We start from the raw sequence: 113735 nt of genomic DNA on the forward strand, positions 1-113735 counted from the left end.
GGTGCTGTGCCGCAAGGCGATGAAGATCGCCGCCGAGGTCTGCGTCTACACCAACGATCGCGTCACGATCGAGACGCTGGACAGCACGACGTGACGGCCACCCCGTCGCCCCTGCGCAGGCAGGGGCCCATGTCTGTAGCCTGTCGCGAAGCGGCTGACACACAGGCGACGCCCCTGTGTCAGCCCGCCCGACCAGCGCCACAGCCATAGGCCCCTGCCTCCGCAGGGGCGACGGTTCACCCCGCCATCGTCTCAACATTCACAACATTCGCCGATCAGGGCTTTGAAAAACCATGAACGATAATCTCACCCCCAAGGCGATCGTCGCCGCGCTCGACGCGCACATCATCGGGCAGCAGGACGCCAAGCGCGCGGTCGCCGTCGCGCTGCGCAACCGCTGGCGCCGCCAGCAGCTGTCGCCCGACCTGCGCGACGAGGTGACGCCCAAGAACATCCTGATGATCGGGCCGACCGGCTGCGGCAAGACCGAGATCAGCCGCCGCCTCGCCAAGCTGGCCGATGCGCCGTTCGTGAAGGTCGAGGCGACCAAGTTCACCGAGGTCGGCTATGTCGGCCGCGACGTCGAACAGATCGCACGCGACCTCGTCGAGGAAGCGGTGCGGCTGGAGAAGGAACGCCGCCGCATCGCGGTGAAGGACAAGGCCGAGGCCGCCGCGATGGACCGGTTGCTCGACGCCTTGGTCGGCAAGGACGCCAGCCAGGCGACCCGCGACAGCTTCCGCCAGCGCTTCGCCGAGGGCCATCTCGCCGACAAGGAAGTCGAACTGGAGCTGCAACAGGCCCCGCCGATGCCGTTCGAGCTGCCGGGCGGGCAGGGGTCGGTCGGCATGATCAACCTGTCCGAAATGATGGGCAAGGCGTTCGGCGGCGGCCCCAAGCAGCGCCGCAAATTGCTCGTCCCCGCCGCCTGGGAGAAACTGGTCGAGGAGGAGGCCGACAAACGCCTCGACCAGGACGAGGTCAGCCGCATAGCGCTCCAGGACGCCGAGGAGAATGGCATCGTGTTCCTCGACGAGATCGACAAGATCGCGGTCAGCGACGTGCGCGGCGGCTCGGTCAGCCGCGAGGGCGTCCAGCGCGACCTGTTGCCGCTGATCGAGGGGACGACCGTCTCGACGAAATACGGCCCGATGAAGACCGACCATATCCTGTTCATCGCCTCGGGCGCGTTCCACGTCGCCAAGCCGAGCGACCTGCTGCCCGAGCTTCAGGGCCGGCTGCCGATCCGCGTCGAGCTGAAGGGGCTGACCGAGGACGATTTCGTCGCGATCCTGTCGGACACCAAGGCGTCGCTGCCCGCGCAATACAAGGCGTTGATCGCGACCGAGGGCGTCGCGGTCGACTTCACCGACGACGGCATCCGCGCGATCGCGCGGATCGCGGCGGAGGTGAACGGTGAGATCGAGAATATCGGCGCGCGCCGGCTCCAGACCGTCATGGAGAAACTGCTCGAGGAGGTCAGCTTCGATGCGGAGGACCGGCAGGGCGCGGCGGTGACCGTCGATGCCGCTTATGTCGAGGCGCAACTGGCGAGCGTCGCGCGGAACTCCGACTTGAGTCGCTTCGTGCTGTAACCTACATCCGCTCCCCTGCAAACGCTGGGGGGCGGTGTGAACGACGAACGCGATGCGTTGATCCATGGCGCCTATCTGGCGGCGATGGACGACGGGCCGGAAGGCTGGACGCCGTGGCTGCGCCGCGCGTCGGACTGGATCGGTGGCGCGGCCGGTTATCTGGCGATGGTCGATCGCGCGAAGGGCGTGCTGACGTGGAACACGATCCACCACGTCGATCCCGCCGCGCCGGCGCGTTATGAGGCGGAGCGGATGCACTTGCTCGATCCGCAGGTGCCGGTGGTGGCGCGGCTGGAGCAGAGCCGCCTCTACCGCGACACCGACGTCCTCGACCGCGACGATCCCAAGGTCGACGCCTATCTACGCTGGATGGAGACGCATAGCCGCACGTGCCACTTCGTCACCTCCGCCTCGGTGATCGGCAACGGTCGCTGGGTCGGCGGTCTGTCCGTCCACAATGCGCTGGCGCGTGGCGAAATCGACGATGACCAATGGCGGCGACTGGGCTCGCTCACCAATACGCTGGAGCAGGCGCTGACGTTCGGCGTGCTCCATGCCGAAAAGCTGCGCGAGCAATGGTGGAACGCGCGACTCGATGCCGCAGGCGAACCCGCCGCGCTGCTTGATGAAACCGGCGTTCTGCTGCGCGCCACGCCCGAGTTCGAAGCGGCGTTGCGCCGTGGTGACGGGCTGCGGATGCGCGACGGCCGCCTTGCCGCCGTCGACGTGGCCAGCCAGCGTCGGCTCATGGAATTGATCGAGCGTGCGACCGCGCCGCAGAATGTCAGCGCGGACGCGGTGCGGATCGAACGCGCGGATGGTGGTCCCGGCTATTTGCTGAGCGGCTGGCCGCTGGCGAGCGAACGTCGCGCGCTGGTCCCGGACCGCGCCGCGATCCTGATGACGCTGGTCGATCCGCTGGCCGCGCCGGCCCCGCCGGTGGCGCTGTGGCGTGGCGCGTTCGGGCTCACCGCGCGTGAATCCGATCTGGCGGTGGCACTATTTTCCGGGCGCACGCTGGATGAAGCAGCGGTGCTGCTTGGCATTACGATCAACACTATCCGTGTGCATTTGCGGCAAATCTTCGCCAAAACCCAGACCGCGCGCCAGTCGGAGTTGCTGCGCTTATTGTCCCGTTTTGGGTAAGTTCGAGAGCGCTACCGTTTCGCCTAATCCAAATGGATGAGGCGTGTTACCGGTACTTGTCATACCAGTCCTCTCGCAACGGTTCCGCTGCGGAACCATCGTTGGGGGATAACATCATGAAGACTGGCTTCCGGGTCGCGCTTGCGGCTCTGGCAGTGACCGCTGCCGCCCCGTCCTATGCGGCGACGGTCGTGTCGACCAGCTCGGTCGATTACTCGGCCGACCTGCTGCTCGGCGCGCAGGCGGTGGACAATGCCGCGACCCGCGATCAGAACGCGACGCTGAAGAACGCGAACGGCTCGTTCTCCGGCCAGGGTTCGTCGGGCACCGCGGTGTCGGGCACCGTCAAGGGCGGCAATGTCGCAACCGCGACCGGTAGCGGTCAGACGATCGTGACCACGACCTCGGCCGATAGCTGGGTCGCGCGTTTCACCGACGATCTGTCGGCAGCCTCCAGCTCGGCGGCGGCCTCGGCATCGCTGTCGATCAGCCACGCGGCGGTGACCACGTTCCTGCTGAACCAGACCGGCCTGCTCAACATCGGCTATATCGCGGCGGCGACCGACATCGACACCCGCGCCGGCAACCTGGCCGGGCGCGCGCTCGACTATATCAACATCTATCAGGGCGCGAACGACGCGCTGCTCTTCTCCGGCACGCTCGCCGACTACACCGCGGCGTCGACCGCGTCGAAGACGTTCCAGGCGAACACCAGCTACAAGGTGTCGGTCAATACCCTGCCGCGCACCGGCTTCGACCAGGCCGATGCACAGGTGATCGGCGCCGGCACGCAGGCCTACAAGTACGACCGTTCGATCAGCTTTTCGCTGAACGGCGTCACCGGTGCGGTCCCTGAGCCGGCGACCTGGGCGATGATGATCCTGGGCTTCGGTCTGGTCGGTGCGGCGCTGCGTCAGCGCCGCAGCGCTCAGATCAAGTTGCCCGCGTAAAACAAGATCAGGATCGCGGCCACCAACAGGAACGCGAGATAATAGAGCCCGCCTTTGATCGGTCGCTTCGCCTTCCGATTGAAGGTCGGGCCGTCGCGTAGTTCGTCGCGGACGATATTATCGGCCATGATCGTTCTCCCGTGTCGCTTCACCAACCGGCGGCACGGCGGAACGATCCCGGTGTCAGGACAAGGCGACGTGATACCTACGCGAAGGCCCGTCCGCCCGCGGCCGACGTGCCGGGCAGATGCGGCCTGTCATGCGCGGGATCGACACCTAGTCGAGCATTCTCGCTCCCGAGACGCTCCGCATCCCGCGTCTTTTCGACGCGTCCGGCAGCGCGATCGCGCCTGACGAGTTACGATACAGGCGCGATGATCGCGATCTGCCGGCCGTAGCTCGGCTCGGCCCGATGCGTGGCGCGCCGGTACGAAAAGAACCGTGCTTCGTCGGCATAGGTGTCCAGCCCGAGCGCCGCGACGCGCGTCACGCCCGCCGCCGCCAGCCGGTGCACGACATACCCTTCCAGATCGAAGCGATGGTGCGCCGCGCGGGCATCGACGAAGAACCGCTCGTTGGCCGCATCCGCCGCCTCGAACCGCTGGCGGAACGCGTCGTCCACCTCATAGCTGGCGCGCGCGATACACGGGCCCACCGCAGCGACGATCCGCTCCGCCCGCGCCCCACGCGCGACCATCGCCGCAACCGTCGCATCGGTGACCCCGGCCAGCGCGCCCTTCCATCCGGCATGGGCTGCCCCGACCACCCCGGCTGCGGTATCGGCAAGCAGCACCGGCGCACAATCCGCCGTCACCACTCCGATCGCCAGACCGGCGCGATCGGTGACCAGCGCATCCGCCTGCGGCCGCTCGACGAACGGCGCATCGACGGTGACGCAGGTCGCCGAATGGATCTGGTAAGGCGTCAGCAGGCACGCCCCCGGCGCAACCGCCGCGACCGCCGCATCCCGGTTGGCGCACACCACTGCCTCGTCGTCCGCCGAGCCGAGCCCGACGTTCAGCCCGGCGTGGATGCCCTCGGACCCGCCGCCCTGCCGCCCGAAGAAGCCGTGCGCCACGCCGTCCAGCAGCGCCGCGCGGAACGGCACCGGCGGTGTCACAGCGCGCGTCGCATCACGATATCGGTGTCCTCGTGATCGCCGACCATAAAGGCATAACGGCCGACGTCCTTGAAGTCGTATTTGGCGTAGAAGCGCCGCGCCCGCTCGTTGTCGACGAACACCGACAGGTACATCTCGCGCATCCCGCGCGCGCGCGCTTCCTCCAGCGCCCATTCCATCATCTTCGGCCCCATGCCCGCGCCCTGCCACGGCTGGAGCAGATAGAATTGCCGCAGCTCGATCGCGCCCTCCTTGGGCGTGAACGGCAAGCGCGGCGGGCCGAGCTTCACATAGCCGACGACGATATGTCCTTCCTCGACCACCGCCACCGAATAGGCCGGGTCGGCAATTTCGCGCGCCCAGTCCTCGGGCGTATGCTGTTCGAGGAACGTGGCGAGGTCGGCCGCCGAGTACAGCATCCCGAACGTCTCGGTGAAGGTCGCACGCGCGACGCCGGCCAGATCGGCGGCGTCCTTGACGGTTGCGCGGCGCAGGGTGGCGCGGCGGGTCATGCCCCGAACCCCGCCGGTTGCGGCCAGTGTGGATGTGTCGCTGCGATCACCTTGAACAACTCCCCCATGTCGTCCACCAGCCGGCGGCGATCGCCGGCCACTCTCTCGCCCAGTGCCGCGGCGCGCTGGTCGATCCCCAATGCGCGCAGGAACGCGCCCTGCGCGGTCGTCCCGAACGTCGCCGCCCCCGACGCGCTCGCCACCAGCCGCAGCGTCGCGAGATCGACGTGCGCGGTCAGGTCCTGCTCGCCCGGCGCCTCGAACGGATTGGCATAGGCATGGCCACGCACCGCCTGCAACGTGTCGCCGACCGCCGGCCCGTCATAGCCGTAATCGATGACGAGCGCAGCACCGCCCTGCGCGACGATCCGCGCCGACAGATCGGCCATGATCGCGACGCTGGCGGGCGAGGTTTCGACGATCGCGCCCGACGCGGCGGACGCCAGCGCGGGCGGGATGATCGTATCGGGCACGCTGGTCCCCGCGATCGGCAGGAACAACGTGTCCTGACACGCCACCAGCCGCTCGTGCCACGTTTGCCCACGCTTCACGAGCTGCCGGATCGGCAGCGCGTCGAAGAATTCGTTGGCGATCACGATCAGCGGCATGTCGTCGGGCAGCGTCGTGATCGAATCGTGCCACGTCGCGCCCGGCACGCGCTCCGCTTGCGCGGCCCGCATCGTCACGCTGGTCTCGACCAAATGCACCGGCGGGGTCAGCCCAGCCCGCGCCATGACGCGCAGCGCGTCGGCGGTGAGCGTCCCGCGCCCCGGCCCCAGCTCGACCCACGCCACCACTGGCCGACCGGCACGGTCCCACAGGTCTGCCGCCCAGGCGCCGATCAGCTCGCCGAACATCTGGCTGATCTCGGGCGCGGTCGTGAAGTCGCCGCCCGCGCCGAGCGGATCGCGCGTCGCATAATAATGCGTGTTGGCGGCCGCCATGAACTGGCTGACCGGGATCGGCCCGCCCAGCGCAATGGCGCGCGCCAGTCGCTCGGCAAGCAGTGGCGCGCTCATCAGGCGACCGCGTCCGGCCCGGCGATCGGCTCGACGCGCGTGCGACGCCCCGGCGCGGTCAGCACCAGGAACAGCCCGGCGAGGATCATCGGCACGCACAGCCATTGCCCCATGTGCAGCCCGGTCGCCTCGGCGAACTGGCGCAGCTGCGCATCGGGTTCGCGGAAGAACTCGGCGGTGAAGCGCGCGAGACCGTAGCCGGTCAGGAACAGCCCGACCAGCTTGCCCGGCTGATACCGCGCATCGGTGCGCCAGAAGAAGAACCACAACAGCGCGAACAGCAGGATGCCCTCCAGCCCCGCCTCATAGAGCTGGCTGGGGTGGCGCGCCGGCTCCGGCACGCCGAACGGCACCGTCCGCTCGAACACGATCGCCCATGGCACGTCGGCGGGCTTGCCCCACAATTCGCCGTTCACGAAATTGGCGAGCCGCCCGAAGAACAGCCCGAACGGCACGCAGCACGCCACATAATCATGCACGCGCAGCCAGTTGAGCCCATGTTTGCGCGCGAACCAGATCAGCCCCAGCGAGGTGCCGATCACCCCGCCGTGGAACGACATGCCGCCGTCCCACAAGCGCAGGATCGACAGCGGCCGCGTCAGCATCTCGGGCGCGTAGAACAGCACATAGCCGAGCCGCCCGCCGAGGATGATGCCGAGGGTCGCGTAGAAGACCAGATCATCGGCATGACGCCGCGCCATCGGCGCGCCCGGCTGGTCGAGCAGCTTGAGCAGATACCACCAGCCGATGACGATTCCGGCGATATACGCCAGGCTGTACCAGCGCAGCGTGAACACCCCGATCGAGAAGACGTCGGGGTGCAGGCCCAGATCGGAAAAATGTATGTGGCTTGCCGCTACGGCAGCCGTGAGCGCGGGCAGGATCAAGGCTTTCCCCTCGTGAATCGCGCCTCCATAAGGGGCGAATAAGACAAACCCAAGCGGAGAGAGTGATGCGGACCGAGCTTGACGCGCGCATGGATGCCACGATGGCGGCCCTGACCGGCGAGGGCGGGCCGCTCGCGCTGGGATCGATTGCGCGGTTCGGCCGCACGCTGCCGTGCATCGCCACCGCGCCGCCGACGCTGCCGGCCTATTTCGCGCACTTCTGCGCCGAGCACCGCGACAAGACCTTTCTGGTCTGCGGCGACGAGCGGCTGACCTTCGGACAGGCACATGACGCCGCGACCCGCGTCGCGCAGGCATTGATCGACGGTCACGGCATCGCGCCCGGCGACCGCGTCGCGATCGCGGCGCGCAACTCGGCGGCGTGGATCGTCCTCTACATGGGGATCGTCATGGCCGGGGGTGTGGCGACGCTGCTCAACGGCTGGTGGCAGGCCGAGGAACTGGCCGCGGCAGTCGCAGAGTCGACTCCGTCGCTGATCCTCGCCGACCCGCCGCGCGTCAAACGGCTCGGCGACAGCCCGGTGCCGGTCCAGCCGTTCGACGACACGCTCCCGCTCGAACAGGCGCTCGACGCGCTGCTCGCCCGCGCAAAGGGCGCGACGCTGCCGGCGCTCGGCCCGGACGCTCATGCCACCATCCTGTTCACCTCGGGATCGACCGGCCGCGCGCGCGGCGCGCTGTCGACCCATTTCCAGGTCGTGCAGGGCACCTTCAACTTTCTCGCCTCGGCGATGATGATGCTGGCGATTTCGACGCAGGACGGCAAGCCGATGGCCGCGCAGCCCGCGACGCTGCTCAACGTGCCGCTGTTCCACGTCACCGCGATGGTGCCGACCTTCCTCCAGAGCTTCGCGATGGGGCGCAAGCTGGTGCTGATGTCGCGCTGGGATGCCGAGGAGGCGATGCGGCTGATCGAGTGCGAGCAGGTCACCTATTTCGTCGGCGTGCCGCTGATGAGCCTCGAAATGCTCAACCATCCGCGTCGCGACGCCTATGACCTGTCGACCGTCACCGATTTCGCGGCCGGCGGCGCGCCGCGCCCGGTCGAGCATGTCCGGCGGCTCGACGCCGAGCTGCCCGGTTCGCCGTTGATCGGCTATGGTCTGACCGAAACCAATGCGGTCGGCGCGGGCAACTGGCGCAGCAATTATCTCGCCAAGCCCGCCTCGACCGGGCGCGCCTCCGCACCGCTGGTCGAGTTTGCGATCCTCGACGAGGCCGGGCAGCAGGTGCGGCTCGGTGGGGTCGGCGAGATCGGCATCCGCTCGGCGGCGTGCTTCGAGGGCTATTGGGGCCGCCCCGCCGACACCGCCGCCTGCTACACCGCCGACGGCTTCTTCCGCACCGGCGACCTCGGCTATCTCGACACCGACGGCTATCTGTTCATCGTCGACCGCAAGAAGGACATCATCATCCGCGGCGGCGAGAACATCAGCTGTCAGGAGGTCGAGGCCGCGCTCTACACGCATGGCGCGGTCGCGGAGGCGGCGGTGTTCGGGCTTGCCGACGAGCGGCTCGGCGAGGTGCCGTGCGCGGTCGTCCATCTCGCCGGCCCCGCGGCGACCAGCGACGCGGAGCTGATCGCGTTTCTCGGCGAGCATCTCGCCGCGTTCAAGGTGCCGCAGCGGCTGTGGCTGAGCCCCGATCCGCTGCCGCGTCTGGGCACCGAGAAGATCGACAAGGTGTCGCTGCGCAAGCACTATGCGACGTTGATCGCGGACTGATCCTTCGATGGTTTGCTGCGCCTGCGAGCGCGCCGCACACGCAAGTTTATGAGGCCGGTAGCGACTGCAACCAACTTTTATGACGCGGGTGCACAAAAATGCTTGTCGCCTCGGAAAGCCTGTCATAGCTTTGTCATGACAGGAGGCACCATGCGCACCTCAGTGATGTATCCGGTTCTCGCTGGTACGCTGACGATCGTCGCGCTTCAGGTGCTGCACGCCGCGCAACTTGCGGGACGATCCGATCTGCACATCCTGCTTATCGGTGGCTGCTATGGCTATCTGCTCAGCCGGCTTGGTCCGTTGCTCGGCGCCGTGGCGGTGCGGCGGCGGCGACGGATGTTGAAGCCGCCGATACTCCCGCCTTCCACCGCACCGTTCGGCGATACCTCGGGCAGGGTCGTGTCGATCCGCGACGCACGCCGCGCGCCGGCGGCGCTACGCGAGATCCCTTATGGGCCGTGGGCGCAAAACGTCCTGCCCATGGCGCAGGCCCGCGAGCGCGCCGGCCGGATCAAATAGCGGCGCGCTCGCAAGTCCGGGATGACGACGTCGGCTATCCTACGATCAGCGTCGCGGTGGCGGCCGAGCCGGGATCAAGGCGCTCGCGTAGTGACTCTATGACCGCCCGGGCGGTGCGCGTCACCTTGCCGGCATGGATCTGGCGGCCGTTAACCATCACCCGTATCGTGCGGTCGAGGTTCAGCAGCCGGTCGGACAACCGCAATGTGGTGCCAGCGGGCACGGTGCCGCTCAGCGTGATCGTCTGGCCGCTGACGCTCGCCGTGATCGTGTCGCCTCGCTTGGCGGCCGCCACGTTCGGAATTTTAAGCCAGTAGAAGCGGTCGTTCGGCACATCGTCCTGCACCCAGATGATGCGCGTCGGCCATGGATTGCGCGTGAACGTCGCCATCCACGGCACCGCCTCGGCGTCCTTGCGGTCCATCCAGTGGGGCAGTCCCGGATAGACGCGTGCCATATGGACATAGGCGCCCGGATCGGCTGCAGCCAACCGGTCGAGCTCGGCCGCCTTCTCTGCGTCCAGCTTGTTGCGATCGTAGGCGGCGTCCTCGCCACCGACGAAGATCGCAAACGGCAGGTTGCGCAGCGGCAGCAGCGACGCGTCGCCCGGATGTCCCGCCATCATCGCCGCCGCGGCGAAGCGATCCGCCATCCGCGGCGCGAGCTGCCACACCCCGTCGCCACCCGCCGAATAGCCCATCAGATAGACGCGGTTCGGATCGACGCCGTTCACCGCCACCTGCGCATCGATCAGTTCCTGGAACAGCGCATCGATATGCGCTTCGTGCCACAGGTTCCACGTATCGGTCGGCGCGCGCGGGGCCAGATAGATGCCCTCGATCGGCGCATAGAGGCGCAACTGGTTGCGCCATTGCTGATCGTTGACCTCGGGCGAGGTATTGCCGCCGCCGTGCATCGAGATCCATAAACTGCGATGTCCCGGCGCGGCATCGCCGAACAGCTTGCTTTCCCATCGCAGCGTCTTGTCGCCGATCGTCAGCTTCCGCTCGGCCACCGCGCTTCCGTAATGCGCAGCGAGCGTGCGCATCCGGTCGGCGGACAGCAACGCCACTGCACGCTCTGCCTCCGCGCGGGTCAGCGGCTGGGCGAGCCGCGGGTCGTCGGCACGCGCGTCGGGCTGCGCGCGCCACGCATCGAGCGCGGCGATCGCGCGCGGCGAGGCATCGGCCATCGGCGTCCCCAGCAACAGGGCAGGGGCCAGAGCGGAGAGGATCGACATGCGGGGCATGACGCTCGCATAGCGCGTCGTGGCGACAGGTCGACACATTCGTGCGCGTGGGCCGTGGCCCGGATCGGCGATCCGTCGCCTCGACAAGCCCCTTCCGCCGCGCTGCCCGGCCCGCTACGCCGCGTGGCATGGCGGAGATCACGCGGCGCAGGCTTCTCGTTTCCGGTGGCATCGGCGCGGGGTTGATCGTGGCATGGGCGGCGTGGCCGCGTAGCTATCTGCCCAACCTTGCCGCCGCGCCCGACGAACACGTCTTCAACGCGTTTCTCAAGATCGCGCGCGACGGCAAGATCGTCGTCGCGGTCCCGCAATGCGAACATGGGCAGGGGGTGTTCACGACGCTGCCGCAGATCCTCGCCGACGAACTCGGCGCGGACTGGCGCACCGTCGGGGTCGAGGCCGCGCCCGTCTCACCACTCTACGCGAATCCGCTCGCCGCCGGGTGGCTGTTCGGCGACGGATTTGCCGGCGTGCCCGCGCGGCTGCGTGACGAGCTTTGGACGCGTGAGGCGCTGATGCTCACCGCCGGTTCGACATCGGTGCGTCGCTTCGAGGCGCCGCTGCGCGAGGCGGGGGCGGCGGCGCGCGTGCTGTTATGTCAGGCCGCGGCAAAGCGTTGGGATGTCGATTGGCGTGAATGCACCACCGCGGATGGCTTCGTCGTACAGGGCAACCGCCGGCTACGCTTCGGCGAATTGGCGGAGGCGGCGGCATCGGGCAGCGTGCCCGCCGAATTGCCGTACCGGATTGGCGACGAGGGTCGGCTGACCGGGGAGTCGGTGCCACGGCTTGACGTGCCCGCCAAGGTCGACGGCTCGGCCAATTTCGTCGCCGACGTGCGGTTGCCCGACATGGTGTTCGCCAGCATCCGCCAGGCCCCGCACCGCGACGCACGGCTGCGCTCGGTGAACCTCGCCGCGGCCGAGCGGGTGCCGGGGATGCTCCATGTCATCCGCAACGATCGCTGGGTCGCGGCGGTCGCGAACAATTGGTGGGCCGCCAACCGCGCGCTGATCGCCCTCGCGCCGCGCTTCGAGGGGCCGGTCCCGCCCGACGACGCCGCGATCGACCGCGCGCTCGGCGCGGCGCTCGACGCCGGGGGCCAGCGCGTCACCCGCACCGGCGACGTCGACGGCGTCTTTGCCGGCGCGCGGCTGGTCGAGGCCGAATATCGCGTCGCGCCCGGGCTCCACGCTGCGGTCGAGCCGCCCGCCGCGACCGCGCACTGGCAGAACGAGCGGCTGGAACTCTGGGCCGCCACGCAGGCGCCATCGCTCGCCCGCGCCGCGGCGGCGCGCGCGATCGGCGTGTCGGAGGCGCAGGTGATCCTCCACCCGATGCTGAGCGGCGGGTCGTTCGGTGCGGCGCTGGAGGTCGATGTCGTCGCACAGGCCGCGATCCTCGCGAAGGAGCTGCGCCGCCCCGTGCAGCTTGCATGGTCGCGCGGCGAGGCATTGCTCCACGACCGGGTGCGTGCCCCGGCGCGTGCGCGGATGGCGGCGCGGATTGCCCCGAACGGTGCGATCCTCGGCTGGCGCGCGCGGATCGCCGTGCCGGCGACCGGGCGCGACATGGCGGCGCGGCTCTTGCCCGCCGACGCGCTGCGGCGGCTCGCCTCGGCGCTGCCGGAGGGCGCCGACGGTTATGCGATGCGCGGCGCGATGCCGCCGTACCGTCTTGGCGCGGCGGAGGTCTGGCATCATCCGGTCGCGCTCGACCTGCCGACCGGGCATCTGCGCGGCGGCGCGGACGGCTACAATGCCTTCTTCACCGAATGCTTCCTCGACGAACTGGCGCGCGTCGCCGGGACCGAGCCGATGTCGTACCGCGTCGGGCTGCTCGGCGGCGAGCCGCGGCTGGCGCGCTGCCTGACGACGGTCGCGGCGCTCGGCGGGTGGAGCGGCGGCGTGCCGGGCAGCGGGCAGGGGATCGCCTGCCACACGATGGCCGGCAGCATGATCGCGGTGCTTGCCGAGGCCGGGTTCGATGCCGCCGGTCGCCCGCGCGTCGACCGGCTGGTGGCGGCGGTCGATTGCGGGCGCGCGATCAACCCCGACATCGTCCGCCAGCAGATCGAGGGCGGGCTGATCTTCGGCGCGGCGACCACGCACGGCGCGGCGGCGCATTATCACGACGGGCTGGCGAGCATCCGCCGCTATGGCGACGTCGGGCTTCCGACACTCGCCGATGCGCCCGAGGTCACCGTCGAGCTGATCACCTCGACCGCCGATCCCGGTGGCGTCGGCGATCTCGGCGTGCCCGCGGTCGCTCCCGCGATCGCCAACGCGCTGTTCGCCGCCGGCGGAACGCGGTGGCGCCACTTGCCGTTCAGGAGCGCGTGATGCTTCCCCCCGACCACCCCGTCATCCCGCGGCCGCGCATCGGCGTGCTGCTCGTCAACCTCGGCACGCCAGATGCGGCGGACACGCGCGCGGTGCGCCGCTACCTTGCGGAGTTCCTCTCCGACCGTCGCGTGGTCGAGATCCCCAAGCTCCTGTGGCAGCCGATCCTGCGCGGCGCGATCCTCACCACACGCCCGAAAAAATCGGCGCACGCCTATCAACAGGTCTGGACCGACGCCGGCTCGCCGCTGGCGGCGGTGACGCGCGCGCAGGCGCTGGCGCTCAAGGACGCGTTCGGCGCAGAGGTGCTGATCGACTGGGCGATGCGCTACGGCAATCCCGCGATCGGCGACCGGCTGCGCGCAATGAAGGACGCGGGATGCGAACGCATCCTGCTCGCGCCGCTCTATCCGCAATATTGCGCCGCCACGACCGCGACCGCCAATGACAAGGCGTTCCTCGCCCTGGCCGCGATGCGGTGGCAGCCCGCGATCCGCACGCTCCCGCCGTACTACGACGACCCCGCCTATATCGACGCGCTCGCCCGCAACGTCACCGCCGCGCTGGAGGCGCTCGACTTCGCGCCCGACGCGGTCGTCGCGAGCTTCCACGGGATGCCACAGCGGACGCTGGTGCTCGGCGACCCCTATCATTGCCATTGCCGCAAGACCGCGCGGCTGCTCGGCGAGGCGCTCGGCCGCCCGCTGACCGTCGCCTTCCAGTCGCGCTTCGGCCGCGCCAAATGGCTGGAGCCCGCCACCGACACCACGCTGGAAGCGATGCCCGCACAGGGCATCCGCAAGGTCGCGATCCTGGCGCCCGGCTTCTCCGCCGATTGCCTCGAAACGCTGGAAGAACTGGCGATCCGCGGGCGCGAGAGCTTCGAGGCGGCCGGCGGCACGCACTTCGCCTATCTGCCGTGCCTGAACGACAGTGCGGAGGGCGTGGCGATGCTGCGCACGTTACTGGCGCGTGAACTTGAAGGGTGGGTCGCCGCCGCCTAGGCTGATGTGGATTTGGGATACCGCCTCATTCCGGGCGGGTGACGGGAGAGGATTTTATGGCACGTGTGGCGATCGTCACGGGGGGGACGCGCGGCATCGGGGAGGCGATCAGCGTCGCCCTGAAGAACGCGGGAATGACGGTCGCGGCCAATTATGCCGGCAACGACGAACGCGCGCGCGACTTTACCGAGCGGACCGGCATCGCCGCGTACAAATGGGACGTGGCGGATTATGACGCCTGTCAGGAAGGCTGTGCGAAGGTCGCCGCCGAACTGGGACCGGTCGACGTGTTGGTCAACAATGCCGGCATCACCCGCGACGGCACGATCCTGAAGATGACCTACCAGATGTGGAAGGAGGTCATGGACACCAATCTCGGCGGTTGCTTCAACATGGCCAAGGCGGTGTTCCCGGGGATGCGCGACCGCAAATGGGGCCGGATCGTCAACATCGGTTCGATCAACGGCCAGGCCGGGCAATATGGCCAGGTGAACTATGCCGCCGCGAAGAGCGGCATTCACGGTTTCACCAAGGCGCTGTCGCAGGAAGGCGCGCGCGCCGGGGTGACGGTCAACGCGATCGCGCCGGGCTATATCGATACCGACATGGTCGCCGCCGTCCCCGCCGACGTGCTGGAAAAGATCGTCGCCAAGATCCCGGTCGGACGCCTGGGTCAGGCGCAGGAGATCGCGCGCGGCGTGGCGTTCCTGTGCTCGGAGGAGGCCGGGTTCGTGACCGGATCGACGCTGAGCATCAATGGCGGGCAGCATATGTACTGACGGGCGCAGGCCCGCGTGCCGCGGGCCGGTGCGCCCCGCGCAGCGCCCGGCACGGCCGGCGGGTCGGCCGCGCCGACCCGACCGACGACGCGGGCTTCGACCGCGGCGCGCCAACCCACCGTCGCCCCGGACTTGATCCGGGGCCCCGCTTTTTCTTCTTCTTGGCGTCGCCAGAAAGCGGGATCCCGGATCAAGTCCGGGATGACGAAGTGAGAAGATGTCCCCAAGAAATAACACGAGCCCGGCACCGTCCGGCACCGGGCTCGCGCCCTCATACGCTACGCGAGGGAAGGGGTCGGACGACGGCAAAGCCGTCGTCGGTCGGGATCGGCGCTGCCGACCCGCCGGCCGTGCCGCTGGCGGCGCTGCGCGCCTCGGCCGGGAGCGTGGCTCCCGACCTGCCAGCGTCAGCGGCAATACCGCGGGTTGTTCGACTTCTCGACCGCGTTGCCCGCGACCGCGCCGCCGACACCGCCCAGCACCGTGCCGAGCGTCCGGTCACCGCGCGAGTCGATCACGCGACCCAGCAGACCACCGGCGATCGCGCCGACCACCGTGCCGGTCGTGCCGTTCGAGCAGCGGCGGTTGTAATTGTAGCGACGGTCGTTGCCGCGATAGCCGCGCCGGTCATAATCGCGACGATCGTAATAACCGCGATTGTCGTCATAGCGGCTGTAACGGTCGCCATAATAACGCTGGGCGTCGGCGGCAGTCGGGGCCACGGCGGCGGCGCCCATCGCGAGCGCGGCACCGGCAAGGGCGAGATTCTTGAACATGAGCAGTCTCCCGTTTGCTGTTCCGGTCGGCGGGCTTTCCCGTCGATGAAACAGCTTTTGCCCGATTCGCATTGAGCCGAGGCTGAATGCGTCCGTTATCGGGCGTTCATCCTTTCGCGTGCTGCGTCGGTGGTTTACCCGACCGGCGTGCGATGGCCGATCACCCTTGCGATGACGCTGCTGCTGGTGCCGCCCTGGACCGGCGGCGCCCGCCGTCCCCTGTTCGACCCGGGGCTGCGCGTCACCGCCACGCCGTTCGTGCCACGCGGCGGCTGGCCGCACCGCGTCGGCGCGCTGGAGCCGGTGGGGGCGGTATCGTTGTCCGCGAACCAGCCGGCGTTCGGCGGCCTCTCGGCACTGGCACTGCACGATGGGCAGGCGATCCTGCTCAGCGATGGCGGTCTGGTGGTGAGGCTGCGTATCGCCGGTCACAAGTTACGGACGCTCGGCACCGCGGAATTGGCGGACGGGCCGGAGACCGCGTGGCAAAAGGCGTCGCGCGACACCGAGTCGCTCGCGCTCGACCCACGTACCGGTCAGGCGTGGATCGGCTACGAGCGGATCAACATGATCTGGCGCTACCCCCACGATTTCGATCACGCCAATGCCGCCAGTCCGCCGCTGGCGATGCGCGACTGGGGCGTGAACAGCAGCATCGAGTCGCTGGTGCGGCTGAACGACGGCCGCTTCCTTGCCTTTCGCGAGGGCGGGCTGTGGCAGAATGGCGCGCGCGCCGCACTGCTCTTCTACGGCGATCCGGCGCTGTACGACACGCCCAACGCGCCGCTCCGCTACCTGCCGCCGCCGCATCATTCGCCCAGCGACGCGGCGGTGTTGCCGGATGGCGACGTGCTGGTGCTCAACCGCCGCGTCCATCTGCCGATGAGGTTCGAGATGACGCTGGTGCGTATCCCCGTGCGCAGCATCCGGCCGGGCGCGTTGCTCCACGGTCAGGTCGTTGCGCGATTCGGCGACACGCTCGGGCACGAGAATGCCGAGGGGCTGGCGGTGTCGCAGGAGCGGGGTCAGACGATGATCTGGCTCGTCACCGACAATGACGGCGCCTTCTGGCGGCGGACGATCCTCGCCAAGTTCCGCTGGCGCGGCTGACGCCCCAACGCACTACGGCCCGCCATCCATGAAGGAAGGCGGGCCGCAGCGATGCGGGCAGAGCCGTGAGCGTCAGGCCGCGACGGCGGCCGAACGCTTCTTCACGATGTCGCGCTTCAGGCGACGCGCCTTCAGCGACAGCTTGTCGTCCGAGGTCTTCACCAGCCAGTTGTCCAGCCCGCCGTTGTGCTCGACCGAGCGCAGGCCGTGGGTGGAGACGCGCAGGCGGATCGACCGCTCCAGCGAATCGGACAGCAGGGTGACGTTCTGCAGGTTCGGCAGGAACGTACGCTTGGTCTTGTTGTTGGCGTGGGAAACGTTGTTGCCCACCTGCCGGCCCTTGCCGGTCAGCTCGCAAATGCGCGACATGTGACTAATCCTGATTTCGGTTGCCCGGAAAGTGCGCGCCAGTAACCCAGGGCTCTCGATCGGTCAAGTCGCCAGCACTGCAACCAGCCCCGTACGACCGCGTTGTTGCGGCAGCGAATCAAGACGGATCGGGAGAAAGAGGATGCGCGGGCTGCTGGTGCTGATCGGAATCGTGGCTCTGGTCTTTTTGGCGGCGTTGTTGCTGGGCTTCGTCAAGTTCGACCAGACCCAGACGGCGCAACTGCCGCGACTCGAGGGCGGGCAGGCGCCGAAGTTCGACGCCGATGTCGCCAAGGTGCGCGTCGGCACCGAGAACAAGACCGTCGAGGTCCCCAAGGTCGAGGTCCAGAAGCCCGGCGAACAGCGCTGAGGCCGACCGTCGCCCCGGGCTTGAGCCGGGGCCCCGCTTCTTCTTGATCGCGGGCGTGAGAAGCGGGACCCCGGATCAAGTCCGGGGCGACGAATACCGGGGCCTTTGCCCCTGCGCCGCCACGGCGTAGGCAGCGACGATGTTCCCGCTGCCCCACCCGATGCGCGTCGCGCTCGACGCCGCCCGCGACGCGGCCGCGGCTGGTGAGGTGCCGGTCGGCGCGGTCGTGGTGCATTCCGGGCAGATCGTCGCGGTCGCCGCCAATGCCCCGCGCCAGCTATGCGACCCGACCGCCCATGCCGAGATGCGGGCGATCCGCGCCGCGGCGCAGGCGCTCGGCCGCGACCGGCTGGAGGATTGCGACCTGTGGGTGACACTCGAGCCATGCGCGATGTGCGCCGGCGCGATCGCCCACGCCCGCATCGCGCGTCTCTACTACGCCGCCGACGACGCGAAGGGCGGCGCGGTCGAGCACGGCCCGCGTTTCTTCACGCAACCGACCTGCCACCACCGCCCCGAGCTGTTCGCCGGCATCGGGGCGGGGGAGGCGGCGGCGCTGCTGCGCGACTTTTTCGCCGCGCGTCGCTGACCTCGGGGATCAGCGCGGCGGCAGGTCGTTCTGCGAGATCGGCACGATCTTGATCTCGACGCGGCGGTTCTCGGCGCGCCCGGCCTCGGTCTCGTTCGAGGCGATCGGCTGCGTCTCGCCGAACCCGCGCGTCGCGATGCGGGCGTCCTGCACGCCGTGGCTCGACAGATAATCCGCGACCGACCGCGCGCGCCGCTCCGAAAGGTCCTGATTGTACGAATCGCTGCCGGTCGAATCGGTGTGGCCGTACACGTCGACATAGGTCTCCTTGTAGTCGGCGAGCACGCCGGCGACCTTGTCGAGCGTCGCGCGGAACTGCGGCTGCACGTTCGCCGAATTGTACGCGAAGTTGATCCCCGACGGGATGTTGAGCAGCAGATCGTCGCCCTGACGCGTCACTTCCACGTCCGTACCGCGCGTCCGCTCGCGCAATTCGCGCTCCTGCTTGTCCATATACGCACCGATTCCGGCACCGGCGATGCCGCCAAGCCCCGCACCGATGATCTTTTCGGTCCGGTCGCGCCGCCCGCCGACCAGATCGCCGAGCAGATAGCCGCCCAAAGCGCCCCCGATCCCGCCGATCGCGGTCTTGGAGATGCGCCGCTCGCCGGTGTCCGGGTCCGTCGTACACGCCGATACGGCCACCAGCGACACGCACGCCAGCGCGGCAGCCAGCTTCGACGACAGCTTCATCTTTTTCCCTTTCAACAACTAACGTCAGTCAACCCGACGCGCAGACACAATGTTCCGCCTGCGCACTGAATGGCGGCTGAAGCCCGCCAGCAACAAATTGGCGATTGTCGCGCGCGCGCTTTGCCGCCAAGAGGGGCGCACATCATGCTACCGCCGTTCCCCTGGGTCGACGTCATCATCATCCTCGCGCTCGTTGCGCTCAATGGCGTGTTCGCCATGAGCGAGCTGGCGATCGTGTCGGCGCGCAAGGCGCGGCTGGAGGCGATGGCGCGCAGCGGCCGCAAGGGCGCGGCCACCGCGATCGAGCTGGCGGCCGACCCCGGCAAGTTCCTGTCGACCGTCCAGATCGGCATCACGCTGATCGGCATCGGTACCGGCGCCTATTCGGGCGCGAGTCTCGGCACGCCGGTCGCGGCGCGCTTCGAGGCGCTCGGGCTGGCGCACGAGACGGCGGTCAGCGCCGGCTTCGCGCTGGTCATCGCGCTCACCACTTATGCCTCGCTGATCGTCGGCGAGCTGGTCCCCAAGCAATTCGCGCTGCGCAAGCCGGAGGCGGTCGCGTCGCTGGTCGCGCTGCCGATGTGGTGGCTCGCGCGGCTGACGAAGCCGATCGTCTGGGTGCTCGATGCCAGCAGCGCATTGCTGTTCCGCCTGCTCGGGCTCAACCGCGAGAACGAGGAACAGGTCACCGCCGAGGAACTGCACCTGATCGTCGCCGAGGCGAGCAAGTCCGGCGTGATCGAGGAGCATGAACGCTCGATCATTTCGGGCGTGGTACGGCTCGCGGATCGTCCGGTACGCGAGGTGATGACCCCGCGCACCGAGGTCGACTGGCTCGACATCGCGCTCGACGACGCCGCTATCCGCGCCAAGCTGCGCGAGACCCCGCACAGCCGCCTGCCGGTGGCGCGCGGCTCGATCGATTCGGTGGTGGGCGTGGTGCAGGCGCGCGACGTCGCCGCGGCGCTGTTCCGCGACGAGACGCTCGATCTCGAAAAGCTGGTCCGCAAGGCGCCGGTGGTGATCGACCAGATCGATGCGATGGACGCGCTCGACGCGCTGCGCCGCGCCGAGGTGCCGATGGCGCTGATCCACGACGAATACGGTCATTTCGAGGGGATCGTGACCCCCGCCAATCTGCTCGCGGCGATCGCGGGCGAGTTCCTGTCGGATATCGATCCGGAGGAAAGCCCGAATGTCGTGGTCCGCGACGATGGCTCGCTGCTGGTCGCCGGCACGATGGCGGCGGATGCGCTGGCCGAGCGGCTGGGGATCGATCTGCCCGAGGACCGCGACTATGCCACCGTCGCCGGGCTCGCGCTGGCCGCGTTCCGCAAGCTGCCCGAAGAGGGCGAGAGCTTCGAGGAACAGGGCTGGCGGTTCGAGGTCGTCGATCTCGACGGCCGGCGGATCGACAAACTGCTCGTCAGCGAGGCTTGAGGCTCGCCTGAGCGGACCGACGAATTCTACCCGTCATTGCGAGCGTAGCGAAGCAATCCAGAGCCGGACCAGGACGCCCTGGATTGCGTCGCTACGCTCGCAATGACGACTCGCTGGGTTCGAATTGCTGTCGTCACGATCAACCCGTCATCCCGGACTTGATCCGGGATCCCGCTTCTTCTTCGCTTCCCAAGAGAGAAGCGGGGCCCCGGATCAAGTCCGGAGCGACCAACGACAATAACATCGCTGTCTGTCACCCCGGCGAAGGCCGGGGCCCAGTTGGGAAGGCCGTCGTAAAGAAGCGATGCGGGTCGTCACGAACGTCGCGCAGCTGGACCCGGGCCTGCGCCGGGGTGACAGGCTAAGCCTGCGGTGACGAACAACGGTTTCAGCCCGCCGCCCCGACCTCCAGCACCTCGATCGCCTCCTCGCGCCCGTTGAACCCGACCAACTCGCCCGCCTCCGCGCCCATCAGCGCGCGCGCCAGCGGCGCGGAGAAGGACAGCAACCCCGCCGGCGGATCGGCCTCGTCGTCGCCGACCAGCGTCACCGTGCGCTCCTTGCCCGCGAGCGCAAACCGCACCCGGCTCCCGAACCCGACCACGCCATCTTCCCGCGGCGCGGTGTCGATTGCGGTTGCCCGCCGCGTCTTCCAATAGCGCAGGTCGCGCGCGATCGGCTTGGCCGCGTCCGCATCGGCGGCCGCCGCCAGCGCCGCCTCCAACGCGACCACGCGCGCCTCGATCAGCGCACGCCCGCGCGGCGTCACCAGATTGGGGCCGGGCGGGATCGGCAGCTCGAACGTCGGTTCGAGATGTTCGTCATCGCTCTCGCGACGGAAGGCGACGCTCATCCCAGCTTGCCGAACTGCGCTTCGTACCCGGCGCGATCGCCCTGCGCGAGCAGCCGCGCCTGTTCACGCCAGCGATCGCGCTCCATGCGTCCCTGAAAGACGCCAAGCTGCGCGTCGAGCTGTTCGGCCTCGGCATCGTCGAGCCATGCGAGCTGATCGAGCCGCGTGATCCCCAGTTCGGACAGCCGCGTCGCGATCTTTGGCCCGAGCCCCTTGAGGATCGTCACCGACTGCGCGCCACCTTCTTCGACCGGAGCGGCCGGCACGTCGGCGGCGACGCTGGCCGGCGATGCATCGAGCGGCGCGGCCGCGGCGATCGGCTCGTCGGACAGCGCTGCCTGATGCTCATCCGCAACGGGCTCAGCCGGGATCGGCGCGGCCGGTGCGGGAGCAACCGGGGCAGGGGGCGGCGGTGCCGTCGGCGCCGGAGCAGTCGCCGGAATGACCGGCGACCCACCCTCCGCGGTGTTCGTCGCCTCGACGCCGTCCGCCTTCAGCTCCTCGATCCGGCGCTGTTCTTCCGCTTCGGCGGCGCGGCGCTGGCGCTTCAGCCGTGCGCCCCACACCATCGCGATGATCGTGAGCACCGCGAGCACCGCCACCAGCGCGAGCGCGATCGTGACGAGCACGCCGTTCTGGGAAATGGGGTCGAGATCGAAGCTGGTTGAGTTCATGAGCCGGTCCTGCGCCGAAAGTGCTGCCCGCTCAACCGTCGATCACCGCCTTGGCTCCGATGTCGCGACGGAAGAAGCCGGTCGGGAAGTCGACCTTCTCCACCGCGGCATAGGCAGCACGCTGCGCGGCGGGCACATCGGTGCCGGTGGCGGTCACCGCCAGCACGCGCCCACCCGCCGACACCAATTGCCCGTCCTTCAACGCGGTGCCTGCCTGAAACACCACCGCACCATCCGCCTGCGCAGCGTCGATCCCCGCGATCGTGCCGCCGGTGCGCGGCGTCCCGGGATAATTCTCCGCCGCCATCACCACGGTCAGCGCGACCTCGTCGGAGAAGGTGGGCGCGGGCACGTCGGCCAGCCGCCCCTCGGCGACCGCAAGCAACAGCGCGGCGAGATCGCCGGTGTAGCGCATCATCAGCACCTGACATTCGGGATCGCCGAAGCGGACGTTATATTCGATCAGCTTGGGGCCATCGGCGGTCAGCATCAGCCCGGCATAGAGCACCCCGACATAGGGCGTGCCCGAGGCGGCGAGACAATCAATCGTCGGCCGGACGATCTCGCCCAGCGCGCGCTCTTCCAGCTCCGGCGTCAGCACCGCCGCCGGGCTGTACGCGCCCATCCCGCCGGTATTGGGGCCGGTGTCGCCGTCGCCGACGCGCTTGTGGTCCTGCGCCGAGCCGAATGCGGCGGTGGTGGTGCCGTCGGACAGCACGAACAGGCTCGCCTCCGGCCCTTCGAGCATCTCCTCGATCACCGCCTCGACCGGACCGTGCGCATAGAGGTCGGCGATCGCCGCCTCGGCCTCGGCGCGCGAGGTCGCGACCACCACGCCCTTGCCCGCCGCCAAGCCGTCGGCCTTGATGACGCAGGCGTCGCCGAAATCGTCGAGACAGGCGAGCGCGCCGTCCTTGGAGGTGACGCGGAAATAGCGCGCGGTCGGGATGCCCATGCGCGCGCACAGATCCTTGGTGAAGCCCTTCGACCCCTCCAGCTTCGCCGCCTCGCGACCCGGGCCGAATACCGGCACGCCGATCGAGCGGATATTGTCGGCGAGGCCGTCGACCAGCGGCGCCTCCGGCCCGATCACGACCAGCCCGACGCGGTGACGGCGCACGAAATCCACCACCGCGCGGTGATCGGTCACGTCCAGCTCGGCGATCGTCGCATGTTCGGCGATGCCAGGGTTGCCCGGCGCGGCGAAGAGCGTATCCAGCGTCGGAGACTGCGCCAGTTTCCAGGCGAGCGCATGTTCGCGTCCCCCCGAACCCACCAGCAGGATGTTCATGGCCGACCCCCTTTACGATACTCAGGCGGGGCGGCTGGTAGCCGAGCCGACGCCCGGCGACAATGCGATGGCGCTCAGCGTCGGCGAACTGTCGGGCCGATTGAAGCGGATGGTCGAGGGCGAGTTCGGCCATGTCCGGCTGCGCGGTGAGATTTCGGGCTACAAGCGCGCGACCTCCGGGCATCTGTACCTCTGCCTGAAGGACGAGAGCGCGGTCATCGACGGCGTGATGTGGAAGGGCAGCGCGGGCGGGCTGGCGTTCCGTCCCGAGGATGGCGTCGAGGTGATCGCGACCGGGCGGCTGACCACCTATCCCGGCCGCTCCAAATATCAGATCATCATCGAGCGGATGGAGCTGGCCGGCGCGGGGGCGCTGATGGCGCTGCTCGAAAAGCTCAAGGCCAAGCTGGCGGGCGAGGGGCTGTTCGATGCTGATCGGAAGAAGCCGCTGCCGTTCTTGCCGCGCGTGATCGGGGTGGTGACCTCGCCGACTGGCGCGGTGATCCGCGACATCCTCCATCGGCTCGAGGATCGCTGCCCGACGCATGTGATCGTCTGGCCGGTCAAGGTGCAGGGCGCCGGTGCGGCCGAGGAGGTCGCAGCGGCGGTGCGCGGGTTCGACGCGCTGCCCGCGAACGGACCGATCCCGCGCCCCGATCTGGTGATCGTCGCGCGCGGCGGCGGCTCGATCGAGGATCTGTGGGCGTTCAACGAGGAGCCGGTGGTGCGCGCGGTCGCCGGCTGCTCGATCCCGATCATCTCGGCGGTCGGGCACGAGACCGACACCACCCTGTGCGACCATGCCGCCGACCTGCGCGCGCCGACCCCCACCGCGGCGGCGGAGATCGCGGTGCCGGTGCTCGCCGAGCTGCGGCTGTCGCTCGACGCGATGGCGAACCGCACGCAGCGCTGCGCGCGCCGCTATGTCGAGCGCGGGCGCGAGCAGCTCGCGGCGCTGGTGCGGGTGATGCCGACCCGCGACCGGCTGCTCGGGCCGCAGCGGCAGCGGCTCGACGATCTCGGGATGCGCGGCGACCGCGCGCTGGAGCGGCGCGTGGCGCGCGCGCGCGGCGAGCTGACCCATGCCGCCGGCGCGATCCGCCCCGCGACGCTCGAACGGCGGCTGGAGGCAGCGCGGCGACAACTCGCCGACGTCGGGCGGCTGGTCGACAGCCTCAACCCCGACCGCATCCTCGAACGCGGCTATGCGCGCGTCGAGGCGGCGGAAGGCGGCACCGTCACCACCGCCGAGGCGGCACGCGCGGCGGGGGCGCTCAACCTGCGCTTCCGCGACGGAGCGGTGGCGGTGCAGGTCAACGGGAGCGCGAAACCGGAGGCGAAGCCCGAGGCAAAGGTTGAGCGCAGCCCCCGCCGCGCTTATCCTGACAAACCCGAGCAGCCCCGCCTGATCTGAGAGCCCGTTTCGATGCTGATGTCCCACACCGACCGCCCCGCCAAATTGCACTATATGGCCAACGGCTTCCGCATTCTGGCGCCGGGCGATCACGTGGTGTGTGCGGTCAGCGGCGCGCGGATCGCGCTCGAGGACCTGCGCTATTGGGACGTGGCGACGCAGCGGCCGTTCGCCAGCGGCGCGATCGCGATGGAGGAGCTGGCGCCGCGGTGATGCGCCGGATCGCGTCGCTGGTGCCGCTGCTCGCCGTCGCTGCCGCCGCACCGCCCCAGACGATCCCGCCCGCGCGCTTCGGCCTGAGCGATGGTCTGCGACAGGGCGCGTTGGTGCTCGGCACCGCGCCCGCCGGGACGACGCGCCTGACGCTCGACGACGCACCGGTCGCGGTCGCCCCGGACGGCCGCTTCGTGATCGCCTTCGATCGCGATGCGAAGCCGCAGGCGCTGCTCGCCGCGACGCTGGCCGACGGCACGACCCAGATTGCGACGCTGGCGATCGCGCCCGGCGACTGGCGGATCGAGCGGCTGCCCACGCTGCGCAAGATCCCGGTGCCGAGCGCGGAGTTCGCCGCGAAACGCGCTGGCGAACTGGCGCAGATCGTCGCCGCGCGCGCCACCGGCAGCGACGCGGACGGCTGGCGGCAGCGCTTCGTCTGGCCGGCGCGCGGGCGCATCTCCGGGCTGTTCGGCGCGCAGCGCATCTATGCCGGCGAGCCGGGCAGCTATCACGGCGGCGTCGACGTCGCGAAGCCCGAGGGCGCGGAAGTGGTCGCCCCCCGCCGACGGCGTGGTGACGCTCGCCGCAGACCCGCCGTTCACGCTGGAAGGGCGGCTGCTGATCCTCGACCACGGGCACGGCGTGACCAGCGCCTTCCTCCACCTGTCGCGCATCGACGTGCGCGTCGGTGAGCGCGTGCGGCAGGGGCAGCCACTCGGGCTGGTCGGCCGCACCGGCCGCGCGACCGGGCCGCACCTGCACTGGGCGATGACATGGAACGGCGCGCGGATCGACCCGCTGCTGGTCGCGGGACCGATGCCCTGAGCGACCCCCTTTTCGTCGCCCCGGACTTGATCCGGGGCCCCGCTTTTTTTGGCGATCGGGAAAGAAGCGGGATCCCGGATCAAGTCCGGGATGACGGAGGAGGAGGGAAGCGACTTCGGACCGGGCTTAGGACTTCGGCACCATCACCTCGATCACCCCCGCCGCGACATGCGCGGTGACCGGGGTATGCGCCAGCACCTCGCCGTCGATCGAGATCGGCAGCGGCGGATCGGTCCGCACCCTGATCGACTTGCCCGAGAAGCTGACCGTATCGTGATGCCGCTCGCTGCGCCCCAGGAAGCTGTACGCCCAATTGCGCACCAGCCGGCGCTTGTAATGCCCCTTGACCGCCTGCACGACGATCTCGCCCGAGGCGATCCCCGCTTCGTCGACCAGCCACGTGCCGCCATGATACGGCCCGTTCGAGATCCGCACCTCGACGACGCGCAGCTTCTTCTCGCCCGACCCGTCGTCGACGAAGAGCGTGAACGGCTTGAACCGCGTCAACTGATACCCCGCCCAGCCGAGATAGCCGATCCGCCCCGCCACCTTCTTCAGATTGTGCGGCACCGTCTCGGCGATCTGCGGGCTCAGCCCCATCGCCGCGCAATTGGCGAAATAATCGTCGTCGATCATGCCCAGATCGATCCGCTTCGCCACCCCCGTCGCGCAGCACGTCGATCGCGCCGTCGATGTCGAGCGGCAGCCCCAGTGACCGCGCAAAGCTGTTGGCGGTGCCGAGCGGCAGCACGCCGAGGATCACGTCATGCCCGACCAGCAAATCGACCAGCCCGCTGATCGTCCCGTCGCCGCCGCCGAGGATCACCAGATCGGGCTTCTTCTCCAGCGCCTTGCGCACTGTACGGTCGAGATGCTTGGGATCCTTGACCGCATAGGGCGTCACCCCGAACGGCAGGTCGCGCAGCCGCCGGCACGCGCGCTTGAACAGCTTGCGGCCACGACGCGACTTGGCGTTGACGATCAGGGCGGCGGAGCGGATCTCTCTCATGCCGCGCCCAACGCACCAGCACGCGTTCCGCTTCCGTAACGCTTGCATGGAAAGTCGGATTGCGGGAAAGCGCACCCCATGCACGCCGCTTATCCCGCGCTGCGCTTGCGCCGCACCCGTGCCGCCGCCTGGAGCCGCCGGCTCCACGCCGAAAATGTGCTCACCCCGGCCGACCTGATCTGGCCGCTCTTCATTACCGAGGGGCACGACGTCGAGGAGCCGATCGCCGCCTTGCCGGGTGTCTCGCGCTGGTCGGTCGACCGGATCGTCGCGCGCGCCAAGGAGGCCGCCGCGCTCGGCATCCCGTGCCTCGCGCTCTTCCCCAACACACAGTCCGGCCGCCGCAGCGACGATGGCGCGGAAGCGATCAACCCCGACAATCTGATGTGTCAGGCGTTGCGCGCGATCAAGGATGCGGTGCCCGACATCGGGCTGCTCACCGATGTCGCGCTCGATCCCTACACGACCCACGGCCATGACGGGCTGGTCGACGCGCGCGGCTATGTCACCAACGACAGCACCGTCGATGCGCTGGTGCAGCAGGCGCTCAATCAGGCGCGCAACGGCTCGGACGTGATCGCCCCCAGCGACATGATGGACGGCCGCGTCGGGCTGATCCGCACCGCGCTGGAGCAGGAGGGCTTCGTCAACGTCCAGATCATGGCCTATGCCGCCAAATATGCCTCGGCCTTCTACGGTCCGTTCCGCGACGCGGTCGGCAGCCGCGGGCTGCTGAAGGGTGACAAGACGACCTATCAGATGGACCCGGCCAATGCCGAGGAAGCGCTGCGCGAGGTCGGGCTCGACCTTGCCGAGGGCGCCGACAGCGTGATGGTCAAGCCCGGCCTGCCGTATCTCGACATCGTCGCGAAGGTGAAACAGGCGTTCGCGGTGCCGGTGTTCGCCTATCAGGTGTCCGGCGAGTATGCGATGATCGAGGCCGCGGTGGCGGCGGGCGCGGCGGATCGCGACGCAATGGTGCTAGAAACGCTGCTGGCGTTCAAGCGTGCCGGCTGTTCGGGCGTGCTCACCTATCACGCGCCGCTGGCGGCGCGGTTGCTCGGCGCGTGATCGAAACCGCCCGCCTGATCCTGCGGCCGCCGACGCCCGCGGATCACGCGGCGCTGTTCGCCATGTGGGCCGATCCGTTGGTCACCGCGGACCTCGGCGGCCCGAAGGATCAGGCGGCGTGCCTTGCGGTGCTGGAACGCCATCGCGGCTATGCCCCGCTCGGCTTCGGCGTCGTCGAGCGCCGTGAAGACGGGCAGGTGATCGGCCATGTCGGGCTTAAGCCGGGCGCCCCCGACACGCCGATCGAAGGTCTGCTGGAGATCGGCTGGATGATCGGCCGCGACTGGTGGGGCGGCGGCTATGCGCCGGAGGCGGCGTCGGGGTGGCTCGACTGGGCCTGGGCGAACCGGCCTGAGGGTGCGGTGTACGCGATCACCGGGCGACGCAACGCCGCGAGCCGGCGGGTCATGGACCGGCTCGGGATGCGGCGCGTGCCCGAGATGGATTTCATTCACCCCAAATACCCCAACGATCCGGCGCTCGCCGACAGCGTGACCTACCGGATCGAGCGTCCGTGATCGGAGAGGGCGCGACTTAAATCGCGCATGTGGCGTCATCGGTATGAGACTTGCCTCAAAACGTCGTCGATCCCGCGAGCCGAACAACCGTCCTTCGTCGCCCCGGACTTGATCCGGGGCCCCGCTTCTTCCTGGAGGCGCCAGAAGCGGGATCCCGGATCAAGTCCGGGATGACGGGCGAAGTCAGGCAGTCGCGCTGGCCCTATGACGTCACCTGATCCGTCATTGCGAGCGTAGCGAAGCAATCCAGAGCCGGATCAGGACGCCCTGGATTGCTTCGCTGCGCTCGCAATGACGAATGGTGGATCCGACTTCGCATCGTCGATCCCGCGAGCCGAACAACCGTCCTTCGTCGCCCCGGACTTGATCCGGGGCCCCGCTTCTTCCTGGCGGCCGCGCCAGAAGCGGGATCCCGGATCAAGTCCGGGATGACTGGCGAAGTCAGGCAATCGCGCTGGCCCTATGACGTCAATTTGATCCGTCATTGCGAGCGCAGCGAAGCAATCCAGAGCCGGATCAGGACGCCCTGGATTGCTTCGCTGCGCTCGCAATGACGAAGGGTAGATCCGCCTTCGCATCATCATGACCGTCAGGTCGCGTTACCCTCGTTCGGTCGGTGCCGCGCTCGGGGCCTTGCAAGCGAAGCAGGCCGCCCCGTACGGACGATCGCATGGTCAGCCAGCACCAACACCGCTTCTGCGGGAATGACCGCCGCAACTGCGGCGTGAGGGAGCGGCTATGTCGCCGCGCGGCCCTGCCGGGCCGGTGGTCGCGACTTGATCGAATGCATGGGCCTGACAGGGACTGTTTCCACCCCGGGCACGTGATTAGTCCAACGCTGTCGGACGCCGTGACCGATCGGATCGCCCGTCTGTGATCGTCACCGAACGCCTGATCCTCCGCGCATGGCGGGAGGAGGATGTTGCGCCGTTTCACACCATGGGTCAGGACGCCGAGGTGATGCGCTTCCTCGGGCCGCCGACCACCGCCGCCGGTGCGCTTGCCATGATGCACGAGGCGAACGAGACCGCGCAAACCTTCGGCCGATGCTTCTGGGCGGTGGAGCGGCGCGCGGATCGCGCCTTCATCGGCTTCTGCGGCGTCGAGCCCGGCCCGGCGGGCAGCCCCATCGCCGACCTGCCCGAGATCGGCTGGCGCCTCGCGCGCGCCGCGTGGGGGCAGGGGTTGGCGGGCGAAGCCGCGCGCGCGGTGCTGGCCGCCGAGTGGGAACGCGGCACCGACGCCGTCTACGCGATCACCGTCCCCGCCAACCGCCGCAGCCGTGCGCTGATGGAGCGGCTCGGCATGACGCGCGTTGAGGACGGTGACTTCGACCACCCCGATCTTACCCCGGACAGTCCCTTGCGCCGCCACGTCCTCTACCGCATCGACCGCCCGCTGAATGGCTGATCCCGTCACGGCGCGCGGGCGGGGGCTGTTCGTCGCGACGATCCTGACCGGATCGTTCCTGCTGTTCCTCGTCCAGCCGATGATCGCGCGGATCGCCTTGCCTCGGCTCGGCGGCGCGCCCGCGGTCTGGAACTCGGCGATGCTCGTCTATCAGGCGCTGCTGCTCGGTGGCTACGGCTACGCGCATCTGCTCGGGCGCGTCGCGCCGCGCCGGCAGGGCCTCGTCCATCTGCTCGTGCTGCTCGCTGCCTGCGCCTTCCTGCCGATCGGGCTCAGCGACCGCGTGCTGCCCGCCGGGGCCGAGCCGGCCTTGTGGGTGCCGTATCTCTTCGTCGTCTCGATCGGGCCGCTGTTCTTCGCGGTGTCGGCGCAGGCGCCGCTGATGCAGCGCTGGTTCGCCAGCGCCCGCCCCGGCACCGACCCTTACGCGCTCTATGCCGCGTCCAATTTCGGCAGCTTCGCCGGGCTGCTCGCCTTTCCGCTGCTCGTCGAGCCGCTGCTGAGCGTCTCGCGCCAGCGCTGGCTGTGGAGCGCGGGCTATCTGCTGCTGATCGTGCTCGTCGCAGCCTGTGCACGGCTGCTCCCCGCCGGACGCGAGCCGGCGCGCGCGCAGGCGCTCGACCCGGCACCCGGCCGCGCGCGGGTGGCGCGCTGGATCGCGCTCGGCTTCGTGCCGTCGGGGATGATGCTGGCGACCAGCACCTTCGTCAGCACCGATCTGGTCGCGATGCCGCTGTTGTGGGTGATCCCCCTGTCGCTCTACCTGCTCAGCTTCTCGATCGCCTTCGCCGCGCGGCGCGAAGTCGCCGACCTGCTGACCAACACCGCGCCGGTGACGATCGTGCTGTTCGGCGGCGTGCTGATGGGCGGGTTCGCCGAGCGCGCGACGTTCAGCGCGATCACCGCGCTGATCCTGCTGTTCATGATTTCGGTCGCGCTCCACACCCAGCTCTATCGCCTGCGTCCGGAGCCGGCGCGGCTGACCGGCTTCTATCTCGCCATGTCGTTCGGTGGCGCGCTCGGCGGCGTGTTCGCGGGGCTGATCGCGCCGACCCTGTTCGACTGGACGTGGGAATATCCGCTGCTGATCGTCGCCGCCGGCGCGCTGGTGCCGCAAACCTACCTGACCCCCGCGCTGCGCGCGTTCTGGCATCGCCGTGGGATGATCGTCGCGGGAGCGGTGCTGATCGTCGGCGCGCTCTGCCTCGCGCTGATGGTGCTGTCGCGCGATCCGACCGGTTTCCGCGAGGTGCGGCATCCGGGTGTGATCTTCACATTGGTCGCGCTCGGCGGTCTGCTGTCGCTCGGCGCGCGCGTGCCGTATCTGCTGGTGCTGACCAGCGGGCTGCTGCTGTTCGGCGGCGTCCGCTCGCTGTCGCTCTCGCTCGAACCCGGCGCGCGGGTGCGCAGCTATTTCGGCGTCTACACGGTCGCCGACGAGGCGCGCCGCCGCACCCTGATCCATGGCACCACGCTTCACGGCGTGCAGCTGACCGGCACCCCGGCGCGCGAGCGGATGCCGACGACCTACTACACCCCCGACTCCGGCGTCGGTCATGTGATGCGCGCCGCGCCGATGCTGTTCGGGCCGGGCGCGCGGATCGGGGTGGTCGGCCTCGGCACCGGCACGCTCGCCTGCTACGCAAAGCCGGGGCAGCGCTGGCGCTTCTATGAGATCGATCCGGCGATGGTGGCACTGACGCGCACCAAACGCTTCACCTTCGTTTCGGATTGCGCACCGGATGCGACAATGGTGCTCGGCGATGCGCGTTTGTCGCTCGAACGCGCGCCCGCAGCGAGCCTGGACGTGCTCGCACTCGACGCTTTCTCGTCGGATGCGGTCCCGATGCACCTCCTGACCCGCGAAGCCTTCGCCGGATACGCGCGCGTTGTGTCACCGCACGGCGTTCTGGCGGTTCATATCTCGAACCGTTTCGTCAATTTGCGCCCCGTCGTCGCTGCCGCAGCGCGGGCAGGCGGCTGGCAGGCGCTGATCCTCGACCACCGTCCCTCGCTGCTTCAGGAGGAAGAAACGCCGTCTTCCTGGGTAGTTATGACCCGAGATCCCTGGACGCTCGCGCTGGTGGCAGGCGGCGAGGCCGACTGGAAGAATCTGGTGCGCCGTCCGGGCTTTGCGCCGTGGACCGACGATTACGCCAGCATCCTGCCGCTCCTGACCTTCTAGGCGCCCGGCAGCGATCCTGCGAGCGCGTCGATCCGCGCGGTCTGGGCCTGTGCGGTGGCGCGGGCGGCGGCAAGTGCCTGTTCCAGCGCGGGATAAGCGGGCTGAAGCGCCGCCGCGCGCGTGCTGGCAAGGTCGTCGAGCGCCCCCACGCTATCGCCATAGCTCGACCGGAGCGCATCCAGATCGGCGATCGCGGTCTGTGCGGCGATCCACGCATCGCTGCCGACCTTCGCTCCCTTGGCGGTGCGCGCCAGCGTCTCGGCCCGCGCCACGGCCCGATCGAAGTCGCGCGCGGCGGTGGCCCCCTTCGCGGTGATCGCAGCCAATTTGCTATCCAGCACAGGATCTTGCGCGGCGGGAGCAGGCGGCGGCGTCGCCGGTTCCGCGAAGCCGAGCTTCTCGACCGGGCGTGGCGCGAGCGACGGATAGACGGTCGGGCCGCTCGCGCAGGCGGCGAGGAGCGCGAACGAAGCGAGCGGGGCGGGGGCGCGGAGCATGTTTTTTGCCTAGAGGCGCAAAAAAAGTGGCGCAATGCCCTTGCGCGCATCCGATTCGCCGCGTAACAGCGCCGCTCCACAGGGCGCCCGTAGCTCAGCTGGATAGAGCATCAGACTACGAATCTGAGGGTCGGACGTTCGAATCGTTCCGGGCGCGCCACTTTCTCTCCCGAGAGAAAGTCAGTGGAAATAGAGGGGCAGCGCAAGCTGCCCCTTTTTTCATGCGCGTTGTTCTTGCGCTTGTTCCACTACATCCCTCGATCAATCGCCCGACTGGAGAGGATTGCGCGCGCGCTGCGCTGATCTTCCGGCTGCCGCCGCCAACGCTTCCACCGCCAACATGCGAAAGGCCGCGACGTGTCGCCACGCGCGGCCTTCCTCGTTCATCGGAGCGAACGGCTTACTCCGCGGCAACACCCGCGCGCGAGAACATGTCGCCCGTCTCGCCCGGATCCTCGTTCGCGGCGGCGCTGGTGACCTTCGCCTTCTGGCGCTTGTCGAAACTGTCCCACACGTCGTTCCACTGCCCGCGCGTGGCGGCCTTGGAATATTCGGTGGCGCGCGTTTCGAAGAAGTTCGCATGTTCCACACCGTTGAGCAGCGGCGTCAGCCACGGGATCGGATGCTCGTCGATCATGTAGATCGGCTTCAGCCCCAATTGCCCCATCCGCCAGTCGGCGATGTAGCGGATATACTTCTTGATGTCCTTGGCGGTCATCCCGTTTACCGGCCCCATCTCGAAGGCGAGGTCGATGAAATTGTCTTCCAGCCGGATCGTGGTCTGGCAGACGTCGGCAATATCGTCCTTCACCGCCTTGGTCAGACAGTTCCGCTCCTTGGTGAAGGCGTGGAACAGCTTGATGATGCCTTCGCAATGCAGGCTCTCGTCACGTACCGACCAGCTGACGATCTGCCCCATGCCCTTCATCTTGTTGAAGCGCGGGAAGTTCATCAGCATCGCGAAGCTGGCGAACAGCTGCACGCCCTCGGTGAAGCCGCCGAACATCGCCAGCGTCCGCGCGATGTCCTCGTCGCTGTCGACGCCGAAGTTCTGGAGATAGTCGTGCTTGTCCTTCAGCTCGCTATATTCCAGGAACGCGCCATATTCGCTTTCCGGCATCCCGATCGTGTCGAGCAGGTGCGAATAGGCGGCGATATGCACCGTCTCCATGTTGCTGAACGCGGTCAGCATCATCTTGACCTCGGTCGGCTTGAACACGCGGCCGTACTTCTCGTGGTAGCAATCCTGCACCTCGACATCGGCCTGCGTGAAGAAGCGGAAGATCTGCGTCAGCAGGTTGCGCTCGTGATCGGTCAGCTTCTGCGCCCAGTCACGGCAATCCTCGCCGAGCGGCACTTCCTCCGGCAACCAGTGCAACTGTTGCTGGCGCTTCCAATATTCGAACGCCCACGGGTATTCGAAGGGCTTGTACTGTTTGGACGCCTGAAGAAGCGGCATGAGGTTACTCCGGTGAGAGATATTCGAAAAACGTATCAACGAGCGGGTAGGATCATGCCTCCAGGCTCCACTGCCACATCGCCCAGGCCGACATCGCCAGCACGCTGCCCCCCGCCAGCGCCATGATCCCGACCATTCGATAGACATAGACGCGCGCCGGCCCCTGCGGATGACGCAACTGGATCAGCAGCCACGCACCCACGACCACAAAGACGGCGGCGACCGCGAACATGATCGCGGATTGCAGCGGCAGCGTGTCGATCATGCGACCAAAGTCGCAGCGGCGCGTTTGCCGCCCGAACCCAACAAAGGAGAACGACGATGGTCGATGCCAGCCAGATCAAGGAACATGCCGAAGTGATCGGCGCGGACGGCGTGCACGTCGGCACCGTCGACCATGTCGATGGTGACCGGATCAAGCTGACCAAGAACGACTCGCCGTCCACGCAGGACGGGCAGGGCGCCAAGCACCATTACTTGCCGATCGGGCTGGTCGCCGAGGTCGAGGGTGACCAGGTGCGGCTGTCCGCGACCGCGCAGAACGCGCAGGACATGTTCGAAGAGGCGGAATGACCGTCCCGCCGCGGCGGCGCTGACCGCCCGGCCGCGCACGACGACCCCGGCCGCCGCACGGCGCGCCGGGGTTTCGTTTGCCTGCCGAGGCGTCTCGCCGTCCATCCGCTGTGCCCGCTCCTGCGCCTGCGCCTGCCCCGGGCCCCGCTGCGGAGCCCCGCCACCACGATCGACGGAAGCCCGCCGAGTCACGATGATGTCGCAGCCATTCTACGCGAAGGCGGCCGCAGACGCTACAGATTGTGGGCGCTAATCCGACCGAACACCAGATCGTCGGTGGGGCGGCGCGTCAGAACGGGCGCTCACCGCGGTAGTTGCCGGCGTTCTTGTAGCGGCACACCAGCACGTCCTCGTCGCGCCCGCGCGACAGCGCGCAGCCGACCTCGACCGTGTCACGCCACATCAATTGCGTGTAATGCCCGACGTCGGCGACACGCCCGGTGGTGCTGTTGTTCGGGAAGGCGCCAGGCTTGAAGTAGCGCTTCTCGCGCACCCAGCCACCGACCATCGCCTCCGGCGTGTAATAGCCCCGGGTGCCCGCCCACAGGTTTTCGCCCTCCGGGTCCATGCGTCGTTCCGGCGCATGTTCGAAGCGTCCGGTCGCTGCCAGATATTGACCCCAGGCATGTGCCGACTCGACCAGCTCCGGGTTCCAGCGCAGCGGCGCGATGCCGAGCGCGGCGCGCTCCGCGTTCTGCGCCGCCAGAACGCGCGCATCGAACGTGTTCGAATAGCTTGCCGCGCCGGTGACGAACGGCGTGAACAGCAATGCGGCAAGGGCGACGAACAATGGGCGACGATGTGGGGTGGAACGCGGCATGGGCCGGGTAACCTCTTCCTGATGACCAGGAGAAATTACGGCGGTCGGTCCTTACCGGCGGTTAGGGAATCTGGTTAGCGAGTCTTCATATCTACGGCGATCGTCGCGCCATCTTACCGGTGTCGCGACAGATCTTTTCGGCCGGATCAGGTGCCGACGATCGTCACCAGATCACCGCGGGCGACCTGGTCGAACAGCAATTGCGCGAATGACAGCGGCACGCCGATGCAGCCGTGCGTGGCCGACCCGCGGCGCACCGAACTGGCGTGGATCGCCACGCCGTCGTTGGTCAGGCGCAGCATGTACGGCATCTCGGCGTCGTACAGCGACGATTGATGTTGACGCGCGCGCATCAGGATCGGGAACGTGCCGGTGGGCGTCGGCTTGTGATCGGTACCATAGAGGATGACCGCGGTGCCGATCTCATGTCCGTCGCGGAACACCGAGATCGTCTGGCGGGGCAAATCGACCCTGACCCGCACCTTGCCCGTGGGCGGCGCGCCGATGTCGTTCCAGACGTAATCGCCAAAGCGCATCGGCTTGCGGATCGCCAGCAGGCTGTGCACCCGCATCGGTTGCGCACCGGTCATCGGCAACACGCCCTCTCGCCCGGCGGGATAACGGAAGCGCGCGCCATAGCTGCCGATCGTGGTGGCGATGGTCGTCGCGGCAACGGGCGTCACGACGCCCGCCACGGCCACCAGCGCGAACGCGGCGGCGCCGAGCACGCTACGGATCATGCGACGGTGGCGCGCGTCCGCTTGCGCCGGCGCACGGCGAGTCCGGTGATCGCGAAGCCGAGGGACATCATCGCCCAGGTCGCTGGTTCGGGCACGGCCGGGACCGGAGTGGTGGGCGTCGGGGTCGGCGTGGGGCCGGGCACGCCTGGAATATTGCCGCCGGGGCCGGTCGGGAAGACCGGCGGCGGGCCGAACGAGTCACCGCCGCCGCCCGGCCCGACCGGCCCGAGTGCGTCCGGGGTGACGGGCGAAAGATCGGGCACGAAGCCGGCCGGGGTGATCGGCAGATCGCCGGCGGGCACGCCGCCGACCGGATCGCGTTCGCGCACATTGCTCAGCACCCGCTCGCGCGGCGAGCGCGGGCGATTGCTGGCCAACTGGCGCGGATGCTTCGTCTGCTTGATGTTGAACATCGCGCCATGCCCGCGCTCGCCGGGTGATCGTGCGGTCATGATCGACAGCGGATCGGGCAGGACCGCCAGCGCGGCGGGCAGGTTCATCGCCTCTGCAAAGGGCACGGTGCCGCCGATCAGGCCCAGCCCGGCGTAGCTACCGAGCGCCGAACCGGCGACACCCAACACCACCGCCGCACGGATCAGCGTCGTGCGGGAGATTGAGGTGATAAGGGAGCGCCAGTTCTTCATCCCGTCGACCGAATCCTGTCAAATAGTCCGATTGGGGTAGAACGCTTTTGCGCTGCACTGTCTCCGCAAGTCCAGTAGAATCTGTTCCAGAAATGCGACGGCCGGTACAACGCCGGGCCGGTGTTGCCGATGCGCCACCGACAAACCGCATGTACCAAACTCTGCCGGCGAAGCGTTAATAATTGATCGAAAGGTTAACGGCGCAGTCAAAAGTTAACGCGACGGGTCGAGCCGTTCGCGGTGTTTGGTGACCAGCCCTCCAAGCCATGACGAAAAGGCCCGAACCCGTCGCAATTGTCGTGTGTCGCGGTGTGTGACCAGCCAGAACGTCCGATGAATGGTGATTTCGGGCAACACCCGCACCAGGTCAGGCAGCACGCCGCCGATGAAATGCGGCAGCACGCCGACCCCGGCGCCGGTAGCGATCAGCCGCGCCTGCGCATTGATGCTGGAACTGCGCAACGTCGGTGCGGGCAATGGTCCGACATCGTCGACGAACCGCAATTCCGGTGAATAGAGCAGATCGGGAATGTAGCCGACCATCGCATGTCGATCGCCCAGCGACTCGCGCGTGACCGCCCCGGCGCCGGCGATCAGCGATCGCGCGGCATAAAGATGCAGCGCATAATCCGACAGCTTGCCCGCGACGACCGGACCGTGCCGCGGGCGCGCGAGCAACACGGCGACGTCCGCCTCGCGCCGCGACGGGCTGAGGAACCCCGAAATGGCGGCCAGGTCGATCGTCAACGCGGGGTGTTGGGCGGCGAACTCGTGAAGATGCTCGGCGACCAGCCAGGTGCCGAATCCTTCGGAGACGCTGACGCGCAGCAACCCGGTAAGTGTCTCGGTAGAGCCACGGGTTTCGACGATCCGCTCGGCGGCGTTCTGCATTTCCTCGACCTGCGCGAGCAGGGTCTCACCGGCTTCGGTAAGCACCTGTCCCTCGCGGGTCTGCTCGAACAGCGTTCGGCCGAGCCGCGCCTCCAGCCGACGCAATCGGCGGCCGATCGTGGTGGCATCGACGCCGATCAGCGCGGCGGCGCGTGCGATCTGCCCGGCGCGCGCTACCGCAAGAAAATCCTGTAAGTCGTTCCACGGCAAGGGCTGCGTCATTGCAGGTGAACGTTGCAGATTTGTCGCTTGCCTGCAAACCATGCGGGGCGCACACCCGCACGCAACACAGGAGAGAGATGCGATGCGCCAGCTCGACCATCATATCGCGGGCAGCGGCGGCGGTGCCGCGTCGGCGCGCACCGCCGACATTTTCGACCCAAATACCGGGCAGGTGCAGGCGCGCGTGGTGCTCGGCACCGCCGCCGATCTCGACCGCGCGGTCGCGGCGGCGCAGGCCGCGCAACCGGCATGGGCGGCGACCAACCCGCAGCGCCGCGCGCGCGTCATGTTCCGCTTCAAGGAATTGGTCGAGGCGCAGATCGACGAACTCGCGCATCTGCTGTCGTCCGAGCACGGCAAGGTGATTGCCGATGCCAAGGGCGACATCCAGCGCGGGCTGGAGGTGATCGAATTCGCCTGCGGCATCCCGCATGTGCTCAAGGGCGAATATACGCAGGGCGCGGGGCCGGGGATCGACGTCTATTCGATGCGGCAGCCGATCGGCATCGGCGCGGGGATTACCCCGTTCAACTTTCCGGCGATGATCCCGATGTGGATGTTCGGCGTCGCGATCGCGTGCGGCAATGCCTTCATCCTCAAGCCGAGCGAGCGCGATCCGAGCGTGCCGGTGCGGCTGGCCGAGCTGATGCGCGAGGCCGGGGTGCCCGAGGGCGTGCTGCAGGTCGTCCACGGCGACAAGGAGATGGTCGACGCGATCCTCGACCATCCCGCGATCGGCGCGGTCAGCTTCGTCGGATCGAGCGACATCGCGCATTATGTCTACCGTCGCGGCGTGGCGGCGGGGAAGCGCGTGCAGGCGATGGGCGGGGCGAAGAACCACGGCATCGTCATGCCCGACGCCGATCTCGACCAGGTCGTTGCCGATCTCTCCGGCGCAGCGTTCGGTTCGGCGGGCGAACGCTGCATGGCGTTGCCGGTGGTGGTGCCGGTCGGCGACAAGACCGCCGAGGCGTTGCGGCAGAAACTGCTCCCGGCCATCGAAGGCTTGCGCGTCGGCGTGTCGACCGATGCCGAGGCGCATTATGGCCCGGTGGTGAACGCCGCGCACCGGGAGCGGGTCGCCAACTGGATCCAAACCGGGGTCGACGAAGGTGCCGAACTGGTCGTCGACGGGCGCGACTTCCGGTTGCGGGGGCATGAACAGGGCTTCTTCATCGGTCCCAGCCTGTTCGATCATGTCACCCCCGACATGCAGGCGTATAAGGAGGAGATTTTCGGCCCGGTCCTCCAGATCGTCCGCGCCCCCGATTTCGAAACCGCGGTGCGGCTGCCGAGCGAGCATCAATATGGCAATGGCGTCGCGATCTTCACGCGCAACGGCCACGCCGCGCGTGAGTTCGCGGCGCGGGTAAATGTCGGGATGGTCGGGATCAACGTGCCGATCCCGGTGCCCGTCGCCTATCACACCTTTGGCGGCTGGAAGCGCAGCGGGTTCGGCGACACCAACCAGCACGGCATCGAGGGCGTCAAATTCTGGACCAGGATCAAGACCGTGACGCAACGCTGGCCCGACGGCTCGGCGTTGCCGCGCGGGAGCGAGGACGGTGGACCCAGCCGCGTGCAGGATGCGTTCGTGATACCGACCATGGGGTGAGGGACGCGATGCACGGGCGAGCCAAGACGTTTGATCCTGAAGCCGTTCGGCGCACGCCGCCGTCGCGCGAGGCGGCTTGTCGCGTGCGTCCGGCACTTTCACAAGGGATTTGCGGCCTTGCCCGGACCCGGCGCGCGCCGGGCCGGCGGTGGGGCGTGGCGCTGATGCTGACGCTTGCCGCCTGTTCCGGCCACGATGCCGACTACAACCGGGTCGACGTGCCCGAGAAGGAAGCCGCGGCGCAGGCGGCGATCGAGCAAGCGGCGGCGCAGAACGGTGCGGCATCGACCGCGCGCACCGGGGTGCCGGTCGCGCGCACCACGCCCAACGCCGCGCGCGACCGTGCCTTTCCCACGGAATTTCTTGGATATTGGGGTGCCGGCGACAATGACTGCGAACTGGCCAACACTGCGGCGACCGGCCGGATCAACATCGACGCCGACACGATCCGCTTCTACGAATCGCGCGCCCGCGTGCAGCGCATCGACCGCCGCAGCCCGCAGGAAGTGGCGGTAGACCTGCGCTTTTCGGGCGAGGGGCAGAGCTTCTACGCCCGTGAGGTCTACCGGCTCGACGCCGGTGGCACCATGCTGGTGCGCACCAGCCCGACCGCCACGCAGCGCTATCGCCGCTGCTGAGGATATGACGATGACCGACCAGTTCGACCTGACCGACGAGCAGCGCGAAATTCAGGCGCTCGCGCAACGCTTTACCGCCGATCGCATCACCCCGTTCGCGGCGGAATGGGATGAAGGGCACATCTTCCCGCGCGACACGATCAAGGCCGCGGCCGAGCTGGGGTTCGCCGCGATCTACGTCAGCGAGGAGAGCGGGGGGATCAACCTCGGGCGGCTGGAGGCGGCGCTGATCATGGAGGCGATGGCCTATGGCTGTCCGGCGACCAGCGCGTTCATCTCTATCCATAATATGGCGAGCTGGATGATCGACCGCTACGGATCGGCGGAGCTGAAGGCGCGGTATCTGCCTGATCTGGTGACGATGGACCGGATGGCGAGCTATTGCCTGACCGAGCCGGGTTCGGGATCGGATGCGGCGGCGTTGAAGACCACCGCGTACCGTGACGGCGACGAATATGTCGTCAACGGGACCAAGCAATTCATCTCCGGTGCCGGAGAAAACGAGCTTTACGTCACGATGGTGCGCACCGGTGCCGAAGGACCGAAGGGTATTTCGTGTCTGGTGATCGAAAAGGACATGCCCGGTGTGTCGTTCGGCGCGAATGAGCGCAAGCTGGGCTGGCATGCACAGCCGACCCGCGCCGTGACGTTCGACAATGTCCGCGTGCCGGTCGCCAATCGCGTCGGGGAGGAAGGCGAGGGGTTCCGCTTCGCGATGGCGGGGCTCGACGGCGGGCGGCTCAATATAGGCGCCTGCTCGCTGGGCGGCGCTCAGCGCTGTCTGGACGAGGCGATCCGCTACACCAGGGACCGCAAGCAGTTCGGGACGGCGATCAGCGATTTCCAGAACACGCAGTTCATGCTGGCGGACATGGAGACGGAGCTGCAGGCGGCGCGCTGCCTCCTCTACGTCGCCGCTGCCAAGGTGACGGCGGGTGCGCCCGACAAGACCCGCTTCGCGGCGATGGCGAAGCGGCTGGCGACCGACACCGGATCGAGCGTCGTGGATCGCGCGCTGCAACTGCATGGCGGTTACGGCTATCTGATGGACTATCCGATCGAACGCTTCTGGCGCGACTTGCGGGTACATTCGATCCTTGAGGGGACCAATCAGGTGATGCGGATGATCGTCGGCCGCGAATTGGTGCGGCAGTGAGCTATAGTCCCTCGCCCCTGAAAGGGGAGAGGGATGCGGAGACTTGGCAGCTTGCTGCCTAGTCGTAGCTGGGTGAGGGGTAAGCGATCGCGGTGCGATCGCGCGAGCCGCAGGCTCGCTCACCCCTCACCCAACCTTCGCTAGGCGGCGGTGCCGCCAAGCTGCGGTATCCCTCTCCCCTTTCAGGGGCGAGGGCGGGAGAGACGATGACGCAGGACCTCATCACGACCATCCAAGGCCCGGTCGGGCGCATCCGGCTCAACCGGCCCAAGGCGCTGCACGCGCTGACCACCGCCATGTGTCAGGGCATCCTTGACGCGCTGGAGCAATGGCGCGGCGATCAGGCGGTGCGCTGCATCATGATCGACCATGCCGAGGGGCGTGGTTTCTGCGCGGGGGGCGACATCCGGATGCTCGCCGGCAGCGGTGCCGGCGACGGTGCCGAGGCGCGCGCCTTCTTCCATACCGAATATCGCATGAACCACCGGCTGTTCACCTATGTGAAGGACACGATCGCCTTCATGGACGGGGTGACGATGGGCGGCGGGGTCGGTGTGTCGCAGCCGTGCCGCTATCGCGTCGCGACCGAGAATACGCGGCTGGCGATGCCCGAGACGGGGATCGGCCTGTTCCCCGATGTCGGCGGCGGCTGGTATCTGTCGCGGCTGCCGGGGCGGATCGGGCAATATCTGGCGCTGACCGGCGCGCGGGTCGACGGGGCGGAGGCGTGCGCGCTGGGGCTGGCGACGCACTACGTGCCGGCGGCGCGGATCGAGGAGGCGAAGGCGCGGATCGTCGCCGACCCCGAGGCGATCGAGTCGGCGCTGTCCGGTCTTGCAGAGGAGGCACCCCCGGCCAAGCTGCTGGCAAATCGTGAGGTGATCGACCGGCTGTTCGCCTCGGACGATCTCGAAGAGATATTGGCCGTCTTGCCGGCGGACGGCGGCGATTTCGCGCAGGACACCTTGGCGACGCTCGCCACCAAGTCGCCGCAGGCGATGAAGGTGTCGCTCAAATTGCTCAAGGATGCCGCGGGGATGGCGACGTTCGCCGACGAGATGCGGCAGGAATATGCGGTCGCGTGCCGCGTCGTGCAGCGCCCCGATTTCGTCGAGGGCGTCCGCGCGCTGATCGTCGACAAGGACAATGCGCCGCGCTGGGAGCCGCCGACCGTCGCGGGGGTGAGCGACCATATGATCGACCGCATCTTCGCACCGCTGCCGGAGGACGAGGCGTGGACGCCGGGGTGATGTGTGTGCCGCAAGGTCGAGGACACATGCGTGACGTGCGCGCGGCAGGCCGGGTTGATGGACTCGGCAGACATTGGCTCCTGCCTGCGCAGGAGCGACGGAAAAGTTGGGACGTCAGTGCTCCTCTGACGTCGTCGCCCCTGCGAAGGCAGGGGCCCATGTCTGTAGCGTGTCGCGAGCCGATGGACACAGGCGCGGCGTGCTTATGTCCTTCCGGCGGTTGAAGACTGAACAGAGATAGGCCCCTGCCTGCGCAGGGGCGACGGGAGTAGGGTAGATGGCCGACTACGAAACGCTATTGGTCGAACAACGCGGCGGCGTGACGCTCATCACGCTCAACCGGCCCAAGGCGCTCAACGCGCTCAATTCGCAGGTGCTCGCTGACCTGCTCGCGGCGCTGGCCGCGTTCGACGCCGATGCGACGCAGGGCTGCGCGGTGCTGACCGGCAGCGAGAAGGCGTTCGCGGCCGGCGCGGACATCAAGGAGATGTCGTCGCAGGGCTTCGCCGAAATGTACGGCGGCAATTTCTTCGGTGGCTACGAACGGCTGACGCAGACGCGCAAGCCGATCATCGCCGCGGTCGCCGGCTACGCGCTGGGTGGCGGGTGCGAGCTGGCGATGATGTGCGACTTCATCCTCGCCGCCGACACCGCGAAGTTCGGCCAGCCCGAGATCAAGCTGGCGTTGACGCCGGGGATGGGCGGGTCGCAGCGGTTGGCGCGCGCGGTCGGCAAGGCCAAGGCGATGGAAATGTGCCTGACCGGGCGGATGATCGACGCCGCCGAGGCGGAACGCGCCGGGCTGGTCAGCCGGATCGTACCCGCCGCCGCGCTGGTCGAGGAAGCGGTGAAGACCGCGCAGACGATCGCCGACATGGCACCGCTGGCGGTGCTGGCGAACAAGGAAATGGTCAACGCCGCGTTCGAGACGACCTTGGCACAGGGCGTGCAGTTCGAGCGGCGGCTGTTCCACGGGCTGTTCGGCACCGCCGACCAGAAGGAAGGCATGGCGGCGTTCGTCGAGAAACGCCCCGGCCAGTGGACGGGCAAATAGGAGAGGCAGGATGGCGCGCGTCGGGTTCATCGGGCTGGGCAATATGGGCGGCGGGATGGCCGCCAACCTCGCGAAGAAGGGGCATGACGTTCGCGCCTTCGACCTGTCGGCGGCGGCGCTCGACGCGGCGAAGACGGCGGGGTGCCTGCCGGTCGCGTCGGCGCGCGACGCCGCCGACGGGGCGGAGGCGGTGGTGACGATGCTCCCGGCCGGTGCGCATGTCGCGCAGGTCTATGCCGAGAGCCTGTCCGACGTCGCAATGGACACGGTGCTGATCGACTGTTCAACGATCGACCTCGCCACCGCGCGGCGGATCGCGGGCGAGGCGGCGGTGCGCGGAATCGCTGCGGTCGACGCGCCGGTGTCGGGCGGGATCGCCGCGGCGCAGGCGGGGACGCTGACCTTCATGGTCGGCGGCCCGGCGGCGGCGTTCGAGCGCGCGCGGCCGTTCCTTGAGGACATGGGCAAGGCGGTGATCCATGCCGGCGACAGCGGCGCGGGGCAGGTCGCCAAGCTGTGCAACAATCTGATCCTCGGCGCGACGATGGCGGCGACGTGCGAGGCGTTCGCGCTGGCGGAGAAGCTCGGGCTGGATGCGCAGACCTTCTACGACATCTCCAGCAAGGCAACCGGGCAGAGCTGGTCGATGACGTCGTACTGCCCGGTGCCGGGGGTCGGGCCGGAGTCGCCGGCCGATCGCGACTATCAGGGCGGGTTCGCGGGGGCGCTGATGCTCAAGGATCTCGAGCTGGCGATGGCGGCGGCGGACGGCGCGGCGGCGCAGGTGCCGATGGGGACGCGCGCGCGCGACTTGTACCGGGCGTTCGTCGAGGCCGGGCAGGGCGGGCTGGATTTCTCGGGGATCATCCAGATGCTGGAGGGATATTCCTCGTCATCCCGGACTTGATCCGGGAATCCGCTTCTTCTTTGGTGGAGCGAGAAGAAGCGGGGCCCCGGATCAAGTCCGGGGCGACGGCTGTGGCAGGGGAGTGGGGTTTCGGCATCGCACCGTCATTGCGAGCGTAGCGAAGCAATCCAGGGCGTCCTGGTCCGGCACTGGATTGCTTCGCTACGCTCGCAATGACGGTATGTTCGACGTTGCGTCATCATGATCTAGAACTAATTTGCTCGTCATCCCGGACCTGATCCGGGATCCCGCTTCTTCTTCGGCGGGGCAGGGTAAAAGCGGGGCCCCGGATCAGGTCCGGGGCGACGGTTGAGGCGGAGCGGGGCACTCGCTCGCCGGTCCCCATGGACGCTATCCGCCGCGCGTGCCACCTGCGCGCCATGCCGCCCGCCCTGATCGCCGCGCTCGTCACCTTCGTCGCCTTTCTGGTCGGGCTGACCTTGCCCGACCTCGACCTGCGGCTGTGGCTCGGGCATCGCAGCGGGCTGACGCACAGCATCGTGCCGGCCTGTGCGCTGCTCGCGCGGCGGCGCTGGTATCCCGCGGCGTGCGGGGTCGGGGCGGGGACCGGGCTGCACCTCGCCGCGGACACGTTTCCGAACCGGATGATCGGCTATGCGACGGTCAAGCTGCCGCTGGTCGGCGCGCTGTCGGCGGGGGCGTCCTACGCGTGGCTCGCGCTCAACGCGCTGGCGGCGCTGGCGTTGGCGGCGTGGCTGGCGCGGCGGCTTCATGCGCCGGTGATGGCGGGATTGCTGATGCTCGCGGTGATCGTCGCGGGAGCGGGCTATCTGTGGCGGACCGATGGCGGGTGGCCGGTGCTCGCGCTGGCCGCGGGGGCGCTGTGGCTGGCGTGGCGGTGGCGCGCACGTCGGGTGTGATGCCCTTGCCCGTCACCCCGGCGAAGGCCGGGGTCCAGTGACGGAACAGACGTAACGGCGCCCGGCGCTTCGTTACCTGGACCTGCGTAACTGGACCCCGGCCTTCGCCGGGGTGACGGGAAGGTGAGGCGTCGGTGAACGTTACTCCGCCGCCTCCAGCGTCTCGGCGTCGTCGAGCGGGTGGCTGAGCCGGGTGAGCATCTCGCGCGGGATCACCTGCCAGAACGAACCCAGCGCGCGGTCCCAGTCGTCGAGCAGCCCGCGCGACCAGCGGCTGTCGGTCACCTCGGCATGTTCGGCGACCAAAGCGCGCAGCACTTCCTCCCAATGCGCGGCGGCGACGCGCTGCCACACGATGTTCTCGGGGTTGGCGCGGCGCGCGAAGCTGCCGGTCGGGTCGTAGATGAACGCCATCCCGCCGGTCATCCCCGCGCCGAAGTTCGCGCCGACCTCGCCGAGCACCACCGCGGTGCCGCCGGTCATATATTCGCAGCCGTTCGCGCCGCAGCCCTCGACCACCACGATCGCGCCCGAGTTGCGGACCGCGAAGCGCTCGCCGGCCTGACCCGCCGCGAACAACTTGCCGCTGGTCGCGCCGTACAGGACGGTGTTGCCGAGGATGGTGTTCTCCTGGCTGCGCAGCGGCGACGACACCGCCGGGCGGACGACGATCTTGCCGCCCGACAGCCCCTTGCCGACATAATCATTGGCGTCGCCGAACACTTCCAGCGTCACCCCGCTGCACAGGAACGCGCCGAGCGATTGCCCCGCCGAACCGCGCAGCCGGATCGTGACGTGGTTCTCGGCGAGCTTCGACATGCCGAAGGTGCGGGTGATCTCGCTCGACAGCCGCGTGCCGACCGCACGGTGCGTGTTGCGCACCGAATAGGTGAGCTGCATCTTCTCGCCGCGCGAGAACACCGCCGAGGCGTCCTTGATGATCTGCGCGTCGAGGCTGTCGGGGACGTCGTTGCGGAACGTCGACAGGCTGAAGCGCCGCTCGGCATCGGTCGCGTCGACCTTGGCGAGGATCGGATTGAGGTCGAGATCGTCGAGATGCTCGGCACCGCGGCTGACCTGCCGCAGCAATTCGGTGCGGCCGATCACCTCGTCGAGCGAGCGGACGCCGAGCCGCGCGAGGATGTCGCGCACTTCCTCGGCGATGAAGGTCATCAGGTTGATGACCTTCTCGGGCGTGCCGACGAACTTGCCGCGCAACGCCTCGTCCTGCGTGCAGACGCCGACCGGGCAGGTGTTGCTGTGGCACTGCCGGACCATGATGCAGCCCATCGCGACGAGGCTGAGCGTGCCGATCCCGAACTCCTCCGCGCCGAGGATCGCGGCAATGACGATGTCGCGCCCGGTCTTGAGCCCGCCGTCGGCGCGCAGCTTGATCCGCCCGCGCAGGCCGTTGAGCGTCAGCACCTGATTGACCTCGGACAGGCCCATTTCCCATGGCGTGCCAGCATATTTGATCGAGGTCTGCGGGCTGGCGCCGGTGCCGCCGACATGGCCGGAGACGAGGATCACGTCGGCGTGCGCCTTGGCCACGCCCGCCGCGACGGTGCCGATCCCGGCCGACGACACCAGCTTCACGCAGACGCGCGCGCGCGGGTTGATCTGCTTCAGGTCGTAGATGAGCTGCGCGAGATCCTCGATCGAATAGATGTCGTGGTGCGGCGGCGGGGAGATCAGCGTCACGCCGGGCGTCGCATGGCGCAGCTTGGCGATGAACTCGGTGACCTTGAAGCCGGGCAGCTGCCCGCCCTCGCCGGGCTTGGCGCCCTGCGCGACCTTGATCTCGATCTCCTCGCAGGCGTTGAGATATTCGGCCGTGACGCCGAAGCGCCCCGACGCGACCTGCTTGATGACCGAATTGGCGTTGTCGCCATTGTCATAGGGCGTGTAGCGAATCTTGTCCTCGCCGCCTTCGCCCGACACCGCCTTCGCGCCGATCCGGTTCATCGCGATCGCCAGCGTCTCGTGCGCCTCGGGCGACAGCGCGCCCAGCGACATGCCCGGGGTGACGAAGCGCTTGCGGATCTCGGTGATCGCCTCGACCTGATCGACCGGGACGCCCTCGTTCGGGAAGTTGAACTGGAGCAGGTCGCGCAGATAGATCGGCGGCAGGTCCGACACGCCGCGCGAGAATTGCAGGTAGCTCGAATAGCTGTCGGTCGACACCGCGGTCTGGAGCAGGTGCATCAGCTGCGCGGAATAGGCATGCGCCTCACCGGTGTGGCGCTGGCGATAGAAGCCGCCGATCGGCAGCGTCGCCACCGCCTGATCGAACGCCGCCTCGTGCCGGTCGGTCGCGTTGACGTGCAGCGAGGCATAGCCCTCGCCGCTGATCTTGGCGGGCATGCCGGGGAACAGGTCGTTGACCAGGGCACGGCTGAGCCCGACCGCCTCGAAATTGTAGCCGCCGCGGTACGAAGAAATGACCGCGATCCCCATCTTCGACAGGATCTTGAGCAGCCCTTCCTCGATCGCCTTCTTGTGGCGCGCGGTGCACTCCTCCATCGACAGATTGCCGAACAGCCCACGCGCATGGCGGTCGGCGATCGCGGCCTCGGCCAGATAGGCGTTCACCGTCGTCGCGCCGACGCCGATCAGCACCGCATAATAATGCGTGTCGAGGCATTCCGCCGCGCGGACATTGATCGAGGCATAGGAACGCAAGCCGCGCCGGACGAGATGCGTGTGCACCGCCGCAGCCGCCAGCACGCCGGGGATCGCGACGCGGTCCTCGTCGATCCGCTCGTCGGTGAGGAACAGCTCGCTCTTGCCCTCGCGCACCGCCTGTTCGGCCTGGTTGCGGATGCGCTGGATCGCGGCGCGCAGCCGCTCCGCGCCACCCCCGGCCTCGAAGGTGCAGTCGATATCGGCGGCGGCATTGCCGAAATAGGCCTTCAGCCGCGCCCAGTCGGTCGAGGTCAGCACCGGGCTGTCGAGCACCAGCACGCGCTCGCGCCGGTCCTCAGTGTCGAGGATGTTGGCGAGATTGCCGAAGCGCGTCTTGAGCGACATGACGTAGCGTTCGCGCAAGGGGTCGATCGGCGGGTTGGTGACCTGCGCGAAGTTCTGCCGGAAGAACTGGCTGATGAGCCGCGGCTTGTCGGAGATGACCGCCAGCGGCGTATCGTCGCCCATCGAGCCGATCGCTTCCTTGCCGGTCTCGACCATCGGCGACAGGATCAGCTCCATGTCCTCGATCGTCTGCCCGGCCGCGACCTGCCGCCGCGCCAGATCGGCGCGGTCGTAGCGGGTGACGCTGTCGGCGGGAGCGGGGGGCAGGTCGGCCATCGTCGAGAATTCGCCGATCATCGCGGCATAATCCTGCTCGCCGGCGATCCGGTCCTTGACCTCGCGGTCGAGCAGCACGCGCCCTTCCTGAAGGTCGACCGCGATCATCTGCCCCGGCCCGAGCCGGCCCTTGGCGACGACGGTGCTCTCCGGCACCACGACCATCCCGGCCTCCGACCCGACGATCAGCAGCCCGTCGGCGGTCTGCGTGTAGCGCAGCGGGCGCAGCGCGTTGCGGTCCACCCCGCCGACCACCCAGCGCCCGTCGGTCATCGCCAGCGCGGCCGGACCGTCCCACGGCTCCATGACCGAGGCGAGATACTGGTACATCGCCGCATGGCTGTCGGGCGTGTCGGTGCTCTTCTGCCACGCCTCGGGCACCAGCATCAGCTTGGCGGTCGGCGCGTCGCGGCCCGACCGGCAGATCGCCTCGAACGTCGCGTCGAGCGCGGCGGTGTCGGATGCGCCGGCCGGGATCACCGGCTTGATGTCCTCCGAATGCTCACCGAACGCGATCGACGCCATGCGGATCTCGTGGCTGAGCATCCAGTTCTTGTTGCCACGGATCGTGTTGATCTCGCCGTTGTGCGCGAGGCAGCGGAACGGCTGCGCCAGCCACCATTGCGGGAAGGTGTTGGTCGAATAACGCTGGTGAAAGATCGCGACGCGGCTTTCGAAGCGCGCATCGGTGAGGTCGGGGTAGAAGACCGACAGGCTCTCGGCGAGGAACAGCCCCTTGTAGATGATCGAGCGGCACGACAGCGAGCAGACGTAAAAGCCCTGGATCTGCGCCGCGATCACCCGCTTCTCGATCCGGCGGCGGACGAGGTAGAGGTTCTTCTCGAACTCCTCGGCGGAGACGTCGCCGGGCAGCGGGCCGGCGATCATGATCTGCTCGATCTCGGGGCGCGTCGACTGCGCCTTCATCCCGATCACCGAGACATCGACCGGCACCTGACGCCAGCCATAGATGGTGTAGCCCGCGCCGATCACTTCGGATTCGACGATCGTGCGGCACGTCTCCTGCGCCGAAAGATCGGTGCGCGGCAGGAACACCATGCCGACCGCGAGCCGGTTCGGCATCAGCTTGTGGCCGGAAGCGGCGACGCAATCGTCGAAGAACCGCACCGGCAAATCGACGTGGATGCCGGCGCCGTCGCCGGTCTTGCCGTCGGCGTCGACCGCGCCGCGGTGCCACACCGCCTTCAGCGCGTCAATCGCCGATTGGACGACGCGGCGCGACGGCTTGCCATCGGTCGCGGCGACGAGGCCGACGCCGCAGGCGTCGCCCTCGAACTCGGGGCGGTACATGCCCTCGCGGGCCAGACGGTCGCGCTGATCGATCACGACTTGTTCTCCTGATCGTCGAGCCCCAGCGTCTCGACAGTTTCCTTCATGGCGGCGGCACCAGCGTCGCTGCCGATCTTCATGCCGAGCGGAACCAGCTTTTGCTGGAGCAAGGGGATCAACGTGAGCGCTCGCTGACCTGCCGGAGACGCATAGAATGCCTGAACAGCGTTCAGCTCGGACAACTCGAAGGCGCGCGCATATTCCTGGGCAGTTAGAGAAATCAGCGTCGCATAACGGCTCCGGAACTGCGCCATCAGCTTGGTGGAGAAAGTTTTCTCCATCGTCTTCAGCACCTCCGGATCGGAGAGGCGACTGCGAATCCTCGCGGGCAACCGAGAGTCATTTTGCAGACTTCCGAAAATCTGCTTGGTCATGACCGGCAGCATCTGGGAGATCAGCGCATCATACTGGCGTTCGATGTGCATCGCAGCAAGCAACTGCGTCGCCGCAGCGAGCCGTGCGGGATCAACGGCAGCGGCGCTATCGTAGGAAGGTGGCGCAGGCGTGGCGACGGCCGGCGACTGCACCGCCGCTGCCGCTGCGATCAGCAGACCGATCACGCCGCCACCTTCGCTTCCTTCGCCTTCGCCTTCAGGTGCGCGTGCATCGTCGCCGCCACGTCGCGGCCGTCGCGGATCGCCCACACCACCAGCGATGCGCCGCGCACGATGTCGCCGGCCGCGAACACGCCATCCAGCGACGTCATCAGCGTCTTGCTGTCGACCAGCACCGTGCCCCAGCGCGTCACGCCCAATTCGGGCGCGCCCCACAGCTTCGGCAGTTCCTCGGCATCGAAGCCGAGCGCCTTGATGACCAGGTCGGCGGGCATGTCCTCCGCCGCGCCGGGATCGACCTCCGGCGCGCGGCGGCCGCTGGCGTCGGGCGCGCCGAGCCGCATCCGGTTGGCGCGGACCGTCGTCGCCTGACCATCTTCGCCTGAGAAACCGGCCGGGGCGGACAGCCAGACGAACTCGACCCCTTCCTCCTCGGCATTGGCGACCTCGCGCTGCGAGCCCGGCATGTTGGCGCGGTCGCGGCGGTACAGGCACTTCACCGACTTCGCGCCCTGGCGGATCGCGGTGCGGACGCAGTCCATCGCGGTGTCGCCGCCACCAATCACGACGACGTTCTTGCCTTCCGCATTGAGACGCCCGTCCTCGAACTCGGGCACCGCGTCGCCGAAGCTCTTGCGGTTCGAGGCGGTGAGATAGTCGAGCGCGGCGACGACGCCGTTCAGGTCGTTGCCCGACACGTCGATCGCCCGCGCCTTATAGACGCCGGTCGCGATCAGCAGCGCGTCGTGGCGCGCGCGCAGTTCGTCGAGCGTCGCGTCGCGGCCGACCTCGAAGCCTTCGTGGAAGACGATCCCGCCAGCCTTGAGCCGCTCGACCCGGCGCATCACCACCGGCTTCTCCAGCTTGAAGCCGGGGATGCCATAGGTCAGCAGCCCGCCGGCGCGGTCGTGCCGGTCGTACACATGCACTTCATAGCCATGGCCGCGCAGATAGTCGGCGGCGCTGAGCCCGGCCGGACCCGCGCCGATCACGCCCACCGACTGGCCGCGCGCCGGACCGGGGACGAGCGGCTCGACCCAGCCTTCTTCCCAGGCGGTGTCGGTGATGAACTTCTCGACCGAGCCGATCGTCACCGCGCCATGGCCGCTGAACTCGATGACGCAATTGCCTTCGCACAAGCGGTCCTGCGGGCAGATGCGGCCGCAGATTTCGGGCATCGTGGAGGTGGCGTTGCTCAGCTCATAGGCTTCGCGCAACCGGCCCTCGGCGGTCAGCCGCAGCCAATCGGGGATGTGGTTGTGGAGCGGGCAGTGCACCGAACAGTACGGCACGCCGCATTGCGAGCAGCGCCCGGCCTGATCCTCGGCAGCGGGGGTGGCGTAGCGTTCGGCGATCTCGCGGAAATCCTCGGCACGCGCCTCGGCGGCGCGCTTTGCCGGATAGGATTGCGGGCGTTCAACGAACTTGAGCATGTCGGCCATCGGTGTCCTCCGATCGCCGACCTCTCACATGGATCGGGCGCTGTCACGCCCGATTCCGCATTTCGGACAGTATCGCTGCCCTAAAAATCCTGCTTTCTTGCTAGTAGCTGCGACCAGCTTGCAAGAAGCTGAAGAAAAAAGGTCCGATTTGATGACTAGCGCATCGCCAGTGCAGCAAGTGCGGCGACGCCGACGATGATTCGATACCAGGCGAAGGGCGCGAAGCCGTGCTTGGTCACGATCGCCATGAACCAGCGGATCACCACCATTGCGACCACGAACGACACCACGAAGCCGATCGCGATCGCCGAAAGGTGCGCGTCGCCCAGCTCGTGCCGGCTCTTCCACAAAGCCAGCGTCGTCGCGCCCATCATCGTCGGGATGGCGAGGAAGAAGCTGAACTCCGCCGCCGTCTCCTGATCGACGCCCATCGCGCGCGCGCCCATGATCGTCGCGCCCGAGCGGCTGACGCCCGGGATCATCGACAGGCATTGGACGACGCCGATCGACAAGGCGGTCTTCCACGACATCGTCTCGACCGAACCGCCGATCGCGCGGGGCGCAACCCGCTCGATGAACAGGATCGCCACGCCGCCGACGATCAGCGCGACCGCGACCACGAACGGTCCGGTGCCCGGTGCCTCCAGCACCGCACGGATCGCCGAATAGGCGACCGCGCCGACCACCGCCGAGGGCAGGAAGCCGAGCAGCACGTTGCGCGTGAACTGGATCGCCGAAGGATCGCGGCGCAGCAGCCCGGTGCCGACCCGCAGGAAGCGCTGCCAGAACAGCACGACGACGGCGAGGATCGCGCCGAGCTGGATGACGATGTCGAAGGTGGCGTCACCTTCGGACAGGCCGAGCAACGCGCCGGCAAGCACCAGGTGGCCTGTCGAGGAGACCGGCAGGAATTCGGTGACCCCCTCGACGATGCCGAGGAGGATGATGGTCAAAAGGTCGTTCACGCGCGGTCCCCGCTAGTGGATGGCCGCGGCAGGGGTCAGCCCGCCGCGCGTTCGATCATGCCGAAGCGGCCCGCCTTGCGGTACCGCACCAGCCAGTCGGGGGCGACCGCGTCGAGCGGGGTCGCGCCGATCCCGAGCGCGGCCAGCCCCTCGGCCCCGGCGCCGACGACACTGTCATGGCCGAGCAGCTTCCACTGGTCGGCGGTGATCGGCGTGCCGGGCAGCGCGGCGAGCAGGCCGCCGAGCGCGTCGGGCAGGGGGGCGAAATGCGGCGTGCGGCCGATGTGGCGGGCGATGCGCTGCTGCAGCTCCAGCATCGTCAGCACTTCCGGGCCGCCCAGCTCGAAGGTGCGGCCGCCGAACGTCTCGGGATCGGACAACGCGGTGACGGTCGCGCGCGCCACGTCGCCGACGAAGACGGGCTGGAAACGCGCGTTCGGCTTCAGCACCGGCACGACCGGCAGTCGCGCGATCATGCCGGCGAAGCGGTTCACGAACTGGTCCTCGCGCCCGAACACGGTCGAGGGGCGCAGGATCGTCGCGGACGGGCAGGCGGCGCGGACCGCTTCCTCGCCCTTGCTCTTAGTCTGCGCGTACAAGGAGTCGCCGTTCGCGTTCGCGCCGATCGCGGAGACATGGACCAGCGCCGCGCCGTGCTGCGCCGCCGCTTCCGCGACATGCCGCGCGCCGTCGACATGCACGCGCGCCAGATTGCCCGCGAACGTGCCGACCAGATTGACGACGCCCTCCGCACCGTGGACCGCGTTGGCGATCGTCTCGGGCCGGGTCACGTCGACCGCGACGAACTGCGTCTGCCCCAGCCCGCCCTGCGGCTTCAGGAAGAATGCCTGCCGCGGATCGCGCTGCGCGATGCGCACCCGCGCGCCCGCCGACAGCAGCGCCTGCGCGATATAGCGGCCGAGGAAGCCCCCGCCGCCGATCAGCGTCACCAGCTTGTTGTCCATGCCGTCCTTCATCTCGAAAGCCCTTTAGCTCGTGCACGTGCCTTGCCCGCCGTACCCGGCGTTGACAAGGTTTAGCCGCTTTCGATGCCGCGCTGCAAAAAAGTGACACGGGTGCGACAAAATCGTGTTGACACCCCCGGCACCCGCCCATAGAGGCACCGGCCTACCCCGTGCCCAGATGGCGGAATTGGTAGACGCACCAGCTTCAGGTGCTGGCGATCGCAAGGTCGTGGAGGTTCGAGTCCTCTTCTGGGCACCACCTCTCCACAAGTGGAGAGAAGGCGCAGGCCCGCTGCGCTATCGGCAGCCAAAGGCATGTTGCAGGCCGCTCAAGTTACTTCGTAGATCGAACGTGATGTCGTGCAACGGGCGTAGGCATCAAGGCCGGTCGATGCGTCGAGCGTGAAGCCGGCAAGGTCTCGCACGCACTGCCGGCCCGCGGTTCGGCGATAGTTCCGAGAGAAGGAACTGGCCGGAACGAAGGAACCGGCAAACCGGCTTTGTAGGTGATCGCGTCGCGCCCATCATCCGCCGCGACCGGCGGCGGGTTGGCCGTCCCGACGCTCGCATCTGAATACGAGCGCGAGACGGCACCCTGGATCAGAACGCCACGCGTACCCCGATCTGGTACGTCCGTCCGTCGAAATCGGCACGGCGCGGCATCAGTGGTGTATTCTGATATTCGATCCGCTCGGCATTGGTCAGGTTGAACGCGTCGGCGGTCAGCGAGATGTTCTCCGAGATGTTGAGCGAGGCCGAGGCGTCGAGCTGTCCGCGCTCCTTCACCTGCCGCGCCGCGCCGGCGAAGGTGCCGCCGGCGGGCAGATCGTATTTGCTGCGATAATTGTACGTCACCCGCACGCCGAACAGCTTCGTCTCGTAATAACCGATCAGGTTCGCCGTATGCCGCGACACGCCAGGCAGGATGGCATCGGTGCCGTTGCTTGCCCGGCCGCTGACATCGGTGAATGAGTAATTGAACGCGCCGCCCAGCCCCGACAGAACGCCGGGCAGGAAGTCGAGGTTCTGCTGAATCGAGAATTCGATGCCCCGCACCGTAATCGGGCTGGCGGCGTTGGCATTGCCCGAGACGATCACCTGCACCGGCTGTCCGTTGAACACGCGCGTCGTCGATTGGCAGGTGTCCCCGACCAGTTGCAGCGGCCCGAGCCCGAACGCGCCGCCATTCGCGGGGCACAGCTGCGCCCGATCGGTGATCGGTCCGATCAGCCCGGAGATCCGCTTCTGGAAGGCGGCGACCGAGATGTTGCCGCCAGGCCGATTGTAGAATTCCAGCGACACGTCGATCGAGTCCGCGGTGAACGGCTTGATCTCGGTATTCCCCAGCGAGACGTTGTAGAGCGCGCCGCTGCCCGAGATCACCGTGGCCGGGGACACCTGCCGGGGCTGCGGGCGCACGAACGAGCGATAGTAAGCGCCGCGTAGCACCAGTTTGTCGGTCAGGTCCGCCGCGATCAGCGCGGACGGCAGCCACTCGCCATAATCCTGCGTCTGCCGGACCGTCGAGGGGACACCCGCCAGATACTGGGTGGAGACGGTTTCGCTACGGGTATGTTCGTAGCGCAGCCCGACGTTGCCGCGCACGCGGATGCCGCCCAGCAGCGTCTCGAGCTTGGCCATGCCATAGGCCGACACGACATCGTTGTTCAGCGCGAAGTTCAGCTGCCCCACGCCGCCGTCGGACGTGTTGTTGACATAGCCGTTGGCGGTCAGCGTCTGGCCGGCGCCGAGCCTCACCGGCTTCAACGCCGCATTGGCCGCGGCGATGTCGATCACCTGCCAGTTGCGGTTGAACCCGTCGACCTTGCCGCCGAAGAAATTGTCGTTGAACGGCGCCGGCACGATCAATGCCGAGCTGATGTTCTGGCTCTGCACGCCATAGACGGTCGAGCGATATTGCTGCGAGCTGAACTCCGTCCGCTCCGCGCGCACGCCGGCCTGGAAACTCTTGATGAGGTCGCTGGAGAAATAGCGTTCGATGTCGGATTGGCCGGCATAGAGGCGGTTGGTGGCGATCCCCTCGCTGCCCGCGACGATGAACACGTCGCCCTGTGGGTTGCGCAGCTCGTTCGCACTGATCGTCGTCCACGGCCCCGGCGTGAACGTCAGCGCCGGACCGGGCGAGACGATCGCGAGGAAGTCGCTGATGTCCGAGCCGCCCGACGCGATCGACCCGCTCGTCCCGTTGCCGGCATCGCTGGGCAGCTTGCGATAGTCGAACTGCGTCTGGACCACCGAGTTGCGCGCATTGGAGAAGGAGAAGGTGGTCAGCAGGCGCCAGTCGTCATCCTTGTAGCCGACGTCGCCGTAGAGACCGAGCGCGCGGACCATCGACGGTTCCGACCGGCTCGATCCGAATATGCGGGCATTTCGGTAGTCATATTTGTTGATGTAGGTGTTGCCGTCGTCCAGCTTGAACGTGTCGCCGGTCGGATTGACCACCGTCTGCCCGGCGCGCATGTCATATTCGCTGAGCAGCGTCGTCGCATCGCGGTAGTTGCGCTGTGTGTAGATGCCGTTCAGGCCGAAGGTCAGCCTGTCGGTCGCTTCCCATTCCGCGCCCGATGCGATCGTATAGCGATCACCCTTGTTGGTCTTGGTAAACTGACGCACGTCGGAGGGGAAGAGGACATTGCCGGTGCCGTACCGTGCGGCATAATTCGGCGTCGTCGTTTTCGACAACGGCGTATATTGGTTGAAGCTGATCGAATCGCGGCGGAAATTCTGCTGTGACCAGGCGCCCGTCACATAGAAGCCGAGCGTGTCGTCGAGGAAATGCTTCGACCAGGACGCGCTGCCTGCCGGGTTGAACGTCTTCGTGGTCTCTTCATACGCGCCCATCAGCTTGGCGGAAAAGGCGCCATCCTTGCGCGCCAGTGCGCGCTGCGTCTGAAGATCGACATTGCCGCTGATCCCGCCCGGCTGATCGGCGGCCGACGGCGACTTAATGATGACGAACGCGCTGAACACGTCGGATTCGAAGGCGCCGAGCGGGCTCGACCCGTCCAGCACCGGATCGGCGAACGCATTGCCGTTGAACGTCGTCCGGGCATAGGTGCCGGGCAGGCCGCGCAGGTTGATCGTCGCGTCGCGACTGTCCGCCTCGCGGTTGATCTGGACGCCGGGGATGCGCTGCAACGCTTCGCCGACGTTCAAATCCGGGAAGCGACCGATGCCGTCGGCCGAAATGCCGTCGGTCACGCCCACCGCGTCGCGCTTCGTGGCCAGCGCATTGGCGTAGCTCTGGCGGATACCGGTGACGATGATGTCGGTGGTCGCATCGTCGTTCATCTGCGGGGTCGCGCTGCCATTTGCATCCGAGCCTTGCGGATCGGTGCCGCGGGCCGGGGAGGCGGTATGATCGGTCTGCGACGTGACGGGATCGCTTCGATCGATCGACTGGGTCTGCGCTCCTGCCGGTGCGGCAACTGCCATCAGCGACACGGCCACCAGCCACGTACTACGACGCGTCATCAATCCCCCCTAATGTCCCGCCTGCCGCCTGTTCCCATCACAGGTCGCCACAGGATAATCTCATTTGTTGAGACAATATGACCATATATGAGATTACGTGCAAGAGGATTTGGTGGTTGCCGAATTGTGCCGGTGGCAGAGAGGGTTGGTAGTGGCCGTAGCCGCTCCGAGGACCGCTGACGGCTGTGGCGACACCGACCCCCGATGCCTGCTCAGCGTCGCTGCGCTGCATCGCCCGGCGCGTGGGTGCCGTGAAAGGCGCGGCGGACATTCGAAGTGAGCAATGCCGTGCACCAGATCGTCATTCCATATGATGACAAGGTGTGCGAAGGAGTGAGAAATTGATCGGGAGGGTGGCGATGCTGGCTGCGCGTCGGCGGTGATGGGTTGCCCATGCTGAACAGACGCGAGTTGCTCGCCGCCGCGGGCGGGACCGCTGCGGTTCCGCTCGCGTCCGCCGCGCGCGCCGCCGCGGATGTCGGCGCGCCCGACGGGCTGCTCGTCGATCTGCGCCGGCAGCCGGCCGGCATCATGCCCGAGGCGGCGCGGCTAAGCTGGATCGCTCCGGCGGGGGCACGAGGCGCGCAGACGGCCTGGCAGGTTCAGGCCGCCACGTCGCGCCGCTGGCTGCTCGCTGGTCGCCCGGATCGCGATACCGGCCGCAGGACAGGCGACGCGGCGACCGGCGTCGCGCTGCCCGATCCGATCGTGACGCCGGGCCAGCACATCTTCTGGCGCGTGCGAAGCTGGGACGAAGCCGGTCGGGTCTCGCAATGGTCGGCGCCGCAACGCCTGATCGGTGCCGCCCCGGCGAACTGGGCGGCGCGGCCGATCTGGGCCACCGCGCCGACCGACTGGTTGCTCGCCCGCCTGGCGTTCGACGCGCCGCGCGACATCGCGGCGGCGTGGCTCCACATCACCGCCGCCTCGCCGGAGCCGGCCCGCCAATATGTCTTTCGCCTGACGCTCAACGGCGATTTCGTCGGCGTCGGACCGGTGCGCTCCCATGATCCCGCGGCGGAACTGCGCTACGCCACCTTCGACCTGACCGATCGTCTGCGCGCCGGTGCCAACGTGCTCGCGGCCTTGTGCCATACGACGGAGGGGCACGCATTGCTCGCGCAGCTCACCATCGTGCGCGCCGACGGTGAGCGGATCGTCATCGGCACCGGACCGGACAGCGACTGGCGTGTCGCGCCGGGCGATCGCTGGCGACCGGCCTCCGGCACCACCGGTGGCGGCTATTATGCCGCGCCGCAGGAATTCATCGACGCCCGCGCGGAGCCGGTCGGCTGGGATCGTCCCGGCTTCGACGCGCGCGGCTGGTCGACCCCGGCGGCGGCGACGCTGGGCATGACCTTGCAGCCGGAACGGGTCGATCCGGTCGTCGAGACGCTGGTGACACCGGCGATGACACGTCTCGGACCGGGCCGTTGGCTCTTCGACATGGGGCGCGAGATCGTCGGCGGTGTCCGGCTGTCGATCACCGGCACCGCCGGCCAGACCGTCGAGCTGCGTCTTGGCGAGGAACGCGGCGCGGACGGAGGTGCCCGCCACAAACTGCGCGCGTCGCAGGAATATCGCGAAGTCTGGACGCTCCGCGATGGCGCGCAATCCCTGCAACATTGGGGTTACCGCGCCTTTCGCTGGGTCGAGGTGCTGGCGGACCCGGCGCTCGACCTGACCGGCGCCGTCACGGGGCGTCGCCTGGCGTTGCCGTGGCACGACGACGAGTCCGCCTTCACCAGCGCCAGCGCCGATCTCGACCGGGTGTGGACGATGTGCCGTTATTCGATCGAGGCGCTGCGGCTCGACCTGTATCAGGACACGCCGACCCGCGAACGCGGACCCTATGAAGGCGATGCGATCGTCAATCAGCTATCCGAATTCGCGACGCAGCGCAGCTATGCGGTGTCGCGCTACTCGACGGGCTATCTGGCGCGGCGTCCGACCTGGCCGACCGAATATCGGATGCAGACGCCGGTGCTCGCGTGGCGCGACTATATGGCGACCGGTGATCCGGGTGTGCTGTCGGAGAATTACGCGGCGATGGTCGCCCGCTTCCTGCCCGAACGCCTCAATGCGGAGGGGCTGGTCGAAAAGGATCCGGGCGCGTCGAGCCGGCCCGAGGGCGATCTGGTCGACTGGCCGGTCGCCAATCGCGACGGCTATGTGTTCACCCGCGTCAACACGGTCGTCAATTGCTGGCAATATGCCGCGCTCGTCGCATTGGCCGATATCGCCGGGGTGTTGGGCAGGGCAGGGGAGGCCGCCCGTTTCGCGGCGCTCGCCCACCGGCTGCGCGACGCGATCAACGCGCGGCTCTTGGCGGAGGACGGCAGCTATGCGGACGGGATCGGCACCGACCATCGCTCTCAACATGCCACCGCCTTCGCCGTCGCGCTCGGCATCGTGCCGGATAGCCACCGGCGCGCCGCCGGCCGGGTGCTGGCGGGGCAAGGGATGCGGATGAGCGTCTATGGCGCGCAATTTCTGCTGGAGGCGCTGTTCCGGAGCGAACAGCCGCGTGCGGCGCTCGCGCTGATGACCAGCCGCGCGCGCTTCTCGTGGTTGCACATGATCGACGATCTTGGCGCGACGGTGGCGATGGAGGCATGGGACCCGGCGATCAAACCCAATACGACCTTCAGCCACGCATGGGGCAGCGCGCCTGCCAATATCGTCCCGCGGTTCATGGCCGGACTGGAGGTGACCGCCCCCGGTGCGGCGGCGCTTCATATCCGTCCCGAGCCCGCCGGTCTCGCCCGCTTCGCCGCCCGCATTCCGACGATCCGCGGCCCGGTGGCCGTCGATTACCGCGGCGACTCGGTGTCGGTCCGTGCGCCGGCCAATGTCGATGTCACGGTCGAATTGTCTCGGGCGTTGCTCGCCGGTGTCGATCCTGCCCGCGTGCCGATCGTCGGCGCGGGCGGGCGTCGGGTCCTGGCGGATGGTGGAGTGTCGGTGCGGCTTGGCAGCGAGAAGGCTATGACCGCGCGGCTTCGCCCCGCGACGCGCCGATCGCGCTGAACGCACGTCCTCGCGCTGCCGGACAGTGGCGTGGGGACGTCGCCGGCACCGCGCGGCACCCGGGCGACCGGCCGTGTAGACCGCGCTTGTCAGGCCACGCAGGGGCGAGGCGAGGCGGGCCATTCACGGGTTCTCGTCTGACCGTAGATGGTAGCGCTATTGCGTTTAAGCAACCGACAAACGCGTTTCTCGCTAACCCAGATTGTGGCGCCTGAGCCTCACTTCCGGTTTTCAGGTACCCTAAGGTGGTGAGCGCCAGCCGACGGAAAAGCCGTGTTTTTCTCGAGATAGCGCCTCTCGGCCACGAGCGCGCGCGCCGTCGTTTCCGCCCTCTCAAACGGGATTGCTCCTCCCGATCTGCCTGACACAAGCGCATTGACAAGTAAGGCCAATGCATTGAAGATAGCGCTAACAGGGATAGTGGGGCCCGCCGCAAGGTGAGGGTTCATGGCTTGTTGCAGATGAGGCGGGGCCGATGCTGGCGCCGGAAGCGCACGCGTCGCTCCGGGCTCGGCAAGGCCACAGAAAATAGCCGTTGTGCTTAAGAGAAGGTGGAGAGGATGATGATCAAGCATCGCGCTCGTAAGAGCCGCGCGTTCCTTTTGGCTGCGACGTTCCTCGCCGCGTCGGCGCCGACGGTGGCGGCCGCGCAGGCAGTGCCGCCCACCGGAACCCAGCAGCCCGCCGACGGACAGGACAATGGCCCAACCATCCCGCCGCTGCCGCAGACCGACGCCACGCAGGGCGCGATCGCCGAGGACATCGTCGTCACCGGCTATCGCTCGTCGCTCGCCAAGTCGACCGACGCCAAGCGCGCCTCGACCGGCTTCACCGATTCGATCTTCGCCGAGGACATCGGCAAGTTCCCCGACACCAACATCGCCGAATCGTTCAACCGCATCCCCGGCATCACGATCAGCCGCGACGTCACCGGCGAAGGCACCAACGTCGCGATCCGCGGGCTCGGCTCGAACTTCACCAACGTCACGCTGAACGGCGCGACGATCGCGGTGGCCTCGTCGGGCGCGACCGACGCGCAGGGCACCGACCGCTCGGTCGACCTCAGCTTCTTCCCGACCGACCTGTTCACCAAGCTGACCGTCAACAAGAGCTATACCGCCGACCTGCTCGAAGGCGGTGCGGCCGGTAACATCGACCTGCGCTCGGCACGTCCGTTCGATCGCCAGACCGGATTCCTCGCCTATAACATCCAGGGCACCAAGCAGTCGCCCGAGGACCGGATCGGCGCGCGCGGCTCGCTGATCGGCAGCTGGCGCAGCGAGACGTTCGGCATCCTCGCGGGTGTGTCGGCGCAGCGGCTGTTCACCGACACGCGCGGGTTCGAGACGATCGGCTACACCAACCCGGCGCTCACCGCCGCCCAGTGCGGTGCGACCTCGGGCTGCAACAGCACCGGCGGCGGCAACTGGACGATCCCGTCGACGGTGCCGGTCGGCGCAGGCGCCGGGCTGGTCGCCGGTACGACGATCGACCGCGCCTTCCTGCTCGCCAACAATCCCGGTGCGACGATCCAGCAGATCGACAACGGGCTGCTCCCGCGTCTCGGCCGCTCGACCAGCATCCGTGGTCCGCGCGACCGCTTCAACGCGATCGTCAGCGCGGAGTGGCAGCCGACCGATACGCTGCATTTCTACATCGACAGCCTGTACGGCTATAAGAAGAACGAGCTGATCCGCGAGAACATGGCGTGGATCGTCCGCAACGGCGCGATCATCCCGACCAATCTGACCTTCGACAAGTCGGATTGCAGCGCGGGTTGCACCGTCACCGGCGGCACCTTCGCCAACGTGCAATTCTTCAACGAATATCGTCCCTATATCGAGACCACCAAGCTGGTCAGCGTCAATCCCGGCGGCGAATGGGAGATTTCGGACCGTCTGAAGCTGACGCTGCAGGGCAATTATGCGCGCTCGACCTTCCATCGCGAGAACCCGACCGTCGGCATGACCACGCCGCTCGGCGTCGGCAACACCGTCACCTTCTCCAGCGATGGCGGCATTCCGACGATCACCAGCGGGCTCGACCTCAACGATCCGAACAATTTCGGCTGGTACACCGGCAGCCGCGTCGGCGTGAACGACGAGCGTCGCGTCAATGAGAACAAGGGCTTCCGTGGCGACCTGATGTGGGGCGACAAGTCGCTCAACCTGCGCGTCGGCGGCTCCTACGACGACGTGTCGCGCCGAATCCGCAGCTTCGACGCGTCGCAGCAGTGGCAGAATGCGGTTTGCGGCAACAATCCCAGCGCCTTCGTGCCGTCGCCGAACAGCCAGCCGCCGTGCGAAGGGCTGAACGCGCCGGGCGCGGCACCGGCCGGCTATCCGACCTACCCGGGGCTCGGCACCGGCTATAGCGCCGGCGTCACCGGCCCGCTGACCTATGGCGGCTCGCTGGTCCCGAACAGCGCCGCGCCCAACTATCTGCGCCCCGGCCCGGCCGGTTTCGTGACGGTCGACTTCCCGGCGTTCGCCGCGGCGACCAACTACGACTTCTACCACGACAATGCGGCCGAGAGCGGTTCCTCGACGACGGGCGCGAGCGGTGGTTACATCCGCGAGGTCAACAAGGGCCTGTTCGCGACCGTCAACGGCGCACAGGAAGTCGGCGATAACATGCTGCGCTTCAACGTCGGCGTGCGCTGGGTCAACACGATCCAGACGATCTCGGGCCGCGTCTCGGTCCCCGATCCGCGCAACACAACCGCCAGCGGCGCCAGCCTGCCCGACGGCAGTCGCTATCCGAACATCGTCACGATCGCCGACACCCGCAACGTCTATTCGAAGTGGCTGCCGGCGGCGACCTTCGCCTATGACATCGGCGAACATGCGGTGGTTCGCGTCGCTGGGTCGCGCACGATGACGCGCCCCGATCCGTCAGCGCAGCTGCCGGGCGTCAACTTCAGCGCGCCCTCGGCGGATCAGGCGTCGATCGGCAACCCGGCGCTCGCGCCCTATCTGTCGACCAACCTCGATCTCGGCTTCGAATATTACACCGGGCGCGAGGGCGTGGTCAGCTTCAACGCGTTCCGCAAGTCGATCGAGGGGTTCACCACCACCGCGATCAACACGGTGCCGTTCTCGAACCTGGCGCAGTACGGCATCACTTACGACACGCTGAACCCGACCCAGCAGATCGCGCTCAACTCGCGCGGCGGGCCGACCGCGGCGCAGGTGCAGGTGACGTCGCAGGTCAACGTGCCCAACAAGCTGACGATCAACGGCCTCGAATTCCAGTGGGTGCAGCCGCTCGACTTCCTGACGCGGATGATCGGCGTCACCGGCTTCGGCTTCAACGCCAATGCCACGATCGTCGATCAGCGCAGCGACGGCCCGGCGGTGGCGTTCGGCGTCTCGCCGTTCACGTACAACATCACCGGCTATTACGAGAAGAACGGCATCATGCTGCGCGTCGCAACGACCTCGCGGCAGGGATCGCAGAACAGCGGTGCGGCGCAGAACGGCATTCCGGCGGCGGCGCTGTACGGGACGGACTATACGACCTACGACTTCTCGTCGTCGTTCGATCTCGACAAGCTGCTCGGCATTCCGAATGCGCCGCAGTTGACGTTCAACATCGCCAACTTCACCGACGCCACGCTGCGTTCGTACTTCCAGTTCGAGAATGCGACCTTCACGCAGTACAAGCCCGGTCGCCAGTTCCTGATCGGTCTGCGCGGGACGTTCTAGGAGCCGTTCACCTTCTTCAGACCGTCGCCCCGGACTTGATCCGGGGCCCCGCTTCTTACCAGCCGAAGTGAGAAGCGGGACCCCGGATCAGGTCCGGGGTGACGAAGAAGGATGATGGTCGGCGCGAGACAACACGAACGATCAGGGGCCATCATGAGCGCGATTGACGATGCGGTTTCGCGGCGTGCGATGCTCTCCGCCGCCGGGTTCAGCGCGATGCTGGCCGCCATGCCGGCTCATGCGGCAATGGCGGATCGCGACGGGGAAGCGCTCGATCCCCGCACCGCCTTCCCGCTGATCCAAGGCAGCCGCGTCGCCGTCGTCGTCGTCGACCGCGAGGCGGACAGCGCGGTGCAGCGTGTCGCCGCCAGCCTCGCGAGCGACCTTGCCCGTGTTGCCGGTGCGCGCGCGAAGCCGGTTCGTGAACAGGTCGACGGCGCCAGCGGGCCGGTCGTCCTCATCGGTGTGCTGGGGCAAAGCAGGGCGATCGACGCGCTCGCGGCGGCCGGCAAGATTGCCGCCGCCGACCTGCGCGGCGAATGGGAGGCGTTCCGCCAGATCGTCGTCGAGCGCCCGTGGCCGAACGTCGCGCGCGCGCTGGTGATCGTCGGTTCCGACCGGCGCGGCGCGGTGTTCGGCAGCTATGACGTGTCCGAACGGATCGGCGTCTCGCCGTGGTACTGGTTCGCCGACGTGCCGGTGGCGCGCCGCCGCGAGGTGCTGTTCCCCGCCGGATCGCATCGCGACCAGCCCAAGGTGCGTTATCGCGGCTTCTTCATCAACGACGAGGACCCGTGCCTGAAGGGCTGGGCCACCAAGAAGTTCGGCGGCGTCAATTCGGCGATGTACGCGCACGTCTTCGAACTGCTGCTGCGCATGAAGGGCAATTACCTGTGGCCCGCGATGTGGGGCAAGGCGTTCGCCGACGACGATCCGAAGAGCATGGTGCTGGCGGACGCGATGGGCGTGGTGATGGGCAATTCGCACCACGAACCGATGCTGCGCGCGCAGGCCGAATGGCATCGCCACAAGGAGGACCCGGCGCGCGGCGGCGCGTGGGACTATACGAAGAACGCCGCCAACCTGCGCACCTTCTGGCGCGGCGGCATCGAGCGCATGATGTCGAAGGGCGACGGCAAGGGCTATGAATCGGTCGTCACCGTCGGGATGCGCGGCGATGGCGACGAGGCGATGGCGGAGGGCACCGCGACCGAGCTGCTCGAACGCGTCGTCGCCGATCAGCGCGCGATCATCGCCGAGGTCACGCGCCGCCCGGCCAGCGAGACGCCACAGGTCTGGGCGCTCTACAAGGAAGTGCAGGATTATTACGACAAGGGCATGAAGGTGCCCGACGACGTCACCCTGTTGTTCTCGGACGACAATTGGGGGCAGATCCGCCGGCTTCCCGATAGCGGGGCCGCGCCGCGCACGGGCGGCTACGGCATCTATTATCACTTCGATTACGTCGGGGTGCCGCGCAACTACAAATGGATCAACACCAACCAGATCGAGAAGGTCTGGCAGCAGATGGACCTCGCCTACGCCAGCGGGGTGCGCAACATGTGGATCGTCAACGTCGGCGACATCAAGCCGATGGAATATCCGCTGGGCTTCTTCCTGAAGATGGCGTGGAACCCGGAGGCGATGACCCCGCAGGCGCTCGCCGACTATCCTCGCGCCTGGGCAGCGGCGAGCTTCGGCGCGGCGCGGGGTGAGGCGATCGGCGCGATCGTGACCGACTACAGCCAACTGGCCGCGCGCCGGAAGCCCGAGTTGATCGACCAGAACAGCTTCCCGCTCGGCGGCGTGACCGCCGACGCGCTGGACGGAGGGGAATTCGGCGCGATGGTCGCGGAATGGGACGCGCTCGAACAGCGGATGCTGGCGACGCGCGCGCTGTTGTCGGCCGAGCAGCGCGATGCCTATTTCCAGCTAGTCGAGCATCCCGTCGCGGCGATGGCCAACCTTTACCGCCTCTACTACGCCGCGGCGTGGAACCAGCGGCTGACGAGCAGTAACGACGCGCGCGCCAATCATTTCGCCGATCAGGTTGAGGCGACGTTCCGGCGCGATGCCGAGCTGACCCAGCAATATCACCGTATCAACGGCGGCAAATGGGACGGCATGATGGCTCAGGTCCACATGAGTTACGTCACCTGGAACGATCCCACGCAGCAGTCGATGCCCAGCATCACGCGCGTCGCCGCGGATACGCCGGTCGCGGCGCGCAACCGCCAGCCGCGCTTCGTCGCTCCCGCCCCCGCGCCGGCAGGGGTGGTCGCGATCGAGGCGACCGCCTTCACCCGCGCGCGCGGCGCACGCGGGCTTCGCTGGACCAGCATCCCGCATCTCGGGCGCACCGGCGGCGCGATGGTCGTGCTGCCGCAGGGCCGCCCGGCGACGCGGGTGGAGGATCAGGTTGCGCTCGACTATGATGTGACGCTCGACGTCGGCGGGCGGGGGCAGCTCACCCTGTATCTCGCGCCGTCGCTCGACACCGCGGGTGGGGCAGGGGGTGCGCGTCGCGGTCGCACTGGACGGGGGACCGGCGCGGCTGGTTCAGGCACGATTGGAGGCGACCGGCGGTGCGCAGGACACGCCCTCCAAACAGGGCTGGGCCGCGGCGGTTCGCGACAATGTCGTCCGCCTGACCGTCGACATCGGCGCCCTCACCGCCGGCCGCCACACGATGCGGGTTTCGCGCATCGACGATAACGTCGTCCTGCAACGGCTGGTTCTGGCGACCGTGCCCGTCCCGCCGAGCTATCTCGGCCCGCCTGCGAACAAGGTCTGATCCGGAGCAGGCGGACGCCCCGCCGTCCGCCTGCCCGTGTTGTTCAGAGGCTAAGCTCTGACCGCGCCGCCTGCCCAGACGATCGAGCGCGGGCCGGACGGGCGGGGGGCGACGTCGGCAACGACCGCATCGACCACCCCGGAACTTGCCCCGGGTGCATAGTCGACCGCGACCTCCCCGCCCGGGAATTCGCGGATGCCTTCCCCGGTTCTGTTCATGCGGGCGTAGTTCGGCACCGCGACGAGCGGCGAACCATCCGTCCATTTGCCGGTGATCACGGTCACGCCGCCCAGCAGGTCGCCCCGCCATTGCGGTGTCAGGCGATCGTCTCCGATCGCGAGGTCGAGCCGTTTCTGGTCGGCCTGCTCGAAATTGTAGACCAGCGGACCGTAACGCAGCGCCGTCGCGTCCCTGGTGGCCGCGATCCGTTCGTCGGCGACGATCCGTTGGACGGTCATCGGCAGGACGAATTCGATCCGGTCACCCCGGCTCCATTCGCGGTCGATCACCACATAACCCTTGTCGATGCGCAGCGGCACGGGCGCGCCGTTGACCGTCAGACCGGAGAGCCCCTGCACCGCGGGTTGCGAGCGGTAGAGTTCGCTCGTCGTGCGATCGGGCACGCGCACCCTCAGCGCGAACCGGCGCTGTTCGGCAGGGTTGACCGTCATCGCCACCGCGCCGGACCAGGGATAGTCGGTTTCCTGCACCATCTCCACGCGCGTGCCCGCCACCTCGCCGACATCGATCCGGCTGCCGATGAACAGGTTGACGTAAAGCCCGTCGTCACCCTTCACATAGGCCCAGGTCGGCATCATCAGCAGCGTGCGGGGAATGTTGCCGACGCAGCACGGGCAAACGTGCCATTTCGCCCGCTCGGTATCGATCAGCGGGTTGGTATAGGTGAAGGTTCGGCCATCGAGGTCGACCGCCCCCAACAGCGCATTGTACATCGTCTCTTCGTACAGGTCCGCAAAGCGGGCGTTGTGATAGGCGATGTTCATCTTGTACTGGAAGAAGATCAGCCCGCAGCTCGAGCAGGATTCGCAATAGCCGTGATGCGGGAGCGAATAATCCTTGCCGAATCCTTCCGCCGTTTCGCCACTGCCCACGCCGCCGGTGACGTAATATTTGCGATTGACCATATTGTCCCAGAGCGACAGCACGGCGCTCTGGTAATCGCGATCGCCCGTTTCCGCCGCGACGTCCGCCATGCCCGAATAGAAATAGACGGCGCGGACGGCATGGCCCACCGCCTCATATTGCTGTGCGGGCGGAAGGTGGCTCTGGTCGTATTCGGAACCGCCCTCGCGCGAATCGAGCAGGAACTTGGCCAGCGTTATATAGGCGTCGCCGCGTCCGCCGCCCTCCATGTCGTTGACGAACCGGCCGAAGCGGACCAGCGCCTGTTCCATTTCCTGGTGGCCGTCGAACCATTTCTTCTTGCCGACGCCGATGTTCGCCACCCAGCAATCGGCCAGCTTCTTGGCCGCGTCATATAGCCTCAGGTCGCGTCCGCCGGTCAGCGTGTAATGGTTGATCGCCGATTCGATGAAATAGCCAGCGACATATCCCTCATGATCGCCGCGATGTTCGGGCGACCAGCGTTCCGGCCAGTCGTTCCGATTGGCGAGCGTATAGGCCGTTTGCAGATACCCGTCCGGGTGCTGCGCGGCCAGGATGATCGGGATCCAGCGGTCGAGCGTCGCGCGCATATGCGCCTGCGCGGTCACGATCTCCTTGTCGCCGCCGGGATCGACCATCAGCGCGATACACATCGACTCGACGGTCTGATGCACCCAGGCATTGGCGAAGACATATCCCTGATGCCTGGCATGGGCTTCGCCGCGCAGCGCCTTGCCGGCCTCGATGAAATTGTCGAGCCCGCCCTGGCCCGCCTTGAGGTCGGTCCGCTCGCAATAAGCGATGCAATGCGGGATCCAGTTGACGATCAGCGCCTTGGCACGATCGCGCCATAGCGGGCTCGTGATGGCGTAGGGCGTGGTGTAGACGACGTCGAGCCGCTTGGCCGGCGGTGCCGCCTCCGCCCTCAAATGTACCGTCGACGTGCTGGATCGACCGCGACCGGCGGCCGTCAGTTCAAGGACATAGCGCCCGGGTGTCGACACGGTCGCGGTGGTGACCGGCGAAGCCGGATCGGCGAACGCCACCGTTCCCGGGCCGCTGAGCTTGCGCCAGCGCACCTGGTCGCTCTTGGCCGGCTCCAGCCAGCTCGCATTGCCCGACAGATAGGTTCGCCCGCCGATCACCACCGATCGATCGATGCCCGCTGCGACGACCGGGGCGAAGGCGGGCACCTCGCCGAAGCTCCATACCCGCCATTGCAGGATGCCGATCGACTTGCCGCCCGTGCCGCTCGCCTCCAGACGAAGGCGGGTGGTCGTCACCGGGCGGAACGTCGTCCGGTTGAAGCGATCGGGGGCCGTGCCGCCGCCCTTCACGCCCGCCAGCGGCACGAAGCGCTTCCCGTCCCAATAGAGGAACCGCACCGAGCCGGGTACGGCGATGCCCTGTCCGTCGGCCCACCAATAGACATCCAGCGCGTTCGTGGTGACGGGTACGTCCCACGCATATTCCACCCATTGCGTGTCGGTGCGCGGCCAGGTGCCGAACGCGCCCCTGGCGTTGTCGGTCGAGCTGGCGGGTTCGGCACCGTTGTTCAGCGCGGCATAGCTGGTGTCGCCCGAAACATAGCCGCCGGATGCGCTGGCGACGCGCGCGAGATTGACGCTCGCCTTTTGCGCCGGGGCTGCGAGCGCCGCGCCGCCGACGGGCAGCGTCGCCATTCCCGCAAGCAGGCCGATCGTGTGCCGCCGGTTGACGCCATGCCCGTCCACGCCGGCCGCAGTCGATACGTCGGGAAGCCCGCGCTGGCAGCAATCGTCCGACACCTTCGATCTCCTCAGAATTCCGCTGCTCTGCCTGCTTGGATGCCTGCTACTTGTAAGAGCATGTAAGTGTACCGTATACGATCGGTGGATAGCAGCATGGTGGGATCGTGGCAAACCTCCGACACGCGCCTCCGCGCCGCGCCGCCCGCGTTCGTAGAGTGATGTCGCACATCGCCGGTCGTCATCGCCATCTCCCCAGTCCAGCCTTCCACGGAGCGGCCGTTCGAATGAAAGCCCGTTCGTCACTGCTGGCCGCCGCCACCGCCTTGAGCGCCTGTTCGACCATCCGGCAGGAACCGTGGCCGCAGATCGGCGCACCGCCGGCGCGGCTCGCGCTGCACCCGTTCTACAGCCGCACGCTGGAGGTCGACGGCATCCCGGTCAGCAGTTCCGGCAAGGTGCCGGATGCGGCATTGCGCGCGGCGGCGTCGATCATCGAGGGGATGCTGTCGCACCGGCCCGATCTGGCCAGGGCAATGGTTCGGCAGGGGCAGCGCGTCGTCGTGATGGCGCAGGAGGAAGGAACGACCGACCTGCCCGAACAGGCGGACTGGAAGAAGCCCGCGCCCGACGACCAGCGGCTGACCACCTGCGAGCGCAAACATTACCAGGATTGGATCGGCCGGCTGAGCGACCGGGAATATTGGAACGGGCGCGCCCGCGGGATGGGCGGCTTGCTGACCAGCGGCGCCAGCGAGAACCTGCTCGGGGTGCCCGGCACCCGCTATTATGGCGAGAACATCTTCGTCCATGAATTCTCCCACGCCATCATGGACGTGGGCATCGCCACCGCCGATCAACCTTTGCTGCGCCGCATCGAGGCGGCCTATCGTCATGCGAAGGCGGCGGGCCTGTGGAAAGGCGAATATGGCGAGACGACGGTGAACGAATATTGGGCGGAAGGTACGCAATTCTGGTTCGAATCGAACAAGGTCGTCCTCATCGACGGGCGGCGGATCCTGAATGCGGACGATCTTGCCGCCTATGATCCGGCGCTCGCGGCGGTCCTTCGCAGCGTCTATGGCAATCGGCATCGGCTGTCGGCCGACATCTTCTGGCGCCATCCCGCGCGCGTGCCCGAACGGCCCGCGGGCGCCGCAGCGGTCGTGAGTACGGCCGCCGAATGCTGATCCCGAACGCGTCCACGTGATCGCCACACGCTGACGGTCGAGCCGACCGCCTTCGCCGCCCGCTTTTGACGGGAAGCGACCGGTGCGATCCGCGCTGCGTCGGCGTCATCATCGATGAAGGGGGAGGGAAGAGGGAGGCGAACCGTGCGCGCCCTTTCGGCGCGACGATCCCGGCAGGAAGGGGCTGCCGGACACCCATGTTGCTGGATCAGCGCACAAACTTCGCTATAGCGCGCCCCGCGGGACCGCCACGACGCGGCGCTTGCGCGTTCTTCCCGGAGTATCTCCATGCAACCGAATACCGCGCTCAGCGCCTTCGGATTCACCGATCTGGAATCGTCGCTCTATACGGAGTTGCTGCGCCAGGCGCCCGCCACCGGCTATCGCTTGTCGCAACGCGTCGGCAAGGCGCCCGCCAACGTCTATCAGGCGTTGAAGGTGATGGAGCAGAAGGGGGTGCTCCTCTCCAGCAACAGCAGCGATCCCGTCACCTATACGCCGATCCCGCCCGCCGAGCTGTTCGCCTCGCTCAAGCGCGATTTCGACCGGCGACATAGCGAGGCATTCAAGTCGCTGAGCGCGGTCTATCAGCCGACCCGCGCCGAGGAGTTCTTCCAGCTCCGCTCGGTCGCGCACGTCATCGAACGCGCCCGCGCGATGATCGCCGAGGCGCGCGAGATCGTGCTGTTCGATCTGTTCCCGGCGGTGTTCGACCTGTTCGCCGAGGAACTGGACGCGGCACGCGCGCGCGGCGTGACGGTGGCGGGGATCGCCTATCGCGAGGAACATGCCGGCCCGACCGTGCCGTTCAATCGCGAGGCGGCGGCGTTCGTCGGGGAAGGCTGGCCGGGCGTGGGCGTGTTGGTGGTCGCCGATGGCGCGCAGCAGTTGATGGCACAGCTCTCGCTCGACATGGAGCATGTGCTCAATGGCTTGTGGAGCGACAGCATCTTCCAGAGCTGCTTCCTGCATTCCTACGTCGCCGCGCACATCCGGCTGGTGGCGTTCCGCGCGGACCCGTCCGATCCCTTGCGCGACCTGTCGCTGCAACAGGCGCAGCCGCCGGGGTTGCAGATGCTGATGGCGCAGCGCGACACCTGATCGTTCCGTCATCCCGGACGTGATCCGGGATCCCGCTTCTTTTCCGCGAGGCCAGGAGAAAGCGGGGCCCCGGATCAGGTCCGGGGTGACGGTGGAAATCGGCTTTGGGGTGGCATCGCCACCATCCTCGGCTAGGCAAGCGCTCGATCACCACGGAGGACTCGACGGGACATGGCGAAGGCAGCATCGGCGCTCGACTATCGCGAGCTGGCGCGACGGCGGCTGCCACGGTTCCTGTTCGAATATATCGACGGCGGCAGCTATGCCGAGACGACGCTGCGCCGCAACGTCGACGACCTCGCCGAGATCGCGCTGCGGCAGCGCGTGCTGACCGACGTCTCGACGCTCGACCTGAGCACCGAATTGTTCGGGCGGCGGCAGGCATTGCCGGTCGCGCTCGCGCCGATCGGGCTGGCGGGGATGAACGCGCGGCGCGGCGAGGTGCAGGCGGCGCGCGCCGCGAACAAGGCCGGCGTGCCGTTCTGCCTGTCGACCGTCTCGGCCTGCCCGATCGGCGAGGTCGCGGCGCAGACCGACGCGCCCTTCTGGTTCCAGCTCTACATGATCCGCGACCGCGCGTTCATGAAGGACCTGCTCGCGCAGGCGCGCGCGGCGGGGTGCAGCGCGCTGATCTTCACCGTCGACATGCCGGTACCGGGCTCGCGCTACCGCGACTATCGCAGCGGGCTGGCGGGCGCGCCGGGGCTGGCGGGGGCGCTGCGGCGGACGTGGCAGTCGGTGCTGCGGCCGCACTGGGCGTGGGACGTCGGGGTGCGCGGGCGTCCGCACCAGCTCGGCAACGTCGCGCCGGTGCTGGGCCGCAACACCGGGCTGGAGGATTTCTTCGCCTGGATGCGCAACAATTTCGATCCGACCGTTTCGTGGCGCGATCTGGAGTTCATCCGCGAGAGCTGGGACGGCCCGCTCGTCATCAAGGGCATTCTCGATCGCGAGGACGCGCTGGCCGCCGCCGAACTGGGTGCAGACGGGATCGTGGTGTCGAACCATGGCGGGCGACAGCTGGACGGCGTGCCCTCGACCGCGCGCGCCTTGCCGGCGATCGCCGAGGCGGTGCGCGACCGGATGACGGTGCTGGCCGATGGCGGGGTGCGCTCGGGGCTGGACGTGGTGCGGATGCTGGCGCTGGGCGCACACGGCGTGCTGCTCGGGCGCGCGTGGGTCTATGCGCTGGCGGCGCGCGGCGAGGCGGGGGTCAGCCACATGCTTCAACTGGTCGATGCCGAGATGCGCGTCGCGATGGCGCTGACCAGCTGCACCAGCATCGATCGCATCACCGGCGACGCGCTGGTTCGGTAACGCTGCCGCAGTGACGGCCCGGACGGCTCAGTGCAGCAGTTCGTCGCGCACCCGAATCGCGCGACTCGACAGCCGCACCTCGATCATGAACGCCACGAAGGCGGCGATCAGCAGCGACATGGCGAGGATGAAGCTGATCGCGACATACGGGCCGATATGGCTGTGCGTCAGCGCGCCGACGAACAGCAAGGCGACGACGATGCATGTCGCCACCGCGCTGGCCACCGCGAGGAACAGCGCGAAGTTGATGACGCTCATCCGCTTGGCAAGGCGGCGCAATTCCCACACGAGCCGCGCGCGCTCGTCGATGCCGATCTGCGGGTGGCGTTCCTCCAGCACCCGCACGCGGTCGATCACGCGCGACAGCCGGCCGGTGAGCACGTTGAGCAACGCGCCGATGCCGGTCAGCACGAAGACCGGGCTGAGCGAGGCCTGGATCGCCTCGGCGATGGTGGGCAGGGCAGGGGCATACGGCATTGCGGCATGTTGTGGCCTGTCGTGGCGCGATCGACAACGCTGGATGACAAATTGTTACGCTGCCGGCCGGATCGTTGAAGCGGCGCGGCGCGTACGTATCTCGGGATACGGTCACCGGGCAGCATGGTCCGGGGCCGACGCAAGGAGAAACGCCATGATCGTCTCGATCGTCGCCGGGCTGCTGCTCGGCACCCCCATCGCCCCCGTCCCTGCCGACGCGGCGCACCGCGTGCAGCTGGACCATCGCGGGCAACAGGTCGACGTGACGTACCGCAGCGCGGTCGACGTCACGCACAAGCAGGTCGGCGCGGTCGGCGCGCCCGGCCGCCCGAGCGCGCTGCGCTGCGCCTGGACCGCCTCGGTCGACGTCCACCGCGAGGCGCGCCACGCCGCCGGGCATGTGATGGCGCGCACGATCAGTGCGGAGGCACCGCTGACCGGCAGCCGGCCGGGCTGGTGCGCGACGCAGCGCCACGCGATCGCGCAGGACGTCGCGGCGCGCAGCGGCAAGGTCCGCGACCATCTGCTCGCGGTCGCCGCGCGCGATCAGGATGCGCTGGTCGCCGAACTCGACGCCGCGCACGACCGGGTCCGCGGCTGAGGTGCGGATGATGCGTTATGTGATCGCCGCCATGCTCTCGGGCGTGGCGGCGCTGCCCGCCGCGGCGCAGGTGCAGGCCGGCGTCGAACTCGCCACCGACGAGCGCCGCCGCGGGATCAGCTGGAGCGAGGGCAAGGCGGCGCCGTCGGCCTATGCGCGGATCGACCTGCCCGCCGGCTTCGACCTCGGCGCGCGCGTGCTCGCCACGCGCGGTGATGCGCGCCACGACGGCGCGGACGGGGTGATCGAGCCGACGCTCGGCTATTCGCGCGACCTCGCCGGCTTCCGCCTCGATGCGTTCGCGACCGGGCATTTCTTCACCGGCGCGCGCGAGGCGATGGACTATGGCGAACTGGGCGCGGGGCTCAATTACTCGCTCGGCCCGGCGCAGGCCGGGGTCGAGGCGCGCTACGCCCCGTCGCAGAGCGCGATCGGCGGCGACAATCTCTATCTCGGCGTGCGCGGGCGCGTCGGCATCCCGGCGACGCCGTGGACGGTGACCGCCAGCGCCGGACGCTCGTCGGGCAGCGTCGACGACGCGATCCGCGCGGCGCGGCTGCGCCCGGACGGGACCTACCACGACTGGTCGCTGGGCGTGCAGCATATCACCGGGCCGCTGACCGTGGCGCTGGAATATACCGGCACCGACATCCGTGGCGGACCGGACCTGTCGCGCTTCGCGGTGCGCGAACATGCCGGCGACCGTCTGGCGGCGCGGATCTCGCTGGGCATCTGAACCCACCGTCGCCCCTGCGAAGGCAGGGGCCCATGTCTGTGGCCTCCATCGGAGCATCTGACACACGGACGACACTCATGTGTCAGATACTCCGCACCACGCCACAGACATAGGCCCCTGCCTCCGCAGGGGCGACGGTCTTCGAAACCCCTTGAGCCCCCGCTGACGTTGACGTAAACGGTAGCCAACATATCGCATCGAGAGGGTTACCGATGACCGACGTCGTGATTGCGGGCTACGCCCGGTCGCCGTTCCACTTGGCGGGCAAGGGCGCGCTGGCGCGGGTCCGTCCCGACGACCTCGCCGCGCAGACGATCCGCGGGCTGATCGAGAAGACCGGCGTCGACCCGTCGCTGATCGAGGACATTGTGCTCGGCTGCGCCTTCCCGGAGGGCGAGCAGGGGCTGAACGTCGCGCGGATGATCGGCCTGCTCGCCGATCTGCCGCTGTCGGTCGGCGGCATGACCGTCAACCGCTTCTGCGGCTCGTCGATGAGCGCGATCCATATCGCGATGGGCCAGATCGCGGTCGGCGCGGGCGAGGCCTATATCTGCGCCGGGCTGGAATCGATGAGCCGCGTGCCGATGGGCGGCTACAACCCGCTCCCCAACCCGGAACTCGCCGCCAAGAGCGCGGGCGCGTACATGGGCATGGGTCAGACCGCCGAAAACGTCGCGCAAAAATACCAGATCACCCGCACCGAGCAGGAAGCCTTCGCGGTGAAGAGCCAACAGAAGGCCGCCGCGGCGCGCGAGGACGGCCGCCTGTCCGACGAGATCGTCGCGATCAAGACGAAGGCCGGCGCGGTCGATCAGGACGGCACGCTCCGCCCCGACACCACCCCCGAGGCGCTCGCCGGGCTCAAGCCGGCGTTCTCTCAGGACGGTTCGGTGACCGCCGGCACCTCCTCGCCGCTCACCGACGGCGCCAGCGCGGTGCTCGTCACCTCGGAGGCGTTCGCCAAGCAGCACAACCTGCCGATCCTCGCCAGGATCAAGGCGATCAGCGTCTCGGGCTGCGATCCCGAGACGATGGGGCTCGGCCCGATCGGCGCGTCGAAGAAGGCGCTGGAGCGCGCCGGCATCTCGTCGAACGACCTCGACATCGTCGAGATCAACGAGGCGTTCGCGAGTCAGGCGATCGCCTGCATCCGCGACCTCGGGCTCAAGGAAGAGACGATCAACCTCGACGGCGGCGCGATCGCGATCGGTCACCCGCTGGGGGCGACCGGCGCGCGGATCGTCGGCAAGGCCGCCGCTTTGCTCGCGCGCGAGGGCAAGCGCTATGCGCTCGCCACGCAGTGCATCGGCGGCGGGCAGGGCATCGCCACCGTGCTGGAGCGCGTGTGATGAGCGAGCCGATCAAGAAAGTCTGCGTGATCGGCGCAGGCGTGATGGGCGCGGGGATCGCCGCGCAGGTCGCCAATGCCGGTGTGCCGGTGCTGCTGCTCGACATTCCTGCCAAGCAGGGCGACGATCGCGACGCGGTCGCCAAGGGCGCGGTCGCGAAGATGCTCAAGACCGAGCCCGCACCGTTCATGTCGAAGGCAGCGGCGAAGCTGGTCGAAACCGGCAACATCGACGATCATCTGTCGCGGGTCGCCGAATGCGACTGGATCGTCGAGGCGATCGTCGAGCGGCTCGACATCAAGCAATCGCTCTACGCGAAGCTGGAGCAGCTCAAGCGTCCGGGCACCGCGGTATCGTCGAACACCTCGACGATCCCGCTCGAACGGCTGGTCGAGGGCCGCAGCGAGCAGTTCCGCCGCGACTTCCTCATCACGCACTTCTTCAACCCGCCGCGCTACATGCGGCTGGTCGAGATCGTCCGCGGCACCGCCACCGACGCCGGCACCGCGGAGAAGGTCGAGGCTTTCGTCGACCGCTTCATGGGCAAGCGCATCGTCCGCGCCAAGGACACGCCGGGCTTCATCGCCAACCGGATCGGCACCTATTGGCTAGCGGTCGCGGTCAATGCCGCGATCGATCAGGGGCTGACCGTCGAGGAAGCCGACCAGATCGGCGGGCGCCCGATGGGCGTGCCGAAGACCGGCATCTTCGCGCTGATCGACCTCGTCGGCGTCGACCTGATGCCGCTGCTCGCCAAAAGCCTGTCGGACACGCTGCCGCAGGGCGATCCCTATTTCGCGACCGTCCGCCCGCTGCCGCTGGTCGACCGGATGATCGCGGAGGGCTTCACCGGCCGCAAGGGCAAGGGCGGCTTCTACCGGCTCGACAAGGGTGCCGATGGCAAGCGCACCAAGCTGGCGATCGACCTGACCACTGGCGACTACCGCCCCGAAGCCAAGCCCGAGGCGCTGCCCGCCGCCGCCGAGAAGGACCTCGCTGCGCTGGTGACTGTCCCCGGCAAGGTCGGTGATTATGCGTGGACGATCCTCGGCAACGTGCTGAGCTATGCCGCGATGCTGGTCGGCGAGGCCGCTGACGATGTCGTCGCGATCGATGACGCGATGAAGCTCGGCTATAACTGGAAGTTCGGCCCGTTCGAGCTGATCGACCGGCTGGGGCCGGGCAAGCTCGCCGAGCGGCTGCGCGCCGAGGGCCGCGCCGTGCCCGGGATCCTCGACACCGCCGGGGACCGCCCCTTCTACCGCGTCGAGGGCGGGGTGCGGCAATATCTCGGCAGCGATGGCGACTATCATGACGTGCCGCGCGCCGAAGGCGTGGTGCTGCTCGAGGACATCAAGCGCCGCTCGCAGCCGGTGGCGAAAAGCGCGTCGGCCGCGCTGTGGGACATCGGCGACGGCGTGCTGTGTCTCGAATTCACCGCCAAGATGAACGCGCTCGACGGCGAGGTCGCCAGCCTGATCCAGCAGGCGATCCCGCTGGTGCAGGAGCGGTACAAGGCGCTGGTGATCTATAACGAGGGCAGCAACTTCTCGGCCGGCGCCAATCTCGGGCTCGCGCTCTTCGCGGTGAAGGCCGGGGCATGGGGCGAGATCGAGAAGCTGATCGTCGGCGGGCAGCAGGCGTTCAAGGCGCTGAAATATGCGCCGTTCCCGGTGGTCAGCGCCCCGGCCGGCATGGCGCTCGGCGGCGGGTGCGAGGTGCTGCTCCACTCCGACGCAGTGCAGGCGCATGCCGAGAGCTATATCGGGCTGGTCGAGGCCGGGGTCGGGCTGGTGCCGGGCTGGGGCGGGCATGGCGAACTGCTCGATCGGCTCGCGAAGTCGAAGGGGATGCCGCGCGGGCCGATGCCCGCCGTCATGAAGGCGTTCGAGCTGATCTCGACCGCGCAGGTCTCGCGCTCGGCTGGGCAGGCCAAGGAGATGGCGTTCCTGCGCCCCTCCGACGGCATCACGATGAACCGCGACCGGCTGCTCGCCGACGCCAAGGCGAAGGCGCTGGCGCTGGTCGACGGCTACACCCCGCCCGAACCGCCGACCTTTCGCCTGCCGGGTGCCAGCGGGCGCACCGGGCTGGCCGGCGCGGTCGCCGACTTCCGCCGCAAGGGCGTCGCCACCGCCTATGACGAGGTCGTCGCCGGGCGGCTCGCCAACGTGCTGACCGGCGGCGAAGCCGATCTGGTCGACACCGTCACCGAGCAGCAATTGCTTGACCTGGAGCGCGCCGCGTTCATGGAGAGCGCGCATGACGAACGCACCCATGCGCGCGTCGAAAGCATGTTGATGACCGGCAAACCGTTGCGCAATTGACGCAGCCTCTCCCCGTCGGCCCGGGCGGGGGAGGAAGTTCATCCTGCGTTCAACGACACGGGACGCAGGAACACCGGGCCCAGACACAAAAAGACATGAGGATCGCCATGAACACCCGTCACCGCATCATCGCCTCGCTGGCCGTGCTCGCCGGTTCGTCCGCGCTGGCCGGCGCCGCGCACGCGCAGGCCTTCTACCTTCAGGAGCAGGCCGCACGTGGCGCGGGCCGTGCCTTCTCGGGCGAGGCCGCCGACACGGGCGCGGCGTCCTTGTGGTGGAACCCGGCGGCGATCGCCGGGATCGAGCGTGCGGAGGCGACCGTCAGCGCGTCGGTGATCCTCCCCAAGGGTGACGTGGTCGACAAGGGCACTGTGATCGGTCGGCCGGGCGGCACGCTCGCGCCGGTCGGGGGCTCGTCCTCGTCGCGCGATCCGATCAACAACGGTGTGTTGCCCTCGGGCGCGGTCGCGATCCCGCTGGGTGACCGGCTCGCGGTCGGCCTGGCGGTGACCTCGCCGTACAGTTTCACAACCGACTATGACAACAACAGCTGGGCTCGCTACAGCGCCGACCGCACCTATCTGCGCACGTTCGACATCCAGCCGTCGGTCGCTGTCGCGGTCACCGACTGGTTGCGCGTCGGCGGTGCCGCCAACATCGAGCATACCGAAGCCAGCCTGACGAACGCGCTGCCCAACCTGTCGGCATCGCTTCCCGACGGCAGCCAGAAGCTGGCCGGCGGCGGCTGGGACGTGGGCTGGACCGCCGGCTTCCAGATGCACAACGACTGGGCGACCGTCGGCGTCAGCTACAAGTCGGCGATCAAGCACAATCTCAAGGGCGACCTGACCGTCAGCGGGCTGCTGGGGCCGCTCGCCGGGCAGAACCGCACGCTGAACGATGTCGAGGCGACCTTCTACACGCCGGCGCAGATCATGGTCGGCGGCCGCTTCCGCGCCACCGACAAGCTGACGCTCAACGCGCAGACGATCCGCTATACCTGGGAGAAGTTCGACGCGATCCGCCTCGGCGCGCCGCTCAACGCCGCACTGCCGGAAAACTATCGCAGCATCTGGAGCTACGCCGCGGGCATCGACTATGCCGTGTCGCCGCGCCTGACGCTGCGCGGCGGTGCGCAGCGCACGCTGACCCCGACCCGCGACGGCGAGCGCGATGCGCGCGTGCCCGACGCAAACCGCTGGAATTACGCGGTCGGTGCGTCGTTCGACGTCACGCCGCACTTCTCGCTGGATGCCGCGGCCAATTACGTCGACTTCGAGGATGCGACGATCGACCGCACAACCGCTGCCTATGCCGGCAGCGCGGTGCAGACGCCGATCCTCGTCAACGGCCGGCTTGAGGACGCCCGCGCGATCGTCCTCTCGCTCGGCGGCCGCGTCCGCTTCTGATCACCACACCGTCGCCCCGGACTTGATCCGGGGCCCCGCTTCTCTTTGAATTACAAAGACGTAAACCTGATCCGTCATTGCGAGCGAAGCGAAGCAATCCAGGGCGTCCTGGTCCGGCCCTGGATTGCTTCGCTTCGCTCGCAATGACGAACGGCTTGCGCAAAACGCTTGTCATCATGATCGATCGAAAGAAGGAAGCGGGGTCCCGGCTCAGGGCCGGGACGACGGCTATGTCCTACACCGTCCAACAACCGCTACCGTAAGAGCCCCCGCGCACACCCCGGCGCCACAGCAGCGCTTCAACCACCCGTTCTGCGCCACCTTCGCCAACATCCGCGCGCTCACGCCTCGGCCATCTCGCGCACCAGTTCGCCCGCGCGTTCCAGCCGGGCGAACGGATCGTCGATCCGCTCGCGCAGCAGGAAGCGCCGTTCCTTCTGCTCCAGCCCGAACGCCGCCGCGTCGATCGCAGTACCGTTGTGCGGCTCCAGCGCCACCGCCGCCGGTCCCGCACTGACCTTGGCGATCCCCGCCGCCCGCGCATCGACACGCAGCCGCGCGGTCGCCAGCAGGGTACGCGCTTCGTCGGGAAGCGCGCCGAACCGGTCCTCCAGTTCCTCCTCCAGCGCGTCGAGCGCCGCCGCCTCGGTGATCCGCGCCAGCCGCGCATAGATCGTCACGCGCAATTCCTCGTCGGGGATCCACGTCTCGGGCAGCCGCCCCTCGACGCCGAGGTGCAGTTCCGGGGTCCAGCGCTCGACCTCCTCGCCGCGCGCACGACGCAGCGCACCTTCGAGCAATTGCTGGTAAAGATCGATCCCGATCAGCTTCATATGTCCCGCCTGCGTCTCACCGAGCAGGTCGCCGGCACCGCGCATGTCGAGGTCGCGCGCGCTGATCGCGAAGCCGGCACCCAGCCGGTCGAAAGCCTCCAGCGTCCGCAGCCGCTTGAGCGTCCGAGGAGCGATCGCGTGGTCGGGATCGGTGAACAGCAGCACCTGCCCGCGCCGGCTGCCGCGCCCGACCCGTCCGCGCAGCTGGTGGAGCTGCGACAGGCCAAAGCGGTCGGCGTGCGCGATCACCATCGTATTGGCGCGCGGCACGTCGAGCCCGGCCTCGATGATGTTGGTGGCGAGCAGCACGTCGCCCTCGCCACGCCCGAACCGTACCATCGCCGCGTCGAGATCGTCGGCGGGCAATTTTCCGTGCGCCTCGATCACCTCGAGATCGGGGACCAGCTTGGCGAGCTGTTCGGCGAGCGGGGCCATGTCGGCGATCCGCGGCACCACGACAAAGCTCTGCCCACCGCGGCTTTTCTCGCGCAGCAGCGCGGCGCGCAGCGTCTCGGGGTTGAAGCTGCCGACCGCGGTGCGGATCGGCTGGCGGCGCGCCGGCGGGGTGGCGATGATCGACAATTGCTGCAGCCCGACCAGCGCGGACTGCAGCGTGCGCGGGATCGGCGTCGCCGACAGCGTCAGCACGTGCCCGGCGGACAGCGCGCGCAGCTTGTCCTTGTCGGCCGCGCCGAAGCGCTGCTCCTCGTCGATGACGACCAGCGCGAGATCCTTGTAGGTCACGCCCTTGCCCGCGACCGCCCCGGTACCGACGACAATCCGGATCGTGCCGTCGGCGAGGCCGGCCCTGACCCGCTTCTTCTCGGCAGCGCTCGACAGTCGCGACAGCCCGGCGACTTCGATGCCGCTGCCCTCGAAGCGCGCGGTGAAGGTGTCGAGGTGCTGGCGCGCCAGCACGGTGGTCGGCGCGGCGATCGCGACCTGCTTGCCCGCGAGCGCAGCGAGCGCGGCGGCGCGCAACGCGACCTCGGTCTTGCCGTAACCGACGTCGCCGATCACCAGCCGGTCCATCGGGCGCCCGGCGGCAAGGTCGGCGCGCACCGCGGCGATCGCCTTGGCCTGATCGGCGGTCTCGGTGAAGGCGAAGCCGGCCGCGAACCGCTCGTAGGCGGCGGGATCGGGGTCGAGCACCGGCGCATCGCGCGCGGCGCGTTCCTCCGCCAGCGCGGTCAGGTCGCGCGCGCTCTGCGCAATCGCGGCATCGATCTCGCCGCGCCGCTTCTGCCAGCTCGATCCGTCGAGCCGATCGAGCGTCACCGCATCCGCCTCCGCGCCGTAGCGCCAGATGCGATCGGCCTCGCCCACGGGCACCAGCCGCACGCCGTCCTGCGCATAGGTGAGTTTGATGGCGTCGCCGCCGTCATCGGGCAGCTGCTCCAGCCCGGCGACCACACCGATCCCGTGATCCTCATGGACGACGACATCGCCGATGCGGATCTCGCCGAGGTCGAGCAGCGCGGGGTCGGTCGGCGCCCCGGCGAGTTGCTCGCGTTCGGCGCGGCTGCCGAGCAGGTCGGCGGCGGCGACCGCGAGAACGCCCTTGCGCCGGAAGCCGCGATCGGCCGCCCATGCGAGCGTCAGCAACGCACCACGCTTCGCCTTGGCGACCTTGGCCCATGCGTCGACCGCGACAGGCTCGTCGCCGAGCGCCTTGGCGATCCGTGCGCGCAGGAACCGCAGGTCGCGCGCGCTGCCGAGCAGCACGACGCGGTCACCCGCCTGGCGCGCCTCCTTCGCCAGTCTGGCAAAGGCGCGCAGCGGTGCCTTGTGTTCGGCGAAGCGCGGCGGCGGCTCGCCTTCGCGCGCCAGCGTCCGTCGCTCGCGCGCGGCAAGCGCCTTCTCCCACGCTGCGTCGTCGATCACGTCGCGCGCGGCGCGTTTCGGCGCGCGTCGGGTCGCGTCGGCGACGAGCGTCAGGAAGCGACGACGGCGATCGTCGGCGGCCTCGTCGATGACGACCGTCGCGCCCGGCAGATGGTCGAGCAAGGTGGTGCGATCATGGCCGGGGGCGGGCTCGGCGACGCGGCCGAGTTCGCGCTCCGCGACATCGTCGATCGAGCGCTGATCGGCGGGATCGTAGCAGCGCAGCGCGGCCACCTTGCCGTCGGCGACCTCGACGCGCAGCGGCAGCGCCGCATCTGCCGGGAAGACATCAAGCACCTGACCGCGCAGCGCAACCTCGCCGGGCTCGTCGACGCGCTCGTCACTGATATAGCCGAGTTCCTCGAGTTCAGCAAAGAGCGCCGCTAGGTCCAGCGTCGCGCCATGCCTGATGGTCGGCGGCACCGAGTCGAACGCGGCGGGCGACGGATAGGCGCGCGCCAGTGCCTCGCCGGTGGTGACGAGCGCGATCCGCGGCGGCCGCTTCTCCGCGCCAAGCCGGCGGGCGCGACGCAACGCCGAGACGCGCTGCCCGACGTTGGCGGGGGAGGGGGGCGCATCCTCGCCGGGCAATGCGTCGCTGCCGGGACAGAACAGCACCGCCGCGTCGGGCATCGCGGCCTCCAGCGCCAGCGCCACCGCGGCGGCGCGAACATCGTCGGCGAGCGCGACGATCAAATTCTCCTTCGCGAGCAGTTCGGCGAGCATCGCAGCCTGTTCGGCGACGGAGGGCGGGGCGGCCGGATCGACGGCGGGCATTAGCGGGAAGCGTCCATACGCCCTACGAACGGGCCGTGACCCTTTGCCGTTCCGGGGTCATTCACTTGCTTCAGATTAGCGATGGATCGCCATGGGTCAGCGCTGGTTCAGTCAGCGCGTGTCAGGAGACTATCCATGAAGAAAATGATCGTCGCCGCGGCGCTGGTCGCCGCCCTTGCCGCCCCTGCCCAGGCCGCGCGGTCCAGCCCCGATGCCGATCTCGCCCGACTGCTCAAGGGGCGGGTGGCGGAGGCGCCCGTGCGCTGCATCCCGCTCAGCCCCACCGACAACAATTCGGTGCAGATCATCTCGCAGCGCGCGCTCGCATGGCGGATCGGCTCGCGGATCTACGTCAACGTGCCGCAGGCGCGCGCCGAGACGCTGGACGACGATGACATCCTGATTTCCGAGCCGTTCGGCGGGCAATTGTGCCGCAACGATCAGGTGCGACCGCTGAACCGCGGATCGCGCATTCCGAAGGCGTCGCTGCTGCTCGGCAACTTCACCCCCTATGTGCGCAGCGCTTCCAAATAGGCGCTGCGCCAGGCCGACTTAGGCAGCGCGGCGGAGGTCGGTGTCGTTGGCGGCTTCGGTGCGCGCACGGGCCTGGTTGCGATATTGGGCGATCAAATAGACGAGGTAGAGCATCACGGCCTCACAAAATGCTGGTTTGCTGCGACGCAGCGTGTGCCAGCCATTTGGTGAAGGAAACGTGATGCAGCAATTGCAACCTGCGCGATCATGGGTGCGTGGCGCGCAACCGTTCAGCGCTTGCGGGTCAGCTCGCGCATTGCCTCATCCAGCCCGTCAAGCGTCAGTGGATACATGCGCCCGCCCATCAGCTCCCGGATCATGCCAACCGAAGCGGTATAGTCCCAATGCGCTTCCGGTAAGGGATTGAGCCACGCCGCGGCTGGGTATGTGGCAGTGAGCCGCTGCATCCACACCGCGCCGGGTTCGTCGTTCATATGCTCGACCGACCCTCCGGGCTGGGTGATCTCATACGGGCTCATCGACGCGTCGCCGACCAGCACCAGTTTGTGATCGTGACCGAAACGGTGAAGCACGTCCCATAACGGCGTGCGCTCCTGAAAGCGGCGGCGGTTGTCCTTCCACACGCCCTCATACGGGCAATTGTGGAAGTAGAAGAATTCGAGGTGGCGGAACTCGGCCGTGGCGGCCGAGAACAGGTCCTCGCACAGCCGGATGTACGGGTCCATCGACCCGCCGACGTCGAGGAAGAGCAACAGCTTGACCACGTTGCGCCGTTCGGGGCGCATCGCGACATCCAGCCAGCCGCGCCGCGCGGTGCCGGCGATCGTCGCGTCGATGTCCAGCTCGTCGGCCGCGCCCTCCCGTGCGAAGCGGCGCAGACGCCGCAGCGCGACCTTGATGTTGCGTGTGCCGAGTTCCCGGCTGTTGTCGAGATCGCAGAATTCACGCTGTTCCCAGACCTTGATCGCGCGACGGTGGCGCGACTCGCCGCCGATCCGCACCCCGGCGGGATTGTAACCGCCATTGCCGAACGGGCTGGTGCCGCCGGTGCCGATCCATTTCGACCCGCCCTGATGCCGGGCGTGCTGCTCCTCCAGCCGCTGGCGGAGCGTGTCCATGATCTCGTCCCACGAGCCGAGCGCGGCGATCTTCGCCATCTCCTCCGGACTCAGATAGCGTTCGGCGATCGCCTTCAGCCATTCGTCGGGGATCGCCGCACCGGCGTCGGCGAAGCTCGTCTCCAGTCCGTTGAACACTTGCGCGAACACGCGGTCGAAGCGGTCGTACAGTCCTTCGTCCTTGACGTAGATCGCGCGCGACAGATGGTAGAATTCCTCCGGGCTGCGCTCGATCACCTCGGCCTGCAACGCCTCGAGCAGCAGCAGATGCTCCTTCATCCCCGCCGGAATGCCGGCAGCGCGCAGCTGGTCGAGGAACGCGAGGAACATTAGCCGCGCGTATTCCGACGCGCCATGAACGCCAGCCGCTCGAACAGCATCACGTCCTGCTCGTTCTTGAGCAGCGCGCCGTGCAGCGGCGGGATCGCCTTGGTTGGATCGCGGTTCTGGAGCACGTCGAGCGGCATATCCTCGTGGAGCAGCAGCTTGAGCCAGTCGAGCAACTCGCTGGTCGAGGGCTTCTTCTTCAGGCCGGGCACCTCGCGAACCTCGTAGAAGATGTCGAGCGCGCGGCCGACCAGCAGCTTCTGGATGCCGGGGAAGTGCACGTCGACGATCGCCTGCATCGTCTCGCGATCGGGGAAGCGGATATAGTGGAAGAAGCAGCGGCGCAGGAACGCGTCGGGCAGTTCCTTTTCGTTGTTCGAGGTGATGACGACGATCGGGCGCTGCGCGGCGCGTACCGTCTCGCCGGTTTCGTAGACGTGGAACTCCATCCGATCGAGTTCCTTCAACAGGTCGTTCGGGAATTCGATATCGGCCTTGTCGATCTCGTCGATCAGCAGCACCGGCGGGGTGGGGCGGGTGAACGCCTCCCACAATTTGCCGCGGCGGATGTAATTGGCGATGTCGTGGACGCGCGGGTCGCCCAATTGCCCGTCACGCAGCCGCGCGACCGCGTCATATTCGTAGAGACCCTGTTGCGCCTTGGTGGTGGACTTGACGTTCCACTCGATCAGCTCGGCACCCACGGCGCGGGCGATCTCCTGCGCGAGCACGGTCTTGCCGGTGCCCGGCTCGCCCTTGACCAGCAGCGGCCGGCGCAGCGCCACCGCGGCGTTGACCGCAACTTTCAAATCGTCGGTCGCAACATAATCCTGCGTGCCCTCGAAGCGCTGCATCGCTCAACCCGTCCCTCATCGAAGATCGGGTATGGGATAGCGGGCCGAACCAAGCCCGTGCAAGAACCAGACCTTACATGGCGTGACGCGCGGTGGCGCGGGCCTCCAGCAATTGCCACAGCCCGCGATGCTGTGCGAGCATCTGCTGCGCCCCGAACGCCATGGCGCGTTCGACCGATGCCGTCGCTTCGATCGCGCGGAGCAGGGCGATCGCCTGCGTTGCCGCCGGTTCGAACGACTCCCCAACCGGCAGCGCCATCCGGCGTGCGCCGCTGTCGAGGACGCCGCGCACTGCGGCCCAATCGAGGACGAACGCGATCGCGGTGCCGGTCGCGCAGCCTGCACGATCGGAGCGAGCCAGCATCTCAAGGGCGTTGCGCTGCCCAAGGATCGCTGCCTGCGACGCGGCCTGGCCGGGCGTCGACGGCAACGGGCCGACTGCGGCGGTCAGGCGGACCAGCAGCGCGCGCTCCCCGCTGACCGCGGCCGCGGCCTGCGCGAGCCAGTCACGCGCGAACGGATCGGTGCAGCCGTTGCTGGCGTGGTCGACGATTCCGGGAAAGGCGCCGTGGATGATACACAGCGCGTGGACCGCGTCGGCGATGTCGCGCAGCGTTGCGGTCGTTTCCATCAGCGCGCGCGCATGCGGCGCGGCGGCGGTGCCGTCGCTGGCGACCATCGCAAGGATCGTCCCGGCGCAGCCCTGAGGCCGCTTGTCGATGGCGATGGTCACGCATTCCTCCGCTCGGTGGCGCTCACCGGCCAGTAGCGGCACGGCGATCGGCGGTGACCGTAGCGCGGGGACGTAAAGGCGCGGTTTACGGCGGAGGCGGCGAGCGATGCCGCGCGACCATTGTCGACCCGGCCTGCCACTCGGATCGATCCATGGAGAGCGGGACAGGCCCCGCTCTCCGGTTCAGCTTATTGGTCGAGGAAGCTGCGCATCTTGCGGCTGCGCGACGGGTGCTTCAGCTTGCGCAGCGCCTTGGCCTCGATCTGGCGAATACGCTCGCGCGTCACGCTGAACTGCTGGCCGACCTCTTCCAGCGTGTGATCGGTGTTCATCCCGATCCCAAAGCGCATCCGCAGCACGCGCTCCTCACGCGGGGTGAGGCTGGCGAGGACGCGGGTGACGGTCTCCTTGAGGTTCGCCTGGATCGCGGCGTCGACCGGGATCACCGCATTCTTGTCCTCGATGAAGTCGCCGAGGTGCGAGTCCTCCTCGTCGCCGATCGGCGTTTCGAGGGAGATCGGCTCCTTGGCGATTTTCATCACCTTGCGGACCTTCTCCAGCGGCATCGAGAGGCGCTCGGCCATCTCTTCCGGGGTCGGTTCGCGGCCCTGCTCATGCAGGAACTGGCGGCTGGTGCGGACCAGTTTGTTGATCGTCTCGATCATATGGACCGGGATGCGGATCGTGCGCGCCTGATCCGCGATCGAGCGCGTGATCGCCTGCCGGATCCACCAGGTGGCATAGGTCGAGAACTTGTAACCGCGGCGGTACTCGAACTTGTCGACCGCCTTCATCAGCCCGATGTTCCCCTCCTGGATCAGATCCAGGAACTGCAACCCGCGGTTGGTGTACTTCTTGGCGATCGAGATCACGAGCCGCAGGTTCGCCTCGACCATCTCCTTCTTGGCGATGCGCGCTTCGCGCTCCGCCTTCTGGACCATGTTGACGATGCGGCGGAACTCGCTGAGCGCCATGCCGGTCTGCTGCGAAATCTCGCTGATCTCGGTGCGGATGCGATCGACAGCCGCGACCTCATTGGTCGCGAACGCCGTCCACTTCTTGTCGAGCCCGGTCACCGAAGCGAGGAAGCCCTCGTCCAGCTCATGCCCCATGTACCGCTCGAGGAAATCCTTGCGGTTCACCTTGTGGCGCTCGGCCAGCCGCAGCATCTGCCCGCCCAGCGTCGTCAGCCGGCGGTTGTAGCTGTAGAGCTGGTCGACCAGATATTCGATCTTGGTCTGGTGGAACTGGACGCTCTCGACCTCGGCGGTCAGGTCCTCGCGCAGCTTCTGATACTTGCGCTCTTCGGCGGCCGACAGCTCGATGCCGTTGCTCATCGCCTCCAGCCGGCTCTCCTGCATCTTGGAGAACTTGCGATAGATGGCGGTGATGTTGGCGAACTTCTCCAGCGCCTGCGGCTTGAGCGTTTCCTCCATCTGCGCGAGGCTGAGGGTGTTGTCCTCCTCTTCCTCGTCGGAGGGACGCGGCGCACGGCGCTCGGTCATGTCGTCATCGTCGTCGGCGGGCGCTTCCTCGGGCTCGTCCTCTTCCTTGAACTGCGGCCCGGCGTTCGAGGCGCTGATCTCGCCCGAATCGTCCTCGGCGCCCTCGACCTGCTCGGCCGACGGACCCTTGGAGAGCATCGCGTCGAGATCGACGATCTCGCGCAGCTGCATCGTGCCTTCGTTGAGCGCGGTCGACCAGTCGATGATCGCGTTGAAGGTGATCGGGCTTTCGCACAGCCCGAGGATCATCGTGTCGCGGCCGGCCTCGATGCGCTTGGCGATCGCGATCTCGCCCTCGCGCGACAGCAGCTCGACCGCTCCCATCTCGCGCAGGTACATGCGGACGGGATCGTCGGTGCGATCGACCGTCTCCTTCTTCTTTTCGACCGCGGGGGCAGAGCCGTCGGACTCGCCGTCGACCGCTTCCTGCTCCTCGTCGTCGGCGCGCTCCTCGCTCTCGCCGTCCTCGCCCTGTTCCTCGTTCTCGACGATGTTGACGCCCATTTCATTGAGCGCCGACATCACGTCCTCGAGCTGATCGGAGGACATCTGATCCTGCGGGAGCGCTTCGTTGAGCTGGTCGTAGGTGATGTAGCCGCGCTTCTTGGCGCGGGCGATCAGCTTCTTGATGTTCGCGTCGTTCAGGTCGATCAGCGGAGCATCGGCCACTTCCGCGCCTTCGTCAGCACCGCCACCGTTCATCTTCGCCATCAATCGTCCTCGGGTCCAAGCGCGCGGGCGTCTTCGTTTGCTTGCACCAGATTTGCAAGTCGCTCGTCGAGCGCACGCTGTTCGTTCACCAATGCCACCTGTCGTTCGAACGCCTCGGCGGTGAAATGCGTCTGCATCGCCGAGGTCGCCTCCGCGAGCGCCGCATCCACCTCCGGCCGCGCGATCAGCACCGCGATCGCCTCATCGAGGTCCTCGCGCGCCTGCTTTTCGTCGCCACCGGCGCGGGTGAACGAATAGGGCATCGTATCGGCTCTCAGAAGATCATGGGCGATCGCCTCGAAACCGGATCGCGCCAATATGGTGACGAGCCCGCCGCTATCAAGCGGCGCGGCGCGGCGGTCCTCCAGCGCGACGTCGACGACCGCCTCGAACAGCCGCCCGAGCGCGCCATCGGCGAGCTTGAGGCTGCCGAGCACCTCCATGTGCCGCGCGATCTCCGCGGGGTGGCGGATCAGCCCGGCGAGCACCGCCTTGGCGAGCACGCGGTCGATATTGCCGGCGGCGCCGACCTTCTTGGCGTCCTCGGTGACGGGCGGCGGGGGCGGCGACCATTTCTGGCCGGGCTTGCGCTGCCCCATCGGGTAGAAAGGCTGCCGCTGCTGGAACGGCTGCCGCTGGCGCGCGAAGCGCTCGTCGAAGCGGTTGCGAAACTCGGCCTTGTACTCGGCCTTCACCGACGGGTCGGCGATCGTCTCGGCGAGATCGTTCAGTCGCTTCTTCAGCCCGGCGCGCTGCTCGGGCGTGTCGAGCGGTTCGGCGGCGAGTTCGTGCTTCCACAGCCGATCGACCAGCGGCTCCGCATCGCGCACCAGCGCCTCGAACCCCTGTGCGCCCTTGGCGCGCATCAGGTCGTCGGGGTCCTGCCCCTCCGGGAGCGTCGCGAAGCCGAGGCTGCGGCCGGGCGCGAGTAGCGGCAGCGCGCGGTGCAGGGCGCGGATCGCGGCCTTCTGCCCGGGCTTGTCGCCGTCGAAGCACAACATTGGCACGTCGACCACGCGCCACAACCGCTCGAGCTGCTGCTCGGTCAGCGCCGTGCCGAGCGGGGCGACGGTCTCGCTGATCCCGCCCTGCGCGAGCGCGATCGCGTCCATATAGCCCTCGACCACGAACAGCCGTGCGGTCTTGCGCGCGGCAGGCAAGGCGCGATCGAGATTGTAGAGTGTACGGCCCTTGTCGAAGAGCGGGGTGTCGGGCGAATTGAGATATTTCGGCTCGCCCTCGCCGATGATCCGCCCACCGAACGCAATCACGCGCCCGCGCGGATCGCGGATCGGGATCATCAGCCGACCGCGGAACCGGTCATAGGGCTCCTTGCCTTCGACCTGGATCAGCAACCCGGCCTCGACGAGCATGTCGTCGCCGAAGTCCTTGAGCGCGGTGCGCAGCCGGCCGCGCGCGTCGGGGGCATAGCCGAAGCCGAACGCCTTGCGGGTCGCGTCCTTGATCCCGCGCCGGTCCAGCAGCGCGCGCGCTTCCGCGCCGTCGATCCCGCCGAGTTGCTGCGTGAACCAGTCGGCGGCGGCCTGCATCACGTCGTGGAGCGACTTCGCCTTTTCGGCGCGCTGCGCGGCGCGCGTGTCGGGGGCGGGGACCTCCATCCCGGCTGCGGCGGCGAGTTCCTTCACCGCGTCCATGAACGGCAGGCCCTGATGATCGGTCAGCCAGCGGATCGCATCGCCGTGCGCCGAGCAGCCGAAGCAGTGGTAAAAGCCCTTGTCGTCGTTGACGTAGAAGCTGGGAGTCTTTTCGTTGTGGAACGGGCAGCAGCCCTTCGACTCGCGGCCGGCGCGGGTGAGCTTCACCGTCTTGCCGACGAGCGCGGTCAGCGAGGTGCGGGCGCGAAGCTCATCAAGGAAGGCAGGGGTGAGGCTCATGCGCAAGCTCCGGCGGACGCGGGCAGGTCAGTCGCGCTTTCCGCTCCAACTTCCGTTCGTCCTGAGCTTGTCGAAGGACGTGCCCCGGACGACGCGGCCAATTGCGAAATCCTCGCCCAATCACCCGCGATCAGCGCTTCCTTCTTCGCTCGCGACCAGCCCTTGATACGCCGCTCGCTTTCCAGCGCCTCGATCCGGGTCGGGAACTCCTGCGACCAGACAAGTGCCACCGGAAGTCGCCGCGCGGTGTAGTCGCCGCCGCGCCCCGCCTGATGCGAACCGATGCGACTCGGCAGGTTGTCCGTATGGCCGGCATAATAGCTGCCGTCTCCGCATCGCAGAAGATATGCCCAGAACACCATCGCCTGCGCCTGCCACATCAAGGCGTTCAGGTCGAGATGTTGCCTTTCGGGGCACGTGCTTCGACAGGCTCAGCACGAACGGGGAGGAGCGTTGTGCCTGCTCCCCTCCGTCCCTGACCGGGTCAGGCCAACGCCGCCTTCACCAGCCCGCTCGCCTTGCTCATGTCGAGCGTCGTGGCGTGGCGCGCCTTCAGTTCGGCCATCACGCGGCCCATGTCCTTCATGCCGCTCGCGCCGAGATCGGCCTTGATCGACTCGATCGCGGCCCTGGTCTCGTCTTCGCTCATCTGCGCGGGGAGGAAGCGTTCGATCACCGCGACCTCGGCGGCCTCGGCGGCGGCGAGTTCGGCGCGGCCGCCCTGTTCGTACATCGCGATCGATTCGCGGCGCTGCTTCACCATTTTCTGCAGAACCTCGATCACCAGCGCGTCATCGTCGGTTGGCGCCGATCCGGTGCGTGCCTCGATGTCGCGATTCTTGATCGCGGCCTGAATCAAGCCGATAGCGCCGCGTGCTTCCTTGTCGCCGGCCTTCATCGCCGCGATCTGCGCTGCCTTGATGTCGTCGCGAATCATCTACTCGTCCTTAACAGATTGACGCATCGCCGATGCGTCTCTAGCGGGCGGGGCTTAGCGACATTGCCGACCCTTTCAAGGAGTGCCCGCCCATCATGGCCGAGCCTGAGTTTCCGCACGCCCCCATGCCCGAAGGCGCCACCGGCGTCCTCGTTCTGGCCAATGGAGAGGTCGCGTGGGGGCGCGGCTTCGGCGCGGAGGGCGCCGCGGTCGGCGAGGTGTGCTTCCACACCGCGATGACCGGCTATCAGGAAATCATGACCGATCCGTCCTTCGCCGGGCAGATCATCACCTTCACCTTCCCGCACATCGGCAACGTCGGCGCGAACCCCGACGACGTGGAGGCGGACAATCCGCACGCTTTGGGCATGATCGTCCGCGAAGACCCGACCGCGCCGAGCAATTTCCGCGCGATGGAGAACTTAGACGGCTGGATGAAGCGCCACACGCGCATTGGGCTGGCCGGCATCGACACGCGCGCGCTGACGCGGCGCATCCGCTCGGGTGGGGCGCCGAACGGCGTGGTGGCGCATTCGCCGACCGGGGAGTTCGATCTCGACGCGCTGCTCAAGATGGCGCGCGGCTGGCCGGGGCTGGAGGGGATGGACCTCGCCAAGGACGTGACCCGCGAGACGCACGGCACGTGGGCGGGCGGCATCTGGAAGCTCGGCTTCGGGTTCGATGTTGGCGAAGGTGCCGCAGACGGGGCACAAAGCGCGGCGCGGCCGCATGTCGTCGCGATCGACTATGGCAGCAAGTTCAATATCTTTCGAAACATTGTTCAGGCGGGTGCGAAGGTTTCGGTCGTACCGGCGAATGCCACGTTCGACGAGATCATGGCGCTGAACCCGGACGGCATCTTCCTGTCGAACGGCCCCGGCGATCCCGCGGCGACCGGGGAATATGCGGTTCCGGTGATCCGCCAGCTGCTCGACACCGGCAAGCCGCTGTTCGGCATCTGCCTCGGGCACCAGTTGTTGGCGCTGGCGGTGGGTGCGCGGACGACCAAGATGTTCCAGGGGCATCGCGGCGCGAACCATCCTGTCAAGCGTGTGCAGGACGGCGCGGTCGAGATCACCAGCATGAACCACGGCTTCGCGGTCGAGCGCGACTCGCTGCCCGCGAACGCGCGCGAAACGCATGTCTCGCTGTTCGACGGGTCGAATGCGGGGCTGGAGCTGACCGACCGACCGGCGTTCTCGGTGCAATACCACCCCGAAGCGAGCCCGGGGCCGCAGGATAGCTTCTACCTGTTCGAGCGGTTCGTGGGGTCGCTCACGTGACGTGGGAATATCTGACCGCGGAATACGACGACGGCTTCGTGCATCTTCGTACGTCCGACGGCAGCGACCATAAGCAATCCCTTCAGGGTGGCCTCACGTATCTCGGCTCGCAGGGCTGGGAACTTGTGACCAGCCTCGACTACGCCAAGCTGGGCACCACTGCCCGGCATGTGCTCATCTTCAAGCGCCCTAAGGGCTGAGCGGAACCATGCCCAAACGCACCGACATCTCCTCCATCCTCGTCATCGGCGCGGGTCCGATCATCATCGGGCAGGCGTGCGAGTTCGATTATTCGGGCACGCAGGCGATCAAGGCGCTCAAGGAAGAGGGCTATCGCATCGTCCTGGTCAATTCGAACCCGGCGACGATCATGACCGATCCCGAGCTGGCCGACGCCACCTATGTCGAGCCGATCACGCCGGAAGTCGTCGCGCGCATCATCGAACGTGAGCGTCCGGACGCGGTTCTTCCCACCATGGGGGGGCAAACCGCGCTCAACACCGCGCTGGCGCTGTTCCGCGACGGCACGCTGGAGAAGTTCGGCGTGACGATGATCGGCGCCGATGCGGACGCGATCGACAAGGCCGAGGACCGGCTGAAGTTCCGCGACGCGATGGACAAGATCGGGCTGGAAAGCGCGCGCAGCCATATCGCGCATACCGAAAAGGAAGCGCTGGAGGGGCTGGAGAAGGTCGGGCTGCCCGCGATCATCCGCCCGAGCTTCACTTTGGGCGGCACCGGCGGCGGGATCGCGTACAATCGCGAGGAATTCATCGAGATCGTCCGCAAGGGGCTCGACGCCTCGCCGACTACCGAGGTGCTGATCGAGGAATCGCTGCTCGGCTGGAAGGAATATGAGATGGAGGTGGTCCGCGACCGCGCGGACAATTGCATCATCATCTGCTCGATCGAGAATGTCGATCCGATGGGCGTCCATACGGGCGACTCGATCACCGTCGCGCCCGCGCTGACGCTGACCGACAAGGAATATCAGATCATGCGCAACGCCAGCATCGCGGTGCTGCGCGAGATCGGCGTCGAGACCGGCGGGTCGAACGTGCAGTTCGCGGTCAATCCGAAGGACGGCCGCCTGATCGTCATCGAGATGAACCCGCGCGTGTCGCGTTCGTCGGCGCTGGCGTCGAAGGCGACCGGCTTCCCGATCGCCAAGGTCGCCGCCAAGCTGGCGGTCGGCTATACGCTCGACGAGATCGAGAACGACATTACCGGTGCGACCCCGGCGAGCTTCGAGCCGACGATCGACTACGTCGTCACCAAGATCCCGCGCTTCGCCTTCGAGAAGTTCAAGGGCGCCGAGGCGGTGCTGGGCACCGCGATGAAGTCGGTCGGCGAGGTGATGGCGATCGGCCGCAACATCCACGAATCGATGCAGAAGGCGCTGCGCGGGCTGGAGACCGGGCTGTCGGGCTTCAACCATGTCGAGCGGCTGGTCGGCGCGCCGCGCGCCGAGATCGAGGCGGCGCTCGCCTCGCCGACCCCCGACCGCTTGCTGGTCGCCGCGCAGGCGCTGCGTGAAGGCTTCACCGTCGCCGAAGTGAATGCGATCGCCAAATACGATCCGTGGTTCCTCGAGCGGATGGCGGAGATCGTCGCGGCCGAGAACGAGGTGATGAAGGACGGGCTGCCGATCGAGGCGGCGGGCATGCGCCGGCTGAAGGCGATGGGCTTCAGCGACAAGCGTCTGGCGTGGTTGGCGCTGCAATCGGCGAATCTGCGCGGCATGGAGCGCGGGATCGCGCGCGGTTCGGGGCTGATCCACGAGGCGGTCAAGGCGATGACCGGCGGCGTGACCGAGGACGAAGTGCGCGAGCATCGCCTGAAGCTGGGCGTGCGTCCGGTCTTCAAGCGGATCGACACCTGCGCGGCCGAGTTCGACGCCAAGACGCCGTATATGTATTCGACCTATGAGGCGCCGTCGTTCGGCGAGCCCGAGAACGAGGCGCAGCCGTCGGATCGCCGCAAGATCGTGATCCTGGGCGGCGGGCCGAACCGGATCGGGCAGGGGATCGAGTTCGATTATTGCTGCTGCCACGCCTGCTTCGCGCTGGCGGACGCGGGCTATGAGACGATCATGGTCAATTGCAATCCGGAGACGGTGAGCACCGATTATGACACGTCGGACCGCCTCTATTTCGAGCCGCTGACCGCCGAGGACGTGCTGGAGATCCTGCACGTCGAACAGTCGAAGGGCGAGCTGGTCGGGGTGATCGTGCAATTCGGCGGGCAGACGCCGCTGAACCTCGCGCGCGCGCTGGAGAAGGCGGGGATTCCGATCCTCGGCACCTCGCCCGATGCGATCGACCTCGCCGAGGATCGCGAGCGGTTCGCGGCGCTGGTCAACCGGCTCAAGCTGCTCCAGCCGTCGAACGGGATCGCGCGCAGCCGCGCCGAGGCGCTCAACGTCGCCAATCGCATCGGCTATCCGGTGCTGATGCGTCCGAGCTACGTGCTCGGCGGGCGCGCGATGGAGATCGTCGACAGCGACCAGCAGCTGGAGGATTATATCCAGACCGCGGTACAGGTGTCGGGCGACGCGCCGGTGCTGATCGATCAATATCTGCGCGACGCGATCGAGGTCGATGTCGATGCGATCTGCGACGGCGAGGATGTCGTGGTCGCGGGCGTGCTTCAGCATATCGAGGAGGCCGGGGTCCATTCGGGCGACAGCGCCTGCTCGATCCCGCCCTATTCGCTGCCGGCCGAGATCATCGCCGAGATCGAGCGGCAGGCGGATGCGCTGGCGCGCGGGCTGAACGTCGTCGGGCTGATGAACATCCAGTTCGCGGTCAAGGACGGGCAGGTGTACCTCATCGAAGTCAACCCGCGCGCCAGCCGCACGGTGCCGTTCGTCGCCAAGGCGATCGGCGCGCCGATCGCCAAGATCGCCAGCCGCGTAATGGCGGGCGAGAAGCTGCGCGACCTGCCGACGATCGACCGGCAGATCGACTATTATGCGGTCAAGGAAGCGGTGTTCCCGTTCGCGCGCTTCCCGGGCATCGATCCGGTGCTGTCGCCGGAAATGAAGAGCACCGGCGAGGTGATGGGCATCTCGCCCGACTTCACCACCGCCTTCGCCAAGTCGCAGCTCGGCGCGGGCACCGTTCTGCCGACCAGCGGCGCGGTGTTCGTCAGCGTCAAGCCGGGCGACAAGGATTTGATCGTGCCCGCGGTGCGTGCGCTGGTCGCTGCGGGCTTCACGATCGTCGCGACCACCGGGACCGCCGATCACCTGTCGCGCGCCGGGCTGCCGGTCGAGACGGTCAACAAGGTCGCGCAGGGGCGTCCGCATATCGTCGACCGGATCAAGGATGGTGCGATCGCGTTGATCTTCAACACCACCGAGGGCTGGCAAAGCCTGAAGGACTCGCAGCCGATCCGCGCCTCGGCGGTGAACGGCAAGGTGCCGTATTTCACCACCGCCTCGGCGGCGGTGCAGGCGGCGCAGGCGATCCACGCCGCGGTTAAGGGTGATGGTTCACGCAACCTTGAAGTACGGCCGCTGCAATCCTATTATTCGCAGCCGCACAACTGATCCCCGGACATATGTGCTGATGTAGGGGGCGGCCTTCGCAGGGAGAGGGCCGCTTCCGGGGACGCGTTTTTACGAAGGACAAGGGCGATGGCGACGGTCGAGAAGATGCCGATGTTGCAGGAAGGCTATGAAAAGCTGACTGCCGACCTGAAGCGGCTGAAGACCGAGCGCCCGTTGATCGTCGATGCGATCGAGGAAGCGCGCGCCCACGGCGACCTTTCGGAGAACGCCGAATATCATGCCGCGAAGGAGCGGCAGGGGCAGGTCGAGGCGACGATCGCCGACATCGAGGACAAGTTGAGCCGCGCGCAGATCATTGATCCGCGCGACCTGTCGGGCGACAAGATCGTGTTCGGCGCGACCGTCACTTTGCTCGACGAGGACGAGAAGCCGGTCAAGTATCAGATCGTCGGCCAGACCGAGGCCGATGCGAAGACCGGGCGGATCAGCTACAACTCGCCGCTGGGCCGCGCGTTGATCGGGCGCAGCCTCGACGACGAGGTCGAGGTGTCGGTGCCGGCGGGTGACCGTTATTATCTGGTGTCGAAGATCGAGTTCATCTGATGCCGATCCCGCTCCCACCGTCGTGGCGGGAGCGGCTGACGGGCGCGACATGGGAGCGTGAGCCGGAAGGCGAATCCGGTGGCGTGATCCACCGTATCGCTGCGGCTGACGGTGCACGGCTGTTCCTGAAATATGGCGAAGGTGCCGTGGCGGATGCCGTAGCCGATGAAGCCATTCGGCTGCGCTGGTCGCAGGGACGGGTGCCGACGGTACGGCTCGTCTCCACTGTCGTCGAGCTTGATGCAGCATGGCTGCTGACCACCGCTGCGCCCGGCAAGACCGGTGATGCGTGGCTTGACGAACGTCCCGACCTGTTGCCACAGGTCATCCACGGTTTTGCGACCTTCCTGCGGGCGCTTCACGCTCTTCCGGTGGACGAATGCCCGTTCGATGCTTCGGCGTCGGTGAGGCTCGCCGCGGCCCGAAAGCTCGTCGCGGCGGGGGCGGTCGACGAGGACGACTTCGGCGACGACCATCTCGGCATGAGCGCTGCCGCCGTGCTGGCAAAGGCCGAAGCATTGGCGAGCCATGCGACCGGCCGCGTTGTCACGCACGGCGATCTTTCGCTCGGCAACGTCTTGCTTGATGCCGATGGCAGGGTGACGGAGTGCATCGACGTCGGCCGGCTTGGTATTGCAGATCCTTACCAAGACATCGCGATACTATGGGAGAATCTCGGCGACTTCGGCGAAGCGGCGCAGCGCGCCTTGCTTGCCGCGCTCGGGATCGAGGCGGTCGACGAGGCGCGCCTGCTATTCCATCGGACGCTCGACGAACTGTTCTGATGTCGCGTCGCCTGAGAAGGTGATCCTGCCATTCTGGCCACGCGCCCGGCCACAAGAAGCGGGTCCAAATTCCGGCACGACGAACGGGGGAAGCGAGCGATCAGGCGCGTCTTCGCGACGAGCAGACGCTGGACGCATTTATGTTTGCGTGCCGGCACGCTGGCCTAACTATCGACTGGATTGTTAAGTTCGTCGCCCCGGACTTGATCCGGGGCCCCGCTGTTTCGCGACTGGTGGCAAGAAGCGGGATCCCGGGTCAAGCCCGGGATGACGGCGGGACTTATGCGGCTGGCTTGGCGAGCAGGTCGGGTTCGAGCAGGCGGTGGAGGTGGACCACCACATATTTCATCTCGGCATCGTCGACGGTGCGCTGCGCGGCGGCGCGCCACGCCTTTTCGGCGCTGGCATAGTCCGGAAAGACGCCGACGATGTCGATCGACGACAGATCGCTGAACTCGAGGGTGCGCGGATCGCTGACGCGACCGCCGAACACCAGATGAAGCTTGCTCATGCACGCGCTCCCGCTTGGGATTGAACCATCACCGCGCCGCCCGACCGCGTCGCCGCCGGGACACGGAAAAGCCGCGGGCAGCATGAACGCTTGCCCCGCGGCTCTCCCTCGTCATCCGATCGGCGCCGCGGTCGGGCGGTCGGCCTGACCCTTCCCTAGCGCGGCGCGCGTGCGGTTTGAAGGGGTCAGGACGCGCTCTTGACCTGTTCCTTGCCGGCCTGTGCCGCTGCGGAGCCGGCGGTGCCGGCCGCCTTCAGCACACCCTGGAAGAGCGACTTCGCCTGATCGCGCGCGGCGTTGGGAGTCAGGCCGAGCTGATCCAGTTCCGCACGCCCGGCGTCCTTGGCCGCGGCGAGCGCGGCGACGGCGGCGGTGTTGATCTTGCGGCCGACGCCCGCCAGCAACTCCTTCTCGCGCTGACTGCGCGGCAGGACTGCGGCGACCGCCGCCCCGAGCACCAGCCCGCCGACGAGCACGCCGAGCGGATTCGATTCGAGCGTCTCGGCGGTGGCGTGCGCGGCATCGCTGGCGCGGTGGCGTGCAGTGTCGAGCGCGTTCGCGGCGGCCTCGCGCGCATGGTCGACGCCGTCGCGCAACCGGCCATGCTGGTCCTGATCGTGGGAATGTTCGGTCATGATCCGATCCTTTCGGCGGGTGTGGCGGTATCTTCAGGGGACGGCAGGCGCTTCTGCCGCTTCTTCTTGCCGAACAGGCGCGCGACCTGACGCCCGGTCACCAGCGCGAACAGCAAGGTCGCGCCGCCGGCGATCACGCCGGGGTTACGGCGCGCGACTTCGGTGCCGACGCGCACCGCGCGTTCGCCACCTTCGGTGACCTCGGCGAGCGCGACGCGGGCGAGGCGACGCGGTTCGAGTTCGGTCTGCAACCGTTCGACGGTGCCGTCGAGCCGCTGCCGCGCCTCCGCGACGCGCGCCTCGGCCAATGTCACATCGGCCGCGGTCATGCGCCCGGCCCTGCGCGCAATGCCGACTTGCCCGACAGCGCCAGCAACGCGGCGATCACCAGCACCACGCCAACGACGGCGAGCGTCGCCCAGCCGGGGCCGATCAGCGTCGCCAGCGACAGGATCGCGCCGACCAGCAGCGCGATCAGCGCCGCCAGCCCGAGCACGCCCGCGATCGCGAAGCGGATCGCCGCCGCCTTGTACCGCGTGACCGCGAAGAGCGCCTTGGCCTTGGCCAGCGCGATCTCCGCCTTCGCAACGTCGCGCGCGTCGGTCGCGAGCTGGGTGACCAGCTGCGGAATGCTGTCGGGCAAGACGCGGTCACGCACGTCCATGTCGTTAGGCATCGCGCTGGTCGACGGCGGCACCGATCAGCCGCGCCAGCACGAAGCCGACGCCGGCCGCCAGACCGACCGCGACTTCGGGGCTCTTGCGGACGAGTTCGCGCGCGTCGTCGAGCAGATCCTCGACGCTCTTCTGGTCGATCGCGCTGGAGAAGCCCTGCACGCGATCCGCCGCCGAGCGGGCATATTGCCCGTATTGCGCGCCGAGCTTCTCGTCGACCTGCCCGGCGGCGTCGGTGAGCATCTGCGAGAGCTGCGTCAGCGCGTCGGTGGCCTTCGCCTTGCCGTCCTCGGCGAAGCCGCGCGCCTTGTCGGCGGCCTGCTCGCGGCCCTTGGCGACATAGTCGCGCGCGGACTGCTTGGCGTCGGCCAGCGTGCTGCCGCTGCCGTTGCCGTTGCCGCTGCCGGTCGCGCTCGTGTCTTCCGGCGTGAAGTCGACGCCGGCGTTCTTGAGCGGCTCCGCCGGGGTGAACGACGCGTCTGCGGGCGGCGGCGCGGCGTCCGCCGGAGTGGAATGCTGGAGCGTGTCGCGATCCTGCTCGTCGGCCATGATTCATCCTTCCCTGGTCGAGGTCAAACAACCCGGTGGTCGTGCCGCCGGTTCCATCGCGTTGCAGCATCGCCGGGCGACCGCTAGGAGGCGCCATGTCCTGCCGCGCCGGCAGAAAATAGGAGGATCGTTTCGTGACCGCAATCATCGACCTGCACGGACGCCAGATCATCGACAGCCGCGGCAACCCGACCGTCGAGGTCGACGTGCTGCTCGACGACGGCAGCTTCGGTCGCGCGGCGGTCCCGTCGGGGGCGTCGACCGGCGCGCACGAGGCGGTCGAGAAGCGCGACGGCGACAAGGCGCGCTGGGGCGGGAAGGGCGTCGACGACGCGGTCGAGGCGGTCAATGACGAGATCGCCGACGCGATCATCGGGCTCGATGCCGAGGACCAGCTGGAGATCGACCAGACGATGATCGAGCTGGACGGCACCGAGAACAAGGGCCGGCTGGGCGCGAACGCGATCCTCGGCGTCAGCCTCGCGGTGGCGAAGGCGGCGGCGGATGCGCGCGGGCTGCCGCTGTACCGCTATGTCGGTGGCGTCGCGGCGCATGTGCTGCCGGTGCCGATGATGAACATCATCAACGGCGGCGAACATGCCGACAACCCGATCGACTTCCAGGAATTCATGATCGTGCCGGTCGGCGCGGAGTCGCTGGCCGAGGCGGTGCGCTGCGGCTCGGAGATCTTCCACACGCTCAAGAAGGGCCTGAGCGAGAAGGGGCTGGCGACGGCGGTCGGCGACGAGGGCGGGTTCGCGCCGAACCTCGCCAGCACCACCGACGCGCTCGACTTCATTATGACCTCGATCGAGCGCGCCGGCTATACGCCGGGCGAGGACGTGATGCTGGCGCTCGACTGCGCCGCGACCGAATTCTTCAAGGACGGCAAGTACGTCATCTCGGGCGAGAATTTGACGCTCGAGCCGGGCGCGATGGCCGACTATCTCGCCGATCTCGCCGCACGCTATCCGATCTTCTCGATCGAGGACGGCATGGCCGAGGACGATTTCGAGGGCTGGAAGGCGCTGACCGACGCAATCGGCAAGAAGGTGCAGCTGGTCGGCGACGATCTGTTCGTCACCAACCCGAAGCGGCTGCGCGACGGGATTGGGCAGGGGCTCGCCAACTCGCTGCTGGTGAAGGTCAACCAGATCGGCACGCTGTCCGAAACGCTCGAGGCGATCCGCGTCGCCGAGCGCGCCGGCTATACCGCGGTGATGTCGCACCGCTCGGGCGAGACCGAGGATGCGACGATCGCCGATCTGGCGGTCGCGACCAATTGCGGGCAGATCAAGACCGGCAGCCTGGCGCGGTCGGACCGGTTGGCGAAGTACAACCAGCTGATCCGCATCGAGGAGGAATTGGGCACGATGGCACGCTATGCGGGCCGGGACGTGTTGCGGAACCGCTGATAGGGCTTGCAAAGGGCGAGGCGACTCGCGAGAATCGCTGGCGTTATGCCTCGCCCGTCCAACCGCCTCTCGCAAACGCTCCGGCGTGCCGCCGTTCCCGCCCTTGCGGTGGCGGTGATGGCGTTCTTCGGCGCCTATGCGGTGCTGGGGCCGAACGGGCTGATCGCGCTGGGTGATTACAAGCGGCAGCTGGTCGCGCGCGAGAAGCAATATGCGCAGCTCGATCAGCGGCGGGCGATGTTGCAGAACCGCGTGACGCTACTCGATCCGCGCCATGCGAACCCGGATATGGTGGACGAGCTGGTGCGCAAGGAACTCAACGTCGCGCATCCGGACGAGGTGATCGTTCCGTTGAAGTGACGTTCGCGGTCGGTAGATCGCCTGTACATAAGGTTCGTCCGTCATTGCGAGCGTAGCGAAGCAATCCAGAGCGTCCTGGTCCGGCACTGGATTGCTTCGCTGCGCTCGCAATGACGAGGCTTTGTCGTCCCGGACTTGATCCGGGACCCCACTTGCTACCGGCAGAAGAAGCGGGATCCCGGGGCAAGCCCGGGATGACGGGTCAGCGCCCGAGGAAGGTGAGCAGATCTTCCGTCAGCCGTTCGCCTTCGGTCGCGAACAGGCCATGCGGCGCGCCGTCATATTCGACCAGTTGCGCGTTCGCGATTCCCGCTGCTGCGGCACGACCGCTGGTGTCGATCGGGACGGTCTTGTCGGCGGTGCCGTGCAGCACCAGCGTCGGCACGCGGAACGCGGGCAGGTCGGGGCGGAAGTCGGTGTGGCCGAAGCTCTCGGCGCATTTCAGCGTCGGTTGCAGTCCGGCCTGCATCGCCAGCCGCCACGCCCAATCGAGTGTCGCCTCGCTGACCGGGCTGGTAACATAGCCGACCCCGAAGAAGTCCTTGAAAAAGCTGCGGAAGAAGTTCGGACGATCCTTCAGGATGCCGTCGGCGATCTGTTGCAGCGTCTCTGCGGGCACGCCGTCGGGATTGTCGTCGGTCCTGAGCATGTACGGCACGACCGAGCTGATCAGCGCGGCGGAGATCACGCCCTTGCCGTCGTAGCGGCTCTGGTAGCGCGCGACCTCGCCGCCGCCCATCGAGAAGCCGACCAGCGTAACGTCCTGCGTCGCGCCGGCCGCTTCCAGCACGTCGTGGAGGTCGTCGGTAAGCGTGTCGTAGTCATAGCCCGACCACGGCTGTCCCGAGCGGCCGAACCCGCGGCGGTCGTAGGCGATGGCGCGAAAGCCGGCGTCGGCGAGCGCCTTCATCTGCGGGTCCCAGCTGTCCGAGGACAGCGGCCAGCCATGGATCAGAACGACCGGGCGACCCTCGCCCCAATCCTTGACGTAGATGTCGGTTCCGTCGCGCGTCTTCACATATGGCATGTGGCTCTCCTTGGCAGAGCAGCCGTAACGGGCGATTCGGAGGGGCGTTCCTCTCCATTCTCCCCGCCTACTTCGTGGCTTAGCGCCCCGGTTCGCCGAGGAACGCCTCGACCTGATCGAGCGCCACGGTCTTGTCGAGGTACGTCCGCCCGATCCCGTGCGCGAGCAGGAACGGCAATGTACCGGCCGCCATCTTCTTGTCGTGGCGCATATGTTCGACCAGCCGCGCGGGCGGGGCGGTGATGCCCGAGGCGGCGAGCCCGTCGGGCAGGCCGCTGTCGCGCCAGTGCGCGGCGACGCGCGCGGAATCGTCCGCCGAGCAGCGCCCGGTCGCGGCGGAGAAGGCGAAGGCGAGGCCGCAGCCGGCGGCGACCGCCTCGCCGTGGAGCAATCGGTCGGAGAAGCCCGCTTCCGCCTCGAGCGCATGGCCGAAGGTGTGGCCGAGGTTGAGCAGCGCGCGCCGGCCTTTGATTTCGAACTCGTCCTCGCCGACGATCCGCGCCTTGGCGGCGACGGCGTGCGCGATCGCGTGGACGCGCGCGTCGGGATCGCCCGCGAGCAGCTTCGCGCCATTCGTCTCGCACCAGGCGAAGAAGTCGGCATCGTCGATCAGCCCGTATTTGACGACCTCGGCATAGCCGGCGCGCAGCTGTCGCGTGGGGAGCGTGTCGAGCACGTCGGGGTCGATGAGGACGATCTTGGGTTGGTGGAAGGCGCCGATCAGGTTCTTGCCGGCGCGCGCGTTGATCCCGGTCTTGCCGCCGACCGACGAATCGACCTGCGACAGCAAGGTGGTGGGGATCTGCACGAAGCCACAGCCGCGCTTGAGGATCGCGGTCGCGAAGCCGACCAGATCGCCGATCACCCCGCCGCCCAGCGCCACGACATGATCGCCGCGCTCGACGCCGAGCGCGAGCAGCTCGTCGGTGAGCCGTTCGAGCGTCGCCCAGCTCTTCGAGCCTTCGCCCGAGGGCAGGACGATTTCCGCGTGACGGAGGCCCGCGGCGTCGAGCGCGGCGGTGAGCGTGGCGAGATGCGCGACGACATTGGCGTCGGCGACGATCACCACCGGGCGCGTGCCGACGATCGGCGCGAGTGCCTCGCCCGCGCGCGCCAGCAGTCCGGCCTCGATCCGCACGTCATAGCTGCGGTCGCCGAGCGCCACGGTCACGGTCGTCATTTGCTCAGGGCCTCCATGATCGCGCGCACCGTCATGTCGTGCGGGGTATTGGCGCTGGGGATGCGCAGATGCGCGAGCGCGTAGAGCGGGTTGCGGACCGCGGCCAGCTCGCGCAGCACGGTCGCCGGATCCTTGCCGCGCAGCAACGGGCGGGTGTCGCGGCGCTTGACGCGCTCGGCGAGCACCTCGACCGGGGCGTCGAGCCAGATCGCCAGCGCGTCGGACAGGATCAGCGCGCGCGTCTCGTCGTTGACGAACGCCCCGCCGCCGGTCGCGATCACCTTCGGCCGGCCGTCGATCAGCCGCTGGATCACGCGGCGTTCGCCGTCGCGGAAATAGGCTTCGCCATATTGCGCGAAAATGTCGGGGATCGACATGCCCGCCGCCGCCTCGATCTCCGTATCCGCGTCGACGAACGGCAGCGCGAGCCGGGTGGCCAGCCGCCGGCCGACCGTCGACTTGCCCGCGCCCATCAGCCCGACCAGCACGATCGGGCGGCCGGTCCAGCGGGGCGGACGGCGGGGCGGGCGGCGGGACGGGACGGGCGGGCTTTGCAACATCGTCCCTGCGGCTATACAGCGCGTTCCGTCCCCGGCAACAGCAGGCACGCAGCCCGCCGGGGCGCAAGTGACAGGTCGCGTGTGCAGGTTGGGAATTACATGACCCGGTTGATTGTCTCCGTCGTCGTGCTGCTGGTGATCGTGGTGGGCGCGCTGTTCTTCTTTGCGGGCCGCGCGACCGAGCAGCCGGTCACGCGTGTCGAGAAGGCGGTCGAGCTTGGCAATCTCGCCGGCTAAACGCGCCGCGCTGGCCGGCGTCGCGGCGCTGGGCCTCGCGGCGGCGGCGATCGCGCAGGACCGCCCCGAATCGCTGTTGCCGCCCGGCTTCGGCGAGCCGGCGCCTGCGCAGGCACCGGCCGCACAGCCGAGCCCGGCGGCGAGCGCGCCGGCCAACGCGCCGCGCGTGCAGCCGACGAATCCGGCGGGGCCTTTGCCGCCGCTGCCGCCCTTGCCGTTCCCAACGCCCACCGCGAGCCCGACGCCGGCGGCGACGCCGCGCTACGTGCTGCCGTCGTTCGCGCGTCGCTCGCTGGCCGCGGTCGGGGCGGATCAGGGCTTTGCGCGCGACGCGTTCGGGAACGCGGACGGGCGCTATGTCGAGCGGCTGATGCGCTATCTGTCGGCACCTTTGCCGTCGCGGTGGCTGTCGATCAGCCTTCGACGGCTGTTGGTGGCGCAGGTCGAGACGCCGTCGCGCGTCAACGGCGCCGATTTCGCCGCCGAACGCGCGTGGTTGTTGCTGCGGATGGGCGAGTCGGTGTCGGCGCGTGCCGTCGCGCAATCGGTCGATAGCGACCGCGTGACGCCGAAGTTGCGCGAAGTGTGGATGCAGGCCGCGCTCGCCACCGCCGATCCGGCCGGGCTGTGCCCGCTGGCCGGGACGGCGGGCGACAGCGAGCGGGCGTGGATCGTCGCGCGCGCGATGTGCGCCGGGCTGACGGGAGCGGGGAAGACGCAACCGCTGATCGCCGACATCCGGCGCCGTCGTGTGGCGAGCGGGATCGATCTGGCGCTGGCGCAGAAGGTGATGGGCGCGGGGCTCAACAGCCGGCAGGCGGTGACGATCGAATGGGCGCCGGTGGTGCAACTGACCGCGTGGCGGTTCGGGCTGGCGACCGCGACCGGGGTGGCGGTGCCCGACGAACTTTATGCCACAGTCGGGCCGCAGGTGCGCGGCTGGCAGGCGCTGGCCCCCGCCGTGCCGCTCGCCGAGCGCGCCGCGGTGTCGGATCGCGCCGCCGCGCTGGGGGTGCTGTCGAGCGCGGCGCTGGTCGATCTTTATGCGGCGATCGCCGAGGGCAATGACGCGCCCGCCGGGCTGTCGAACACCGCCGCGACGCTGCGTGACGCCTATGTCGGCAACGATCGCGCGACGCGGATCGCGGCGATGGTCAAGCTGTGGGACGCCGCGGAGACGCCCGCGACCCGCTATGCGCGGCTGGTGCTGACCGCACGCGCCGCAGCGCGTTTGCCGGCGAGAGCCAATGAGGCGCAGGCCGATCGGCTGATCGCGTCGATGCTGACGGCGGGGCTGGATCGCACCGCGCAGCGCTGGCAGGGCGCGGTGCCGGTGGGTAGCGACGGTTGGGCGATGCTGCTGCTCGCCGATCCGGATGCGATCACGCAGTTGTCGGCCTCGACGATCACCGATTATGCGCCGACGGGCGGGCTGGCGGAGCGCAAGCGGCAGCTGTTCTTTGCCGGCATGGCCGGGCTGGGACGATTGCCCGCCGCAGCGGTCGATGACCTGTCCGAGAAGCTGGCGGTGCCGGTCGCGCACCGCAACGCCTGGACCAGCGCGCTGGAGCGCGCCGCGGGCGAGGGGCAGGCGGGGACGGTGTTGCTGCTGGCAGCGGTCGGGATGCAGGCCGACGGCTGGGCGCATGTCCCGCCCGCGGCCCTGTTCCACATCATCCGGGCGTTGCGCGCGGTCGGGCTGGACGGCGAGGCGCGGATGATCGCGGCGGAGGCGATCGCGCGCCTGTGAGCGACGCCGCCGCGATCGACCGCTTCCTCGAAATGATGGCGGCGCAGGCGGGCGCGGCGCAGAACACGCTGGCGGCCTATCGCCGCGACCTGATGCTGGCGTCCGCGGCGCTCGACGGCGGGCTGGCGGTGGCGGACGGCGCGGCGCTGGAGCGGCTGGCGGATGGCTGGACGGCGCTTTCCAAGGCGACGGTGGCGCGCAAGGCGGCGGCGCTGCGGCGGTTCTTCGGGTTCCTGATCGACGAGGGCGACCGCGCCGACGATCCCTCGCCGGCCTTGCCGCGCCCCGGAGCGCAGCGGCGTCTGCCGCGGACGCTCGACCACGGCGACGTCGACCGGCTGTTCGCGGCGATCGACGCGCGGCTGGCGCGCGATCCGGTGATCCCGACCGACCTGCGGCTGTCGGCCTTGTTCGAGCTGCTCTACGGATCGGGGCTGCGCGCGACCGAACTCGTCTCGCTGCCGCGCGGCGCGATCCATCCCGATCGGCCGTTCCTGATCCTGAAGGGCAAAGGCGGGCGCGAGCGGCTGGTGCCGATCTCGGACCGCGCGCGTGCCGCGGTGGCGGCGTGGCGCGCGCATGTCGCGACCGACCGCCCGTTCCTGTTCCCCTCGGGGGCGACGCATATCTCGCGCGTGCGGCTGTTCCAGCTGGTGCGCGCGCTCGCGGCCGAGGCCGGGATCGCGCCCGAGCGGATCAGCCCGCACGTCCTGCGCCACGCCTTCGCCACGCACCTTCTGGAAGGCGGCGCGGACCTGCGCGCGCTCCAGACGATGCTCGGCCATGCCGACATTGCCACCACCGAAATCTACACCCATGTCGACAGCAGCCGGCTGGTCGAGCTGGTCAACGAGCGTCACCCGCTCGTTGACGCGTTGCGAAAGCGCGCCTAGCTGCGCCCGATGCGTATTTTCCTCGACTTCGAGAAGCCCATCGCCGAGCTGCAGGCGCGCATCGACGAACTGCGCGAGACCGGCGCCGAGGGCACCGTCGACATTTCCGCCGAGATCGCCAAGCTGCAGGCGAAGTCGGACAAGCTGCTGAAGGACACGTTCGGCAAGCTCTCCCCGTGGCAGAAGACGCAGGTCGCGCGGCATCCCGAGCGCCCGCACTTCAAACATTATGTCGCCGGGCTGTTCGACGAGTTCGTGCCGCTGGCCGGCGACCGCGCCTTCGGTGACGATCAGGCGATTCTCGGCGGCTTCGCGACCTTCCGCGGGCAGCGCGTCATGGTGCTGGGCCATGAGAAGGGCGATGATACCGCCAGCCGGCTTCGCCACAATTTCGGGATGGGCAAGCCGGAGGGATATCGCAAGGCGATCCGGTTGCTGGAGATGGCCGACCGCTTCGGGCTGCCGGTGGTGACGCTGGTCGATACGTCGGGCGCGTTCCCGGGTATCCAGGCCGAAGAGCGCGGACAGGCGGAAGCGATCGCGCGCTCGACCGAGGCGTGCCTGGCGCTCGGTGTGCCGCTGGTGTCGGCCGTGGTCGGCGAGGGCGGCTCGGGCGGCGCGATCGCGCTGGCGAGCGGCAATCGCGTGCTGATGTTCGAACATGCGGTCTATTCGGTGATCTCGCCGGAGGGCTGCGCCTCGATCCTGTGGCGGACCGCCGACAAGGCCCCCGATGCTGCGGAAGCGATGAAGGTGACCGCGCAGGACCTGAAGGCGCTGGGCGTGATCGATGCCATCGTGCCCGAGCCGCTGGGCGGCGCGCACCGCGACCGCGACGGCGCGATCCGCGCGCTGGGCGATTGCGTCGAGCGGATGCTGCGCGATCTGGCGCCGCTGACGCCCGATGCGCTGCGGCAGGACCGCCGTGCGAAGTTCCTGAAGATGGGGCGAGTGGGTTAGACCCGGATCGACACGCGGGGTCTGCCCGACGGGGATCGCTTTCGACAGGACATGGACTGCGGTCGCCGTCGCTGCCCGACGTCTGGCGCAGTGCGGGGGCACGAAGCGTTCGGGATTTCGGTCGATTCGGTTTGAAGGGCGAAGGCGCGCAGGCGAGCGGCAACAGAAAGGGCGGCGGAACCGATGTTCCGCCGCCCCGCGTGTAATCGCCGATGAGGCTAGATTACTGCATCTGCGTCTTGACGTTGGTGAAGGTGTTGTTCAGCTGCGAGCCGATGCCCTTCATGGCGGCAACTGCGGCCACCGCGATCAGGGCTGCGATCAGGCCGTATTCGATCGCGGTCGCGCCCTTGCTGTTCTTCAGGAACGAACGAATCTTCTGCATGTCGATCTCCACTAGGAACCTAGATTTCTGTACCCGCCGACGTCCCGCTCAGGTCCATCAAGGGTGGTTCTAGGAGCGCAGGGTTGAAAAAGGCTTAAGTGCTAAAGTTTGTTTTCGTTCAGCACTCTAGCGAGTGGTTTGCAGATAGGCGTTGATGGAGGCGAACAGGCCGGTCACCGGCTGGCCGACCGCCGACATGCCGCCGATCGCGCTGAGCGCGATGAGCGCGGCGATCAGGCCATATTCGATCGCGGTCGCGCCGCGGGTCTGCCGCGACAGGGCACCGGAAAGGGTGCGAAGCGAGCGGGCGGCGGCAAGACGTGTCATGACCGACATCATAGCCGGTCCGGGTTAAGGAAGGATCGAAACAGGATGCTGGTGGTCGCGGCGGCGTTGATCGACGAACATGGGCGCTGCCTGATGCAGCAGCGCCCGCCCGACAAGCGCCACGGCGGGTTGTGGGAGTTCCCCGGCGGCAAGGTCGAGCCCGGCGAGCATCCCGCCGCCGCGCTGGTGCGCGAATTGGACGAGGAGTTGACGATCCAGGTGGCGGGTGATGCGCTGGCACCGGTCGGCTTCGCCACCGACATGCCGGTGACGATGCTGCTCTATCGCTGTGCCGCGTGGCGCGGAACGCCGCGACCTCTGGCCGCGCAGGCCCTGTGCTGGGATCTGCCGGAGATGCTGGCACGGTTGCCGATGCCGCCGGTCGACGTGCCGCTGCTGGCGGCGCTTGCCCGCTCTCTCGCGGACGGCTAGGCCGGATCACGCGATCAGGTGAGGGAATCCGGTAGGCGACGAGCCGGAGCTGCCCCCGCAACTGTGACTGGCGAGCCGCTCGCCCCCTCGTGTGCCACTGGATCGCTCGCGCTCCGGGAAGGCCGGGTGAACGGCGACGACCCGGGAGCCAGGAAACCTGCCCGATCGCGGTTGTCCTTCGCGCGGACGGGGTGTGCCGGGCGATCGGGGAAGTTTCCTCGCGCGACGACGAACGGGTCGGGTCGGCGTGGGGATGACGGAGTGAGCGACAGATATTCTCGCATCGCGCGCGTGGCGGCGGTCGCGTCGGCGCTGCCGGTGCTGATCGGGGCGGCGCCTGCGCGAGGCCCGCGGGTCGTGTCGATCAACCCGTGTCTCGACGCGATGCTGATGCAAGTCGCCGATCCGGCGCAGATCGCGGCGGTCAGCCATTATTCGCACGATCCGCGCGCGACCTCGGTGCCGCTCGACTGGGCACGGCGCTTCCCGGCGACGTCGGGCACGGCCGAGGAAGTGGTGGCGCTGCGCCCCGATCTGGTGGTGGCGAGCGGGCATGTCGCGCCGGCGACGGTCGCGGCGCTGACGCGGATGCACATCCGGTTGCGGCAATTCGCGCTGCCCGATTCGATCGCGGAGAGCGCGCAACAGGTGCGCGACCTGGCGGCGGCGATCGGCCACCCGGCGCAGGGAGCGGCCCTGGCGGAGCGGATCACCGACGCGGCGCACCCGGATGCGATGTCGCCAGTATCGGCGATCATCTTCGGGCCGGGGGGGCTGGTGCCGGGAGCGGGAACGTTACCCGACGAGATGCTGCGCCGTGCCGGGTTTCGCAACGCCAGCGCAGGCTACGGGCTGAAGCGCTGGGACGTGTTGCCGCTGGAGTATCTGCTCGCCGATCCGCCGCGCGTCGTGCTGTCGGTCGCCGCTGCGCAAGGGGCGGGGGAACGGATGGAGCGGCACCGTGCGCTGCGGCGGCTTGGTGCACGGGTGACGATCGCACCGTTCGCGGGGCGGCTGATGAATTGCGGCGGACCCACGATCATCGCCGGGATGGCGCGGTTGCGTGCGGTGCACGCGCAGGTGGCGGCCCGATGAGGCGCGCGACGATGCTGCTCGCGCTCGGCGTGATCTTCGCCGCCGCGCTGTCGGTCGCGGCGGGGAAGGTGTGGGTGCCGCTCGACGGCTGGACCGCCGCCGATCCGCGCTCGATCATCATCGTCGAGCTGCGGCTGCCGCGCACACTCCTCGCGCTGGCGGTCGGTGCGGCGCTGGGGATGTCGGGGGCGGCGATGCAGGGCTATCTGCGCAATCCGCTCGCCGATCCGGGGCTGTTCGGGGTGTCGTCGGGCGCGGCGTTCGGGGCGGTTTGTTCGCTTTACTTCGGCTATGCGGCGCAGACATGGCTGTTGCCCGGCTTCGCGCTGGCGGGGGCGGCGGTGACGATGGCGGCGCTGGCGCTGATCGCGGGGCGGTCGGGCAGCCTGATCCTGTTCACGCTGGCGGGGATGATCCTGACCAGCATCACCGGATCGCTGACCGCGCTGGCGCTGAGCCTTACGCCGACGCCGTTTGCCGCGTCGGAGATCATGACGTGGCTGATGGGCGCGCTGACCGACCGGAGCTGGAACGAGGTGATGGTGTCGGTGCCGCTGATCGTCGTGGGGATGGCGGTGCTGGCGCGCACCGCGCGGTCGCTCGACGCGCTGACGCTCGGCGAACAGGCGGCGCGGTCGATGGGGGTCGACCCGCGGCGGCTGCAACTGGCGGTGATCGTCGGGGTCGCGCTGACCGTCGGCGCGTCGGTGGCGGCAGCGGGGGTGATCGGCTTCGTCGGGCTGATCGTGCCGCATCTGGTGCGTCCGTTCGCGGGGCATCGGCCGTCCGCGACCTTGCTGCCAGCCGCGCTGGGCGGGGCGTTGCTGCTGACGCTCGCCGACAGTCTGGTGCGGCTGGCGCCGACGGTCAGCGAGCTGCGACTCGGGATCGCCATGTCGATGCTGGGCGGGCCGTTCTTCCTCTACTTGTTGATTGCGATGCGGAGGCGGCTGGCATGAGCGTGCTGGCGGCCGAGGGCATCTCGCTGGTCCTGAGCGGCAGAACCGTGCTCGAACCGGTCAGCGCCGGGTTCGCCGGGGGGCGGGTGACCGCGCTGCTCGGGCCGAACGGTGCGGGCAAGAGCAGTCTGCTGTCGTGTCTGGCCGGTCTGCATACGCCCGCGGCGGGGCAGGCGGTGCTGGACGGCGTCGACGTGCGGGCGCTGTCGGCGCAGGCGCGGGCGCGGCGGGTCGGCTTCCTGCCGCAAGCCGCGGACGTGCACTGGAACATCGACGTCGCGACCTTGGTCGGGCTCGGGCGGCTGCCGTGGCGCGGGCGCTGGGGCGAAACCGAGGCGGATCGTGTGGCGGTCGAGACGGCGCTGGCGGCGACGGGAATGGCCGGGTTCGCGCGCCGCGGGGTCGAGCATCTGTCGGGGGGCGAGCGCGCGCGGGCGCTGCTGGCGCGGGTGCTGGCCGGCCAGCCCGAATGGCTGCTCGCCGACGAGCCGCTCGCCAGCCTCGACCCCGCGCATCAGCTGGAGGTCGGCGCGCAGCTGCGCGCGGTGGCGGCGGGTGGCAGCGGGGTGGTGCTGGTTGTGCACGACCTCAATCTGGCCGCGCGGCTGGCCGACGATGTCGTGCTGCTGCGTGACGGGCGCGTGGTCGCGGCCGGAACGGCGGACGACGTGCTGACCGTCGCCTTGGTGGGTGAGACCTACGGGCTTACGGTGGAGACCGGCGTCACCGCTACGGGGCAGCGCTACATCGTTCCCATCGGGCGGCCCGCCTGAGCCGGGCCGCTGGAGGCGCGACCGGGAATCGAACCCGGGTGCAAGGATTTGCAGTCCTCTGCGTCACCACTCCGCCATCGCGCCTCGATGCGGTGAGGGCGCGCAGATGCGGGCAGGGCGGCATGATGTCAAGCCGCCGATTGCAAAGTGTGTTCCGCGCGCGATACAAGCCCGATGACGCAACGTGTGTTGCATCGATAAAACAGCTATGCCACAGGACGGCTCATGACCCTCTCCGCCCCTGCTCTCCGCAATGACGATTTCACCGCGATGCGCCAGGCGATGGTCGCCAGCCAGTTGCGCACCACCGCGGTCAACGATCCGCGCATCGTTGCGGCGATGGCCGAGGTGCCGCGCGAGCGCTTCGTGCCCGCGCACGCCGCCGCGCTCGCTTACGTCGATCGCGCGGTCGATCTGGGACAGGGACGTGCGCTCAACACCCCGCTCGCCACCGCGCGGCTGCTGGTGCAGGCGCGGTTGCAGCCGTCCGACCGCGTGCTGCTGATCGGTGCGGCGGCGGGCTATACCGCGGCGGTGCTCGCGTCGCTGGTCGCCGAGGTCGTCGCAGTGGAATCTTTGCCCGAGCTGGCGGCGCACGCGCGCGAGGCGCTGGCGCAGACGCCGAACGTCACCTTGGTCGAGGGGCCGCTGGAACACGGGGCTCCGGCCGGCGCGCCGTATGACGTGCTGATCGTCGATGGCGCGATCGAGGAACTGCCGTCGACGCTGGCGTCGCAGGTCGTCGACGGTGGTCGGATCGTC

The 113735-nt window shown here is 68.2% G+C and carries 100 protein-coding genes, 3 tRNA genes, 3 pseudogenes and 1 riboswitch (2 of these 107 only partly in view); of the genes and pseudogenes, 59 read left to right on the forward strand and 47 right to left on the reverse strand.

Annotation, left to right across the window (positions count from 1 at the left end; translation table 11 throughout):
- From hslV to PGN16_RS00885, 4 genes are all read left to right on the forward strand, one after another.
- On the forward strand, window positions 1-94 hold the 3' end of the coding sequence (hslV, locus tag PGN16_RS00870) for an ATP-dependent protease subunit HslV (RefSeq protein WP_081668595.1). It extends 449 nt beyond the left edge of the window; only the last 94 of its 543 coding nucleotides appear in the window; its start codon lies beyond the left edge, outside the window; its stop codon occupies window positions 92-94.
- A 199-nt stretch (window positions 95-293) separates the two neighbouring features.
- Window positions 294-1595: an ATP-dependent protease ATPase subunit HslU gene (hslU, locus tag PGN16_RS00875; protein WP_335307521.1), complete on the forward strand. Its 1302-nt coding sequence runs from the start codon at window positions 294-296 to the stop codon at window positions 1593-1595.
- 36 nt (window positions 1596-1631) lie between these two features.
- Window positions 1632-2741 carry a helix-turn-helix transcriptional regulator gene (locus PGN16_RS00880; protein WP_335307522.1) on the forward strand — a complete coding sequence of 370 codons (1110 nt, stop codon included), beginning with the start codon at window positions 1632-1634 and terminating at the stop codon, window positions 2739-2741.
- 116 nt (window positions 2742-2857) lie between these two features.
- A complete protein-coding gene (locus tag PGN16_RS00885; protein ID WP_335307523.1) occupies window positions 2858-3691 on the forward strand; it encodes a PEPxxWA-CTERM sorting domain-containing protein in 834 nt (277 codons plus the stop codon).
- On the opposite strand, the gene PGN16_RS00890 is transcribed toward PGN16_RS00885, so the two are convergent.
- The 5 genes from PGN16_RS00890 to lgt all read right to left on the reverse strand — a co-directional run bounded on the left by PGN16_RS00890 (window position 3670) and on the right by lgt (window position 7229).
- Window positions 3670-3819 (reverse strand): hypothetical protein, encoded by a 150-nt coding sequence (locus PGN16_RS00890; protein ID WP_156025959.1) that lies wholly within the window; start codon window positions 3817-3819, stop codon window positions 3670-3672. The genes PGN16_RS00885 and PGN16_RS00890 overlap by 22 nt on opposite strands.
- Before the next feature lie 230 nt (window positions 3820-4049).
- Complete coding sequence (gene pgeF, locus PGN16_RS00895; RefSeq protein WP_335307524.1) at window positions 4050-4811, reverse strand: peptidoglycan editing factor PgeF; 762 nt, start codon at window positions 4809-4811, stop codon at window positions 4050-4052.
- Window positions 4808-5323: a GNAT family N-acetyltransferase gene (locus tag PGN16_RS00900; protein ID WP_335307525.1), complete on the reverse strand. Its 516-nt coding sequence runs from the start codon at window positions 5321-5323 to the stop codon at window positions 4808-4810. The genes pgeF and PGN16_RS00900 overlap by 4 nt, the downstream gene beginning before the upstream one ends.
- Window positions 5320-6342, reverse strand: coding sequence for a class I SAM-dependent methyltransferase (locus PGN16_RS00905; protein WP_335307526.1), 1023 nt, complete (start codon window positions 6340-6342; stop codon window positions 5320-5322). The genes PGN16_RS00900 and PGN16_RS00905 overlap by 4 nt, the downstream gene beginning before the upstream one ends.
- Window positions 6342-7229, reverse strand: a complete 888-nt coding sequence (lgt, locus tag PGN16_RS00910) for a prolipoprotein diacylglyceryl transferase (protein WP_335307527.1) — start codon at window positions 7227-7229, stop codon at window positions 6342-6344. The genes PGN16_RS00905 and lgt overlap by 1 nt, the downstream gene beginning before the upstream one ends.
- 65 nt (window positions 7230-7294) lie before the next feature.
- Between lgt and PGN16_RS00915 the strand changes: the two genes are divergently transcribed.
- On the forward strand, window positions 7295-8974 hold the full coding sequence (locus PGN16_RS00915) for a class I adenylate-forming enzyme family protein (RefSeq protein ID WP_335307528.1): 1680 nt from the start codon (window positions 7295-7297) through the stop codon (window positions 8972-8974).
- Between the two features lie 165 nt (window positions 8975-9139).
- A complete protein-coding gene (locus PGN16_RS00920) occupies window positions 9140-9496 on the forward strand; it encodes a hypothetical protein (protein ID WP_335307529.1) in 357 nt (118 codons plus the stop codon).
- Window positions 9497-9530: 34 nt separating this feature from the next.
- Here PGN16_RS00920 and PGN16_RS00925 read toward each other — a convergent pair whose 3' ends face one another.
- Window positions 9531-10736 carry a hypothetical protein gene (locus PGN16_RS00925; RefSeq protein ID WP_335307530.1) on the reverse strand — a complete coding sequence of 402 codons (1206 nt, stop codon included), beginning with the start codon at window positions 10734-10736 and terminating at the stop codon, window positions 9531-9533.
- A 137-nt stretch (window positions 10737-10873) separates the two neighbouring features.
- Here PGN16_RS00925 and PGN16_RS00930 point away from each other — a divergent pair, with 137 nt between their 5' ends.
- From PGN16_RS00930 to phbB, 3 genes are read left to right on the forward strand one after another with little or no spacing between them, the layout of a single operon-like run.
- Entirely contained in the window at window positions 10874-13087 is a 2214-nt protein-coding gene (locus tag PGN16_RS00930; RefSeq protein WP_335307531.1) for a xanthine dehydrogenase family protein molybdopterin-binding subunit, read from the forward strand.
- The gene (gene hemH / locus PGN16_RS00935; protein WP_335307532.1) at window positions 13087-14091 is read left to right on the forward strand and encodes a ferrochelatase; all 1005 of its coding nucleotides are present in this window, start codon (window positions 13087-13089) and stop codon (window positions 14089-14091) included. Before PGN16_RS00930 ends, hemH begins: the two co-directional genes overlap by 1 nt.
- 56 nt (window positions 14092-14147) lie before the next feature.
- A complete protein-coding gene (gene phbB, locus PGN16_RS00940; RefSeq protein ID WP_335307533.1) occupies window positions 14148-14870 on the forward strand; it encodes an acetoacetyl-CoA reductase in 723 nt (240 codons plus the stop codon).
- 407 nt (window positions 14871-15277) lie between these two features.
- Here the strand turns inward: phbB and PGN16_RS00945 are convergent, their stop codons facing one another.
- On the reverse strand, window positions 15278-15646 hold the full coding sequence (locus PGN16_RS00945) for a glycine zipper 2TM domain-containing protein (protein WP_335307534.1): 369 nt from the start codon (window positions 15644-15646) through the stop codon (window positions 15278-15280).
- A gap of 171 nt (window positions 15647-15817) precedes the next feature.
- On the opposite strand from PGN16_RS00945, the gene PGN16_RS00950 reads away from it, so the two are divergent.
- Window positions 15818-16756 carry an esterase-like activity of phytase family protein gene (locus PGN16_RS00950; RefSeq protein ID WP_335307535.1) on the forward strand — a complete coding sequence of 313 codons (939 nt, stop codon included), beginning with the start codon at window positions 15818-15820 and terminating at the stop codon, window positions 16754-16756.
- A 72-nt stretch (window positions 16757-16828) separates the two neighbouring features.
- Here PGN16_RS00950 and rpmB read toward each other — a convergent pair whose 3' ends face one another.
- Window positions 16829-17125, reverse strand: coding sequence for a 50S ribosomal protein L28 (rpmB, locus tag PGN16_RS00955; protein ID WP_335307536.1), 297 nt, complete (start codon window positions 17123-17125; stop codon window positions 16829-16831).
- 142 nt (window positions 17126-17267) lie between these two features.
- On the opposite strand from rpmB, the gene PGN16_RS00960 reads away from it, so the two are divergent.
- Window positions 17268-17495, forward strand: coding sequence for a hypothetical protein (locus PGN16_RS00960; RefSeq protein ID WP_028966566.1), 228 nt, complete (start codon window positions 17268-17270; stop codon window positions 17493-17495).
- Window positions 17496-17655: 160 nt separating this feature from the next.
- Entirely contained in the window at window positions 17656-18084 is a 429-nt protein-coding gene (locus PGN16_RS00965; protein ID WP_335308367.1) for a nucleoside deaminase, read from the forward strand.
- A gap of 9 nt (window positions 18085-18093) precedes the next feature.
- On the opposite strand, the gene PGN16_RS00970 is transcribed toward PGN16_RS00965, so the two are convergent.
- A complete protein-coding gene (locus PGN16_RS00970; RefSeq protein ID WP_335307537.1) occupies window positions 18094-18777 on the reverse strand; it encodes an OmpA family protein in 684 nt (227 codons plus the stop codon).
- Between the two features lie 144 nt (window positions 18778-18921).
- On the opposite strand from PGN16_RS00970, the gene PGN16_RS00975 reads away from it, so the two are divergent.
- Complete coding sequence (locus PGN16_RS00975) at window positions 18922-20217, forward strand: hemolysin family protein (RefSeq protein ID WP_335307538.1); 1296 nt, start codon at window positions 18922-18924, stop codon at window positions 20215-20217.
- Between the two features lie 388 nt (window positions 20218-20605).
- Here PGN16_RS00975 and PGN16_RS00980 read toward each other — a convergent pair whose 3' ends face one another.
- Genes PGN16_RS00980 through purD form a run of 3 tightly spaced genes read right to left on the reverse strand, consistent with a single transcriptional unit; the run spans window position 20606 to window position 23035 of the window.
- Complete coding sequence (locus tag PGN16_RS00980; protein WP_335307539.1) at window positions 20606-21070, reverse strand: GreA/GreB family elongation factor; 465 nt, start codon at window positions 21068-21070, stop codon at window positions 20606-20608.
- Window positions 21067-21744, reverse strand: coding sequence for a hypothetical protein (locus PGN16_RS00985; RefSeq protein WP_335307540.1), 678 nt, complete (start codon window positions 21742-21744; stop codon window positions 21067-21069). The genes PGN16_RS00980 and PGN16_RS00985 overlap by 4 nt, the downstream gene beginning before the upstream one ends.
- A gap of 31 nt (window positions 21745-21775) precedes the next feature.
- A complete protein-coding gene (purD, locus tag PGN16_RS00990) occupies window positions 21776-23035 on the reverse strand; it encodes a phosphoribosylamine--glycine ligase (protein ID WP_335307541.1) in 1260 nt (419 codons plus the stop codon).
- On the opposite strand from purD, the gene xseA reads away from it, so the two are divergent.
- The 3 genes and pseudogenes from xseA (at window position 23034) to PGN16_RS01005 (ending at window position 25490) form a co-directional block, all read left to right on the forward strand.
- Window positions 23034-24449 (forward strand): exodeoxyribonuclease VII large subunit, encoded by a 1416-nt coding sequence (gene xseA / locus PGN16_RS00995; RefSeq protein WP_335307542.1) that lies wholly within the window; start codon window positions 23034-23036, stop codon window positions 24447-24449. The genes purD and xseA overlap by 2 nt on opposite strands.
- 12 nt (window positions 24450-24461) lie before the next feature.
- Window positions 24462-24662, forward strand: coding sequence for a DUF2093 domain-containing protein (locus PGN16_RS01000; RefSeq protein ID WP_028966558.1), 201 nt, complete (start codon window positions 24462-24464; stop codon window positions 24660-24662).
- Window positions 24662-25490: pseudogene (locus PGN16_RS01005) on the forward strand (M23 family metallopeptidase). The gene PGN16_RS01000 and the pseudogene PGN16_RS01005 overlap by 1 nt, the downstream one beginning before the upstream one ends.
- Before the next feature lie 126 nt (window positions 25491-25616).
- On the opposite strand, the pseudogene PGN16_RS01010 reads toward PGN16_RS01005, so the two are convergent.
- Window positions 25617-26499 (reverse strand): annotated as a pseudogene (locus PGN16_RS01010) (diacylglycerol/lipid kinase family protein).
- A gap of 78 nt (window positions 26500-26577) precedes the next feature.
- Here PGN16_RS01010 and hemB point away from each other — a divergent pair.
- From hemB to PGN16_RS01030, 4 genes are all read left to right on the forward strand, one after another.
- Entirely contained in the window at window positions 26578-27570 is a 993-nt protein-coding gene (gene hemB / locus PGN16_RS01015; RefSeq protein ID WP_335307543.1) for a porphobilinogen synthase, read from the forward strand.
- A complete protein-coding gene (locus PGN16_RS01020; RefSeq protein ID WP_335307544.1) occupies window positions 27567-28088 on the forward strand; it encodes a GNAT family N-acetyltransferase in 522 nt (173 codons plus the stop codon). Before hemB ends, PGN16_RS01020 begins: the two co-directional genes overlap by 4 nt.
- An 873-nt stretch (window positions 28089-28961) precedes the next feature.
- Window positions 28962-29498 (forward strand): GNAT family N-acetyltransferase, encoded by a 537-nt coding sequence (locus PGN16_RS01025; protein WP_335307545.1) that lies wholly within the window; start codon window positions 28962-28964, stop codon window positions 29496-29498.
- Window positions 29491-31683, forward strand: coding sequence for a fused MFS/spermidine synthase (locus PGN16_RS01030; RefSeq protein ID WP_335307546.1), 2193 nt, complete (start codon window positions 29491-29493; stop codon window positions 31681-31683). Before PGN16_RS01025 ends, PGN16_RS01030 begins: the two co-directional genes overlap by 8 nt.
- Here PGN16_RS01030 and PGN16_RS01035 read toward each other — a convergent pair.
- Window positions 31680-32180 carry a hypothetical protein gene (locus tag PGN16_RS01035; protein ID WP_335307547.1) on the reverse strand — a complete coding sequence of 167 codons (501 nt, stop codon included), beginning with the start codon at window positions 32178-32180 and terminating at the stop codon, window positions 31680-31682. The genes PGN16_RS01030 and PGN16_RS01035 overlap by 4 nt on opposite strands.
- An 83-nt stretch (window positions 32181-32263) precedes the next feature.
- On the opposite strand from PGN16_RS01035, the gene PGN16_RS01040 reads away from it, so the two are divergent.
- Window positions 32264-32340, forward strand: a tRNA-Arg gene (locus PGN16_RS01040).
- A gap of 240 nt (window positions 32341-32580) precedes the next feature.
- On the opposite strand, the gene PGN16_RS01045 is transcribed toward PGN16_RS01040, so the two are convergent.
- Together PGN16_RS01045 and PGN16_RS01050 are read right to left on the reverse strand one after the other, a co-directional pair.
- Window positions 32581-33639: a ribonucleotide-diphosphate reductase subunit beta gene (locus tag PGN16_RS01045; protein ID WP_335307548.1), complete on the reverse strand. Its 1059-nt coding sequence runs from the start codon at window positions 33637-33639 to the stop codon at window positions 32581-32583.
- A gap of 52 nt (window positions 33640-33691) precedes the next feature.
- A complete protein-coding gene (locus PGN16_RS01050) occupies window positions 33692-33904 on the reverse strand; it encodes a hypothetical protein (protein ID WP_335307549.1) in 213 nt (70 codons plus the stop codon).
- Between the two features lie 56 nt (window positions 33905-33960).
- Here PGN16_RS01050 and PGN16_RS01055 point away from each other — a divergent pair, with 56 nt between their 5' ends.
- Window positions 33961-34212 (forward strand): DUF2171 domain-containing protein, encoded by a 252-nt coding sequence (locus PGN16_RS01055; protein ID WP_335307550.1) that lies wholly within the window; start codon window positions 33961-33963, stop codon window positions 34210-34212.
- A gap of 289 nt (window positions 34213-34501) precedes the next feature.
- Here PGN16_RS01055 and PGN16_RS01060 read toward each other — a convergent pair whose 3' ends face one another.
- The 4 genes from PGN16_RS01060 to PGN16_RS01075 form a co-directional block, all read right to left on the reverse strand.
- Window positions 34502-35032: a CAP domain-containing protein gene (locus PGN16_RS01060; RefSeq protein ID WP_335307551.1), complete on the reverse strand. Its 531-nt coding sequence runs from the start codon at window positions 35030-35032 to the stop codon at window positions 34502-34504.
- 146 nt (window positions 35033-35178) lie between these two features.
- Window positions 35179-35772, reverse strand: a complete 594-nt coding sequence (locus tag PGN16_RS01065; RefSeq protein ID WP_335307552.1) for a L,D-transpeptidase family protein — start codon at window positions 35770-35772, stop codon at window positions 35179-35181.
- On the reverse strand, window positions 35769-36416 hold the full coding sequence (locus PGN16_RS01070; RefSeq protein ID WP_335307553.1) for a PEPxxWA-CTERM sorting domain-containing protein: 648 nt from the start codon (window positions 36414-36416) through the stop codon (window positions 35769-35771). Before PGN16_RS01070 ends, PGN16_RS01065 begins: the two co-directional genes overlap by 4 nt.
- 213 nt (window positions 36417-36629) lie before the next feature.
- On the reverse strand, window positions 36630-37529 hold the full coding sequence (locus PGN16_RS01075) for a LysR family transcriptional regulator (protein ID WP_335307554.1): 900 nt from the start codon (window positions 37527-37529) through the stop codon (window positions 36630-36632).
- An 82-nt stretch (window positions 37530-37611) separates the two neighbouring features.
- On the opposite strand from PGN16_RS01075, the gene PGN16_RS01080 reads away from it, so the two are divergent.
- From PGN16_RS01080 to PGN16_RS01110, 7 genes are all read left to right on the forward strand, one after another.
- Window positions 37612-39144 carry a CoA-acylating methylmalonate-semialdehyde dehydrogenase gene (locus PGN16_RS01080; RefSeq protein WP_335307555.1) on the forward strand — a complete coding sequence of 511 codons (1533 nt, stop codon included), beginning with the start codon at window positions 37612-37614 and terminating at the stop codon, window positions 39142-39144.
- A 155-nt stretch (window positions 39145-39299) separates the two neighbouring features.
- Window positions 39300-39782 (forward strand): hypothetical protein, encoded by a 483-nt coding sequence (locus tag PGN16_RS01085; protein WP_335307556.1) that lies wholly within the window; start codon window positions 39300-39302, stop codon window positions 39780-39782.
- A 10-nt stretch (window positions 39783-39792) separates the two neighbouring features.
- Entirely contained in the window at window positions 39793-40938 is a 1146-nt protein-coding gene (locus PGN16_RS01090) for an acyl-CoA dehydrogenase family protein (protein WP_335307557.1), read from the forward strand.
- 206 nt (window positions 40939-41144) lie between these two features.
- Entirely contained in the window at window positions 41145-42188 is a 1044-nt protein-coding gene (locus PGN16_RS01095) for an enoyl-CoA hydratase/isomerase family protein (RefSeq protein WP_335307558.1), read from the forward strand.
- Between the two features lie 277 nt (window positions 42189-42465).
- Entirely contained in the window at window positions 42466-43242 is a 777-nt protein-coding gene (locus tag PGN16_RS01100; RefSeq protein ID WP_335307559.1) for an enoyl-CoA hydratase, read from the forward strand.
- Window positions 43243-43252: 10 nt separating this feature from the next.
- Window positions 43253-44149 carry a 3-hydroxyisobutyrate dehydrogenase gene (gene mmsB, locus PGN16_RS01105; protein WP_335307560.1) on the forward strand — a complete coding sequence of 299 codons (897 nt, stop codon included), beginning with the start codon at window positions 43253-43255 and terminating at the stop codon, window positions 44147-44149.
- 344 nt (window positions 44150-44493) lie between these two features.
- Window positions 44494-45030, forward strand: a complete 537-nt coding sequence (locus PGN16_RS01110; protein ID WP_335307561.1) for a hypothetical protein — start codon at window positions 44494-44496, stop codon at window positions 45028-45030.
- Window positions 45031-45171: 141 nt separating this feature from the next.
- On the opposite strand, the gene gltB is transcribed toward PGN16_RS01110, so the two are convergent.
- The 5 genes from gltB to PGN16_RS01135 all read right to left on the reverse strand — a co-directional run bounded on the left by gltB (window position 45172) and on the right by PGN16_RS01135 (window position 53612).
- On the reverse strand, window positions 45172-49647 hold the full coding sequence (gene gltB / locus PGN16_RS01115; protein WP_335308368.1) for a glutamate synthase large subunit: 4476 nt from the start codon (window positions 49645-49647) through the stop codon (window positions 45172-45174).
- 32 nt (window positions 49648-49679) lie between these two features.
- Entirely contained in the window at window positions 49680-50246 is a 567-nt protein-coding gene (locus tag PGN16_RS01120; RefSeq protein ID WP_335307562.1) for a DUF2059 domain-containing protein, read from the reverse strand.
- Window positions 50243-51682 carry an NAD(P)-dependent oxidoreductase gene (locus tag PGN16_RS01125; RefSeq protein ID WP_335307563.1) on the reverse strand — a complete coding sequence of 480 codons (1440 nt, stop codon included), beginning with the start codon at window positions 51680-51682 and terminating at the stop codon, window positions 50243-50245. The genes PGN16_RS01120 and PGN16_RS01125 overlap by 4 nt, the downstream gene beginning before the upstream one ends.
- Window positions 51683-51837: 155 nt before the next feature.
- The gene (locus tag PGN16_RS01130) at window positions 51838-52647 is read right to left on the reverse strand and encodes an undecaprenyl-diphosphate phosphatase (RefSeq protein ID WP_028966533.1); all 810 of its coding nucleotides are present in this window, start codon (window positions 52645-52647) and stop codon (window positions 51838-51840) included.
- Window positions 52648-52682: 35 nt separating this feature from the next.
- On the reverse strand, window positions 52683-53612 hold the full coding sequence (locus PGN16_RS01135; protein WP_335308369.1) for a complex I NDUFA9 subunit family protein: 930 nt from the start codon (window positions 53610-53612) through the stop codon (window positions 52683-52685).
- Window positions 53613-53784: 172 nt separating this feature from the next.
- Here PGN16_RS01135 and PGN16_RS01140 point away from each other — a divergent pair.
- A tRNA-Leu gene (locus tag PGN16_RS01140) sits at window positions 53785-53871 on the forward strand.
- A gap of 341 nt (window positions 53872-54212) precedes the next feature.
- On the opposite strand, the gene PGN16_RS01145 is transcribed toward PGN16_RS01140, so the two are convergent.
- Complete coding sequence (locus PGN16_RS01145; protein WP_335307564.1) at window positions 54213-57107, reverse strand: TonB-dependent receptor; 2895 nt, start codon at window positions 57105-57107, stop codon at window positions 54213-54215.
- A gap of 393 nt (window positions 57108-57500) precedes the next feature.
- On the opposite strand from PGN16_RS01145, the gene PGN16_RS01150 reads away from it, so the two are divergent.
- The 4 genes and pseudogenes from PGN16_RS01150 to PGN16_RS01165 all read left to right on the forward strand — a co-directional run bounded on the left by PGN16_RS01150 (window position 57501) and on the right by PGN16_RS01165 (window position 66638).
- The gene (locus PGN16_RS01150; RefSeq protein WP_335307565.1) at window positions 57501-60137 is read left to right on the forward strand and encodes a family 78 glycoside hydrolase catalytic domain; all 2637 of its coding nucleotides are present in this window, start codon (window positions 57501-57503) and stop codon (window positions 60135-60137) included.
- Window positions 60138-60700: 563 nt separating this feature from the next.
- On the forward strand, window positions 60701-63844 hold the full coding sequence (locus PGN16_RS01155) for a TonB-dependent receptor (protein WP_335307566.1): 3144 nt from the start codon (window positions 60701-60703) through the stop codon (window positions 63842-63844).
- Between the two features lie 246 nt (window positions 63845-64090).
- Window positions 64091-66289, forward strand: a pseudogene (locus PGN16_RS01160) (glycosyl hydrolase 115 family protein); the annotation flags it as partial.
- A 70-nt stretch (window positions 66290-66359) separates the two neighbouring features.
- Window positions 66360-66638, forward strand: a complete 279-nt coding sequence (locus PGN16_RS01165; protein ID WP_335307567.1) for a hypothetical protein — start codon at window positions 66360-66362, stop codon at window positions 66636-66638.
- Between the two features lie 50 nt (window positions 66639-66688).
- On the opposite strand, the gene PGN16_RS01170 is transcribed toward PGN16_RS01165, so the two are convergent.
- Window positions 66689-69550: a glycoside hydrolase family 127 protein gene (locus PGN16_RS01170; protein ID WP_335307568.1), complete on the reverse strand. Its 2862-nt coding sequence runs from the start codon at window positions 69548-69550 to the stop codon at window positions 66689-66691.
- Window positions 69551-69777: 227 nt separating this feature from the next.
- Here PGN16_RS01170 and PGN16_RS01175 point away from each other — a divergent pair, with 227 nt between their 5' ends.
- The 3 genes from PGN16_RS01175 (at window position 69778) to lldD (ending at window position 73098) form a co-directional block, all read left to right on the forward strand.
- Complete coding sequence (locus tag PGN16_RS01175; RefSeq protein ID WP_335307569.1) at window positions 69778-70680, forward strand: glycoside hydrolase; 903 nt, start codon at window positions 69778-69780, stop codon at window positions 70678-70680.
- Between the two features lie 288 nt (window positions 70681-70968).
- On the forward strand, window positions 70969-71781 hold the full coding sequence (locus PGN16_RS01180) for a TrmB family transcriptional regulator (RefSeq protein ID WP_335307570.1): 813 nt from the start codon (window positions 70969-70971) through the stop codon (window positions 71779-71781).
- A 171-nt stretch (window positions 71782-71952) separates the two neighbouring features.
- The gene (gene lldD, locus PGN16_RS01185; RefSeq protein ID WP_335307571.1) at window positions 71953-73098 is read left to right on the forward strand and encodes an FMN-dependent L-lactate dehydrogenase LldD; all 1146 of its coding nucleotides are present in this window, start codon (window positions 71953-71955) and stop codon (window positions 73096-73098) included.
- Window positions 73099-73125: 27 nt separating this feature from the next.
- On the opposite strand, the gene PGN16_RS01190 is transcribed toward lldD, so the two are convergent.
- Window positions 73126-73575 (reverse strand): DUF2721 domain-containing protein, encoded by a 450-nt coding sequence (locus PGN16_RS01190; RefSeq protein ID WP_335307572.1) that lies wholly within the window; start codon window positions 73573-73575, stop codon window positions 73126-73128.
- 154 nt (window positions 73576-73729) lie between these two features.
- Between PGN16_RS01190 and PGN16_RS01195 the strand changes: the two genes are divergently transcribed.
- The 5 genes from PGN16_RS01195 to PGN16_RS01215 all read left to right on the forward strand — a co-directional run bounded on the left by PGN16_RS01195 (window position 73730) and on the right by PGN16_RS01215 (window position 79997).
- The gene (locus PGN16_RS01195; RefSeq protein WP_335307573.1) at window positions 73730-74176 is read left to right on the forward strand and encodes a hypothetical protein; all 447 of its coding nucleotides are present in this window, start codon (window positions 73730-73732) and stop codon (window positions 74174-74176) included.
- A 10-nt stretch (window positions 74177-74186) separates the two neighbouring features.
- A complete protein-coding gene (locus PGN16_RS01200; RefSeq protein WP_335307574.1) occupies window positions 74187-74912 on the forward strand; it encodes a TorF family putative porin in 726 nt (241 codons plus the stop codon).
- Between the two features lie 212 nt (window positions 74913-75124).
- Window positions 75125-76261, forward strand: a complete 1137-nt coding sequence (locus PGN16_RS01205; protein ID WP_335307575.1) for a thiolase family protein — start codon at window positions 75125-75127, stop codon at window positions 76259-76261.
- Window positions 76261-78588, forward strand: a complete 2328-nt coding sequence (locus PGN16_RS01210) for a 3-hydroxyacyl-CoA dehydrogenase/enoyl-CoA hydratase family protein (RefSeq protein WP_335307576.1) — start codon at window positions 76261-76263, stop codon at window positions 78586-78588. Before PGN16_RS01205 ends, PGN16_RS01210 begins: the two co-directional genes overlap by 1 nt.
- A gap of 107 nt (window positions 78589-78695) precedes the next feature.
- On the forward strand, window positions 78696-79997 hold the full coding sequence (locus PGN16_RS01215) for an OmpP1/FadL family transporter (protein WP_335307577.1): 1302 nt from the start codon (window positions 78696-78698) through the stop codon (window positions 79995-79997).
- Between the two features lie 341 nt (window positions 79998-80338).
- Here the strand turns inward: PGN16_RS01215 and PGN16_RS01220 are convergent, their stop codons facing one another.
- Complete coding sequence (locus PGN16_RS01220; RefSeq protein ID WP_335307578.1) at window positions 80339-83491, reverse strand: TRCF domain-containing protein; 3153 nt, start codon at window positions 83489-83491, stop codon at window positions 80339-80341.
- A gap of 135 nt (window positions 83492-83626) precedes the next feature.
- On the opposite strand from PGN16_RS01220, the gene PGN16_RS01225 reads away from it, so the two are divergent.
- Window positions 83627-84025, forward strand: coding sequence for a hypothetical protein (locus PGN16_RS01225; protein WP_335307579.1), 399 nt, complete (start codon window positions 83627-83629; stop codon window positions 84023-84025).
- 230 nt (window positions 84026-84255) lie between these two features.
- On the opposite strand, the gene PGN16_RS01230 is transcribed toward PGN16_RS01225, so the two are convergent.
- The 7 genes from PGN16_RS01230 to PGN16_RS01260 form a co-directional block, all read right to left on the reverse strand.
- A complete protein-coding gene (locus PGN16_RS01230; protein ID WP_335307580.1) occupies window positions 84256-85434 on the reverse strand; it encodes a vWA domain-containing protein in 1179 nt (392 codons plus the stop codon).
- Window positions 85434-86285 (reverse strand): AAA family ATPase, encoded by an 852-nt coding sequence (locus PGN16_RS01235; RefSeq protein ID WP_335307581.1) that lies wholly within the window; start codon window positions 86283-86285, stop codon window positions 85434-85436. Before PGN16_RS01235 ends, PGN16_RS01230 begins: the two co-directional genes overlap by 1 nt.
- Before the next feature lie 73 nt (window positions 86286-86358).
- A complete protein-coding gene (locus PGN16_RS01240; protein ID WP_335307582.1) occupies window positions 86359-87018 on the reverse strand; it encodes a DUF6975 family protein in 660 nt (219 codons plus the stop codon).
- Between the two features lie 188 nt (window positions 87019-87206).
- Window positions 87207-89234, reverse strand: coding sequence for an RNA polymerase sigma factor RpoD (rpoD, locus tag PGN16_RS01245; RefSeq protein WP_335307583.1), 2028 nt, complete (start codon window positions 89232-89234; stop codon window positions 87207-87209).
- Complete coding sequence (dnaG, locus tag PGN16_RS01250; protein WP_335307584.1) at window positions 89234-91129, reverse strand: DNA primase; 1896 nt, start codon at window positions 91127-91129, stop codon at window positions 89234-89236. Before dnaG ends, rpoD begins: the two co-directional genes overlap by 1 nt.
- A complete protein-coding gene (locus PGN16_RS01255; protein WP_335307585.1) occupies window positions 91126-91491 on the reverse strand; it encodes a GIY-YIG nuclease family protein in 366 nt (121 codons plus the stop codon). The genes dnaG and PGN16_RS01255 overlap by 4 nt, the downstream gene beginning before the upstream one ends.
- Before the next feature lie 122 nt (window positions 91492-91613).
- Window positions 91614-92066 (reverse strand): GatB/YqeY domain-containing protein, encoded by a 453-nt coding sequence (locus PGN16_RS01260; protein ID WP_335307586.1) that lies wholly within the window; start codon window positions 92064-92066, stop codon window positions 91614-91616.
- Between the two features lie 95 nt (window positions 92067-92161).
- Between PGN16_RS01260 and carA the strand changes: the two genes are divergently transcribed.
- The 5 genes from carA to PGN16_RS01285 all read left to right on the forward strand — a co-directional run bounded on the left by carA (window position 92162) and on the right by PGN16_RS01285 (window position 98251).
- Entirely contained in the window at window positions 92162-93349 is a 1188-nt protein-coding gene (gene carA, locus PGN16_RS01265) for a glutamine-hydrolyzing carbamoyl-phosphate synthase small subunit (RefSeq protein WP_335307587.1), read from the forward strand.
- Entirely contained in the window at window positions 93346-93549 is a 204-nt protein-coding gene (locus PGN16_RS01270) for a DUF4177 domain-containing protein (RefSeq protein ID WP_335307588.1), read from the forward strand. The genes carA and PGN16_RS01270 overlap by 4 nt, the downstream gene beginning before the upstream one ends.
- Window positions 93550-93557: 8 nt before the next feature.
- Window positions 93558-96902, forward strand: a complete 3345-nt coding sequence (gene carB / locus PGN16_RS01275; protein WP_335307589.1) for a carbamoyl-phosphate synthase large subunit — start codon at window positions 93558-93560, stop codon at window positions 96900-96902.
- Window positions 96903-96989: 87 nt separating this feature from the next.
- Entirely contained in the window at window positions 96990-97466 is a 477-nt protein-coding gene (greA, locus tag PGN16_RS01280) for a transcription elongation factor GreA (protein ID WP_184033653.1), read from the forward strand.
- A complete protein-coding gene (locus tag PGN16_RS01285; RefSeq protein ID WP_335307590.1) occupies window positions 97466-98251 on the forward strand; it encodes an APH(3') family aminoglycoside O-phosphotransferase in 786 nt (261 codons plus the stop codon). Before greA ends, PGN16_RS01285 begins: the two co-directional genes overlap by 1 nt.
- A gap of 280 nt (window positions 98252-98531) precedes the next feature.
- Here PGN16_RS01285 and PGN16_RS01290 read toward each other — a convergent pair whose 3' ends face one another.
- The 5 genes from PGN16_RS01290 to PGN16_RS01310 form a co-directional block, all read right to left on the reverse strand.
- Entirely contained in the window at window positions 98532-98762 is a 231-nt protein-coding gene (locus PGN16_RS01290; protein WP_335307591.1) for a DUF4170 domain-containing protein, read from the reverse strand.
- Window positions 98763-98947: 185 nt separating this feature from the next.
- Window positions 98948-99397 (reverse strand): hypothetical protein, encoded by a 450-nt coding sequence (locus PGN16_RS01295; RefSeq protein ID WP_335307592.1) that lies wholly within the window; start codon window positions 99395-99397, stop codon window positions 98948-98950.
- Window positions 99394-99726 (reverse strand): hypothetical protein, encoded by a 333-nt coding sequence (locus PGN16_RS01300; RefSeq protein ID WP_335307593.1) that lies wholly within the window; start codon window positions 99724-99726, stop codon window positions 99394-99396. The genes PGN16_RS01295 and PGN16_RS01300 overlap by 4 nt, the downstream gene beginning before the upstream one ends.
- The gene (locus PGN16_RS01305; RefSeq protein ID WP_335307594.1) at window positions 99723-100073 is read right to left on the reverse strand and encodes a phage holin family protein; all 351 of its coding nucleotides are present in this window, start codon (window positions 100071-100073) and stop codon (window positions 99723-99725) included. Before PGN16_RS01305 ends, PGN16_RS01300 begins: the two co-directional genes overlap by 4 nt.
- Window positions 100066-100620, reverse strand: a complete 555-nt coding sequence (locus PGN16_RS01310) for a hypothetical protein (protein WP_335307595.1) — start codon at window positions 100618-100620, stop codon at window positions 100066-100068. The genes PGN16_RS01305 and PGN16_RS01310 overlap by 8 nt, the downstream gene beginning before the upstream one ends.
- 134 nt (window positions 100621-100754) lie before the next feature.
- On the opposite strand from PGN16_RS01310, the gene eno reads away from it, so the two are divergent.
- On the forward strand, window positions 100755-102035 hold the full coding sequence (gene eno, locus PGN16_RS01315; protein WP_335307596.1) for a phosphopyruvate hydratase: 1281 nt from the start codon (window positions 100755-100757) through the stop codon (window positions 102033-102035).
- A gap of 117 nt (window positions 102036-102152) precedes the next feature.
- A complete protein-coding gene (locus PGN16_RS01320) occupies window positions 102153-102395 on the forward strand; it encodes an FtsB family cell division protein (RefSeq protein WP_335307597.1) in 243 nt (80 codons plus the stop codon).
- Window positions 102396-102597: 202 nt separating this feature from the next.
- Here PGN16_RS01320 and PGN16_RS01325 read toward each other — a convergent pair whose 3' ends face one another.
- From PGN16_RS01325 to PGN16_RS01335, 3 genes are all read right to left on the reverse strand, one after another.
- Complete coding sequence (locus PGN16_RS01325; protein WP_335307598.1) at window positions 102598-103422, reverse strand: alpha/beta fold hydrolase; 825 nt, start codon at window positions 103420-103422, stop codon at window positions 102598-102600.
- 79 nt (window positions 103423-103501) lie between these two features.
- Complete coding sequence (aroB, locus tag PGN16_RS01330) at window positions 103502-104602, reverse strand: 3-dehydroquinate synthase (protein WP_335307599.1); 1101 nt, start codon at window positions 104600-104602, stop codon at window positions 103502-103504.
- Window positions 104599-105162 (reverse strand): shikimate kinase, encoded by a 564-nt coding sequence (locus tag PGN16_RS01335; RefSeq protein ID WP_335307600.1) that lies wholly within the window; start codon window positions 105160-105162, stop codon window positions 104599-104601. The genes aroB and PGN16_RS01335 overlap by 4 nt, the downstream gene beginning before the upstream one ends.
- Before the next feature lie 99 nt (window positions 105163-105261).
- On the opposite strand from PGN16_RS01335, the gene PGN16_RS01340 reads away from it, so the two are divergent.
- The 4 genes from PGN16_RS01340 to PGN16_RS01355 are packed head-to-tail and all read left to right on the forward strand — an operon-like array spanning window position 105262 to window position 109002.
- Window positions 105262-105399 (forward strand): hypothetical protein, encoded by a 138-nt coding sequence (locus PGN16_RS01340; protein WP_184033684.1) that lies wholly within the window; start codon window positions 105262-105264, stop codon window positions 105397-105399.
- The gene (locus PGN16_RS01345) at window positions 105380-107149 is read left to right on the forward strand and encodes a hypothetical protein (protein ID WP_335307601.1); all 1770 of its coding nucleotides are present in this window, start codon (window positions 105380-105382) and stop codon (window positions 107147-107149) included. Before PGN16_RS01340 ends, PGN16_RS01345 begins: the two co-directional genes overlap by 20 nt.
- On the forward strand, window positions 107146-108042 hold the full coding sequence (locus PGN16_RS01350; protein WP_335307602.1) for a tyrosine-type recombinase/integrase: 897 nt from the start codon (window positions 107146-107148) through the stop codon (window positions 108040-108042). Before PGN16_RS01345 ends, PGN16_RS01350 begins: the two co-directional genes overlap by 4 nt.
- A 9-nt stretch (window positions 108043-108051) precedes the next feature.
- Window positions 108052-109002 (forward strand): acetyl-CoA carboxylase carboxyltransferase subunit alpha, encoded by a 951-nt coding sequence (locus tag PGN16_RS01355; RefSeq protein WP_335307603.1) that lies wholly within the window; start codon window positions 108052-108054, stop codon window positions 109000-109002.
- A gap of 223 nt (window positions 109003-109225) precedes the next feature.
- Here PGN16_RS01355 and PGN16_RS01360 read toward each other — a convergent pair whose 3' ends face one another.
- Together PGN16_RS01360 and PGN16_RS01365 are read right to left on the reverse strand one after the other, a co-directional pair.
- The gene (locus PGN16_RS01360) at window positions 109226-109387 is read right to left on the reverse strand and encodes a Flp family type IVb pilin (RefSeq protein WP_335307604.1); all 162 of its coding nucleotides are present in this window, start codon (window positions 109385-109387) and stop codon (window positions 109226-109228) included.
- 126 nt (window positions 109388-109513) lie between these two features.
- The gene (locus tag PGN16_RS01365; RefSeq protein ID WP_335307605.1) at window positions 109514-109714 is read right to left on the reverse strand and encodes a Flp family type IVb pilin; all 201 of its coding nucleotides are present in this window, start codon (window positions 109712-109714) and stop codon (window positions 109514-109516) included.
- 45 nt (window positions 109715-109759) lie between these two features.
- On the opposite strand from PGN16_RS01365, the gene PGN16_RS01370 reads away from it, so the two are divergent.
- The 4 genes from PGN16_RS01370 to PGN16_RS01385 all read left to right on the forward strand — a co-directional run bounded on the left by PGN16_RS01370 (window position 109760) and on the right by PGN16_RS01385 (window position 112973).
- On the forward strand, window positions 109760-110146 hold the full coding sequence (locus PGN16_RS01370) for a (deoxy)nucleoside triphosphate pyrophosphohydrolase (protein ID WP_335307606.1): 387 nt from the start codon (window positions 109760-109762) through the stop codon (window positions 110144-110146).
- Window positions 110146-110325, forward strand: a riboswitch (cobalamin riboswitch). It overlaps the preceding gene by 1 nt.
- 82 nt (window positions 110326-110407) lie before the next feature.
- A complete protein-coding gene (locus PGN16_RS01375) occupies window positions 110408-111241 on the forward strand; it encodes an ABC transporter substrate-binding protein (protein ID WP_335307607.1) in 834 nt (277 codons plus the stop codon).
- On the forward strand, window positions 111238-112200 hold the full coding sequence (locus PGN16_RS01380) for a FecCD family ABC transporter permease (RefSeq protein WP_335307608.1): 963 nt from the start codon (window positions 111238-111240) through the stop codon (window positions 112198-112200). Before PGN16_RS01375 ends, PGN16_RS01380 begins: the two co-directional genes overlap by 4 nt.
- Window positions 112197-112973 carry an ABC transporter ATP-binding protein gene (locus PGN16_RS01385; protein WP_335307609.1) on the forward strand — a complete coding sequence of 259 codons (777 nt, stop codon included), beginning with the start codon at window positions 112197-112199 and terminating at the stop codon, window positions 112971-112973. Before PGN16_RS01380 ends, PGN16_RS01385 begins: the two co-directional genes overlap by 4 nt.
- Before the next feature lie 10 nt (window positions 112974-112983).
- Here the strand turns inward: PGN16_RS01385 and PGN16_RS01390 are convergent.
- Window positions 112984-113057 (reverse strand) — tRNA-Cys (locus PGN16_RS01390).
- A 141-nt stretch (window positions 113058-113198) separates the two neighbouring features.
- On the opposite strand from PGN16_RS01390, the gene PGN16_RS01395 reads away from it, so the two are divergent.
- Window positions 113199-113735 carry the 5' portion of a protein-L-isoaspartate O-methyltransferase family protein gene (locus tag PGN16_RS01395; RefSeq protein WP_335307610.1) on the forward strand. It continues 138 nt past the right edge of the window, so only the first 537 of its 675 coding nucleotides appear in the window; its start codon is at window positions 113199-113201; its stop codon lies beyond the right edge, outside the window.

It is taken from the genome of Sphingomonas phyllosphaerae, from assembly GCF_036946485.1.
Classification (GTDB): Bacteria; Pseudomonadota; Alphaproteobacteria; order Sphingomonadales; family Sphingomonadaceae; genus Sphingomonas; species Sphingomonas phyllosphaerae_E.

Excerpts from the sequence above, each read along its gene's own strand:
- hslU (WP_335307521.1), top strand. The coding sequence starts at position 294 with ATGAACGATAATCTCACCCCCAAGGCGATCGTCGCCGCGCTCGACGCG.
- PGN16_RS00885 (WP_335307523.1), top strand. The coding sequence starts at position 2,858 with ATGAAGACTGGCTTCCGGGTCGCGCTTGCGGCTCTGGCAGTGACCGCT.
- PGN16_RS00890 (WP_156025959.1), bottom strand. The coding sequence starts at position 3,819 with ATGGCCGATAATATCGTCCGCGACGAACTACGCGACGGCCCGACCTTC.
- PGN16_RS00900 (WP_335307525.1), bottom strand. The coding sequence starts at position 5,323 with ATGACCCGCCGCGCCACCCTGCGCCGCGCAACCGTCAAGGACGCCGCC.
- PGN16_RS00905 (WP_335307526.1), bottom strand. The coding sequence starts at position 6,342 with ATGAGCGCGCCACTGCTTGCCGAGCGACTGGCGCGCGCCATTGCGCTG.
- PGN16_RS00915 (WP_335307528.1), top strand. The coding sequence starts at position 7,295 with ATGCGGACCGAGCTTGACGCGCGCATGGATGCCACGATGGCGGCCCTG.
- PGN16_RS00920 (WP_335307529.1), top strand. The coding sequence starts at position 9,140 with ATGTATCCGGTTCTCGCTGGTACGCTGACGATCGTCGCGCTTCAGGTG.
- PGN16_RS00925 (WP_335307530.1), bottom strand. The coding sequence starts at position 10,736 with ATGTCGATCCTCTCCGCTCTGGCCCCTGCCCTGTTGCTGGGGACGCCG.
- PGN16_RS00930 (WP_335307531.1), top strand. The coding sequence starts at position 10,874 with ATGGCGGAGATCACGCGGCGCAGGCTTCTCGTTTCCGGTGGCATCGGC.
- hemH (WP_335307532.1), top strand. The coding sequence starts at position 13,087 with ATGCTTCCCCCCGACCACCCCGTCATCCCGCGGCCGCGCATCGGCGTG.
- phbB (WP_335307533.1), top strand. The coding sequence starts at position 14,148 with ATGGCACGTGTGGCGATCGTCACGGGGGGGACGCGCGGCATCGGGGAG.
- PGN16_RS00945 (WP_335307534.1), bottom strand. The coding sequence starts at position 15,646 with ATGTTCAAGAATCTCGCCCTTGCCGGTGCCGCGCTCGCGATGGGCGCC.
- PGN16_RS00950 (WP_335307535.1), top strand. The coding sequence starts at position 15,818 with ATGACGCTGCTGCTGGTGCCGCCCTGGACCGGCGGCGCCCGCCGTCCC.
- rpmB (WP_335307536.1), bottom strand. The coding sequence starts at position 17,125 with ATGTCGCGCATTTGCGAGCTGACCGGCAAGGGCCGGCAGGTGGGCAAC.
- PGN16_RS00960 (WP_028966566.1), top strand. The coding sequence starts at position 17,268 with ATGCGCGGGCTGCTGGTGCTGATCGGAATCGTGGCTCTGGTCTTTTTG.
- PGN16_RS00965 (WP_335308367.1), top strand. The coding sequence starts at position 17,656 with ATGCGCGTCGCGCTCGACGCCGCCCGCGACGCGGCCGCGGCTGGTGAG.
- PGN16_RS00970 (WP_335307537.1), bottom strand. The coding sequence starts at position 18,777 with ATGAAGCTGTCGTCGAAGCTGGCTGCCGCGCTGGCGTGCGTGTCGCTG.
- PGN16_RS00975 (WP_335307538.1), top strand. The coding sequence starts at position 18,922 with ATGCTACCGCCGTTCCCCTGGGTCGACGTCATCATCATCCTCGCGCTC.
- PGN16_RS00980 (WP_335307539.1), bottom strand. The coding sequence starts at position 21,070 with ATGAGCGTCGCCTTCCGTCGCGAGAGCGATGACGAACATCTCGAACCG.
- PGN16_RS00985 (WP_335307540.1), bottom strand. The coding sequence starts at position 21,744 with ATGAACTCAACCAGCTTCGATCTCGACCCCATTTCCCAGAACGGCGTG.
- xseA (WP_335307542.1), top strand. The coding sequence starts at position 23,034 with ATGGCCGACCCCCTTTACGATACTCAGGCGGGGCGGCTGGTAGCCGAG.
- purD (WP_335307541.1), bottom strand. The coding sequence starts at position 23,035 with ATGAACATCCTGCTGGTGGGTTCGGGGGGACGCGAACATGCGCTCGCC.
- PGN16_RS01000 (WP_028966558.1), top strand. The coding sequence starts at position 24,462 with ATGCTGATGTCCCACACCGACCGCCCCGCCAAATTGCACTATATGGCC.
- hemB (WP_335307543.1), top strand. The coding sequence starts at position 26,578 with ATGCACGCCGCTTATCCCGCGCTGCGCTTGCGCCGCACCCGTGCCGCC.
- PGN16_RS01030 (WP_335307546.1), top strand. The coding sequence starts at position 29,491 with ATGGCTGATCCCGTCACGGCGCGCGGGCGGGGGCTGTTCGTCGCGACG.
- PGN16_RS01035 (WP_335307547.1), bottom strand. The coding sequence starts at position 32,180 with ATGCTCCGCGCCCCCGCCCCGCTCGCTTCGTTCGCGCTCCTCGCCGCC.
- PGN16_RS01045 (WP_335307548.1), bottom strand. The coding sequence starts at position 33,639 with ATGCCGCTTCTTCAGGCGTCCAAACAGTACAAGCCCTTCGAATACCCG.
- PGN16_RS01050 (WP_335307549.1), bottom strand. The coding sequence starts at position 33,904 with ATGATCGACACGCTGCCGCTGCAATCCGCGATCATGTTCGCGGTCGCC.
- PGN16_RS01055 (WP_335307550.1), top strand. The coding sequence starts at position 33,961 with ATGGTCGATGCCAGCCAGATCAAGGAACATGCCGAAGTGATCGGCGCG.
- PGN16_RS01060 (WP_335307551.1), bottom strand. The coding sequence starts at position 35,032 with ATGCCGCGTTCCACCCCACATCGTCGCCCATTGTTCGTCGCCCTTGCC.
- PGN16_RS01065 (WP_335307552.1), bottom strand. The coding sequence starts at position 35,772 with ATGATCCGTAGCGTGCTCGGCGCCGCCGCGTTCGCGCTGGTGGCCGTG.
- PGN16_RS01070 (WP_335307553.1), bottom strand. The coding sequence starts at position 36,416 with ATGAAGAACTGGCGCTCCCTTATCACCTCAATCTCCCGCACGACGCTG.
- PGN16_RS01075 (WP_335307554.1), bottom strand. The coding sequence starts at position 37,529 with ATGACGCAGCCCTTGCCGTGGAACGACTTACAGGATTTTCTTGCGGTA.
- PGN16_RS01080 (WP_335307555.1), top strand. The coding sequence starts at position 37,612 with ATGCGCCAGCTCGACCATCATATCGCGGGCAGCGGCGGCGGTGCCGCG.
- PGN16_RS01090 (WP_335307557.1), top strand. The coding sequence starts at position 39,793 with ATGACCGACCAGTTCGACCTGACCGACGAGCAGCGCGAAATTCAGGCG.
- PGN16_RS01095 (WP_335307558.1), top strand. The coding sequence starts at position 41,145 with ATGACGCAGGACCTCATCACGACCATCCAAGGCCCGGTCGGGCGCATC.
- PGN16_RS01100 (WP_335307559.1), top strand. The coding sequence starts at position 42,466 with ATGGCCGACTACGAAACGCTATTGGTCGAACAACGCGGCGGCGTGACG.
- mmsB (WP_335307560.1), top strand. The coding sequence starts at position 43,253 with ATGGCGCGCGTCGGGTTCATCGGGCTGGGCAATATGGGCGGCGGGATG.
- PGN16_RS01110 (WP_335307561.1), top strand. The coding sequence starts at position 44,494 with ATGGACGCTATCCGCCGCGCGTGCCACCTGCGCGCCATGCCGCCCGCC.
- gltB (WP_335308368.1), bottom strand. The coding sequence starts at position 49,647 with ATGTACCGCCCCGAGTTCGAGGGCGACGCCTGCGGCGTCGGCCTCGTC.
- PGN16_RS01125 (WP_335307563.1), bottom strand. The coding sequence starts at position 51,682 with ATGGCCGACATGCTCAAGTTCGTTGAACGCCCGCAATCCTATCCGGCA.
- PGN16_RS01135 (WP_335308369.1), bottom strand. The coding sequence starts at position 53,612 with ATGGACAACAAGCTGGTGACGCTGATCGGCGGCGGGGGCTTCCTCGGC.
- PGN16_RS01145 (WP_335307564.1), bottom strand. The coding sequence starts at position 57,107 with ATGACGCGTCGTAGTACGTGGCTGGTGGCCGTGTCGCTGATGGCAGTT.
- PGN16_RS01150 (WP_335307565.1), top strand. The coding sequence starts at position 57,501 with ATGCTGAACAGACGCGAGTTGCTCGCCGCCGCGGGCGGGACCGCTGCG.
- PGN16_RS01155 (WP_335307566.1), top strand. The coding sequence starts at position 60,701 with ATGATCAAGCATCGCGCTCGTAAGAGCCGCGCGTTCCTTTTGGCTGCG.
- PGN16_RS01175 (WP_335307569.1), top strand. The coding sequence starts at position 69,778 with ATGAAAGCCCGTTCGTCACTGCTGGCCGCCGCCACCGCCTTGAGCGCC.
- PGN16_RS01180 (WP_335307570.1), top strand. The coding sequence starts at position 70,969 with ATGCAACCGAATACCGCGCTCAGCGCCTTCGGATTCACCGATCTGGAA.
- lldD (WP_335307571.1), top strand. The coding sequence starts at position 71,953 with ATGGCGAAGGCAGCATCGGCGCTCGACTATCGCGAGCTGGCGCGACGG.
- PGN16_RS01190 (WP_335307572.1), bottom strand. The coding sequence starts at position 73,575 with ATGCCGTATGCCCCTGCCCTGCCCACCATCGCCGAGGCGATCCAGGCC.
- PGN16_RS01195 (WP_335307573.1), top strand. The coding sequence starts at position 73,730 with ATGATCGTCTCGATCGTCGCCGGGCTGCTGCTCGGCACCCCCATCGCC.
- PGN16_RS01200 (WP_335307574.1), top strand. The coding sequence starts at position 74,187 with ATGCGTTATGTGATCGCCGCCATGCTCTCGGGCGTGGCGGCGCTGCCC.
- PGN16_RS01205 (WP_335307575.1), top strand. The coding sequence starts at position 75,125 with ATGACCGACGTCGTGATTGCGGGCTACGCCCGGTCGCCGTTCCACTTG.
- PGN16_RS01210 (WP_335307576.1), top strand. The coding sequence starts at position 76,261 with ATGAGCGAGCCGATCAAGAAAGTCTGCGTGATCGGCGCAGGCGTGATG.
- PGN16_RS01215 (WP_335307577.1), top strand. The coding sequence starts at position 78,696 with ATGAACACCCGTCACCGCATCATCGCCTCGCTGGCCGTGCTCGCCGGT.
- PGN16_RS01220 (WP_335307578.1), bottom strand. The coding sequence starts at position 83,491 with ATGCCCGCCGTCGATCCGGCCGCCCCGCCCTCCGTCGCCGAACAGGCT.
- PGN16_RS01225 (WP_335307579.1), top strand. The coding sequence starts at position 83,627 with ATGAAGAAAATGATCGTCGCCGCGGCGCTGGTCGCCGCCCTTGCCGCC.
- PGN16_RS01230 (WP_335307580.1), bottom strand. The coding sequence starts at position 85,434 with ATGTTCCTCGCGTTCCTCGACCAGCTGCGCGCTGCCGGCATTCCGGCG.
- PGN16_RS01235 (WP_335307581.1), bottom strand. The coding sequence starts at position 86,285 with ATGCAGCGCTTCGAGGGCACGCAGGATTATGTTGCGACCGACGATTTG.
- rpoD (WP_335307583.1), bottom strand. The coding sequence starts at position 89,234 with ATGGCGAAGATGAACGGTGGCGGTGCTGACGAAGGCGCGGAAGTGGCC.
- dnaG (WP_335307584.1), bottom strand. The coding sequence starts at position 91,129 with ATGAGCCTCACCCCTGCCTTCCTTGATGAGCTTCGCGCCCGCACCTCG.
- PGN16_RS01255 (WP_335307585.1), bottom strand. The coding sequence starts at position 91,491 with ATGGTGTTCTGGGCATATCTTCTGCGATGCGGAGACGGCAGCTATTAT.
- PGN16_RS01260 (WP_335307586.1), bottom strand. The coding sequence starts at position 92,066 with ATGATTCGCGACGACATCAAGGCAGCGCAGATCGCGGCGATGAAGGCC.
- carA (WP_335307587.1), top strand. The coding sequence starts at position 92,162 with ATGGCCGAGCCTGAGTTTCCGCACGCCCCCATGCCCGAAGGCGCCACC.
- carB (WP_335307589.1), top strand. The coding sequence starts at position 93,558 with ATGCCCAAACGCACCGACATCTCCTCCATCCTCGTCATCGGCGCGGGT.
- greA (WP_184033653.1), top strand. The coding sequence starts at position 96,990 with ATGGCGACGGTCGAGAAGATGCCGATGTTGCAGGAAGGCTATGAAAAG.
- PGN16_RS01285 (WP_335307590.1), top strand. The coding sequence starts at position 97,466 with ATGCCGATCCCGCTCCCACCGTCGTGGCGGGAGCGGCTGACGGGCGCG.
- PGN16_RS01290 (WP_335307591.1), bottom strand. The coding sequence starts at position 98,762 with ATGAGCAAGCTTCATCTGGTGTTCGGCGGTCGCGTCAGCGATCCGCGC.
- PGN16_RS01295 (WP_335307592.1), bottom strand. The coding sequence starts at position 99,397 with ATGACCGAACATTCCCACGATCAGGACCAGCATGGCCGGTTGCGCGAC.
- PGN16_RS01300 (WP_335307593.1), bottom strand. The coding sequence starts at position 99,726 with ATGACCGCGGCCGATGTGACATTGGCCGAGGCGCGCGTCGCGGAGGCG.
- PGN16_RS01305 (WP_335307594.1), bottom strand. The coding sequence starts at position 100,073 with ATGCCTAACGACATGGACGTGCGTGACCGCGTCTTGCCCGACAGCATT.
- PGN16_RS01310 (WP_335307595.1), bottom strand. The coding sequence starts at position 100,620 with ATGGCCGACGAGCAGGATCGCGACACGCTCCAGCATTCCACTCCGGCG.
- PGN16_RS01320 (WP_335307597.1), top strand. The coding sequence starts at position 102,153 with ATGGCGTTCTTCGGCGCCTATGCGGTGCTGGGGCCGAACGGGCTGATC.
- PGN16_RS01325 (WP_335307598.1), bottom strand. The coding sequence starts at position 103,422 with ATGCCATATGTGAAGACGCGCGACGGAACCGACATCTACGTCAAGGAT.
- aroB (WP_335307599.1), bottom strand. The coding sequence starts at position 104,602 with ATGACGACCGTGACCGTGGCGCTCGGCGACCGCAGCTATGACGTGCGG.
- PGN16_RS01335 (WP_335307600.1), bottom strand. The coding sequence starts at position 105,162 with ATGTTGCAAAGCCCGCCCGTCCCGTCCCGCCGCCCGCCCCGCCGTCCG.
- PGN16_RS01340 (WP_184033684.1), top strand. The coding sequence starts at position 105,262 with ATGACCCGGTTGATTGTCTCCGTCGTCGTGCTGCTGGTGATCGTGGTG.
- PGN16_RS01355 (WP_335307603.1), top strand. The coding sequence starts at position 108,052 with ATGCGTATTTTCCTCGACTTCGAGAAGCCCATCGCCGAGCTGCAGGCG.
- PGN16_RS01360 (WP_335307604.1), bottom strand. The coding sequence starts at position 109,387 with ATGCAGAAGATTCGTTCGTTCCTGAAGAACAGCAAGGGCGCGACCGCG.
- PGN16_RS01365 (WP_335307605.1), bottom strand. The coding sequence starts at position 109,714 with ATGACACGTCTTGCCGCCGCCCGCTCGCTTCGCACCCTTTCCGGTGCC.
- PGN16_RS01370 (WP_335307606.1), top strand. The coding sequence starts at position 109,760 with ATGCTGGTGGTCGCGGCGGCGTTGATCGACGAACATGGGCGCTGCCTG.
- PGN16_RS01380 (WP_335307608.1), top strand. The coding sequence starts at position 111,238 with ATGAGGCGCGCGACGATGCTGCTCGCGCTCGGCGTGATCTTCGCCGCC.
- PGN16_RS01385 (WP_335307609.1), top strand. The coding sequence starts at position 112,197 with ATGAGCGTGCTGGCGGCCGAGGGCATCTCGCTGGTCCTGAGCGGCAGA.